Annotated in this window: 93 protein-coding genes (2 of these 93 cut by a window edge); 43 read left to right on the top strand and 50 right to left on the bottom strand. The window is 53.2% G+C overall.

Annotated features, from left to right (window positions below; translation table 11 throughout):
* Positions 1 to 1,179, bottom strand: the 5' portion of a protein-coding gene (locus K1718_RS17235; RefSeq protein ID WP_265681423.1) for a sensor histidine kinase. Its footprint begins 363 nt before the window's first position; 1,179 of the gene's 1,542 nt are visible here — the first part of the coding sequence; it begins with the start codon at positions 1,177 to 1,179; its stop codon lies off the left edge, out of view.
* A gap of 132 nt (positions 1,180 to 1,311) precedes the next feature.
* Here K1718_RS17235 and K1718_RS17230 point away from each other — a divergent pair, with 132 nt between their 5' ends.
* Both K1718_RS17230 and K1718_RS17225 read left to right on the top strand, forming a co-directional pair.
* Positions 1,312 to 1,956, top strand: coding sequence for a uracil-DNA glycosylase family protein (locus K1718_RS17230; RefSeq protein ID WP_265681424.1), 645 nt, complete (start codon positions 1,312 to 1,314; stop codon positions 1,954 to 1,956).
* 148 nt (positions 1,957 to 2,104) lie between these two features.
* Complete coding sequence (locus tag K1718_RS17225; protein WP_173006250.1) at positions 2,105 to 2,590, top strand: Lrp/AsnC family transcriptional regulator; 486 nt, start codon at positions 2,105 to 2,107, stop codon at positions 2,588 to 2,590.
* Here K1718_RS17225 and K1718_RS17220 read toward each other — a convergent pair.
* The gene (locus K1718_RS17220) at positions 2,587 to 3,249 is read right to left on the bottom strand and encodes a TetR/AcrR family transcriptional regulator (RefSeq protein ID WP_152502128.1); all 663 of its coding nucleotides are present in this window, start codon (positions 3,247 to 3,249) and stop codon (positions 2,587 to 2,589) included. The two genes, K1718_RS17225 and K1718_RS17220, sit on opposite strands and share 4 nt — an antisense overlap.
* A 162-nt stretch (positions 3,250 to 3,411) precedes the next feature.
* Between K1718_RS17220 and K1718_RS17215 the strand changes: the two genes are divergently transcribed.
* From K1718_RS17215 to K1718_RS17205, 3 genes are all read left to right on the top strand, one after another.
* Positions 3,412 to 5,448, top strand: a complete 2,037-nt coding sequence (locus K1718_RS17215; RefSeq protein ID WP_265681425.1) for an NADH:flavin oxidoreductase — start codon at positions 3,412 to 3,414, stop codon at positions 5,446 to 5,448.
* Positions 5,449 to 5,590: 142 nt separating this feature from the next.
* Entirely contained in the window at positions 5,591 to 6,826 is a 1,236-nt protein-coding gene (locus tag K1718_RS17210) for an aromatic ring-hydroxylating oxygenase subunit alpha (protein ID WP_265681426.1), read from the top strand.
* 4 nt (positions 6,827 to 6,830) lie between these two features.
* Entirely contained in the window at positions 6,831 to 7,904 is a 1,074-nt protein-coding gene (locus K1718_RS17205; protein ID WP_274706377.1) for an FAD-binding oxidoreductase, read from the top strand.
* Between the two features lie 61 nt (positions 7,905 to 7,965).
* Here the strand turns inward: K1718_RS17205 and K1718_RS17200 are convergent, their stop codons facing one another.
* Both K1718_RS17200 and K1718_RS17195 read right to left on the bottom strand, forming a co-directional pair.
* The gene (locus K1718_RS17200) at positions 7,966 to 8,673 is read right to left on the bottom strand and encodes a DNA alkylation repair protein (protein WP_265681427.1); all 708 of its coding nucleotides are present in this window, start codon (positions 8,671 to 8,673) and stop codon (positions 7,966 to 7,968) included.
* A gap of 11 nt (positions 8,674 to 8,684) precedes the next feature.
* Positions 8,685 to 9,566 (bottom strand): NAD(P)-dependent oxidoreductase, encoded by an 882-nt coding sequence (locus K1718_RS17195; protein ID WP_152502123.1) that lies wholly within the window; start codon positions 9,564 to 9,566, stop codon positions 8,685 to 8,687.
* A 364-nt stretch (positions 9,567 to 9,930) separates the two neighbouring features.
* On the opposite strand from K1718_RS17195, the gene K1718_RS17190 reads away from it, so the two are divergent.
* Entirely contained in the window at positions 9,931 to 10,836 is a 906-nt protein-coding gene (locus K1718_RS17190) for a LysR family transcriptional regulator (RefSeq protein ID WP_152502122.1), read from the top strand.
* A 9-nt stretch (positions 10,837 to 10,845) separates the two neighbouring features.
* Here K1718_RS17190 and K1718_RS17185 read toward each other — a convergent pair whose 3' ends face one another.
* From K1718_RS17185 to K1718_RS17170, 4 genes are all read right to left on the bottom strand, one after another.
* Positions 10,846 to 12,012: a trans-sulfuration enzyme family protein gene (locus tag K1718_RS17185; protein ID WP_265681428.1), complete on the bottom strand. Its 1,167-nt coding sequence runs from the start codon at positions 12,010 to 12,012 to the stop codon at positions 10,846 to 10,848.
* A gap of 53 nt (positions 12,013 to 12,065) precedes the next feature.
* On the bottom strand, positions 12,066 to 12,893 hold the full coding sequence (locus K1718_RS17180) for an ABC transporter permease (protein ID WP_265681429.1): 828 nt from the start codon (positions 12,891 to 12,893) through the stop codon (positions 12,066 to 12,068).
* Positions 12,890 to 13,603: an ABC transporter permease gene (locus tag K1718_RS17175; protein WP_152502119.1), complete on the bottom strand. Its 714-nt coding sequence runs from the start codon at positions 13,601 to 13,603 to the stop codon at positions 12,890 to 12,892. Before K1718_RS17175 ends, K1718_RS17180 begins: the two co-directional genes overlap by 4 nt.
* A 129-nt stretch (positions 13,604 to 13,732) precedes the next feature.
* Positions 13,733 to 14,509 carry an ABC transporter substrate-binding protein gene (locus tag K1718_RS17170; RefSeq protein WP_152502118.1) on the bottom strand — a complete coding sequence of 259 codons (777 nt, stop codon included), beginning with the start codon at positions 14,507 to 14,509 and terminating at the stop codon, positions 13,733 to 13,735.
* Between the two features lie 545 nt (positions 14,510 to 15,054).
* Between K1718_RS17170 and K1718_RS17165 the strand changes: the two genes are divergently transcribed.
* Positions 15,055 to 15,702, top strand: a complete 648-nt coding sequence (locus K1718_RS17165) for a glutathione S-transferase family protein (RefSeq protein WP_265681430.1) — start codon at positions 15,055 to 15,057, stop codon at positions 15,700 to 15,702.
* 18 nt (positions 15,703 to 15,720) lie between these two features.
* Here K1718_RS17165 and K1718_RS17160 read toward each other — a convergent pair whose 3' ends face one another.
* The gene (locus K1718_RS17160; RefSeq protein ID WP_265681431.1) at positions 15,721 to 16,647 is read right to left on the bottom strand and encodes a LysR family transcriptional regulator; all 927 of its coding nucleotides are present in this window, start codon (positions 16,645 to 16,647) and stop codon (positions 15,721 to 15,723) included.
* A 187-nt stretch (positions 16,648 to 16,834) separates the two neighbouring features.
* Here K1718_RS17160 and K1718_RS17155 point away from each other — a divergent pair, with 187 nt between their 5' ends.
* Positions 16,835 to 17,830, top strand: a complete 996-nt coding sequence (locus tag K1718_RS17155) for an MBL fold metallo-hydrolase (RefSeq protein ID WP_265681432.1) — start codon at positions 16,835 to 16,837, stop codon at positions 17,828 to 17,830.
* A gap of 50 nt (positions 17,831 to 17,880) precedes the next feature.
* Here the strand turns inward: K1718_RS17155 and K1718_RS17150 are convergent, their stop codons facing one another.
* The 7 genes from K1718_RS17150 to K1718_RS17120 all read right to left on the bottom strand — a co-directional run bounded on the left by K1718_RS17150 (position 17,881) and on the right by K1718_RS17120 (position 23,393).
* Positions 17,881 to 19,158: a molybdopterin molybdotransferase MoeA gene (locus K1718_RS17150; protein WP_265681433.1), complete on the bottom strand. Its 1,278-nt coding sequence runs from the start codon at positions 19,156 to 19,158 to the stop codon at positions 17,881 to 17,883.
* A complete protein-coding gene (mobB, locus tag K1718_RS17145; RefSeq protein ID WP_152502113.1) occupies positions 19,155 to 19,676 on the bottom strand; it encodes a molybdopterin-guanine dinucleotide biosynthesis protein B in 522 nt (173 codons plus the stop codon). The genes K1718_RS17150 and mobB overlap by 4 nt, the downstream gene beginning before the upstream one ends.
* Positions 19,673 to 20,314 (bottom strand): molybdenum cofactor guanylyltransferase MobA, encoded by a 642-nt coding sequence (gene mobA, locus K1718_RS17140; protein WP_265681434.1) that lies wholly within the window; start codon positions 20,312 to 20,314, stop codon positions 19,673 to 19,675. The genes mobB and mobA overlap by 4 nt, the downstream gene beginning before the upstream one ends.
* A complete protein-coding gene (fdhD, locus tag K1718_RS17135; RefSeq protein WP_152502111.1) occupies positions 20,311 to 21,207 on the bottom strand; it encodes a formate dehydrogenase accessory sulfurtransferase FdhD in 897 nt (298 codons plus the stop codon). The genes mobA and fdhD overlap by 4 nt, the downstream gene beginning before the upstream one ends.
* 220 nt (positions 21,208 to 21,427) lie before the next feature.
* Complete coding sequence (locus K1718_RS17130) at positions 21,428 to 21,886, bottom strand: BLUF domain-containing protein (RefSeq protein WP_152502110.1); 459 nt, start codon at positions 21,884 to 21,886, stop codon at positions 21,428 to 21,430.
* A gap of 206 nt (positions 21,887 to 22,092) precedes the next feature.
* Entirely contained in the window at positions 22,093 to 22,683 is a 591-nt protein-coding gene (locus K1718_RS17125; RefSeq protein ID WP_152502109.1) for a GNAT family N-acetyltransferase, read from the bottom strand.
* Between the two features lie 29 nt (positions 22,684 to 22,712).
* Positions 22,713 to 23,393, bottom strand: coding sequence for an SDR family NAD(P)-dependent oxidoreductase (locus K1718_RS17120; RefSeq protein ID WP_152502108.1), 681 nt, complete (start codon positions 23,391 to 23,393; stop codon positions 22,713 to 22,715).
* Positions 23,394 to 23,776: 383 nt separating this feature from the next.
* Between K1718_RS17120 and apbC the strand changes: the two genes are divergently transcribed.
* Positions 23,777 to 24,922 (top strand): iron-sulfur cluster carrier protein ApbC, encoded by a 1,146-nt coding sequence (gene apbC / locus K1718_RS17115; protein WP_265681436.1) that lies wholly within the window; start codon positions 23,777 to 23,779, stop codon positions 24,920 to 24,922.
* 319 nt (positions 24,923 to 25,241) lie between these two features.
* Positions 25,242 to 26,480, top strand: a complete 1,239-nt coding sequence (locus K1718_RS17110) for a multidrug effflux MFS transporter (protein WP_152502106.1) — start codon at positions 25,242 to 25,244, stop codon at positions 26,478 to 26,480.
* A gap of 36 nt (positions 26,481 to 26,516) precedes the next feature.
* On the opposite strand, the gene moaA is transcribed toward K1718_RS17110, so the two are convergent.
* From moaA to K1718_RS17095, 3 genes are all read right to left on the bottom strand, one after another.
* On the bottom strand, positions 26,517 to 27,506 hold the full coding sequence (gene moaA, locus K1718_RS17105; protein WP_209007047.1) for a GTP 3',8-cyclase MoaA: 990 nt from the start codon (positions 27,504 to 27,506) through the stop codon (positions 26,517 to 26,519).
* Between the two features lie 223 nt (positions 27,507 to 27,729).
* The gene (locus tag K1718_RS17100) at positions 27,730 to 28,179 is read right to left on the bottom strand and encodes a MarR family winged helix-turn-helix transcriptional regulator (RefSeq protein ID WP_152502104.1); all 450 of its coding nucleotides are present in this window, start codon (positions 28,177 to 28,179) and stop codon (positions 27,730 to 27,732) included.
* A complete protein-coding gene (locus K1718_RS17095) occupies positions 28,172 to 29,278 on the bottom strand; it encodes an Acg family FMN-binding oxidoreductase (RefSeq protein ID WP_265681438.1) in 1,107 nt (368 codons plus the stop codon). Before K1718_RS17095 ends, K1718_RS17100 begins: the two co-directional genes overlap by 8 nt.
* A gap of 159 nt (positions 29,279 to 29,437) precedes the next feature.
* Between K1718_RS17095 and K1718_RS17090 the strand changes: the two genes are divergently transcribed.
* From K1718_RS17090 to K1718_RS17065, 6 genes are all read left to right on the top strand, one after another.
* Entirely contained in the window at positions 29,438 to 29,884 is a 447-nt protein-coding gene (locus tag K1718_RS17090) for a cupin domain-containing protein (RefSeq protein WP_152502103.1), read from the top strand.
* Complete coding sequence (locus K1718_RS17085; protein ID WP_152502102.1) at positions 29,881 to 30,222, top strand: ArsR/SmtB family transcription factor; 342 nt, start codon at positions 29,881 to 29,883, stop codon at positions 30,220 to 30,222. The genes K1718_RS17090 and K1718_RS17085 overlap by 4 nt, the downstream gene beginning before the upstream one ends.
* On the top strand, positions 30,219 to 30,653 hold the full coding sequence (locus K1718_RS17080) for an SRPBCC family protein (protein WP_152502101.1): 435 nt from the start codon (positions 30,219 to 30,221) through the stop codon (positions 30,651 to 30,653). Before K1718_RS17085 ends, K1718_RS17080 begins: the two co-directional genes overlap by 4 nt.
* Before the next feature lie 102 nt (positions 30,654 to 30,755).
* Positions 30,756 to 32,192, top strand: a complete 1,437-nt coding sequence (locus tag K1718_RS17075; protein WP_152502100.1) for a cryptochrome/photolyase family protein — start codon at positions 30,756 to 30,758, stop codon at positions 32,190 to 32,192.
* 67 nt (positions 32,193 to 32,259) lie between these two features.
* Positions 32,260 to 32,628, top strand: coding sequence for a gamma-butyrobetaine hydroxylase family protein (locus K1718_RS17070; RefSeq protein WP_265681439.1), 369 nt, complete (start codon positions 32,260 to 32,262; stop codon positions 32,626 to 32,628).
* Positions 32,629 to 32,817: 189 nt separating this feature from the next.
* Positions 32,818 to 33,549, top strand: coding sequence for a DNA helicase (locus K1718_RS17065; RefSeq protein WP_265681440.1), 732 nt, complete (start codon positions 32,818 to 32,820; stop codon positions 33,547 to 33,549).
* 96 nt (positions 33,550 to 33,645) lie between these two features.
* Here K1718_RS17065 and K1718_RS17060 read toward each other — a convergent pair whose 3' ends face one another.
* From K1718_RS17060 to K1718_RS17040, 5 genes are all read right to left on the bottom strand, one after another.
* A complete protein-coding gene (locus K1718_RS17060; RefSeq protein WP_152502097.1) occupies positions 33,646 to 34,239 on the bottom strand; it encodes a L,D-transpeptidase in 594 nt (197 codons plus the stop codon).
* A 456-nt stretch (positions 34,240 to 34,695) separates the two neighbouring features.
* Positions 34,696 to 36,333 carry a fumarate hydratase gene (locus tag K1718_RS17055; protein ID WP_265681441.1) on the bottom strand — a complete coding sequence of 546 codons (1,638 nt, stop codon included), beginning with the start codon at positions 36,331 to 36,333 and terminating at the stop codon, positions 34,696 to 34,698.
* Between the two features lie 142 nt (positions 36,334 to 36,475).
* Positions 36,476 to 37,033, bottom strand: coding sequence for a YceI family protein (locus K1718_RS17050; RefSeq protein WP_265681442.1), 558 nt, complete (start codon positions 37,031 to 37,033; stop codon positions 36,476 to 36,478).
* Positions 37,030 to 37,635, bottom strand: a complete 606-nt coding sequence (locus tag K1718_RS17045) for a cytochrome b (RefSeq protein WP_265681443.1) — start codon at positions 37,633 to 37,635, stop codon at positions 37,030 to 37,032. The genes K1718_RS17050 and K1718_RS17045 overlap by 4 nt, the downstream gene beginning before the upstream one ends.
* A 54-nt stretch (positions 37,636 to 37,689) precedes the next feature.
* Positions 37,690 to 38,274 carry a YceI family protein gene (locus K1718_RS17040; protein WP_152502093.1) on the bottom strand — a complete coding sequence of 195 codons (585 nt, stop codon included), beginning with the start codon at positions 38,272 to 38,274 and terminating at the stop codon, positions 37,690 to 37,692.
* Between the two features lie 420 nt (positions 38,275 to 38,694).
* Here K1718_RS17040 and K1718_RS17035 point away from each other — a divergent pair, with 420 nt between their 5' ends.
* The 3 genes from K1718_RS17035 (at position 38,695) to K1718_RS17025 (ending at position 43,691) form a co-directional block, all read left to right on the top strand.
* Positions 38,695 to 39,414: a glycerophosphodiester phosphodiesterase gene (locus K1718_RS17035; protein ID WP_265681444.1), complete on the top strand. Its 720-nt coding sequence runs from the start codon at positions 38,695 to 38,697 to the stop codon at positions 39,412 to 39,414.
* Positions 39,415 to 39,709: 295 nt separating this feature from the next.
* Positions 39,710 to 40,852 carry a FecR family protein gene (locus K1718_RS17030; RefSeq protein ID WP_285806019.1) on the top strand — a complete coding sequence of 381 codons (1,143 nt, stop codon included), beginning with the start codon at positions 39,710 to 39,712 and terminating at the stop codon, positions 40,850 to 40,852.
* 13 nt (positions 40,853 to 40,865) lie between these two features.
* Positions 40,866 to 43,691: an EAL domain-containing protein gene (locus tag K1718_RS17025; RefSeq protein WP_265681446.1), complete on the top strand. Its 2,826-nt coding sequence runs from the start codon at positions 40,866 to 40,868 to the stop codon at positions 43,689 to 43,691.
* 2 nt (positions 43,692 to 43,693) lie between these two features.
* Here K1718_RS17025 and K1718_RS17020 read toward each other — a convergent pair whose 3' ends face one another.
* The 6 genes from K1718_RS17020 to K1718_RS16995 all read right to left on the bottom strand — a co-directional run bounded on the left by K1718_RS17020 (position 43,694) and on the right by K1718_RS16995 (position 54,743).
* Positions 43,694 to 45,145, bottom strand: coding sequence for an NAD-dependent succinate-semialdehyde dehydrogenase (locus K1718_RS17020; RefSeq protein WP_265681447.1), 1,452 nt, complete (start codon positions 45,143 to 45,145; stop codon positions 43,694 to 43,696).
* Between the two features lie 246 nt (positions 45,146 to 45,391).
* Positions 45,392 to 45,742: a helix-turn-helix domain-containing protein gene (locus tag K1718_RS17015; protein WP_209006604.1), complete on the bottom strand. Its 351-nt coding sequence runs from the start codon at positions 45,740 to 45,742 to the stop codon at positions 45,392 to 45,394.
* Between the two features lie 219 nt (positions 45,743 to 45,961).
* The gene (locus tag K1718_RS17010; RefSeq protein WP_265681448.1) at positions 45,962 to 50,308 is read right to left on the bottom strand and encodes a translocation/assembly module TamB domain-containing protein; all 4,347 of its coding nucleotides are present in this window, start codon (positions 50,306 to 50,308) and stop codon (positions 45,962 to 45,964) included.
* A 5-nt stretch (positions 50,309 to 50,313) separates the two neighbouring features.
* Entirely contained in the window at positions 50,314 to 52,296 is a 1,983-nt protein-coding gene (locus tag K1718_RS17005) for an autotransporter assembly complex protein TamA (RefSeq protein ID WP_265681449.1), read from the bottom strand.
* Positions 52,297 to 52,510: 214 nt separating this feature from the next.
* Positions 52,511 to 53,422, bottom strand: a complete 912-nt coding sequence (gene folD, locus K1718_RS17000; RefSeq protein WP_265681450.1) for a bifunctional methylenetetrahydrofolate dehydrogenase/methenyltetrahydrofolate cyclohydrolase FolD — start codon at positions 53,420 to 53,422, stop codon at positions 52,511 to 52,513.
* A gap of 136 nt (positions 53,423 to 53,558) precedes the next feature.
* Complete coding sequence (locus K1718_RS16995; RefSeq protein ID WP_265681451.1) at positions 53,559 to 54,743, bottom strand: AGE family epimerase/isomerase; 1,185 nt, start codon at positions 54,741 to 54,743, stop codon at positions 53,559 to 53,561.
* Between the two features lie 234 nt (positions 54,744 to 54,977).
* On the opposite strand from K1718_RS16995, the gene K1718_RS16990 reads away from it, so the two are divergent.
* From K1718_RS16990 to K1718_RS16970, 5 genes are all read left to right on the top strand, one after another.
* Positions 54,978 to 56,108, top strand: a complete 1,131-nt coding sequence (locus K1718_RS16990) for a polysaccharide biosynthesis/export family protein (protein ID WP_265681452.1) — start codon at positions 54,978 to 54,980, stop codon at positions 56,106 to 56,108.
* A gap of 74 nt (positions 56,109 to 56,182) precedes the next feature.
* Positions 56,183 to 57,532, top strand: a complete 1,350-nt coding sequence (locus K1718_RS16985) for a capsule biosynthesis protein (RefSeq protein WP_265681453.1) — start codon at positions 56,183 to 56,185, stop codon at positions 57,530 to 57,532.
* Positions 57,516 to 58,838, top strand: coding sequence for a capsule biosynthesis protein (locus K1718_RS16980; RefSeq protein WP_265681454.1), 1,323 nt, complete (start codon positions 57,516 to 57,518; stop codon positions 58,836 to 58,838). Before K1718_RS16985 ends, K1718_RS16980 begins: the two co-directional genes overlap by 17 nt.
* 50 nt (positions 58,839 to 58,888) lie before the next feature.
* The gene (locus K1718_RS16975; RefSeq protein ID WP_265681455.1) at positions 58,889 to 60,580 is read left to right on the top strand and encodes a capsular polysaccharide export protein, LipB/KpsS family; all 1,692 of its coding nucleotides are present in this window, start codon (positions 58,889 to 58,891) and stop codon (positions 60,578 to 60,580) included.
* Positions 60,581 to 60,609: 29 nt separating this feature from the next.
* Entirely contained in the window at positions 60,610 to 61,419 is an 810-nt protein-coding gene (locus K1718_RS16970) for an SDR family NAD(P)-dependent oxidoreductase (protein ID WP_265681456.1), read from the top strand.
* 53 nt (positions 61,420 to 61,472) lie between these two features.
* On the opposite strand, the gene K1718_RS16965 is transcribed toward K1718_RS16970, so the two are convergent.
* From K1718_RS16965 to K1718_RS16955, 3 genes are all read right to left on the bottom strand, one after another.
* Positions 61,473 to 62,831: an aminotransferase class I/II-fold pyridoxal phosphate-dependent enzyme gene (locus tag K1718_RS16965; protein ID WP_265681457.1), complete on the bottom strand. Its 1,359-nt coding sequence runs from the start codon at positions 62,829 to 62,831 to the stop codon at positions 61,473 to 61,475.
* Positions 62,832 to 62,855: 24 nt separating this feature from the next.
* Positions 62,856 to 70,481 (bottom strand): type I polyketide synthase, encoded by a 7,626-nt coding sequence (locus K1718_RS16960; RefSeq protein ID WP_265681458.1) that lies wholly within the window; start codon positions 70,479 to 70,481, stop codon positions 62,856 to 62,858.
* A 367-nt stretch (positions 70,482 to 70,848) separates the two neighbouring features.
* A complete protein-coding gene (locus K1718_RS16955) occupies positions 70,849 to 72,387 on the bottom strand; it encodes a trimethylamine methyltransferase family protein (RefSeq protein WP_265681459.1) in 1,539 nt (512 codons plus the stop codon).
* 243 nt (positions 72,388 to 72,630) lie between these two features.
* Between K1718_RS16955 and bmt the strand changes: the two genes are divergently transcribed.
* From bmt to K1718_RS16940, 3 genes are all read left to right on the top strand, one after another.
* Positions 72,631 to 73,659 (top strand): betaine--homocysteine S-methyltransferase, encoded by a 1,029-nt coding sequence (bmt, locus tag K1718_RS16950; protein WP_152502077.1) that lies wholly within the window; start codon positions 72,631 to 72,633, stop codon positions 73,657 to 73,659.
* Between the two features lie 230 nt (positions 73,660 to 73,889).
* Complete coding sequence (locus K1718_RS16945; RefSeq protein WP_265681460.1) at positions 73,890 to 75,164, top strand: ferredoxin reductase family protein; 1,275 nt, start codon at positions 73,890 to 73,892, stop codon at positions 75,162 to 75,164.
* Positions 75,165 to 75,338: 174 nt separating this feature from the next.
* Positions 75,339 to 75,770: a PaaI family thioesterase gene (locus K1718_RS16940; protein WP_152502075.1), complete on the top strand. Its 432-nt coding sequence runs from the start codon at positions 75,339 to 75,341 to the stop codon at positions 75,768 to 75,770.
* Positions 75,771 to 75,786: 16 nt separating this feature from the next.
* On the opposite strand, the gene K1718_RS16935 is transcribed toward K1718_RS16940, so the two are convergent.
* Positions 75,787 to 76,998: a sensor domain-containing diguanylate cyclase gene (locus tag K1718_RS16935; protein WP_265681461.1), complete on the bottom strand. Its 1,212-nt coding sequence runs from the start codon at positions 76,996 to 76,998 to the stop codon at positions 75,787 to 75,789.
* A 315-nt stretch (positions 76,999 to 77,313) separates the two neighbouring features.
* On the opposite strand from K1718_RS16935, the gene rplM reads away from it, so the two are divergent.
* The 3 genes from rplM to K1718_RS16920 all read left to right on the top strand — a co-directional run bounded on the left by rplM (position 77,314) and on the right by K1718_RS16920 (position 79,851).
* Positions 77,314 to 77,781, top strand: coding sequence for a 50S ribosomal protein L13 (rplM, locus tag K1718_RS16930; protein ID WP_152502073.1), 468 nt, complete (start codon positions 77,314 to 77,316; stop codon positions 77,779 to 77,781).
* 2 nt (positions 77,782 to 77,783) lie between these two features.
* The gene (gene rpsI / locus K1718_RS16925; protein ID WP_152502072.1) at positions 77,784 to 78,260 is read left to right on the top strand and encodes a 30S ribosomal protein S9; all 477 of its coding nucleotides are present in this window, start codon (positions 77,784 to 77,786) and stop codon (positions 78,258 to 78,260) included.
* 136 nt (positions 78,261 to 78,396) lie between these two features.
* Positions 78,397 to 79,851, top strand: coding sequence for an MATE family efflux transporter (locus K1718_RS16920; RefSeq protein WP_285806018.1), 1,455 nt, complete (start codon positions 78,397 to 78,399; stop codon positions 79,849 to 79,851).
* Between the two features lie 3 nt (positions 79,852 to 79,854).
* Here K1718_RS16920 and K1718_RS16915 read toward each other — a convergent pair whose 3' ends face one another.
* A complete protein-coding gene (locus tag K1718_RS16915) occupies positions 79,855 to 80,292 on the bottom strand; it encodes a helix-turn-helix domain-containing protein (RefSeq protein WP_265681464.1) in 438 nt (145 codons plus the stop codon).
* A gap of 69 nt (positions 80,293 to 80,361) precedes the next feature.
* Between K1718_RS16915 and K1718_RS16910 the strand changes: the two genes are divergently transcribed.
* Positions 80,362 to 81,603: an MFS transporter gene (locus K1718_RS16910; protein ID WP_265681465.1), complete on the top strand. Its 1,242-nt coding sequence runs from the start codon at positions 80,362 to 80,364 to the stop codon at positions 81,601 to 81,603.
* A gap of 23 nt (positions 81,604 to 81,626) precedes the next feature.
* Here K1718_RS16910 and guaD read toward each other — a convergent pair whose 3' ends face one another.
* A complete protein-coding gene (gene guaD / locus K1718_RS16905) occupies positions 81,627 to 82,931 on the bottom strand; it encodes a guanine deaminase (RefSeq protein WP_265681466.1) in 1,305 nt (434 codons plus the stop codon).
* 152 nt (positions 82,932 to 83,083) lie between these two features.
* On the bottom strand, positions 83,084 to 84,019 hold the full coding sequence (locus K1718_RS16900) for a hypothetical protein (protein WP_265681467.1): 936 nt from the start codon (positions 84,017 to 84,019) through the stop codon (positions 83,084 to 83,086).
* Between the two features lie 390 nt (positions 84,020 to 84,409).
* Between K1718_RS16900 and speB the strand changes: the two genes are divergently transcribed.
* Entirely contained in the window at positions 84,410 to 85,372 is a 963-nt protein-coding gene (speB, locus tag K1718_RS16895; protein ID WP_265681468.1) for an agmatinase, read from the top strand.
* Between the two features lie 38 nt (positions 85,373 to 85,410).
* Here the strand turns inward: speB and K1718_RS16890 are convergent, their stop codons facing one another.
* The gene (locus K1718_RS16890; RefSeq protein ID WP_265681469.1) at positions 85,411 to 86,007 is read right to left on the bottom strand and encodes a DUF6653 family protein; all 597 of its coding nucleotides are present in this window, start codon (positions 86,005 to 86,007) and stop codon (positions 85,411 to 85,413) included.
* A 314-nt stretch (positions 86,008 to 86,321) separates the two neighbouring features.
* Here K1718_RS16890 and K1718_RS16885 point away from each other — a divergent pair, with 314 nt between their 5' ends.
* A complete protein-coding gene (locus tag K1718_RS16885; protein ID WP_265681470.1) occupies positions 86,322 to 88,643 on the top strand; it encodes a sensor domain-containing protein in 2,322 nt (773 codons plus the stop codon).
* Between the two features lie 31 nt (positions 88,644 to 88,674).
* On the opposite strand, the gene K1718_RS16880 is transcribed toward K1718_RS16885, so the two are convergent.
* Positions 88,675 to 90,480: a PHA/PHB synthase family protein gene (locus K1718_RS16880; RefSeq protein WP_265681471.1), complete on the bottom strand. Its 1,806-nt coding sequence runs from the start codon at positions 90,478 to 90,480 to the stop codon at positions 88,675 to 88,677.
* Positions 90,481 to 90,819: 339 nt separating this feature from the next.
* Between K1718_RS16880 and K1718_RS16875 the strand changes: the two genes are divergently transcribed.
* The 5 genes from K1718_RS16875 to recJ all read left to right on the top strand — a co-directional run bounded on the left by K1718_RS16875 (position 90,820) and on the right by recJ (position 96,897).
* Positions 90,820 to 91,062: a hypothetical protein gene (locus tag K1718_RS16875; RefSeq protein WP_265681472.1), complete on the top strand. Its 243-nt coding sequence runs from the start codon at positions 90,820 to 90,822 to the stop codon at positions 91,060 to 91,062.
* Positions 91,063 to 91,457: 395 nt separating this feature from the next.
* A complete protein-coding gene (locus K1718_RS16870) occupies positions 91,458 to 92,675 on the top strand; it encodes an LL-diaminopimelate aminotransferase (RefSeq protein WP_152502062.1) in 1,218 nt (405 codons plus the stop codon).
* A gap of 23 nt (positions 92,676 to 92,698) precedes the next feature.
* The gene (locus K1718_RS16865) at positions 92,699 to 94,021 is read left to right on the top strand and encodes a homoserine dehydrogenase (protein WP_265681473.1); all 1,323 of its coding nucleotides are present in this window, start codon (positions 92,699 to 92,701) and stop codon (positions 94,019 to 94,021) included.
* A 51-nt stretch (positions 94,022 to 94,072) separates the two neighbouring features.
* A complete protein-coding gene (gene glpX / locus K1718_RS16860) occupies positions 94,073 to 95,068 on the top strand; it encodes a class II fructose-bisphosphatase (RefSeq protein ID WP_265681474.1) in 996 nt (331 codons plus the stop codon).
* An 11-nt stretch (positions 95,069 to 95,079) separates the two neighbouring features.
* A complete protein-coding gene (recJ, locus tag K1718_RS16855; RefSeq protein WP_265681475.1) occupies positions 95,080 to 96,897 on the top strand; it encodes a single-stranded-DNA-specific exonuclease RecJ in 1,818 nt (605 codons plus the stop codon).
* 1 nt (position 96,898) lies between these two features.
* On the opposite strand, the gene K1718_RS16850 is transcribed toward recJ, so the two are convergent.
* Positions 96,899 to 97,525, bottom strand: a complete 627-nt coding sequence (locus K1718_RS16850; protein WP_265681476.1) for a LysE family translocator — start codon at positions 97,523 to 97,525, stop codon at positions 96,899 to 96,901.
* A gap of 415 nt (positions 97,526 to 97,940) precedes the next feature.
* Here K1718_RS16850 and K1718_RS16845 point away from each other — a divergent pair, with 415 nt between their 5' ends.
* From K1718_RS16845 to K1718_RS16835, 3 genes are all read left to right on the top strand, one after another.
* The gene (locus K1718_RS16845; RefSeq protein ID WP_265681477.1) at positions 97,941 to 98,828 is read left to right on the top strand and encodes a nitrilase-related carbon-nitrogen hydrolase; all 888 of its coding nucleotides are present in this window, start codon (positions 97,941 to 97,943) and stop codon (positions 98,826 to 98,828) included.
* 115 nt (positions 98,829 to 98,943) lie between these two features.
* Positions 98,944 to 99,429, top strand: coding sequence for an NUDIX hydrolase (locus K1718_RS16840; protein ID WP_152502055.1), 486 nt, complete (start codon positions 98,944 to 98,946; stop codon positions 99,427 to 99,429).
* Between the two features lie 148 nt (positions 99,430 to 99,577).
* The gene (locus K1718_RS16835) at positions 99,578 to 101,098 is read left to right on the top strand and encodes an inorganic phosphate transporter (RefSeq protein ID WP_335343004.1); all 1,521 of its coding nucleotides are present in this window, start codon (positions 99,578 to 99,580) and stop codon (positions 101,096 to 101,098) included.
* 16 nt (positions 101,099 to 101,114) lie between these two features.
* On the opposite strand, the gene K1718_RS16830 is transcribed toward K1718_RS16835, so the two are convergent.
* From K1718_RS16830 to K1718_RS16810, 5 genes are all read right to left on the bottom strand, one after another.
* Complete coding sequence (locus K1718_RS16830; RefSeq protein ID WP_152502054.1) at positions 101,115 to 101,852, bottom strand: endonuclease/exonuclease/phosphatase family protein; 738 nt, start codon at positions 101,850 to 101,852, stop codon at positions 101,115 to 101,117.
* 119 nt (positions 101,853 to 101,971) lie between these two features.
* Complete coding sequence (locus tag K1718_RS16825) at positions 101,972 to 102,547, bottom strand: sarcosine oxidase subunit gamma (protein ID WP_152502053.1); 576 nt, start codon at positions 102,545 to 102,547, stop codon at positions 101,972 to 101,974.
* Positions 102,540 to 105,542, bottom strand: coding sequence for a sarcosine oxidase subunit alpha family protein (locus K1718_RS16820; protein ID WP_265681478.1), 3,003 nt, complete (start codon positions 105,540 to 105,542; stop codon positions 102,540 to 102,542). The genes K1718_RS16825 and K1718_RS16820 overlap by 8 nt, the downstream gene beginning before the upstream one ends.
* Entirely contained in the window at positions 105,539 to 105,844 is a 306-nt protein-coding gene (locus tag K1718_RS16815; RefSeq protein WP_265681479.1) for a sarcosine oxidase subunit delta, read from the bottom strand. Before K1718_RS16815 ends, K1718_RS16820 begins: the two co-directional genes overlap by 4 nt.
* Before the next feature lie 13 nt (positions 105,845 to 105,857).
* Complete coding sequence (locus K1718_RS16810) at positions 105,858 to 107,111, bottom strand: sarcosine oxidase subunit beta family protein (RefSeq protein WP_152502050.1); 1,254 nt, start codon at positions 107,109 to 107,111, stop codon at positions 105,858 to 105,860.
* Between the two features lie 390 nt (positions 107,112 to 107,501).
* Here K1718_RS16810 and K1718_RS16805 point away from each other — a divergent pair, with 390 nt between their 5' ends.
* Complete coding sequence (locus K1718_RS16805; RefSeq protein ID WP_152502049.1) at positions 107,502 to 108,614, top strand: S-(hydroxymethyl)glutathione dehydrogenase/class III alcohol dehydrogenase; 1,113 nt, start codon at positions 107,502 to 107,504, stop codon at positions 108,612 to 108,614.
* A 170-nt stretch (positions 108,615 to 108,784) separates the two neighbouring features.
* Entirely contained in the window at positions 108,785 to 109,612 is an 828-nt protein-coding gene (gene fghA / locus K1718_RS16800) for an S-formylglutathione hydrolase (protein ID WP_152502048.1), read from the top strand.
* Here fghA and K1718_RS16795 read toward each other — a convergent pair.
* From K1718_RS16795 to K1718_RS16775, 5 genes are all read right to left on the bottom strand, one after another.
* On the bottom strand, positions 109,609 to 110,697 hold the full coding sequence (locus tag K1718_RS16795) for a lysophospholipid acyltransferase family protein (protein WP_152502047.1): 1,089 nt from the start codon (positions 110,695 to 110,697) through the stop codon (positions 109,609 to 109,611). The genes fghA and K1718_RS16795 overlap by 4 nt on opposite strands.
* Positions 110,694 to 112,127, bottom strand: coding sequence for a cytochrome P450 (locus K1718_RS16790; RefSeq protein WP_265681480.1), 1,434 nt, complete (start codon positions 112,125 to 112,127; stop codon positions 110,694 to 110,696). Before K1718_RS16790 ends, K1718_RS16795 begins: the two co-directional genes overlap by 4 nt.
* Before the next feature lie 56 nt (positions 112,128 to 112,183).
* The gene (locus tag K1718_RS16785) at positions 112,184 to 112,558 is read right to left on the bottom strand and encodes a DUF423 domain-containing protein (RefSeq protein WP_209006599.1); all 375 of its coding nucleotides are present in this window, start codon (positions 112,556 to 112,558) and stop codon (positions 112,184 to 112,186) included.
* A gap of 94 nt (positions 112,559 to 112,652) precedes the next feature.
* The gene (locus K1718_RS16780; RefSeq protein ID WP_265681482.1) at positions 112,653 to 114,695 is read right to left on the bottom strand and encodes a M3 family metallopeptidase; all 2,043 of its coding nucleotides are present in this window, start codon (positions 114,693 to 114,695) and stop codon (positions 112,653 to 112,655) included.
* Positions 114,696 to 115,166: 471 nt separating this feature from the next.
* On the bottom strand, positions 115,167 to 115,343 hold the 3' portion of the coding sequence (locus K1718_RS16775) for a pyridoxamine 5'-phosphate oxidase family protein (RefSeq protein WP_265681483.1). 432 nt of this gene lie beyond the right edge of the window; only the last 177 of its 609 coding nucleotides appear in the window; its start codon lies beyond the right edge, outside the window; its stop codon occupies positions 115,167 to 115,169.

Below are 115,343 nucleotides of genomic sequence, written 5' to 3'. Positions count from 1 at the left end.
GGCATTGGAGAGTAGGTTGAGTACCACCTGGCGCAGCGCACGTTCGTCTGCCCATACGGTTGGCAGGTTTGGTTCGTGCGTATGATAAATCGAGATCGATTTCGCCTTGGCGCGCACTTTCATCATTGTGCCGCACTCTTCAACGACGTCGTCGAGCAACAAAGGTGCCTCGTGCAATTCATGCCGTCCGGCTTCGATGCGTGACAGATCCAGAATTTCATTGATCAGGTTGAGCAGGTGCTGACCGGACCCGTGAATATCCTCTGAATAGGACCGATAGGTCTTGTTGTGCATCTCGCCCAGAACTTCATCCTTCATGATTTCCGAAAATCCTAGGATCGCATTGAGCGGTGTGCGCAGCTCATGGCTCATCGTTGCCAGGAAGCGTGACTTGGCCATGTTGGCTGCCTCTGCGCGGCGCCGCGCTTCGTCTGACATCGCATTGGCTGTTTCAAGTTCCGCAATCAGGTGATCCTTGTCGGCGCGATACTCCAGCATCGTATTGGCGTTTTTCAAGAGCTGGTTGCCAAGGATGAGAAAGAACCCCTGAGCTCCGATGGCCATTGCAGCCAGTGTATAGTGGATTGGATCGACTTTTTGCAGAAAGCTGATCGTGACCACCAGCGTGATCGGCATGGTGCTCACCAAAAGACATTTCGGCAGCGTTGCGGCCTGCATGGTGTTCATGGCCACGACGATCAAGAGAGCTGCGAACTGAAAGATGACGAAGCCTTCGCCGGCATCGTTCTTGAGCGGAAGAATAAAGAAAAGAGCCCAGCTACAGCCATAAATGAGTTCGCCGATAGTGAAACGGCGACGCCAGATAGAGCGCACCTTCTGGTCCGACGGCGCTCTTTCGTAGGAATGGCTGGTAACGACCATCAAAAGATGGGTGCAAAGGACAACGGCAAACCATGCGCCAATCGAGACCGGTTCAACCCATAGAACCGAGATCGCGGCAACGATGAGCGCCAGTAGCGGAACCGCATAGGCGGCATTGATGCGCGTATCGGCAAAGAGATGCTGCCGTTCAAGGTCGAAAGTTGTGTGCAGACCGGTTGGGGTGCCCAGTTTGCTGCGGACATTGTTCATTGTGCGCGCCAGCTCGCGGCGACGTTTCGCTCGCTGCTGGTTGATGGCGACTTTTTCGTCGCCGGTTTCTGGCGCAAGGATGCCCATTTGCCGCCCGCACGGTTTTGATTTGGTTATTTGGATACTGCGTGTTTATTGAAGGTGACTCACCATTCCTTAAGATCGTCCTCAGGAGCGTGGTAAGAGAAGTGTTAACCGGCTGTGCCAAGGTGCAACTCATTGTCTGAAAAGAAGATTTCCGAAAGCCTGAAGTCCATTGCGGCCGACATTCGTGCATGCCGTATATGCATTGAAAATCCAGAGAAATCTGCGCTGCCACACGCGCCGCGACCGGTCCTTCAAGTGTCTTCTTCTGCAAGGCTTTGTATTTGCGGTCAGGCTCCTGGAACCAGAGTTCACAAAAGCGGCAGACCTTTCACGGATCCATCGGGAGATCGTCTCAGAAACTGGATGGGGATCGGGGAGGATGTGTTTTATAATGCAGACCGGCTTGCCATCATACCAATGGGATTTTGTTTTCCCGGTCTTGATGCAAAAGGAGGCGACTTACCGCCGCGCAACGAATGCCGGAAAACCTGGCATGATCAGTTGTTTGCAGCGATGCCTCAGCTGGAGCTTGTTCTGGTAATTGGACAATATGCGCAGGCTTACCATCTGGGTGCCCGCCGCGGAAAAACGCTTACTGATACCGTATCCAGATGGCAGTTCTATTTTGAGGAACCACCGGAGCAGGACCAGCCAAAAGTGTTGCCCTTGCCACATCCGTCCTGGCGCAACAACGCGTGGCTCAAGAAAAATCCCTGGTTCGATAAGGATCTGGTGCCAGTTCTGCAAAGCGAAGTCGCACGCCTCACATCCCATTAAAGGGATTGGTCGCAATTTCGAATTTTTTTCTCAATAAGAGCGGATTTGACATTCATGTTGAAATTCCGTTACGAGGATTGGCTTGGAATTGAAATCATTTCCCAAGATCTGAGCAACGCGCCGCAGCTAGACGAAACGAAAAACAATGATTGACCGCATTGACCGCCGTATTCTTTCAATCCTGCAGGAAGATTGCACCGTGCCGGTTGCCGAAATCGGCCGCCGTGTCGGCTTGTCGACCACACCTTGCTGGCGGCGCATCCAGAAGATGGAAGAAGATGGTGTCATCACTGGCCGTGTCGCCTTGCTTGATCCGACGAAAGTCAACGCAAAGGTAACCGCGTTTGTCGCCATAACGACGAGCCAGCATTCTGAGGACTGGCTGAAGAAGTTTGCCGATGTGATCCAGGAGTTTCCGGAAGTCGTGGAATTTTACCGTATGGCCGGGCAGGTGGACTACCTCCTGCGGGTGGCCGTTCCGGACATTGAAGCCTATGACGCTTTTTACAAGAAACTGATTGCCAAGATCGAGATATCGGACGTTTCGACAACGTTCGCGATGGAGCAGATCAAGAATACGACGGCATTGCCTTTGGCCTATGTTGCGGCTGAAAAGCCGCGCGCGGACAATTAGGCTGGTATTGCACCAGTCGCATGGTGCCCGGACGAGTGCCTTGCGAAAAAACGAGAACACTCTGCTTCGGTTACGTGCTGTCCGCTGAAAATCTCGGCATAATAAGGCATGCGTTCGAGACGCGGTAGAAACGGCTCGGACGGTCTGTCTTTCATCATCGAGATGTAGCCGATCTGGGTCTGATAAACGGTATTGGCCCGAATGTTCGCATAAAGAGTGTCAAAGCCGTACCGCTCAAACATGGCTTGAAGTGCTTCCACCCGGATCTGGTCAGCTTCCTCAAGTTGCCTGGCCAGGACGGCGTCAACGTGAGCCCAGTTCCGAACCGCAAACTCAAGTCTTGAATCGAAAAGATCCGGTATCAGCCAAAGATCGAAGACATTGAAGACGGCTTCATTGATTGTTTCTGCATAGGCTTCTGTTCGCTCGATCAGGTTGCCGGTGTTCTTTGATTGCCAAAGCGTGATCAATGCGCCCAGCAACTCATTTCGGTCCGAGAAGTGACCGTAAAAACTGGTGCGAGACAACTTCAGGCGGTCAGCAAGAGGCATGACCTTTACGCCATCGATCCCCTGTTCAAGCAACGCATGATAAGCAGCATCGATCCAGATCGCCCTGCTGCCGCGCCAGCCGGATGTTTTTTCAATCAAGTGTTCCATTGTTCTTTCTCGATAGCAGTGACAGATCGTCCTGCCAAATAAAATTGACACCTATGTTTTCAAAAACGACATAGATGTCGTTTTTACGTCTTTTCACATGCGGTCACCCGCAATTAGTCTCGCTTTTGCAAACGCTGATTGATGCGCTTGAGAGGAAGGCTGATGTCCAAAGATCCGCTGTTACAGCCTTATCGGCTCAAAAACCTGACGCTGAAAAATCGGATCATGATCACATCGCACGAGCCGGCGTATCCTGAAGACGGAATGCCAAAGGACCGGTATCGCGCTTACCACGAACTGCGTGCGAAAGCCGGTGTCGCGATGACCATGACAGCTGGCTCGGCGGCGGTCTCACGCAATTCGCCCCCGGTGTTCAACAATATCCTTGCCTACAAGGACGAAGTCGTTCCCTGGGTAAAGCGGCTGACCGACGCATGTCATGATCATGGCTGTGCGGTGATGATCCAGCTGACCCATCTTGGTCGGCGCACCCACTGGAACAAGGGCGACTGGTTGCCTGCGGTCTCCGCCGGTCATGAAAGGGAAGCAGCGCACCGGGCGTTCCCGAAACAGGTCGAGGATTGGGACATTCAAAGGATCATCCAGGACTATGCCGATGCTGCCGAGCGCATGCGGGCCGGTGGGATGGACGGGATTGAATTGCAGGCTTATGGCCATCTTATGGACCAGTTCTGGTCTCCTGCAACCAATACGCTCGACGGTCCATACGGTGGTTCTCTGGACAACAGGATGCGTTTCTCGCTGGAAGTGATAAACGCTGTCCGCGAACGCGTTGGAACAGACTTCATCGTCGGGATGCGATTTACGGCGGACGAAGATCTGGAAGGAGGCTTGTCTGCTGAAGAAGGCCTGCAAATAGCCAGGCGCTTGAAAGAGACAGGTCAGATCGATTTTCTCAATGTCATCCGCGGGCATATTGATACCGATCCAGGTCTGACGGATGTCATTCCAGTTCAGGGCATGCCGAATGCACCGCACCTCGACTTTGCTGGAATGATCCGCAAGGAGGTTGGTCTGCCGACATTCCATGCTGCCAAGATCCCGGACGTCGCCACCGCCCGCCATGCCATTTCGGAAGGTTTGCTGGACATGGTCGGGATGACCCGCGCGCATATGGCAGATCCGCTGCTAGTAAAGAAAATTGCCGAAAAGCGGGAAGAAGACATTCGTCCGTGTGTCGGAGCAACCTATTGTCTCGATCGGATCTACCAGGCAGGCGACGCCCTTTGCATTCACAATGCGGCGACAGGTCGAGAACTGACCATGCCGCACGAAATTGATGCTGCAACAGACAAAAAGAAAGTCGTCGTCGTTGGGGCAGGGCCTGCGGGAATGGAAGCAGCCAGGGTGGCTGCTGAACGCGGGCACGACGTGATTGTGTTCGAAGCAGCTCCGGATGCTGGCGGTCAGGTTCGTTTGACCGCGCAATCAGAGCGGCGCCGGGAGATGATGTCGATCATCGACTGGCGCATGGAGCAATGCCTGAAGAGGAATGTCGTCTTCCGTTTCAATTCTTTTGCGGAAGCAGACGATATCCGAGCTGAAAAACCGGACGTCGTTGTTGTTGCAACAGGCGGGCTGCCACACACGGACGTTTTGCACGAAGGCAACGACCTTGTCGTTTCTTCCTGGGACATCATCGCTGGTGACGTGAAGCCGGGGCGGCGCGTTCTTGTCTTTGATGACGCGGGTGATCACGCCGCGCTGCAGGCTGCCGAAATCGTAGCAAAGACCGGCGCTCATGTGGAAATCATGACCCCGGACCGGTCATTTGCGCCGGATGTCATGGCGATGAACCTTGTGCCCTATTTGAGAGCGCTGCAGGACAGGGATGTTCGTTTCACCGTGACATACCGTCTGAAGGCCGCGAAGAGGTCTGGCAATATGATAACCGCCGTGATCGGCACTGATTATTCAAAGCACGCGGAATCGCGGGAATTTGATCAGATTGTCGTCAACCATGGAACGATGCCCATGGATGAGCTCTATTTTGAGCTCAAGCCCAAATCAAAGAACCTTGGCGCCATCAATCAGGAAGCCTTGATCTTTGGTCGCCCGCAGCCGCTTGAAGCCAATCCCGAGGGGGCCTTTGCGCTTTTCAGGATCGGCGACGCCGTCTCGGCACGAAACACCCATGCAGCAATCTATGACGCGCTGCGACTGCTGAAAGACATATGACAGTCACGCATGCTGCGATGTTTTCAACGTGTCTCAACTGAATAAGCGTGTGCCGATTTTACGCTACGGGAAAAGCAAAAATAGCTTCTAATTTTCATCAGGAAAACGGATCGATGATGCCGATTGGAAAGGACCAATCACTATGTACAGCGATGCGGACATACTGTCTTTATTGATGAGCCGCAGGCAGGGGTATTCCCTGCCGCAGGCGTTCTATACGGACGAAGATGTCTTTCAGGCGGATATGAAGAACATCTGGCACAAGGAATGGGTATTTGCCGTACCAAGCGCGGAACTGCCCAAATCCGGAAACTATGTCACGCTGCAGATAGGGGACTACTCCGTTGTTGTCGTACGCGGTTCGGACGGCGCGATCAGAGCCTTTCACAACTCCTGCCGGCACCGGGGCAGCCGCATTTGTTCAGCCGCAAGGGGATCGGCTCCCAAGCTTGTTTGCCCGTATCATCAATGGACTTATGAACTCGACGGCAGTTTGCTCTGGGCGCGCGATATGGGCCCGGAGTTCAACCCAAAACACCATGGCCTCAAGACGGTCCATTGCATCGATGTCTCCGGCATGATTTTCATCTGCCTTGCCGATACAGCACCTGACACGGCCGACCTGGAGAAGCAGGCTTCGAGGTATCTCGGACCACATGATCTGACAAACCTGAAAGTTGCCCATCAGTCCTCCATCATTGAGAAGGGTAACTGGAAACTGGTGCTTGAGAACAATCGTGAATGCTATCACTGTTCGGGATCTCATCCGTCTCTTTGCCGGACATTTCCGGATGATCCAAACCTGTTTGGCGGCGATGATTCCAATACAACAAATGAAGCCAGGCAACATATTTCACGGTGCGAGAACGCCGGTTTGCCGTCCAGGTATGTCATCTCGGAAAATGAGCAGTGGCGTTTTGTTCGCATCCCGATCCTCGGAGACGCAGTCAGCTATACGATGGATGGAAAACCTGCAGTTTCCAGGCGGACCGGAACAATACCGTTCGATCATGCAGGTTCATGCCTCTTCTTTCACTACCCGAACACCTGGAACCATTTTCTGTCAGATCATGTCCTGATGTTCCGTGTCCTGCCGATTGGGCCAATGGAAGCGGAAGTCACAACATTCTGGCTGGTTCACAAGGATGCAAATGAGGGCGTCGACTACGATCTCAATCGCCTCACCGAAGTGTGGATCAACACAAACAACGAAGACCGTCAGATCATCGAAGAAAACCAGCGAGGCATCAGGTCGCCCGCTTATGAGCCTGGACCTTATTCGCCGGTTCAGGAAAGCGGCGTGATACAATTCGTTGAATGGTACGCCAGGGCGCTGGAAACCGGACTGCTTGGCCGTTTCCGGGTGGCGGCGGAGTGATGCCATGATCCCGATGCCTGCGCGCGACACGCCAGTCTGGACTGACGAAGAACTGCTTGAATGTGTAATGGTGGTGCCCGAAGCACCCGATGTGAAGACCTTCTCGTTTCGCCCTCCGTCAGGTGCTGGCTTCGTTTATCGGGCGGGTCAGTTCATCACGTTGGATCTACCTGTCCCGGGGGGACATCTTCAAAGAACCTATACACTGTCTTCATCGCCGGTATCGAATGCTTACATCACCGTGACCGTGAAGGCGCAGGAGGGGAGTGTCGGCACGCGGTGGATGCTTGATCACCTCAGGCCAGGTATGCGGCTGAAAGCGTTTGGTCCGGCGGGGCTGTTTCATCTGCCAGCAGTCCCGGACGGCAAATATCTCTTCATTTCAGCCGGTTCCGGTGTGACGCCTGTGATGTCCATGGCGCAGACGCTTTTTGAACGGGGTGAAGACCCTGACATTTGTTTTATCCAGTGCGCGCACCGACCGGTGGAACTGATCTTTCGGCAAAAACTGGAATATATGGCAAGCCGGGTCACGGGGTTGCAGCTGCATTTTGTCGTCAATCAAAGCGATCCATACGAGGTTTGGACCGGCTATCGTGGCCGGTTCAATCAATTGATGCTCGGGCTCATGTGCAGCGACTATCTGGACCGTGATGTCTTTTGCTGTGGCCCGGATGGCTTCATGGAGAGCGTCCGTGAAATCCTGAATGCGCTTGGATATGACATGGAGCGGTATCATCAGGAGAGCTTTCAGGCCCCCGCCGAGACAAGAGATGAGCTCACCGAATTCGATGATTTGGTGCCACAGGAGGATCTGCAGGCTCAAGTCGTCTTCGCCAACTCCAAGGTTTCAGCGTGGTGCTCACAGACAGACACAGTCCTTGCTGTTGCCAAAGAAGCCGGTCTCAACATTCCTTCCGGCTGCACTTTTGGTGTTTGCGGAACATGTAAAGTCAGGAAGGTTACCGGCGAAGTTCATATGGTTCATTCCGGCGGTATCAGCGATGAGGACATTGAGGCAGGGTTTATTCTGGCCTGTTGCTCCAACCCGATCGGCACCGTGGAAGTGGAAGTCTGATAAGCCGAATTGAGAAGCACGGAAATCAAAGTTTGCGGCCGCTCCATTTGGAAGTGTTGGGCTAACGTGAAAGTAAGCCCAGGCGGCGGCGCACTTTCTCTGAATCCAACTCTTTGACAGCTTCCTTGCCGACCCGGCGCGTAGTCTTGTCGTCCGAGGCCTGGAGTTCAAGGGCAAGAGCCAGGGCAGGGCCGTGCAGTTGAGCGGAGCGTTTGCCGATCTGACGCAAGGCCCAGTGAACGGCCTTCCAGACAAAATTTCGTCCGTCGCTCGAAGCCTTCCGGATCAGCTCCAGGTCCTCAAGGAACTCCGCATCAGGTGCTTTCTTGGCATGAACCGCACGCCAGGCAATCAGGGCAAAGGCAGCCCTTTTGACGAACTCTCTCTCATCTAGTGCCAATTTCGGAACCAAGGCGTTCGAATCTGCGCGCCGCGCCAGGATGTTAGTCAGTTGATCGCACAAATCCCAAGAGCCGATGTCTTCCAACCAGGTCAGAGCCTGCTCGGACGTCATGGCCTTCGCTGGCGTCAACAGGATCGCAAGAAGTCGTGCTTCATGAAAACCCGTTGCCCAAAGCTCTCGTGCAAGCTCGGGCGATCTGCCGATTTCTTTTGCGAGGGGACGCAACACGGACATCGGCACACCGAATGCCTGGTCGATCTCTATACCAAACCGCGCCATTCCAGCGCGGTTTGTGTCCGAACCGGAAGATCTGAGTTCTGCCAGGACATCGTCAACGGTCCAGTGTTCGCCCTCTCGCCCCTTCATGTCAGCCGACGTTACTTCTTGTCTGCATTTTCAAGTCGCGCAATTAGGCTGGACGTGTCCCAACGATTGCCACCCATGGCCTGTATTTCGGCATAGAACTGGTCGACAAGGGCGGTAACCGGCAGACGTGCACCTGTTTCATTTGCGGTGCTCAGGCAGATGCCAAGGTCTTTGCGCATCCAGTCAACTGCGAATCCAAACTCGAATTCGCTAGCATTCATGGTTTGCCAGCGATTTTCCATTTGCCATGATTGTGCTGCGCCACCCCGGATCGCGGAGATGACCTTTTCGACGTCGAGATCGGCCTTTTTGGCGAAATGGATAGCTTCAGAGAGCCCCTGAACAAGACCCGCGATGCAGATCTGGTTGACCATCTTGGTCAATTGTCCTGCTCCGCTGTCGCCCATGAGACCAACGGACTTTGCAAAACAATCAATGACCGGCTTGGCTTTGTCGAACACGTCCTGATCACCGCCGCACATCACTGTCAGGACGCCATTTTCCGCGCCTGCCTGGCCGCCGGAAACCGGTGCATCGATAAAACCGCATCCTTTTTCGTTCGCGGCAGCATAGAGTTCGCGGGCAACATCGGCCGAGGCGGTGGTGTTGTCGACAAAAACGGCTCCGGATTTAAGGCTGTGAAAAGCACCATCCGGTCCGGTTGTTACTGACCTGAGATCATCATCATTACCAACGCAGGCGAAAATGAAATCGCATCCCTCGGCGGCTTCCTTGGGAGTGTGGGCAACGTGTCCGCCAAATTCCGCCGCCCATTTTTCGGCCTTTGCAGTTGTGCGGTTGTAGACCGTAACGTCATGGCCTCCCTTGGTTTTCAGGAAACCGGCCATCGGATAGCCCATGACACCGAGACCAATGAATGCAACCTTTGCCACGAAGACGCTCCTTCTGCATGAGAAGGCCCGACAAATCTGCCGGGCCTTGCTAAAATTCAAGTCGTCATGGTTTTAGGCCATTTGCGTCCTGCTGTCAGCTAACAGGATGCATCAGAGCCAATAGGGCCTGCGCTGCCAAAACTTTGCAGGCATCCCATGCCTTGCTGCCGAAAGGTCAAGGTGTTGCTGTGTTCTCGGATCGGGTCGTGTGTAGGATGTGAAGCGACTGGCATCGAGAAACTTCTGTACTTGAAGACTTAACATCTGCTTACAACTCCTCATCGTTGTGACTGGTTGAAAAGTGATGTCTTTTGGCACAAATTACCAATCAGGAAGATTTTTAATATGTAAGGAAAAATTACATATGGACTGGCGCTCGCTTCCACCCCTCAATGCGTTGAAAGCCTTCACTGCGGTCGCGGAACGAAAAAGTCTCTCAGCTGCGGGTCGTGATCTGAATGTCACGCATGCGGCGATCAGTCAGCAAGTTCGCAGTCTTGAAACCTTCATGGGTCAGCAATTGGTTGTCCGGGAGGGCCGGGGCATTGCTTTGACACCAGAAGGAGAATTGCTTTTCAACGGTCTCAAACGCGGGTTTGAGGCAATTCAGGAAACGGTGGATGAGCTCCTTGAAGACGATGCCGCAAGGCCGCTGCACATAACGACAACACCTTCCTTTGCAGTCAGCTGGCTAATGCCGAGGATCAATGATTTTCGGTTGAAGCATCCTGAAATTGAATTGATGCTCAATCCAACGCCGGAAGTCGTCGAACTGACACCAGGCGGTGCAGATCTGGCGATACGGTATGGCGATGGAGACTGGCCGGGGATTGAAGCTGAGCTCTTTATGGAAACGCATTTCGCGGTCGTCGGAGCAAGTTGTCTGGTGAAGGATCGGAAGATCGAAAAACCCGAAGACATTTTGGATTTTCCCTGGCTTCAGGAATACGGCAGCAACGAACTGAAACTGTGGTTGGAAAAACAGGGCAAGGTGCCTTGTGGCAGGCTGAATGTCACCCACATGCCCGGCTATATGGTCCTGGAAGGTCTGCGGAGGGGAGACGGTATTTCCGCTGTTGCGACCGCATTTGTAGAGCCCGACCTTGAGACTGGAAATCTGGTCATATTGATTGAGGGCAGCATCTATGAGGGGACAGGATACTACATGGCAACGAGGCCAGGCGTAAAACGCCCCCCCTTGAAGGCGTTCATGAGTTGGCTCAGAACCATGCGGGCCGAGCAGGAACACCAGTCCAAAAGCATTTGCTAGAACATCGGCCTAGAGTGCTGCCAGAGCCTGATCGAGGTCGGAAATCAGATCATTTGCGTGTTCAATTCCAACGGACAGCCGCAGCAGGTTTTCCGGAATGCCGGAACCTTGGCCCTCAATCGTAAATCGATGTTCAACGAGGCTTTCCGTACCACCAAGCGAAGTTGCACGCTGGAAGAGGTCGAGTGCTCCTGCAACACTCAGAGCAGCTTCCCTGCCACCCTTGACCTGCAAGGATAAAAGCGACCCAAAACCCGATTGCATTTGCGATTTCGCGAGATCGTGCTGAGGATGGCTCTTGAGGCCGGGATAGAGGACCGCTTCGATCCGTGGATGGGTTGCCAGAAAGTCTGCAACTGCCATGGCGTTCTTGTTCATGCGCTCTACCCGCAGGGACAGCGTCCTGAGACCGCGCAGAAGCAGCCATGTCTCGAAAGAACCGAGAACAGCACCGGCAAGCTTTCGTTCTTCGCTGATCAGTGTCCAGCTTTCTGAGGCAGCATCCTTTGTGGTCACGACACCGCCCAGCAGGTCAGAATGGCCATTCAGTGCCTTCGTCGCTGAATGCATCACAAGGTCTGCACCCAGGTCCAGTGGTTTCAGGATCAAGGGAGTAGCAGCGGTCGCATCAACCGCCAGAACGGCACCCGCCTGACTACACTGTTGCGCTATGCTTTTGATGTCCGCGACCTTCAAAAACGGATTGCTCGGAACCTCAAGCCAGACAAGGTCCGGTTTGGTAATGGAGAGTTCCTCGGTGAAAGCCTGCAGGTCCGCAGCGTCCGCTTCAATCAATGCCACCTTATTGCGGGCGCATAGTTTGCGCAGGAACAGTGTGGTTCCCCAGTAAATGTTGGATTGTACAAGCAGCGTGCCGCCCGGTTTGACGATACGTGCCACCGCAGCCACTGCCGCCATGCCTGAAGCGAACAAACGGCTTTCGGAACCTCCTTCCAGCGCCGCGATCAAACCTTCTGTTTTCTGATAGAGCAAATTGTCGTCGCGGCTGTAGACGTGACCGGGGCTGACAGGTTCATAGTCTTCGTCCCTGACAAATGTGGTTGCCATCTGGATCGGCGGGACAACGGCACCGGTCGCTTGATCGAAGCCACCCCCGGCATGAGCCAACAGGCTATCAGGGTGCAGGCCTTCAGCTTTGGGCAAGGTCGCGGACATAACGAGGTATCCTCATGGAAAAGGTGCGTTAGAACCGGTCGAAACGCCGGCAATCAGCGTTTCAGGTGGCGTGTGAGGCGGGCTTCGATCTTGTCCCAGATTCGCCGCAAGGTCTCGACGATCATCAGATAGATCACTGCGGCCCAAATGTAGGCCTGGAAGTCGTAGGAGCGGGAATAGGCGCGCCGGGTTTCGCCCATGATGTCATAAATCGTCACGATGGACGCAATAGCCGACCCCTTGATCATCAAAATGATTTCGTTGCCGTAAGGGCGCAAGGCGACCATCAAGGCCTGGGGCAGGATGATCTTGAAAAAGGTCACGGGTTTGGAAAGGCCAAGCGCAGCGGCACCCTCCCATTGACCTTTGGCCACGTTTTGGATCGAACCCCGCAGAATTTCGGCCTGATAGGCAGATGTGTTCAAAGAGAAAGCAAAGATTACGCAGTTGAACGCGTCTCGGAAAAATCCCCAAAGTCCGATGGATTCCAACTCAGGCCTGAAAGAACCAGCGCCATAGTAGATCAGGAAAGTTTGAGCCAGAAGCGGTGTGCCGCGGAAGAAATAGACGAATGCATAGGCGGGTGCGGAAAATATCTTCCAACTGGAAGAACGCGCAAAGGCGACCGGCACACTCAGCAGCATTCCAAGGAGAAGCGACAAACTGACGATTTGTAGGGTTACAAGAAACCCATCAATGTATTTCTGCCAGTATTTCTGGAAAAAGGGGCTCGCCACACTGGTTCCCAGATACCAGACCAGCGACACGCCTGCGACGATCCAGAGGGCCATCAGCGCGTTGCCAAAAATGCGCGTATTTGTCCAGGGGCGAGGCGGGGCTGGAGGGCGTTTAGCGCCGGATTCGGGACTGGCTGCAATCATCTTGAAGCCTCTCCCCGTTTGGACCAGCGTTCGACACGGCTCAATCCTGCAGACGAGATCATCGCCAAAACGAGGTAAATCAGACAGGCGAGCCCGAAGAACAGGAATGGTTCTTTTGTGACCCTTGCCGCAATGCCGGATTCACGTATCAGGTCGGCAAGACCGATGACCGATACCAGTGATGTTTCTTTCAAAAGAATGAGCCACAGATTGCTGAGCGCGGGAAGAGCAAGGCGGATAAGCTGAGGCAAAATGATAAGCGTCATCGTGCGATATCGGGACAGGCCTAGAGCATAGCCACCTTCATACTGGCCTTGCGGTATGCCTCGAAATGCGGAGAGAAATGCCTCAGAAGCGTAGGAGGAAAAAACCAGCGCAAGAGCGACCATGCCGGCGACGAAAGAATTCACTTCGAAATAGACATCGAAGCCGAGCAGTTTAAGTCCTTGCTGAATACCAATCTGCACACCGAAATATACAAGAAACAGAGTCAGGAGTTCAGGCAGGCCGCGAAAAATTGTCGTGTAGATATTGGCTGCGAGCTTCAGACTGGGTTCTGAAGAGTTTTTTGCTAGAGCAATCAGAAACCCGAGAATGAGGCCAAAGGGCAGGGTACAGATTGCCAATGCGACCGTTATCATGACGCCGAGCGCGATAGTGTCGCCCCAGCCTTGTTCCCCAAACGATAGCAGCGTCAAAGCTTCATTCATGAGCCGGCGCTTCTTTCTGTCTTGTTGTTGTTGTTGGCCGCCCCTCCGGCCGTCTGTGGGCTATTACCCTACAGCAAAGCGCGGCACGCAAGCGCGCCGCGCTTATTTAGCGATCAATCCAGAATAAAATCAGCCGCCATACACGTCGAACGTGAAGTACTTGTCGTTGATTTCCTGGTACTTGCCGTTCGCAATAATGGCTTCGATGGCCTGGTTGAACATTTCCTTCAACTCGCCGTCATCCTTGCGGATCGCGATACCAGCGCCTTCGCCGTTGATCACAGGATCCGGCGTCAGTGTGCCGAGGATCTTGCAGCAGGCACCGTCGTCGGTCGCAAGCCAGTCTGAGAGCACGACAACATCGTCAATCACTGCGTCAATACGACCGCTGGCTACATCGAGCTTGTACTCGTCCGGCGTCGGGTAGAGCTTCAGATCTGCAGAACCGAGCTTTTCTTCAGCATAGTTGGAGTGCGTCGTGGAAGACTGAGCACCAAGTGCTACGCCTTTAAGGTCAGCATCACTCGTACCAGCGATTGCAGAATCTTTGGGTACCGCAATTGCCGGCGGAGTGTTGTAATACTTGTTGGTGAAGTCGACCTTCTGTTTGCGCTCTTCCGTGATCGACATGGACGCAATGACGGCATCGAATTTACCAGCCTGTAGAGCAGGGATCATTCCGTCCCAGTCCTGGGTGACGAATTCGCATTCGACTTTCATTTCCTCGCAAAGCGCCTTTGCAATATCGACATCGAAACCGACAAGTTGTCCGTCAGCGGTCAGCGAGTTGAACGGAGGGTAAGCACCTTCTGTGCCGATGCGCACCTTGGACCAGTCTTTCGCCTCAGCGCCACCGACAACAGCCAGAACTGCAACGGCGGCCGCAGCCATACGCAATACACGCATATTTAGTTCCCCTAATCATTTTTCGCGGCGCAGACAGGTTCTTCCTGCCTTTTTGCCCGATGGCCCTATTCCATACACTTCAGACTGAATTTCAAGCATGTGTGTGAAAAAAACACAGTGTTAGCATGCCTTTTTCGCGCTTGCTGCGTGTATTCCGATAGGGAAAGCAGCGCCAAGCTGTGGAAAATTGTTGCTCAATAGCCGGCGTGGTGAGTGAAAGTTCACATCATTTTAAAGTCCGTGGAACGGTTGTTGCGGTAACCCGCCAATCTCAGAATACTTTTTGTTGAAAACGAAAAGGCATAGTTCTTAAGTATAAAACCAAAATCGGCAAATGAAATTTCCAAAACAAGAACTATTTCGGCGTTTTATCTGAATTTCATTAGAATTTTTGATGTTATCGTCAATAGATCAAGAAATTTCATCGAATTCATGAACTTCTTGAATTTGTATATCCTGTCTCAGCATCGTACGAACTTCATCCGGTCAGGTAACTATGACTTGCCGATCGGCTGGATGATCGACGAACTTGAAAGGAAATCCAAATGGCAGAGATTGAATTGTTCATTGGAAACAAGAACTATTCCTCCTGGTCTTTCAGGCCCTGGATTGCCCTGAAGCAGAAAGATATTCCCTTTCGCGAAATCCTGGTTCCGTTTGATTTTGACAACGGCAATCCTGAATTTGCTGCTTTTTCGCCGAGCATGAAAGTTCCGGTGCTGAAGGACGGTGATCTGACCGTCTGGGACAGCCTTGCCATCATGGAATACGCGGCCGAACTTTATCCAGAGAAGGAATTGTGGCCTGCCGATCAGGCTGAGCGCGCCATGGCGCGAGCAATTTGTTCGGAAATGCATTCAGGGTTTTCCGCACTGCGCGGAGCTTGCCCGATGAATATGCGCCGACCGGTTGAAGAGTTGAATGTCGACGACGCCGTTAAGGCGGATGTTGCGCGCATCGTCGATATCTGGGGCGAATGTCTCAACGCATCCAATGGGCCGTTTTTGTTCGGGGCGTTCTCGATAGCAGACGCCATGTATGCGCCAGTGGTCAGCCGATTTGCAACATATGGACTGTCTGAAGACCCAGTCGTTGGACGCTATACGGAAGCAATGACACAGACGAAGGCCTGGAAGGAATGGGAAGCCGAAGCGCTGAAAGAGACCTGGTATGTCGCTGTCGACGAAATCTGAACAGGAATAATGTCGGCACTATCCATGAGCAATTGGCAAACCACTGGAGAACGCGCCGTGATGATCAAAGAAGGTCTGCAGACTGTCGACGAACCGGCGAACCTTCAAGGGGATGAACCGGTTCGACGGATAAACGGCATGAATGGGGTGCGGCGGATACTGCCAATCCGGCAAAACCAGTTCGAGTTCGCCTGAACGCAGAAGCGGGTCGATAAGCCATCGGTTCGCAAGGGTTATTCCAAGACCGGCGAGGGCGGCTTGTCGCAATGTGCCAGTATTGTTGACAATCATCGATGGAACAATGCGTACGGAAAGTCGCTCGCCGATCGTACTGATGAACGGGACACGGTCGCCGGTCGAGATGTTGCGATAAAGCAGATAATCATGTTCCGGCAGATCGGCGGGGTGTTGGGGGCGTCCGTGCCGGTCAAGGTAGTCCGGTGAAGCAACCAGACATCTTTGTGCTGTTCCCAGCTTTCGGACAATCAATCTATCGTCGCTTATTTCTCCCATGCGAATGGCCAGATCCAAACGTTCCTGAATAACATCGACAAAGATGTCGGACAGCGACACGTCGAGTAGAATTGACGGGTGGTTCTGCTTGAACCTGATCAGAAAGTCCGACAGCACACTTTCAGAAAATCCCAATGGCAGGCCGATCGATAGCGGGCCTGACATCTGTGCCTCCTCGCTTTGAACCGACCGGTCGGCTTCGGCAATGCGGTCGAGAATATCGCGGGCATAGGCATAGTAGCGTTCTCCCGCCTCCGTCAGTCTCAATTGCCGCGTAGTCCGGTTCAGCAATCTTGTGCCAAGATGATCTTCCAGCCCACGGATCTGTTGGCTTACAGCCGGCTGTGAAATGCCAAGGTGTTTCGCAGCGGCTGAAAAACTCCCCAGCTTGACGGAATGGACGAACCCGGTCAGCGCGCTTATTTTTTCCATCGATCAGTGTTTCCAATAATTCGAGGCAGGCAAGGTCTCTAATATAATTCCTGCTTATGAGTTTTATAAGATTTCAGGGGCTTCAAAAACCATGCGAATGAAACACTTATGGAACAGCCCGGTTGGTTCCTATCATGCCGGGTGTCCATCCTATTCCAATCACTTAAGGTCGAGCCTGGAGGCGTTCATGCCAAATTCTCGTTTTTCTCTCTCCAGACGTTCACTTCTTGGGGCCACAGCCGGGGCCGGGGCTCTCGCGGCAGCCGGGGGAATGTCAGTTTTGTCTGCACCGGCCAGTGCAGCGGCTCCGAAGGCCGGAGCGCCGATGGCAGGTGCACTTCGATACAAGGTCGGAGATTTCGAAATCACTGCACTGCTTGACGGTTATCTCGATGTGACCCCGGACTTGGTTGTTGGCTACGATGCCAGCGAAGGCGAGAGACTCCGCGGCGACGCAATGATTGAGGGAGAAGCGTTGCGCATTCCCGTAAACGCGTTTCTGGTCAACACCGGTGAGCGGCTGGTTCTTGTTGATGCCGGAACGTCAGATGCGCTCGGTCCAACCATGGGGCGCTTGCCCACCGCACTCGAGGCGGCTGGTGTCACACCTGATCAGATCGATGCGCTGCTTATCACTCACATGCATCCGGATCACTTGTTCGGAGCGATTGATGGAGACGGCAAACCCGTCTTTTCCAATGCCGAGCTGATCTTGCCTGAGGTCGACAATGCCTTCTGGTTTGACGATGCAGCCATGAATGGCGCACCTGAACAGTTCAAACCGTTTTTCTTGGGCGCTCGGCGTGCTGCAGAGGCCTACAAGGACAAGCAAACGCTTGTTTCGGGTGACAAGGAAATTCTTCCGGGCGTTCAATCAATGGCCTTGCCAGGCCACACACCCGGTCACTCAGGGTACCTCTTCGACAGCAATGGTGAAACACTGGTGATTGCCGGCGACATCATTCACATGACTGTCTATCAGTTCGCAAAGCCGGATTGGGGCATCGGATTTGATATCGATTCAGGTCAAGCCGCGGAAACCCGTAAAAAATTCTTTGATCAGGCCGCGAGCGAAAAGCTCTTCTTCGCTGGTGCTCATATCCCGTTCCCGGGGATGGGGCGCGTCGCACGCGATGGCGATGGCTACCGGTTCGTCGCCGCAAACTGGCCCTACGCCTACTAAACTTTGACTTCTGGACCCGGCGCAAGGCGTCGGGTTCAACACGTTCTGTACTAGCGAATGCCAAATCCCGAAAAGGGTAGAAACCGCACAAGGTCACCCTTGCGAATTTCTGTGGTTTCTTCCGGTATTTCAATCAATCCGTCAGCTTCTCTCAAGCCGGAAATCAACCCGGAACCATCGCGCTGAAATTTTTGCGCGAGAGTATTGCCGTCAGAACCTTCTTCAAGCCAACCGCGATAGAATTCGCGTCTGTCCGGTTTCTTTCGCGGAACCTCGAAGGCAGCCGGTATTTGAAACCCTTGTGGCTCCAGGAACCTGCCACCAGCCAGCACATTGATGACGGGACGTGCATAAAGCAGAAAGCAGACCATGGCGGCCACCGGGTTTCCTGGCAGACCGAGAAACGCGCAAGACTCGATGTTTCCGAACATCATTGGACGGCCCGGTTTGATTGCCAGTTGCCACATGTGCCGCTGACCCAGTTTGTCGAGCAAACGCAGTATGTGGTCTTCTTCGCCAAGGCTCGCGCCGCCGGTTGTGAGCACAAGGTCGAATTGCTCCGCGGTTTCCTTTAGTCTGGTCTCGATCAGCGAGGCATCGTCTTTGAGAATTCCGAGGTCTGCAATTTCAACCGGAAGCCCGGCACACAGCCCACGCAACAGGAAATGGTTGGCGTCATAGACATCGCCAACGGAAATGAGATCGCCAGGCCGGCGAAGCTCGTCGCCCGTTGAAACAAGTGCAACCTTGAGATTGCGAAAAGCCTTGATCGCCGCCTGACCTGTGGAGGCGATAGCTGCCAGATCCTGTGGTCTTAGCCGGTGCCCTGCAGCCAGGAGAGCGGTTCCCTCCTTGACGTCCTCACCAGCTTTCCGGCAATTGGCGCCTTTCTTGAGGCCCTGGGGAACGATGACAAAGTCTTTGCCATCCTGCTGGTGTGTCTCGCAGTCCTCTTGCATGGCGACGGTGTCTGCGCCAGGGGGCATGACGGCGCCAGTGAAAATACGGCCAGCTGCCCACGGACCCAGTGTGGCATTGCTTGCATGACCGGCAGCAATACGTTGCTGTATCTGAAAAAATCCACCAGCTTCGTCGAAGTCTGAATGACGGAAAGCGTATCCATCGACTGCTGAATTGTCGGCGAGCGGAATGTTTCGAGGTGCTGTGATGTCTTCTGCGAGAATGCGTTCAAGTGCGTTTTCGAGGCGAACCGTTTCGACGTCTGCAATCGTCGACACCTGGTCCTTCAGGATCTGCAGGGCTTCGTGGTGACGCAGCCGCTGCTTGTCGTGCAAAAAACAGTCGTTAAGGACGGATTTGTCGCTCATGTAGCGGGCCTTTTCAAACCTGCATGGGCTTCAATGAAATCTGCCATAGCGCCAACATCGTTGAGATCGAATACAGGCAGTGTTTCGTCTGGTTGGGCGTGATCCGCAGCAACAGCCATGATGTTCGGATCTTCAGGCGCGAGGCGGCCACGATCACGGGTCTCGGTTCGTCTTGCTTCTATTTTGGCGTGATTTTCTCGTTTGTATCCCTCGATCAGAATGAGGTCACAAGGAGCAAGCCTGGAAAGAATGGCATCAAGTGGTGGCTCTTCTTCGTCGCGAAGCTCGTGCATCAGTGCCCATCGGCGCCCGGACACAAGAGCGACTTCGCTCGCGCCGGCCTCCCGGTGCCGGTAGCTGTCTGCCCCGGGTCGATCGATGTCGAAATTGTGGTGTGCATGCTTGACAGTGGACACTTTGAAACCGCGCGCGGTGAATTCGCCAACAAGGCTGGTAACAAGTTGTGTCTTGCCGGAGTTTTTCCAGCCCGTGATGCCGAAAACAGGGGTCTTTGTCATGTGAGCGCTTTGCGGACGGTGTTCAGGTCTTCAGGCCGATTGGCGTTGAAAAACGGATCCAGGCCAGTCGACGCATCGGTGTTGAAAGAAACCTCGACACTGTCGTGCCTGTCGACAAACGCGAGCACCTTGCCGCTTTGTCCGGTACTCAGCCAGGTATGCAGGTCCGAACAAAGACTGACCGGCCAGAGGCCAAAAACGGGATGCAGCTTGTCTGAAGAAGTGGCGAGCGCAATCACGGGTTTTTCTGACGGAACCGAAGAGCAGAGATCTTTGACGAGATTCGCCGGAAAAAACGGTGTGTCGCCGGCAACCGAAACAACGTGGCTGACGTCAGGTCTGTTTTCTTTGACATAAGTTAACCCGGCGAGAATGCCCGCTAAAGGTCCGGCGAAATCACCAACGGGGTCCGGTACGACGCTCAGTCCAAAGTGACCGAAACGGTTCGGATCTCCATTGGCATTCAACACGATGCTTTCCACCTGCGGTGACAGGCGGGCGAGGATCATCTCGAGCATCGTCTTGCCACCAACATCGAGAAGGCTTTTGTCACCACCTCCCATGCGGCGGGACTGCCCTCCGGCCAGAACGCAGCCGAGAACATTTTCAATCGGCACACTCTTGCTCACACCGTTCATTCCGCTGGAACACTCCCTTTTCGCTTTATCTTGTCCGGCTCATCGCTTGCCTGCGACGGATCCATGTCAAATTCAATTCTTTCGGCCCCCGCAAGGGCGACAAAGCGTTTCCCCTTCGCACGGCCAATCAGTGTCAGACCGGCCTGACGTGCAAGTTCAACACCCCATGCGGTAAACCCGGACCGCGATACAAGTATCGGAATGCCCATCATGACGGTCTTGATGACCATTTCGGATGTCAGCCGGCCGGTGGTGTAAAAAATCTTGTCATGGGCAGGCACGTCGTTCAGAACCATCCAGCCTGCTATTTTGTCGACTGCGTTGTGACGCCCGACGTCTTCCATATAGACCAGGGCGTTGTCTTGCTTGCACAAGACGCATCCATGGATTGCGCCAGCCTCAAGATAGAGGGACGGGGTCGTATTGATGGTCTTGGACAACGCATAGAGCCAGGATGTTTTTAACCGGGCCTCTTTAGGCAGTGAAACGGTTTCAAAACCTTCCATGACATCGCCAAATACGGTGCCTTGAGCACAGCCCGACGTTCGCACTTTTTTCTTCAGCTTTTCCTCAAAATCAGTCTCACGCTGGGTGCGCACGATAACAACCTCAAGATCGTCATCGTGTTCGATCTCGGTGATGACATCATCGTCGGCGAGCATATTCTGGTTTTTGAGATAACCCACGGCAAGAAGATCTGGATGATCGCCGATCGTCATCATCGTGACCACTTCCTGCCTGTTTAGGAAAAGCGTCAGTGGTTTTTCCGTGACGACCCGTGTCTCGACTGTTTCACCGTTTTGGTCAATACCTTGAACGGATGTGGAGAGATCTGGATCAAGAGGGTCTGGTTTGAGAACATATTGGCCTGTCACAGCCTGGCGACTCCGCATGTGTTTGTTTCGCAAACACTATGGGAGCATGACGACAAAGGGCAAGGCGTCAGGTGGACCAACCCGATAGATTTTTTGAGAAGACTTGATTGCCGGCAGACGAAAATTTTTTGAGACACCCGGCTCTGAAGGCTGCCGAACGGTTTGGGACACAAGGCGGCAAGCCCAGAGCAGGGGTGTCAATTGCTTGAGAAGTGGAACGTTTTCAGATCCGTTCCACTCAGATCATAAGCATGTCGTTGGTCAGGCGGCCTTCTTGCAGCTCTTTGGCAAAGTGTCCGAAAGCGGCATAGGCTTCTTCGCGTGTCACATCACCTGGATGATCCAGCAATGGCCGCAACACGTCATGTTGTGATGCTGCAACGCCATCGCTCAAGTCACGGAAGAACATTAGCGAATTCGGGAACATGCGGAAGTCCACCGGCTCATGAATGATGCCTTCAATGGATTCCAGCCGCGGATCGTTCATGACACAATAAACGGTGTCGAGCACCTGGCCGGTTTGTCCTTCCAGAATTTGAACGATGTGCTGATCGACGAGGAGAAGAGCACCGGTCACGCCGGCTTTTCGATTGATGCGCCGTATGCGCAGAAGAGTTTTGTCAATTTCGTCGGGCAGCGGCAGATGCATTTTGTTCCATCTGATCTGGCTGCGGTAACAAGCGCGATAGAGTTCCATGGCGTGTCCCATCTTTTTTGCCGATGAGATCAGCGTGCGCCTCAATTCCTCACATTTGCTTAAAATTTGGAACAAATCCGAAGAAGAGCTGAAAATCACGTGGATGTGTTGGCTAGTGTTCCCAGGCCTTGTGCTTCAAGGGTCTGTGCGCAGTCTTAGAAGTCTGCGCAAAACAACGCAGCTTCATCTTTGTGTGGAAAAGTGCACTAGCGTTCTTCTGCTAGCTTGAAATCCAGACCGGCCCTGACGGTTGGCCATTCGTGCGGAAGAATCGAATAAACGGCAGTATCTCTTAATGAGCCATCGGTGGTCCTCATATGGGACCGCAGGACGCCATCGAGTTTGGCGCCAAGGCGTTCGATGGCCGCGCGACTTTGCCTGTTCATGAAATGAGTCCTGAACTCAACGGCAATGCATTGCAGGTCCTCAAACGCATGTGTGAGCAACATTCGCTTACATTCTGTATTCACTCGCGTGCGTTGCACGGCTTTGCGGTACCATGTCGAGCCGATTTCAACCCGCTTGTATGTCGCGTCGATGTTCATATAGGTGGTCATGCCGACCGCCTTGCCATCGGGCGTCAGAACGGCAAAGGGAAGCATAGAGCCACTTGCTTGCAAATCGAGCCGACGGTCGATTTCAGCCGGAATATCACTTGGTTTCGGCACCGTCGTGTACCAGACTTTCCACAAATCGCCTTCACTGGACGCCTCAGCGAGGTCCGCTGCATGCTCTTGTGACAAGGGCACTAGCGTTGCGTATTGGCCGGACAGCGTGACGGGAAGGGGCCATGTCATTGGGCGACTCCTGAGTAACCTGGGAGAGACTAAAAGGGGCGTTCTTCCCCTGTCCATTTGAAGAATTTGCCTGTCTCTGCAATGGACAGACTGTCAGCGATCTTGAAGACACCGTCCGCGACGTCCTTCGGGCAATTGTCGGCAGAGGCACCGCCCATATCCGTGCGAACCCAGCCGGGGTCGATCAGGGCAACCGGGATGCCTTCCGCTTCGAGCTCGGTTGCAAGGCCTTGCATGACCTTGTTTACGGCGGCTTTGGAAGCGCGATAGGCAAGCCTGTCCGACTTGCGATATCCCATCCAGGACATTTGGCTTGAGATTGTCAGTATCCTGCCGGCACCGGACTGTCTCAAATGCGGAAGAAAGGCATGCGAGACCGCAAGCGGGGCAATAGTGTTGACTGCAATCGTTTCAGAAAATCCAATCATGTCCATATCCAGCGGAGACTGTCGCTGCGGACCTATGACGCCGGCATTGTTTATCAGCAAATCGATCTTGTCGGAAAGCATGTCCGCCGACTTTTGAACGCTGTCATGGTCTGTCACGTCGAAAACCAAAGGAACGAATCCTTCGCCAAGAGATTTGGCCGTTTCGTCTGCAGCGGCAGGCGCGCGCGCAGATCCGAAGACGGTCCAGCCTTTGGCAAGTGCAGTGCGCGCCAATTCGTATCCGATCCCACGGTTGGTCGCGGTGATAAGGCAAGCCGGCATGGCAAAGTCCTGTGGTCTGATTGTACCTAGGGAATCCGGAAGGGATCTCCGCGCGAAGACTAACTTCGAGCCCGCGCACCGCAAGACAAATATTGTCCTCATGGTTTCGTCGGGACAATCAGTCGATCGTGCGGTATTTGAACCGAAAACGAGAGTGGTCGCTGCTTCAGTCGCGTTTTCACGTTTCAAAAAACTCGGTGGTTTCAAGATAGAAGGTTTGAAATTGCGGCGATGGGCAATACCTAGTGTTTGGACAGTTTTGGGGCGCGGAACACATATGTGCAGCATTTTGGCAGATTGCTTTTGATGCCAGGCAAATTAGGGTTCCCTTGGTTTTCGCCCCAAAGGGCAGAAGAAGTCGGATCAGTCGACAGGACAAGTGAATGAACGAGAGCATTAAATCAGCGGTCATGGAACGCCTCAGGCAGATAAAAGGGCCGGATCTTGAAGGGGATATCGTCTCTCTGGGACTTGTGTCGGATGTGTTTGTATCAGATGGCCGTGTGGCCTTTTCCATAACAGTTCCAGCAGAGCGTGCGCAGGAACTGGAACCCCTTCGCCAAGCAGCTGAAAAGGTCGTCAAGGAAGTTGACGGTGTCCAAAATGCAATGGTCGCACTGACGGCAGAACGCGCGCCTGGTGCTGCCAGAAACGCGCCGCAGCCCGCCGCGCCGGCGCCCCGGGCGCAACCGGCTCGTGAGGAGCAGGCGCCCGCTAAGCCAGGCGTCCCCGGCATTCGGCACATTGTTGCGGTTGCTTCCGGCAAGGGCGGCGTCGGCAAATCGACAACAACTGCCAATCTTGCGCTTGCAATGGCTGCAAACGGCCTGAGAGTAGGGGTTCTTGATGCCGACATCTACGGACCATCCGTCCCCAGGCTTTTCAATGTTTCAGGGCGACCGGAAGCTGATTCCGGACGCGTCTTGAAGCCGTTGGTCGGATACGGCATCAAGGTCATGTCCATGGGCTTCATGGTCGAAGAGGAAACGCCAATGATCTGGCGTGGACCCATGGTGATTTCCGCGCTGACCCAAATGCTTCGGGAAGTCGCCTGGGGAGATCTTGACGTCTTGGTTGTCGACATGCCCCCTGGCACGGGCGATGCGCAGCTGACAATGGCCCAACAAGTCCCGCTTGCCGGTGCGGTGATCGTGTCGACACCTCAGGATTTGGCGCTGATCGATGCGCGTAAGGGCCTGAACATGTTCAAGCGCGTCGATGTTCCGGTGCTGGGCATCGTGGAAAACATGAGTTACTTCCTTTGTCCCGATTGTGGCGGACGACATGACATCTTTGGTCACGGTGGTGCGAGGGCAGAAGCTGAACGCTTGTCTGTGCCGTTCCTCGGTGAGATCCCGCTCACAATGAAGATCCGAGAAACGTCGGACGCCGGAACACCGATCGTGGTCTCCGATCCGGAAGGCGCTATGGCCGAAATCTACAAGGACATCGCAACCAAGGTTGTGGCCGGTATTCAAAGATCTGAAAATTCCCCGGAACGGGGAGCACCGAAGATCGTCTTCGACTGAGGGATGTCAGTCTTGAACCTTCAGTAAAGCCGGTGGCCCGCTGAGCGCCGCCGGTTTTTTTTGTCATGGATTAAAGGCAGTGTTTGGTCTGGCGTTTGGCCGACGCGGTATACGATCGTGAAACAGCCATTCAGGTTGTGTTTCAGGCGACTCAAAATTCTGAAGCAATCTTTCAAAAAGACAAGAAAAGCCAATCGCTTGAGGTCTTTCTGGTTGTATCAATATCGCTTTTCACAACCGGATCACGCCAGTCACCTATGGTAACCCCATCCTAAGCTGTTTTCGGCAAGGGAAAAATAACAAGGGTTCCTTCCTGGGTATGAAATCCGGCCAAAGACGCGCGACAGAAAGGGCTGCACGGCCTTCTTTAGCGGTGCTGATTGCGGTCTCGACCGTCAATCCGCTCGCAATGCAGATTTATCTGCCTTCTCTCGCAGGCATGATGATTGTTTTTTCCGCGACCGCTGGTGAAATCCAGCTGTCCATGTCTGCATTCTTTGTTGCCGTCGCCGTTTCGCAACTGATCTGGGGACCGCTGTCTGATCAATATGGCCGTCGTCCTGTGATCATTGTCGGCATGACACTGTTCGTCATCGGCAGCATCCTGTGCCTCTTTGCACCCACGATCGAAGCCCTGGTTTTCGCTCGCATTTTGCAAGCCGCAGGCGGTTGCACCGGAATGGTTCTCGGCAGAGCCATCGTGAGGGATCTCTACGGTCCAAATCAAGCTGCAAGCATGATTGGATTTGTCACGATGGGTATGGCGGTCATGCCGACGATCGGTCCGGCCATTGGCGGACTGCTCGATGAGTTTTTCGGCTGGCAGGGTGGTTTTGTTCTTATGCTTATCCTCGGCATAGGGGCTTTGTGGGCAAGCATCTACAAGTTGCCCGAAACGCATACAGAAAGAACGAAAGTTGGACCTCGGCAGGTTGTGAAGTCCTATACGGACCTGTGCAGGGAGCCGTTGTTTTGGAGTTATGCGCTGACGGCAGCGTTTTCCGCGCTGACCTATTTCGCCTATCTCGGGGGAGCGCCCTATATCGCCGCCGGAATGCTTTCACTCAGTGCAGCCGAAATGGGCTTCTACTTCATGTTTGTAGCGCTTGGTTACATTGCCGGGAATTTCATTTCGGGGAAATTTGCTGAACGGGTCGGTCTGATGCCAATGATCATGGCGGGCACTTTGATCGGAATTCTTTCAGTTTCGATTATTGCGACCTTCACCTATTTCAATGGTCTGTCGGCGCAGATCCTGTTTTTGCCAATGTTCTTGCTAGGACTGGGCAACGGCGTTTGCCTGCCAAGTGCGCTATCAGGTGCTGTCAGTGTCCGACCGGAACTTGCCGGTTCGGCTTCCGGACTGACTGCATCGCTGCAAGTCGGTGCCGGTGCGATCACCGGTTCGTTTGTCACGTGGCTTTATACAGGCAGCGCCATCGCGGGATCGCCGTGGGGAATGATCATAGTTATGGCTATTGGCATGCTGCTTAGTCTTGGCGCAGCACTATCGGTGCGCCATCTTTCGGCGCGACACTCTTTCGTGCCCGCCGAATAGCGCGATTGTTTCACTAGAAAATTCTATGCCAGAAGTTCAGCCGCCGGTGACGCTCATATGCCGCGACACAGCCGGCTGATTGCGATCACGGTCAATGACAAAGTCATGCCCCTTCGGTTTTCTGCCGATCGCTTCGTCGATGGCATCGTTCAGAACTTCATTGCCTTCCGAGGCACGCAATGGCGCGCGCAAGTCAGCCATGTCATCCTGACCAAGGCACATATAAAGTTGCCCGGTGCAGGTAACCCTTACCCGGTTGCAGCTTTCACAGAAATTGTGGGTCAATGGCGTAATGAAGCCCAGTTTGCCGCCTGTTTCCTCAATGGTCACATACCGTGCAGGACCGCCGGTCTTGTAAGGAATGTCGGTAAGTGTGAAACGCTCGGCAAGACGGGACCTGACAGTCGACAGCGGGAGATATTGGTCAGTGCGGTCGCCGTCAATTTCCCCAAGCGGCATGGTCTCAATGAGCGTCAGATCATGACCTTCGCCATGACACCATTCCAGCATAGGCTGAATTTCGTGCTCGTTGACATCCTTGAGCGCAACCATGTTGATTTTTGTTTTCAATCCGGCCGCAGTGGCAGCCCGGACCCCGTCCAGCACCTTGGCGAGGTCGCCCCATCTGGTCACGGTCTTGAACTTCTGAGGGTCGAGCGTATCGATTGAGACATTGATCCGCCGGACGCCACAGTCATAGAGTTCGTTTGCGAAGCGCGACAGCTGTGAACCGTTTGTCGTGATCGTCAGCTCTTCCAAGGCCCCGCTATCAAGATGACGGCCGAGGTTTCTGATCAGGCTCATGATGTTTTTTCGCACCAGCGGTTCACCGCCGGTCAAACGCAGCTTTCGCACACCCTTTTCGATAAAGGCCGTGCACAGACGGTCCAGTTCTTCAAGGCTGAGAACTTCTCGCTTCGGCAGGAATGTCATGTCCTCGGCCATGCAATAGACACAGCGGAAATCACACCGATCGGTCACTGAGACACGCAGATAGGTAACGGCCCGGCCAAAAGGGTCGATCATGGGACTGGATATCGGCGCTGCACCGGTATCCGGCTGTGCCGGAACCACAATCTTACCATCTGTCACGGACGCTCTCCCTTGTGTTTTGTTCCCGATCATATGGCGCGGAAGCGGGTAAGATCAATTCAAACCCGATTTTTCGCTTCAGGTTATTCTTCGCAGGTAAACTTTTCAGTGTATTTTTGTCAATTGGACCCTTTGCCGATCCCAAGCACCGACGATCTCACTCATCCCGATAGGCGTCCATGAACGATCTTATGTCAGCCAGAAGCGGAAGCAGTTGTTCAACCTTCTGCTTTGGGAAAGCTGCCTTTAGCGCTTCAATATCCGGATCGCTCGCCTTGATCGCTGCCTCGCGAAATGTTCGCCCAGCATCGGTCAACCAAACAGTTTTGCTGCGTCCGTCTTTTGGGTTGGGCCGCATTTCGACAAACCCGTGCTCAAGCAAGCCGGACAAGGTGTGCGTCATGGTCGTTTTGGGAACTTGAAAGGCCCTTGCCAGGGTCAGCGGCGTTTGCCCGTCGCGTACCCTGATCAAATGATTGATTACGCTGAAATGGGGCAGGGTGAGCCCCTTTGGTAACCGGGCTTCCATGGCAGCCCGGCTGAGCTGGGCAATGATGCCAATCTCATTGAAAAATGTGAAATAGACGTGCCGGGTGTCGTTATCCATTCAATATCCGTGTTTCGAGCGGCCAGCGCGGCGTTCGTGGAATTGTCGGGCCATAGCCCAATCGTCCTAGCATCTGAACGGTTTCTCCCGGATTGGCAAGTATGCGATGGGCGTCGGCATAGTGCGTCTTCATTTCCTCATATTCCTGAAGAGCTTGACTGACAGGATGAAGAGCCAGCCCCAGGGCGGTTGTTTCAAGGTTCAGCCTCAGCCATCGACGACCCGCCGCGATTTGGTCGGAACGCGCATTTCCCTCAGTGGTCATGGAGATATAAGCCGGCGTAGCTGCAAGCATCTCCCGATAGATTTTCACACCTTCCTGAAATCCGCTTGATGCTGGATCAAGCTGACCTTCACGGGTCAAAATGCCGGCAAGCATGAGACTTTCGAGAAACGGTCCGCCAAGATCAATGCCATCTGGGTTCGCGTTGATTTCGGATTTGCCGAAGCGCATGAGATCAACGCTTTCCTTGAGCGCGCGATGTGTATTCATTTCGGTCAACCAGGCGTCCCAGGTGAGCTCCTTCAAAACTGCAACAGTCTCACTATCCAAAATCACCTGACCATAAGGGACGAGTTTTTGTGCTAGATTTTTCGGAACCGGAGTTGTTTCAAACGGTTCCTTGCAGGAGCGTCGGTTCATTATGTGTTCTGAAAGCGGGTCGGTGGCGCCTCCATCCTGCAATTGAACAAAAGCTATCGGTCCGTCCGGTCCTTCGGGGAAAAGTTTGATTTCTGCACTTTTCTTTTGAAGCGAGGCTGCAACAGCCATCAGCTCTATGAAGCAGCCAAGGCCGACGAATATCTGTCTTTGATAGGGATCCGTATGCGGCAAACTGCGGGTCTTGTCTCTATGCAGAAGAAAGCTTGTTCCTTCCGTGAGTTCGACCAGCCAGGGTTGTCTGTTGTGTGGATTTGGAGCCAGCAGCGCATAGGAGAGAGCAAACAGCCGCGGGTCTTCATAGTCGCCGGCATCCTCCCAAGGAGACAGAGCCCTCTCAGGGGTGCGTGTGGCAAGAAACGTTCCTGCAGACGCGGAAGCAGCAACAACGATGCCTCCACCGATGAGGGCTAGGGTTTTTCGGCGGGACAAGGACATGAGAGTTTCTCCTAAAAAGTACGATATCGCACTAAGTAGTACGAAAACGCACTAAAATCAATTCCTGAATGCCCTAGCAAGAAATTTTTCGGCACCGCTTGTAATGACACCAAAAGGTGTCATATAAATAACACCAAATGGTGTTACGAGGAGATTGGTATGAAAATTGGAAAACTTGCTTGTCTAACCGCAGGGTTGATCTCAGTTGCGAGCCTGACCCCTTCAGCTCGAGCCGATGACATCAAACTGGCGGTTCAACCGGAACTCAACTGGGAGACAACACCGGAGGGTGTCGCATTTGCGTCGCTGAAGGGCAATCGTTTTGACGAAAGCTACATGGCGATGGTTCGGCTCCCGGCGGGGCTCATCAGTCCGGTTCACACCAAAAGTGCAGGGATGTACGGCCTGATCGTTTCAGGTGAAATGGTTCATCTGTCTGAAAATGAGATCGGTGGTAGTGAAGTCGTCCTTAAGGCAGGTGACTATTATGAAATTCCAGCTCACCTGCCGCACCTCAGCAAATGCGTCTCTGAAGTGGAATGCGTCACCTTCCTTTATCAGGATGGACCATTCGACTTTGTGCCGGTCGGGGAGGGACGAAAATGAACTCCGGACCCCAAAGCGTTTTCCGGGCTCTGGCTGATCCGACACGGCGCCAAATCCTAATGCATCTGGCGCAAGAGAACCTTGCCATTTCAGACATTGCGGCGCGTTTCGATATCACCCGTACGGCAATCAACAAACACCTGACCATCCTGGAGGAAGGCGGCCTCATACAAACTGAAGTGATCGGACGGGAGAAGCGCAATCGGCTTTCACCCGAGCCCTTGAGCTCGGCGTTCGAATGGCTCGGGTTTTTTGAACAATTCTGGGACAGCAAGCTTGCAGATTTGCAGCGTGAGGTCGCCAGGGACATGCAAAAAAGAAGGGAAACGGAAAAATGAATTCGACAACCATCACAAAAACAATCTTTCTGGATGCGCCACGCGAGATCGTCTGGTCATTTTTGACCGAAAAAGACAAGCTGGCCCGCTGGTTTCACCCGGCTGAGGAAGACTTGAAGGAAGGCGCGGCCTACACCTTGCTCGACCAGCACGGCGACATGTCACGCATTTGTTGGGGGAAGGTACTGGAAATGCGCCCGCATGACAGTCTGGTCTACACATTCACCGTCAAACCTCTCAACGGTGCCATGACAACTGTGCGCTGGACCCTTGAAGACGCAGCAGGTGGCACACGTTTGACGCTTGCGCATGAAGGGATTGAACAGGCCGCAGGAGAGGCAGCCTTCATGATGTTAAGTGCATTGGATGCTGGTTGGGACAAGCACTTTGAGCGCTTGCGCCAGGAGGCCAAAGCTCCCGTCCCGGCGTGACCTGACCGTTTTTACCTCCAGCCGGTCCAGTTGAGCCGGCTGCTGCGTTGATCTGTTCAAAGCCTCTGGCGTATGACTCAGCAAGAACACGTCAGAGGCAACATGACAACACTCGTTTGGTTCCGCCAAGATCTGCGAACAGAAGACAATCCCGCACTCTTTGAAGCAGCGCAGAAGGGGTCGGTGCTTCCGGTTTTCATTCTGGAAACGCCGGAACAATCCGGTGAAACGCATCCTATGGGAGGTGCCAGTCGGTGGTGGCTGTATCACAGTCTTGCAAGTTTGAAGGCTTCATTGTCGGGACTTGTACTGATGCGTGGAGATGCACGGCATCTCATTCCGCATCTGGTGCGCGAACATCAGCTAAAAGCTGTCTATTGGAATCGCTGTTACGAGCCACATGCCATTGAGAGAGACACAGATATAAAGGCCAGCCTGAAGGATGCAGGCATTGAGACCAGGAGTTTCAAGGCATCCTTGTTGTTCGAGCCATGGGAACTCGAAACCAAATCAGGCGGTCCTTTCAAGGTGTACTCGCCTTTCTGGAAAGCGGCCCAACAAAAACAGATTGCATCGCCCCTGACTGCACCAGAAAACATTCAATTCGTGAATACCGATGCAGGCGAGGACCTGGAGAGTTTTGGATTGTTGCCGAACAAACCCGACTGGGCGGCTGGGTGGGAAAACATCTGGCAACCAGGTGAAGAGGGCGCAAGGAAGCGGTTCAGGGCGTTTCTAGATGAAGGCCTTCAAGGTTATGGCAGTTTGCGGAACCGACCCGATCTGCCCAACGTTTCCCGCTTGTCGCCGGCATTGCATTTCGGGGAGATCTCTCCTCGAATGATCTGGCATGAAACGCAAAAACATATGACAGCGGAAATTTCCGCTGCGCCGGACGGTGTGAAATTTCTGTCCGAGATTGCCTGGCGAGAGTTTGCATATCATTTGCTTTATCATTTCCCGCATTTGCCGTCGGAAAACTGGAAACCGGCATTCGATGCCTATCCCTGGCGCGAAGCTCCGGACGATCTGGCGAAATGGCAGAAGGGCCAAACAGGTTATCCGATTGTCGATGCAGGCATGCGTGAACTTTGGCAAACCGGTTACATGCACAATCGCGTGCGGATGATTGTCGCAAGTTTTCTGATAAAGCATCTGCGAATTCATTGGAAACACGGTGAAGCCTGGTTCCGCGATACGCTGTTGGATGCGGATCTGGCGAACAATTCAGCCAGCTGGCAATGGGTTGCCGGCTCTGGCGCGGATGCCGCGCCATACTTTCGAATATTCAATCCGATCACCCAGGGAGAAAAGTTCGATCCGGAAGGAATTTACACCAGGCAATGGGTTCCGGAACTTGAAAACCTGGCTACACAACACCTGTTCGCGCCTTTTGCAGCGCCGCCGGAAGCTCTGCAGCAAGCGGGCATTGAATTGGGCCAGACCTACCCGAAACCGATTGTCGATCATGGTAAGGCAAGGCAAGCCGCGCTTGAGGGTTACATTGCCGTCAAAGAGGCGGGACAAAACGCGGCTTGACGATGGTCGCGCGGGCGCTATCGTCCGCCTCAACCTGCTGAATTGATTTCCGATCAAGGAACCGACCATGACTGATGATACTGCTCCCTGGCCGACGGAACTGCGCGTTTCCAAGGACAGAAAGGTGCTGACAGTTGCTTTCAACACCGGCGACCGACACGAATTGTCGGCCGAGTATCTTCGGGTTTGTTCACCATCGGCTGAGGTGAAAGGCCACAGCCCTTCGCAAAAACACACGGTTCCGGGCAAACGCAACGTTGAAATCATCAAAATCGAACCGGTTGGAAACTATGCGGTCCGCATTCATTTCGACGACATGCACAGTTCTGGCATCTACACCTGGACATATTTCATGGACCTTGGAACACGCCGCGAAGTTCATTGGGTCGGTTATCTGAAAGAGCTGGAGGACAAGGGGCTGGGCCGAGATCGATAAGCCGTAGCAAACACTTCGACCTCTGGGCAGCGATGATACGAATCTGATATTCAGATCTTGGTGCTGCCCGCGCCATCCCCCTCCAAACGGAGCAGCAGCTGATCTGCAGGGCTGAATGATCTTGCACCACTTGTCATGTGCGCGCACAAGGAGGGACTGCGGCTTTTGCACATTGCCGAGAGGTCGCAAATGAGACTGAAAGCACCCGTCTATCGACTGAAGCGACAAGCAAGATTGCTGTCACGCAAGTCAGGAATACCGCTTCATAAAGCCCTTGATGAAATCGCTGCCACAATGGGTTACCGATCTTGGAGCCAGCTTGCCAACTCTGAGCGCTCAAATGAACGTCCGGCCGCACGAATACTCGCCAGTTTGAAGCCAGGTACCCTTGTAACCCTGGCGGCTCGACCGGGGCACGGGAAAACAATGCTCGGTCTGGAGATATTGGTAGAGGCGGCAATGAGGGGGCGATCTGCAGGTTTCGTTTCTTCTGAGTTTTCGCTTTTTGAAATCCGAAAAAAGATGTCGAGCCTTGGGGGGGAAACGTCAGAGTCGGAAGATCGCCTGAGATTGTGTCTGTCGGACCGGATTGCCGCAGATTATGTCGTCGAACAATTTTCGAACGCCATTTCCGGGACCGTGGTTGTCATCGACTTTTTGCAAGTCATGGATCAACATCGGAGCGATCCGCCGCTAGGGGATCAAATTCGGCAATTGAAGCTGTTTGCGTCAAGCAAGCAATTGAGCATTGTCTTTCTTTCGCAAATTCATCGCTCGTTTAACTCTCAAGAGCGATCTGTGCCTGATTTTCGAGACATGCGAAAGACCAATCCTCTCGACCTGCGCCTGTTCGATGTGGGGTATTTCCTGCACGATGGCGTGTTGCAGGCACGGACTTTCAGTGAAAGACCGGTTCTGTAGCTTCCATCCGAACAAGCGCCAAACAACCTGAACTGACGATGAAATTAAAAAAGCCGGGCACTGTGGCCCGGCTTTTGAAACTCTTGGTCTGACTGATCAGCGCTTGACGATAATCTTGGCGCCAACCTGTACGTTTTTGTAGAGGTGAATGACGTCTTCATTGGCAAGCCGAATGCAGCCGGAAGATACTGCTGATCCGATCGTCCACGGCTCGGTCGTACCGTGGATACGGTAAAGCGTTGAGCCAATGTAAAGTGCACGGGCACCCATCGGATTGTTCGGGCCCCCTGGCATGTAAGTCGGCAGGATGCGGCCCTTGCGGCGCTCACGTGCACGCATCTGCGCCGGCGGTGTCCAGCTCGGCCACTCCGCCTTGCGGGTAACACGGTGTGTACCTGCCCACTGGAAACCGTCTTTGCCGACGCCAACGCCGTATTTCATCGCCTTGCCATTTGGCAGGACATGATAGAGACGACGCTCGGACGTATCGATGACAATTGTGCCGGGTGAATAAGGCCCGTCGTATTTAACGCGCTTGCGTTTTACGGGGGATTTGCCACCGGGATGATATTTCGGTGTCACCCAGGTATTGGTGCTGTGATCGAAGTATCCAAAACGCGGTGCGGCCTGTGCGGTAAGTGCAAAGACCCCCGCAAGAAGCGCTACCACTACAAAGTAAAATCTGTTCATTCTAATTCCCCCATCAGCGCTCGCTCCACCTCAGGAGCGCTTCATGTCGAAGGTTACGTTAGGAAAAGGTCCTTGCCGCACTATTAACAATCATGACCTAAAAAGGGCGAAAATGGAATCTCACGTTGATGTGAGGTGCCCTTGCCTCGATCAATTGTGCTGAAATTGCAACTCGTTTTCCGGTTTTGGCGGTGTGTCACGGTTCAAAAATCGCGTCAAGGTTGTTTATTGTGTCTTTTCAAGAACAAGACGCTGATGATTTTTGATGTAGTCGATCTATTGAGCACGAGTCACTCGCTCGTTTCGCTGTTCAGAATTTTCAGGTCGATTCGATCCTGATCCTCTATTCAGCGACCTTGTTCGAAGTGGGATGCAGCACTCCAGTGGACATTGCTCTCATGATGCCTTGATCAGAAATTGACTGCAGGGCAGCGATTGCTGCCCCGGTGCCAATTGTTAACTCAGGTTGAGTTCCTTGAAGAAGTCGTTGCCCTTGTCATCGACCACGATAAAGGCCGGGAAGTCTTCAACCTCGATCTTCCAGACGGCTTCCATTCCAAGCTCTTCGAATTCGACCACCTCGACTTTCTTGATGCAGTCCTGAGCCAATCGAGCGGCCGGTCCACCAATTGAACCGAGATAGAACCCTCCATGGGCCTGGCAGGCCCGGCGAACCTGTGCCGATCGATTGCCTTTTGCCAGCATGACCATGGACCCGCCAGCGGCCTGGAATTGATCAACATAGGCATCCATCCGTCCCGCTGTTGTCGGGCCGAAGGAGCCCGACGGCATGCCTTCCGGCGTCTTGGCAGGGCCTGCATAATATATCGGATGGTTCTTGAAGTAGTCCGGCAACGGTTCGCCGCTTTCAAGGCGGTCGCGCAGTTTGGAATGTGCCAGGTCACGCGCGACGATGAGCGGTCCGGAAAGGGACAGCCGGGTTTTGATCGGATGTTTGGAGAGTTCACCCAGAATTTCAGACATAGGCCGTGTCAGGTCGATCTTGACCACGTGATCCGACAGGTTGTCGTCGGTGACTTCAGGCAGGTATTTTTCAGGATGCATCTCAAGCTGCTCCAGAAAGATACCATCCTTGGTGATCTTTCCGACCGCTTGCCGGTCTGCTGAACAGGAAACGGCGAGGCCGATGGGCAAAGACGCACCGTGCCGGGGCAGCCGGACAACACGAACATCATGACAGAAGTACTTGCCGCCAAACTGAGCGCCAACACCGGTGGCCTGGGTCAGTTTGTGGATTTCTTCTTCCATTTCGAGGTCACGGAACGCGTGGCCCAGATCGGAGCCCTTGGTCGGCAGACCGTCCAGATACCGTGCGGAAGCATATTTGGCTGTCTTCAGGTTCATCTCCGCTGACGTGCCACCAATAACAATTGCCAGGTGGTATGGCGGACAGGCCGCAGTGCCGAGTGTCAGGATCTTTTCCTTAAGGAATTCGATCATGCGGTCGTGGGTCAAAAGTGACGGCGTGCCTTGAAATAGGAACGTTTTGTTGGCTGAACCGCCCCCCTTGGCCATGAACAGGAATTTGTAGGCATCTTCGCCGTCGGCATAGAGTTCAATCTGCGCAGGCATGTTGTTCTTGGTGTTCTTTTCCTCGAACATGGAGATCGGCGCCAGCTGCGAGTAGCGCAGGTTTTTCTTGTAATATGCGTCTCGGGCGCCTTCACCGAGTGCGGATTCGTCGGATCCGTTCGTCCAAACGCGTCTGCCCTTCTTTCCCATCACGATGGCAGTGCCCGTGTCCTGGCACATTGGCAGGACACCATGAGAGGCAATGTTGGCATTCTTCAAAAGGTCGAACGCAACGAACTTGTCATTCTCTGTCGCTTCCGGGTCATCCAATATTCGGCGCAATTGTTCCAGGTGACCTGGGCGCAGATAGTGATTGATATCCTTGAAGGCCTCTTCAGCCAGCAGCCTCATTCCTTCTGGCTCGACGACCAGAACCTCTTCTCCATTGAACTCCGCTGTCTTGACATGGTCCGAGGTGAGCTTGCGATAGGGGGTCTTGTCTTCTCCCTGAGGGAAAAGTGCGCTGTGCTGATAGTCGGGAGGGGTGACGGGAGCGTTCATCGGACGGTTTCCTGATCTGGCTGCCACTGCGGTCTGTCTCAACCGGAAGCGCTGGAACTAAAGTCGCCCTGTCTTACGGCAAAAAGGCCGCGCACGCCAAGTGCTGCGGCCTTCCCAATTCGTCTGAAGTTTTCGTGAGGAACTATCGTGTTGCCGTCAAGTCCAGTGTAACTGAGACAATGTCACCAACAGTGTCGGTTCCAACACCGGCACCAAGCCCATGGGACAGGCGATTGACCGTCGCGGTGCCTGTCGCCTTGGCGGTGTCTCCAGTGATTTCAAGCGTGAAGTCGAGTTCAACAGGCTGTTCCATGCCTTTGATCGTCAAAGTCCCGTCGGCCCGGTAGCTGTTACCCTCGACGAGGGTTACGGTATTTGACTGGAATGTAGCTGCCGGAAAGGCGCTAACGTCAAACCAATCCTGGTTGGGCAGGGTGCCGTCGAACTGGGCATTGCCGGTTTTTGCTGTGGCCGGATTGATCTCTGCCGAAATCTTCGCAGCTTCCGGCTCTGCGGGATCAAAATCGATACTCGCTTTCCAGCTGCCGAAGAGCCCGGTCAATCTGCTGCTGCCCTGTTGGACTTCAAATCCAAGTTGGCTGTTTTCCTGATCGACTGTCCAAGTGTCTGCAAGACCGGGTGAAACAAGACCAAGTGAAACAGCAATACCGAGTGATAAGAATATGTTTTTCAGTATCATGAAGATGTTTCCTGAAGTTGTTTCTCTGAATGCGCCGGGGCGGTTGAAACCATCCTCTTCAAAGTGTCGTCCCGGGCAATGAAATGGTGTTTCAAAGCTGCCGCGACATGCACGACAATCAATGCGATCAACAGGAACGCTCCGTACTCATGCAGTACCTTGAAGAAGGATTCAGCGTCCTCTTGACTGCCAAGTGCAGCAGGAACGGGCAGGTGCGGAATTGGCAGGACGTTGAAGGCGATTGTCGGAATGTTCCAAGGCGATGCCGACACCATGAACCAGCCTGTGATTGGCATCGCGAAAATGAGTACATAAAGCCCGATATGCCCAAGGTGCGCTGCAGTTTTTTCGAGCGGATGCATTCCGTCCGGCAGTCTCGGGGCGGGATTGAACAGCCGCCACACCAGCCGCAGGGCAGCGAGAGCCAGAACAACGAATCCTATGGATTTGTGCAGCTGGTAAAGCTGAAAGGTCGACTGCTCGGTTTGCGGCAATCCATCCAGATAAAGACCGAATGCAAGCATGCCGAGGATCAGGATCGCCATTGTCCAGTGAAAGAAGATGGCAATCAGACCATACCCGGTGGAGGAATTGCGCAGCATGGGTGGCTCCTGTGAAGCTGAGACCGGTCATTACCGGTCTCAGCCGAGGGATCATTAATTCGTAGCTTCAGCTTTGAGCGTTTCAGCGTGGAACGTCACCGTGATGTCATCACCCACATAAGGCACGAACTTGTCCATGCCAAAATCGGAGCGTTTGACAACGGTTGAGACGGCAAAACCAGCAGCTGCTTTTTTTGCCATCGGATGTTCGCCAATGGAAGTCACGTCAACAGTCAGCGTGACGGGCTTCGTGATGCCCTTGATAGTCAAGTCGCCTGTGACCGCCAGTTGCTTTTCGCCTGTTTGCTCAACACTGGTGCTTTTGAAAGTAGCTTCCGGAAACTTCTCTGCGTCGAAGAAGTCGGCGCTCTTAAGGTGCGTGTCCCTGTCCGCCCAGAACGTGTCCATGCTATCTACATCAATAGTGAATTCGACTGACGAATTTGCAGGAGTGTCCTTGTCGATCATCAAAACACCATTCCAGGATCCAAATCGGCCTTCGGTCGTGGAATACCCTAGGTGGTTGTAGGAGAAGGAGAGGTTTGCGTGGGATTTGTCAAAGTCATAGGCGACGGGCTCGGCGACGGCGGTGCCGGCCAGTAGTGACAATGCAATTGCAGATGCTGCGAAACGGATCATGATCAAACCTCTTGAATGGTGTTTCCTTGAGCGTTCGGCCATGAACGCCTGAGGGTTGAGATAGTCATTACTAAGCCTCATGCAATTTGACTGACCGTTCGAGATCAATGAACAATTCGTTATATGTAGAATTTCAGAAGCAATCCGCGCCCGCGGAAGCGGTTTTGCTGTTTCCTTTTGCTGGCGAAGGATTGACAATTGTGCTCGTCGAATCGCGTGATTGGCTTGGTTTGATTGTGGTTGTGAATTGGTGCAATTAAAAATTGATTTTAGTGATAAGCAACTGAAAGAAAAAGAAGACTTGAACTGTCATCAATTCATCAAGAAACTCGGGCACCTCTTTGTCGATCGTCGCAAACGGACGGTCGCAAACACCGACAAGTTCCGGACATATTGTCCGAGAGCGCAGGAGAATTAGACATGAAACGAGCAGTCATTGTGTCCCACAGAGGCGCTTGTTTGGTGGCGCCGGAGAACACTTTCGCATCCCTGGAAAAAGCGATCGAGCTTGGTGCGGACGTTGTCGAATTCGATGTGCGCCCCTCTGATGATGGTGTTTTTTATGTGATGCACGATGCGACCGTTGACCGGACGACAAACGGTAGTGGCCGCTTTTCTGAGATGACCTCTGCCGAGATTGAACAACTTGATGCAGGCAGCTGGTTCGGTTCTGAATTCGCTGGAGAACGGGTCCCGCGATTGGATGCCTTTCTCGATGCATGCAAGGGGCGCATCGGAACCTACGTCGAAATCAAGGAAGGGGACCCGGCAGAAGTGCGAGACATGCTGGCAGCGCGCGGCATGCTCGAACGCGCATGGACCTTTTCCTTCGATCAGTCGATCCTGGCCGAGGCTCGTGCAAAGGTGCCGGATATAAGACGGATGGTTCTGTTCGGTCACGTCGGATCCGTCGAGCGCGCTGTTGCCCAGGGTGCTTCCATTCTTGAGTTTCATGAAGACTGCCTGGTCGCTGACTCAATCAAGGAAGCGCAGGAAGCAGGTCTTACGACTCAGATGTTCTATGCAGGCCAGGATCGATCCGTATTCGAAAAGGCCGTTCGCTTCGGTATTGAACAGATGAATATCGACCACATCGATATTTTCAGGGATGTGGAAAGAGAAGTCTTGGAGTCTGTCTAGCTCGAAATAACGATTACCGAATCGTTAAGTAAAGCTAACTTCAAATTGAGAAGATATTTTTTATTTCATTCTGAGTTGTAGTTCTATTTGTCTGCATCAATCGCCAAAGCATAAAATATCAATAAACTCGGGCAGGTTTCACCTTAGATTAAGTGAGTTGTTGTTACCTTCTGGCCAACGCCAATTGATCAAGTGGCCAAAAATGACTGACAATGCACACGCTAAAGACCGAAGCGCAAAGACGATATCTCTGGGTTCTACTTTTGATGCCGTATTCAGGGAACTGTCTTTTATCTTGGCTGCAGCAACTTTTGTCGTCAGCGTATTTGTGGCCTCCGAGGCAAATGCGCAGGACTGGGTGATAAAGCGTGTTTCCGGAGTAGCCTATTTTGTTGCTCCAGGCGTACAGGCATTCCGTGTCAAACGCGGAATGGTGTTCAAAAAAGGCTACACGATTGGCACGCGACCGGGTGCACGAGCCCTTATCGCCCGCGGTAGCGAGACTATTTCTGTCGGTCCGAACACAACATTCGCAATCTCCAAGCACCGTAGCCGCGGAACCAAAACAACTCTTCTGCAACGCAAGGGGAATATTGAAGTCGACGTAAAAACGCGTCAGCGCAATCACTTTACGGTGGAAACTCCGTTTCTGGCGGCCGTTGTGAAGGGCACAAAATTCGGCGTTTCGGTAGATGCCAGGCGCGCAAGGGTTTCCGTTCAGCGTGGGCTGGTCGGCGTTGAGGATTTTGCTTCCGGAGACCGTGCAAACGTTGGTGCAGGACAGTCTGCCTCCAGTGCACCCGCCGCCAAAGTGGGGCTTCAGGTTGGGGGTAAAACAAAACCTGTTGTGCGACCAGGGAGCAAACGGGCACCGTCGTTCCAGACCCCACAAACCAAGAACGTCCCTTCTGCTGATGTTTCGCCGAATGCTGGGGGAGGGTTCTTCAGTAACTTCTTCAGCGGCAACGGCAATTCCGGTAACAGCGGCAACGGGAATGGCAACAGCAACGGCAATTCCGGTAACAGCGGCAACGGGAACGGCAACAGCAACGGCAATTCTGGCAACAGTGGCAACGGGAACGGCAACAGCAACGGCAATTCCGGTAACAGCGGCAACGGGAACGGCAATAGCAACGGCAATTCCGGTAACAGCGGCAACGGGAATGGCAACAGCAACGGCAATTCTGGCAACAGTGGCAACGGAAACGGCAATAGCAACGGCAATTCCGGTAACAGCGGCAACGGGAACGGCAATAGCAACGGCAATTCCGGTAACAGCGGCAACGGGAACGGCAACAGCAACGGCAATTCCGGTAACAGCGGCAATGGAAACGGCAACAGCAACGGCAATTCCGGTAATAGCGGCAACGGGAATGGCAACAGCAACGGCAATTCCGGAAACGGAAACGGCAACAGCAACGGCAACGGTAAAAAATAGAAAAAGAAACTGATTGGGCAGGGGCGCGATTGCCCTTCGCCTTGAAATGTCGTTGCGAATAGTGGGTGGTGACAACGGAAAGATGTGGTCAGACAGGACAAAGCGTTTCGGGAACGCCTGTGTCATCGCGATCCTTGTGGTCGCGGCGACCGCATTTGTGCGTTATGCAGGATTTTCCGGCTCGATCGATCGTTTCCTTTGGGAAGCTAAGTTTAGCCATGACAAACGTCCGGTGACCGGGCAGATCGTTCTCATCGATATTGATGCCAAGAGTTTGAATGAACTGGGCGTCTGGCCACTGCCGCGCCGCCTATATGCAGAACTAACGGACTTTGTCGCCGGATCTGGTGCTTCAGATATCCTATTTGATATCGATTTCAGCGCAGTTTCGAGTGCCGAAGATGACCGTCTCTTCGCAAATTCGATTGAAAGTGCTGGCAATGTCAGTCTCGCTATGTTTCGTCAGGCTGCTTCGGCTGGCACGAACCAAAGTGAAGTGATCAACAAGCCTATCGATAAGTTTCTTGAAGCAGCGTGGCCAGTTGTTGTCATGGTGCCCGTTGAAAACGACAGCCGTATATGGAGAAACATTTACGGCTACGACATTTCCGGTACTTCCGAATTGTCAGCGTCAGCATTCCTCGGCGAATACTCAGGGGAAGCGCTTGGCGCCTTTGGATTGGATTTCGGTATTTCTATCGATGAGTTGCCGACAGTCTCACTGGTAGATGTGCTCGACCGGTCAGTCGATCCAGAGTTTTTTCTAGGCAAGAAAGTTGTCGTTGGCGCAAGTGCGCAAGAATTGAGAGATCTCTTTCCTGTCCCGGTCTATGGCATTCTGCCTGGAAGCGTGATTCAGGCACTCGGCGCTGAGAGTTTACTCCAAAACCGCGCGATGCGTATTGAAGGGGAGTTGGCAGCCCTCGCATTTGCCGTCGTTGTTTTCCTCCTGCTTTTGATGACCAAAATCGAGGGCTGGGCGGTCAAAGCCCTGATACTTGCACTCGCCGCTGGGGCGATCGAGCTGGCGGCATTTCTTTTGCAAAAGCACATGCCGCTTCTTGTCCCTACTGCAAGTGCGCAATTCCTTTTGCTATTTGCAGCAACGGGCATAGTTCTGAGGGAACTTGGCTTTCACAGGTTGATCTCGCACGTGGCGACGATCGGAAAGCACAACAGTGAACGGATGCTCGGTCTCGTTTTTGAAGACAGTTTCGATGCCATCGTCGTCATACAGAAAGACGGTTGCGTTTCCGCAGCCAGCCGTTCGGCTAGATTGCTCTTTCATCGCAAGAAACTGATTGGCAGCAAGGCACATGAAGTCCTGCCGAGTGAACTTGTTGAAGAGGCTCAAGAAGTTCTGCTGAGTACCGTCGATCAGATGCCAATCTCCAAAACACTGGCGATGCCGTTTGACAACGGTGATCTGCGTTACATCGAATATGTTGTCACTCGCTCCGAAAGGACGCTCGCGGGCAACAGCGGCGACGACACATCAGAGGCTGTCGCTTGTCTGACCTGTCGCGATGTCACGGAGGAACGTGAGTCTGCGCTTCGTCTTGAATACCTCGCCAAATACGACCCGATAACAGGGCTGCTCAATCGGAACGGGTTTGAAGAAGAATTGACTATGCAGGCTTTGTTGGTGGAAAGCCGGGGAGAGAACCTCGGCCTCCTTCAGTTTGCTGTCGTCAACCTGGATCAGATTGTTGCATCCCTCGGTTTTTCCTTTGGCGACAGCGTCCGCAAAACGATAGCGACCCGATTGAAAACTCATTTGTCGGATGGGGTCACGTGGTCCGCGCTGTCAAGCGACACATTTGCCGCTGCTTTTGCGAACAATCCCAGAGGAGACGATGAAACACGTCTGATTGAACGAATCCGGGACCTCATAGGTGAAGACTATTCCATCGACGGAGCAAGAATCTCCGTCCAGCTCAAATTCGGTTATGCAGTGTGCGACGCAGCTGAACCCCCAGAAACTCAACTGAAGCGGTCTGGAAATGCGCTCGCCAGGGTGCGGCGTGACATTCAGCAGGAGGTTCTGGCCTTCGATCCTGGCATGGACGCCGCACTGATGCGCCGACGTGAGCTTGAGACGGAGCTGTTCAAGGCGATTGTACGCGACGAACTGCAAATGGCCTATCAGCCACTCGTCACACTGGATGACGGATTGATGTATGGGGTGGAAGCGCTACTGCGCTGGGAGCACCGAGAGCTTGGACCAATTTCGCCTGCCGAGTTTGTTCCGATAGCTGAAGAAAATGGGTATATCGTCGAACTTGGTGCTTGGGCGTTGAACCGGGCCATGAAGGAATGTTTGTCATGGCCGTTGCCTGTTCGATTGTCGATAAATTTGTCCGCAATCCAGTTCAGCCGTGGCAATTTGGTAGCAACAGTCCAGGAAGCTCTCCAGCGCACGGGTTTTCCTGCCGAGCGCCTCGATCTTGAAATAACGGAGTCGCTGTTTATCGAAGAAGGGCTTGATCTCAGGTTCCTGATGGAGGAGATCAGGTCGTTCGGATGCAGTTTCTCGCTCGACGATTTCGGAACAGGCTACTCGTCCTTGAGTTACTTACCCAACTATCCTTTCTCGAAAATCAAGCTCGATAGGGCTTTCATTCGGGAAACCTTGAGCGACAAGAAGGACGTGTCTCTAATCGAAGCGGTGCTCCATCTCGTGAAAGGCCACGACATGGAGCTTATCGTTGAGGGTATCGAAACACCCGAACAGGCAGCCAAATTGAAGCAACTCGGCTGCCAATTGGGTCAGGGATACTTGTTCGGCAAACCCATGAACGCAATTGAACTGGCAAGCATGCTCTCGAAAGCTGCTTAGGCTCACAAGCCCCCGATGCAGCTGTATTTGACGTTCAGATAGTCATCCAAACCGTATTTTGAGCCTTCGTTGCCCATGCCGCTGTCTTTGAAGCCACCGAAGGGTGCCACTTCGGTGGTGATTACGCCCTCATTGACGCCGACAAGTCCGTATTCAAGTTGTTCCATAACCCGGAACGTTCGGCCGAGGTCTTTGGTGTAAAAATAGCAGGCAAGTCCATATTCGGTATCGTTTGCCAGATCTATCACCTCATCCTCGGTGTCAAAGCTGAAGAGCGCGGCCAGCGGACCAAATGTCTCCTCGTTCGCCACCTGCATGTTTTGTGTTGCGCCTGTAATCAGGGTCGGCTCGAAGAAAATTCCAGGGCCATTGCTGCGCTTTCCTCCCGACAACAGCGTACCGCCCTTGGACAAAGCATCCTGAACATGCGTTGCAACCTTCTCAAGCGCTGCTTCGCTGATCAGCGGACCTTGAGTTGTTCCATCTTCAAGACCGTCGCCGACTTTCAGTTGATCAGACATTGCTGCTTTGAGTTTTTCAGCAAATGTGTCGTAGACGCCTGCTTGCACATAGATCCGGTTGGCGCAGACACAGGTCTGTCCGGAGTTGCGAAACTTGCTGGCGATCGCGCCTTCAACAGCGCGGTCGAGATCGGCATCGTCGAAAACAATGAAGGGCGCGTTTCCGCCAAGTTCCATTGAAATCTTCTTCATGTGCTTGCCGGCATTGGATGCCAGTAGTTTTCCGACCCGGGTCGAGCCTGTGAAGGTCAGTTTGCGGAGACCCGGATTTTCACACATCTCGGCTCCGATGGCCGGTGCGTCGCCTGTGAGGATGTTGATCACGCCGGACGGCAGTCCGGCTTTTTCTGCCATAATGCCGTAGATGAGTGCGGAATAGGGCGTCAGCTCCGCAGGCTTCAGCACCATGGTGCATCCGGCTGCAAGCGCTGCGCCCAGTTTGCGAGCGATCATGGAGTTCGGAAAATTCCAGGGTGTGATCGAACCGACTACACCGACAGGTTCCTTCGTCACAAGAATGCGCCGGTCCGCCCAGGGAGAAGGGACCGTGTCGCCATATATGCGCTTCCCTTCTTCAGCGAAGAAACGGATGTATTTCACTCCAAGCGCGATTTCGCCCTTGGCTTCGGCAAGCGGTTTGCCCATTTCGGTTGTCAGCAAGACCGCGAGATCCTCGTGATGCTCCATGATGGCATCGCAAAGAGTGTGCATCAGCGCAGCGCGCGCATCGGCCGTTAGCGCTTTCCATGCAGGCAGCGCCGCGTTGGCGGCCTCGATTGCTCGTGCAGTTTCAGCGCGTCCGCAAACAGGTACGCTGCCGAGCGTTTCACCTGTTGCCGGATTGACCACATCCAGCGTTTCACCGCTGTCAGCGTCAGACCACGCACCAGCAATAAAGACCTGTTGTTTTAAAAGCGCGGCATTTACCGACATGAAAGCCTCCCTGAAAATAGTGCCTGCGTGCTTGAAGCAGCTGACTATGCTTTTCACAGTCATAGGGGGGTAATCGCGTGTCTGGCAAGCGCGATTTGATTGGAGCCTTTAGAGCGTCTGTGACGAAGAATTGCTGTTCGATGCTGAACATTCACTCGCCATTTGCAAAAAGAAAAACGCGCCCCAAGTGGAGCGCGCTTATGACATTGCATTAGAACGTCAGCGAAGGGAATTTGTCGGCAGATATCAGCCGTTCAAGCGTTCCTGCAGAACTGCTATCTCATCTGCAAGCGCTTGAGCCTGCCGCTGAACGCGATCAAGTGCGACCCGCATGCTGTCGAGGTCAGCAGCAGCAGGTTCTTCGGAAAAGGGTGGAGTGCCTCGACCGACAAGAAGCCACGTCGGGCTTACATTCAAAACACCGGCGAGCAGCACCAGCTTGTTGGACCGCGGTTCGGAACGGTCGCTTTCCCAGCTTTGAAGCGTTGCAGTTTTAATTCCGAGACGTCGTGCGAGCTGCGCAGTCGACAGGCCAGCCGCATCACGCGCCTTGCATACGCGTTCACCAAGTGTGTAGTCGCTGTTGTTGGTGGACATGAGTGCGCTCCCGTCATTTTCAGCCGAATCCGCCGCCAGATAGACGGTTGTCTCCGCTTGGGAGGGGAAATTTCTATCGTATACTTGGGTCATGGGCGGCACACTTGCACGAGAGGTATGTGCACTGCAACAGCAAGCGGTCGATTTGTCGCATACTGGGTGAGTAAGGGCGGGATCAGGCCGAAAGCCTGTCAAAAATGACGGGACTACAGATCTACATCAGTACTCCCGTTCAAAAAATATCCCTGCCTTGGAAGACCCGTCAGCACCGACTTCACCGCGCACCTTCAGCCCACGGTCGAGATCGATATCAACCTTGACGCGGCTGGATCCGGAGCCGGTTCCTTGCTCAACGCCGACATAAATATTGTCGTTGATATACTTGCCGACAGCAACGGACGGTCCATCGTCTCCATCCGTGTTGATATCGATGGCGTCCAGGCCCAAAGACTTGCGTATCGTGGCGAGGGGTCCGGTGTCGCTTCCACCGGTCAGGGTCGCTATGGCCGCAGCAAGACGCGCTACTTGCGTCGCCGAAAGGTTGCCGACGCTCTTTCCGAACAAAAGCAAGGCCAATACTTCGTCCTGAGGCAGTTCGGGAGAGGAACTGAACTCGATGACAGGGTCGTCCGCGTCACCACTTACCGAAACTGTAATGGACGTATCGTTGACGGTCGTCGTGGCAGCAAAATCGATAACGGGTGTGAGCGACCCTTCAAAGGTTGCTGTTCCGCGCGAGAAAACGAGCCGTCTGGTAAGGATGTCCAATTGACCGCGCTTCAACGAAAAAGCGCCAATCGCCTGCGGATTTGCGGTTGTCCCGACGACCTTGAGATTTCCCTGAAGCTCAGCATCCAAGCCGCGCCCTCGGATAAAGATGCGCCCCGGCGCGGAAACAAGTATGTCCAACCGAGGTGGAATTGACTTTTGTTGCGTCTGGTTTTGTTTCGGTCCGCCGCCTATTTGGGCAACTTGTTCCATGATCGCTTTTGACGCATGAATATGTTGCACGTCGACGGGCGGGATTGCGCCAGGCAGGTACTCGGGAATGGAGATATCGGCCTTATTGATCGTGACGCTTCCACCGAAAAGAGCGGACGAAGCGGAAGAGGCAAGGGGCCCCGTGATCTTGAGATCAGCGTCCACCTCGGCTGTTACCAGACCAGGGTCTACATAGCGGCCGTTGTCGAGATTTATAGAAAGATCTGCCGGAAACCCGTCATTCATGCCGACGGTCCCGGACGCTGAGAGCGATCCGCCCGTTACAATCTCTCCAGTTACACCATTGATCGAAGCCTGGTTCTGATTGACCGACGCATTGCCGCTGATGTTTCGCACGGTAAGGCCGGTGGAAAGGCTCGTCACCTTCAGGTCAGCGGGGGTCGCGGTGATCTGATACGTGGGTGAACTGGCAGAACCGCCCACGTTTCCGTCCACTGCAATCGCGCCTTCGCTTCTGATACCTGCTTCCAGCAATGGTCTTTTGAGCGCCAATGTCGGGATTGTGCCATTGAGCTTTATGGAAAGTGGATTGGGTTGTGCCAGCCCAATCGTCCCTGACGAGGCAAAATTGAGTCCACTTGCATTATTGAGCTTCGTTGATTGATTGATCTGGTTGTTCTTGAGCGTGCCCGTGGTGGTCATGTTGAAGTCTGACAGACCGTTTTTCCGCAGCTCGGTTGCCGTTAGACCGCTGCCTGTGATCGACCATTTGGCTTCAGGCTCGGCTGTGCTTCCGTTCGCTGTTGCATTCCCGGAGAGAGTGCCGCCGAGACCGAGCGAAGGGACGAACGCATTTGCAAGGTTCAAAGGTATGGATTTCAGTTCAGCGCTCATATCGAGCGATTGACCGGCCTTTCCCGCCAGTGAAAGTGAACCGCTGCCAAGCGAGAGTTCCAATGGCGTAATCGTTACATCGCCATTTTGGTAGGTGATCCGGGACGGTTGGTTTAACTGGCTTTTCAGCCCTTGATAGCGAAGCCCCAGTTCAGAAAGGGCAACCAGATAAGCACCAGTCTCAGGTTCGCTGATATGCGCTGCCAATGTGAGGCCGTCTTTTTGCCCCTTATCCATGTCCGCTTCGGCAGTAATTGCTGTGCCTCCATCCTGGGGCTTTGCAAGAACTTTCACCCGGTGCATAGGTGTTGCGTCCGTTATCAGTTCCGTAATCTCTATGTCTGCGGAGACTGTTTCAGGCGCATACGGAGCAGCAAGGTTGGCTTTCAGTTTCAGCGAACCGATGCTGACAGTGGGCACGTCAATGTCACTCCCAGTGACGTTCAGGACGAGAATTTTGTTGTCCGGATCAGCTGATACGGTCCCTTCGATACGCCCGCCGATCTCAGTGAGAAGGAGCGGTGAAAGCGATGCCAGATCAGGTGCATCAATCTTCAGCTCCCCGGCTAGTGTTTCCAAAGGTTCGGTCAGATCACCAACCGAGAGATTTCCGTTGATCGAATTCCCTGCAAGCTTCATCGACAGAGGATCAATGTCTGCTCCGCCATCCCGGCTTGACAACTCCACGTCAACGGAGATCGGTTGATCATTGAGCTTTGCAGAGCTTTTGATAGTGGCTTTGGGAGCTGCAGGGTCCGCGACAGCCTCTGTTTCGAACCTCAAATCATCCAAAGGCGTGCCGGCAAGAAGAATTTGATCGGAACTGGCCGAAGCCTCAACATTTAGCGCGTCCACCGGGCCGGACGTTTTTGCGCTGAATTCCAGGCTGCCAGAGAGTTGAGCGTCAACCTTCGACAGATCGGCGAGTTTCGCGGTAAGCTCTGAGATCAAGGAGTCGTTTTCGTATTGTGCGTTGCCATTTGCCGACAGTGCGCTGTTTTTCAACGACAGGCTTTTCAGCGTTATGTTGTCTTGGCCCTCCAGATCTAGTGTCAGATCAACCTGAGTGTCGTCTGTCAGAAGCGCATCGGCTTGTGCGACACCAGTTTGCAGATCTTTTGTAATCAATGACAGGGCGACCGATCCTGAAAGCGCACTTGGGTTCAGATTGGTGGAAAAAGAACTGGTGAGGCCTCCGCCGAGCGTTCGGCCCGCCACCTCTGAAAAGATTTCCAGATTTCCAAGGGACATGCGCCCCTGTGCCTTGATTTCATCTTGCGATAGCAAGCTGTCGTTTAACGCGAGACTGGCAGCAGGCGAAGTCAGGTCCAGAGATTGGAAAAACAGACTTTGCGATTGGGCATCCACCGATCCTGTGGCATTCAACTCAAGCCGTCCTGAGACTGGCTTGGTTTCAGGTGACAAACCCACCAATTGTTTGACGTTGAGTTTCAGGTCAAATGGTGTTTTCAGTGCGTCGGGGGTCAGGTCGGCACCTGATCCTGAGGCGCTGAGCGTCAAAGCGCCCGTGCGAGCTTCAGTGGTTTGCAAAGAGGCGAGACCGGCGCTAAGCGACCACACTGCTGCGGTCTGATCTCCAGTCACGGAAAAATCGACGTTCGTTGGCCCAAACGCAATACGCCGATTCCCGAGATCAAGTGCAATCAGCGCATTGTCACCTGCACTGACAACCAGTTTGCCAGATGCATTTAAACTCTCGGAACCAAGTTCAGCATTTGCACTCAAGGCAACGGTTTGTGTCCTGAGTGAAAGGTTCCCGGAGCGCGGCGAGAACTCGGGAGAAAACTGAGCACTCCCCTTGATGTCTGTCGTTCCAAGAAGAAACGCCTGGGCAGCTGGCGGAGCAAGTGGCTCAAGGTCGCCGTCCAGATCGAATTCCAGGTTTCGTCCCTCAGCGGTTTGCGAAATCTGTGCCGAACCGGTGACGGTTTTGCGACCATCTAGAGCAACTTCGAGATTGGCCGCCCAGTCGGTGAGTGGCCCGTCGCCTTTCAGAGAAAGAAGCAGCGCGGGAAGGTCCGGGACTTCAAGCAATCGCGCAGCAAGACCGCCCCGTGGCTCTGATACAGAAATGTCGAATGCAAGCGTTTCAGCAGATGGTTCAAACTGAGCTTGGGCCGTTAGCGAGGCATCGATCCCATCAATCCTGTGCACATCGAGATCAGCGGTTATGAGTGCAGGATCAAGAGCGAATGAACCGGACCCGGAGGCTGCCAGGGAAACTGGAGCGCCCAAGAGAGGTTCTCCAAGATTGAGTTCTGCAATCGAAAGTGCTTTCAAGGAAATGTCGAAGGGAAGTGCGATCCCACCAGACCCTGAAGTCTGCGCGCTGGAGGAGGAGGGGTCCTCTTCAGCACCAATCGGCACTCTGTTGACATCGATCAGCGACGCGGAAATCTGACCAATATTCAAGTCACCGGTAATTAGTCCCAGTGGTCGCCAGTCGAAGTTTAGGCCTTCGGCTTCAAGCCAGGTTCCTTGAGTGTCGGCCAGTTTCAGTCGATCCAACGTAATGTTGAGCCCGAAGCTTATGTAAAGCTCTTCAAGCGTGACCGTTTGATTTTCATTGGATGCAAGGGAGCTGGCGACATTTGAAAGGAATGCCCGACCTGCCGGCAGCTGTAATGCTCCGATGGCGAGCACCGGCAGCGCGACCGCAAGCGCGATCAGGAATCCGAAGATTCGCAGGGACAATCTTAAAAAACGCATATGCGCTAAAACGCCTGGCTCAAACCGACATAAAGAGCGAAGTCCGGGTCACCCGGACCAGGATCGAGCGGTACCGCCGCATCGATTCGAAGTGGCCCTATAGGAGTAAAGTAGCGCAAACCGGCACCAACGCCCACCTTTAGGCTCTCTGAAAAATCCGGAATGCTGTCTTCATAAGCGTTGCCCGCATCGACAAATCCGACAACGCCGATAGTGTCGGTGATTTTCACCCTGACTTCACCAGACAATTCAAGCAACGAACGCCCACCGGTTACCTCGTCATTTATGCGGGGGCCGACATTTCGATAGGCGTAGCCGCGGATAGATCCACCACCACCTGCGATAAAGCGCCGGCTTGCGGGAACGGCTTCAACCGAGGGCGCAACAATTGACCCGGCCGATACACGTCCGGCCAGAATAAAGCGCTTCGCTTCATCAAGTGCGTAGTAGCTGGACACAGTGCCTTTCACAAAACCCATCGCATTGGAATTCAATGTGTCGTAGGCAGGTTCTGCAAAGACTGCGGCAAAGACGCCTTTCGACGGGTTGAGTTTGTCGTCTCTGTTGTCGAACGTCAGGTCGGCGGGAAGGCCGAACAACAGATAATCGTCATCGCCAAATGCGTCTTCTTCATTTGCATAAAAGATTTCCGCACCCGCACGGCCTTTAAGCGTGTCGGAAAATTCTCTGTTCAGATAAGCGTCAAATGTGATGGTGCGGCTCTTATAAGCATCTGGATTTTCCTGGCGCGCCTCGAGACTGGTTGAAAAACTTGTCAAAGGTCCGAAGACGCCGGGCTTTTCGAATGCGATCCTTGCCGAATATTCCTGATCTTCGATGCTTTCCGTACCAATGCGGCCAATAGAGCCCTCAACCGAAAGCAACTCGCCACGTCCGAACAGATTGCGCCGTCGCCAGTAGCTCTCAACCCCGAAACCTTCAGTACTCGACCAGGAAGCGCCGGCTCCAATGACGTGCCGCTTTCGTTCGCTGACTTCAATTGTTATCGGCAGATTTCCGTCCGGGCCTTCAATATGGCCCTCAACCAGTCTTATGGATGAGAAGATACCAAGTTCATTCAAGCGCTTGCGTGCGCGAGCCAAATCTTCTGGCGAATAGATCTTGCCCTCAGGCAGCATGGCCTGCTGAACGACAAAGTCAGGATCTGTCACTTCAGTGCCGCTAACGGAGACTTTGCCAAAGCGCGCCTGTTCACCAGCGTCGGCAACGAGGGTCACATCCAAAGTGTCTGTGCTGTGGTCGGCAGTTATGCGCCGCTCCGCAATGGAGGCCTTTGGAAAACCGCGCCCGCGAAGGTCAGCCACCATACGTTTTTCAGCCGTGAGGATTTTCCCCGAGGCAGCGACATCACCCGCTTTGAGCCCCCAATAGCCTGGGTCTGAAGTCAAATCGCCGCCGCGTGAGACAACAACCACTTTGCCGAACGTGAATACTGGACCCGGGTTCGCGACGATGGAGACATTGACCGGCCGCGCATCTGGAAGGTCGCTTTGTTCCAGGGCTGTTTCCAGTGGTATTCCAGACAAAGTGATGTCGACGGTACCGCCATAACGCCCGTCTGCGTAAAGTTTTGCAATCAGTCTTTCCCGGTCGGAAAGTGCCCTGGCGATCAGTCCGGCTTCACCAGAAGGGGGCTTGTCCTGTTGTTGAACAAGCAGCGATGCGCCTTCGAGTTCATCTTTCAGGTGATCGCCACCACTCGATATGCTCAAGTCGGCTTTGTAAGGCAAGGGGTCTGGAACGGCGGCAGCTTCATCCTCAGCCGACTCGAAAAATTTCCAGCCGAACACTTCAAAGGAGTGAGCCGGCACCGGCACCGCAAGCAATGCTCCAACGAGGATGATCCTGATCAAACCGTGTTTTTCAACGCAGCACGCACCGGCAACTTGTAGTGCTGCCAGTGCAGTATGAACGTTGAGACGCGTGTCCGCTCGAGAGCCGGACATGCAGGACGGAAGACCCTTCACTTACTGCCGCCTGTCGGATTGGCATGGCTTCTTGCAAAGAAACACTCTTGTGCAATTCAACCAGCTGCTGATGCAGCCCCTACGTCACCCACGTTAAGGAGCCATGGTTAAAGTAATACAAACACGATAGACCATGGCGCAGGTATCAACGCAAGAGTGAAGGGTCCTCAAGAGCTTGATCACCTGAATTGGGTGTCAAATACTCCAATGGTTGTCAGAACAGTGCTTGATCTTCTGGCAAATTCATCAAACGTCGAGCAGCGGTCAAAGTATTGGCCATGAGCATGGCAATTGTCATGGGACCAACGCCACCTGGCACAGGTGTGATTGCGCCGACATGATCGACAGCCTGATCGAAGGCGACATCCCCAACAAGTCGTGTCTTTCCCTCGCCCTTTTCGGGGGCCGGAATACGATTTATGCCAACATCGATGACGGTAGCGCCAGGCTTGATCCAGTCACCTTTGACCATTTCAGGTCTCCCGACTGCCGCAACAACAATGTCAGCCGCCTTAACAATCGCTGGGAGATCCTTGGTTCGGCTGTGAGCGATGGTGACCGTGCAACTTTCTTGGAGCAGCAGGCTGGCCATTGGTTTGCCGACAATATTGGAACGACCGACGACGACCGCGTTCAGTCCAGACAAAGTGTCGCCCAATGTCCGTTTCAGAAGCACGAGACTGCCTGCCGGTGTGCAGGGGACAAGCGCGCTGGCACGTTCTCCGGCCGTCAAAAGGCCGACATTTACCGGATGAAAACCGTCGACATCCTTTTCAGGGCGAATCAGGCGAAGGACCTTGCTTTCGTCAATGTGACCGGGCAGCGGCAATTGTACCAGAATGCCGTGAATCTCCTCGTCTTCATTTAACTGCGACACCAGAGCGAGCACGTCCGCTTCGCTCGTGTCCGCCGCGAGTGTGTGTTTCACGGAATGAAAGCCGCAAGCTTCTGCCGCTCGATCTTTGTTTCGGACGTAGACTTGGCTTGCCGGGTCTTCACCAACAAGAACAACCGCCAGTCCCGGCCGTTTTCCAGTCGCTTCCAACAACTGCGCTGCGCGATGAGTGATATCATCGCGTACTGAATTTGCGATTTCCTTGCCGTCAATTATCTGCGCCTGGGGCATTCAGCCTCCTCATACATCTGCAATTGCAACATCCGATTTCAGAGGAACCTATAGAACCGCAATCAAGTTTCCAAAAGACGGTTTGCGTCTTTTCCTTTGCTGGTTGCGCCACGAAATGCACGCTTGTTGATAAGCACTATTTACCAGCTGCAAACCTGTTCAGTTCGGAAATGGCGCAGACAATGTGGTATAAGGAGCTGGCCGGTGCCGGCTCGTCTTCAAACTCTCCGTCTGGACTCATCTTGTCCCGCCAAAGGCCTTCAGGCGCCGATTCGAAGAACTTTCGCATCGCGTTTGCAGCATCCGGTATGTCTGACAGATAGGCGTCGCGCTCCGGTCCGTTGGAAATTTCCGCAAGAGCAATAGCAGCCTTTAACCATTCGGTCTGACCCCACAGTCGCGCGATCGGGTTGCGAACACTGAAATCGTCATTCATTGCCATGAACGTGACACCACGTGACTCGTCGATTCCATACGTCCAGGCAATATCATAAAGGCGCCTTGCGGCTATCAATGCACCAGCGTCGCTGCGAGATTGGCCCCATCGTGTCAAAAGCCAGGCCCATTCAAACTGGTGTCCCGGTTCCATAACGCGGCCCAAATCTTCGCTGAATGGAGACCAATCCATCTCAAAAAACTCTCGCAATCCTCCGGTGACGGGATCGATAAAGCGGTTCAGTGCCAGTTCGGCGATTTCGTCAGAAAGTTCCCGCCATGCAGGATCAGCGGAAATGGTTTCCCAGGCCAGGCATGCTTCAAACATGTGCATGTGCGGGTTTGAGCGAAGAGGCAGTTTGTCGGGATTGGCTTCTCGAAACCCGCCATGTGGATTGCGATAGTTTTCAGTCAGATAGTTCAATAAATCGGATGCATGCTCTTCGGCGTCTGACTGCAAGTCAGAGATATTGCCTGCGATTTGCGCGAATGCAAACAGGGCAAAGGCCTGATTATAGAGATCGAACGTTTGATCCGTTACCCGGTTTTCGACATCAACCGACGAGATGAAGTAGCCCTCGTTCGAATGATATGCGTCAAGGAACCATTTATATAGACCCTTGGTGAGGGCTTCGGCTGGGCCGGACCAACCAAGCTTCGCCCCTTCCAGGAAAGAGTAGATCTGTCTTGGAACAACTCTGGCCCGCCTGGCTGCAAACAGGGGTTTCTGTGTTGCCAGATCGATCGACTCGTAACACTCGCCTTTGTCAATATCGGCACCGAGAGCTGTCCACATCGGCAGTGCACGATTATTCAGCCAGGCTGTCAATTCTGCGGATTGGTGCTGTACCGATCTTCCGACTTGAGTTTTGTCAATTGTTGTCATCGAAGACTCCGATACGAGCATAATTCTGCCGGACTCAACCAGGACACTAATGGCCTTGGCGCTAAGAACTGAAGACGATAAATCAGAAATTAATCAATTCACTAGGAAAAACGGTCTACTGTTACAGCAAAGTCACAGATGGGATGTTTCTCCGGGGGAAAGGGCCGTTGTGTCTTGGACAACCCCGACAGGGAATGCTACCAGACTGACAACCAATGGGTGGATCGGGTTCTAATGCGTTTTATTTCTGTTTTGGTAGCTGCGGCGGCTTTGTTCGGGTGTTCCGCACTGCCCGGCGATGGGCCGGCTGCCATTAACATTACTTCCCAGGATGTTGAATCGAGCGCCGAAGCCGGTGATTTCACCGTCGTTGTGATCGATCCGGTCAACATTGAGGCGATCCGGGCGTATCGCCCTCTGGCTTTTGCCAACCAATTCCGTGGTGTTGGACGCGGCGGGTCACCAACTCTCTTGGGTGTTGGCGATACGCTTGTTGTGACAATATGGGAAGCGTCACCGGATGGTCTGTTTTCCAGCGGCGATAGCGGCTCCAGCCAAATTCCATCGGTCGTCGATGAGAACGGCTTTATCTTCGTGCCTTACGCCGGGAGGGTGCGTGCGGCCGGACTGAGTATCGAAGGTCTTCGCCAATCGGTTCAGAAGAAACTTGTCGGCAAGGCTGTGGAGCCGCAGGTTCTGATTTCTCTGAAAGACAAGCTTAGTTCTACGGCCGTTGTTGTTGGTGATGTCATGAAACCGGGTGTCTACCCGCTTCCATTGCGCAATACGCGGTTGCTTGATCTCGTTGCGCAGGCTGGTGGTGCTCGCGAGGCGACATATGAAACCGTTGTTACGCTAAAGCGAGGCAATAGGGCTGGGACAACGCGCTTGGAAGACTTAATCGAATACCCAGAGAACAATGTATATATTTCTCCGAGTGACAACATATTGTTATCGCATCGACCGAGGACCTTTTCCGCATTTGGTGCTGTAAAAAGCAATGAGTTAGTCCCTTTCCGCACAAAGAGCGTGTCAATGGCCGAAGCCTTGGCGACCGTTGGTGGCCTGAGTGATTCGCGAGCCGACGCTAATGGTGTGTTCTTGTTCAGGTACGAAGACGCTGCTTTGGTTCGTCAGCTTAGGCCGGAGCTCGCTGACAAACTGGCCGGTAAAAAGACGGCTCCGCTGGTGTACAAAGTGGGCTTGCGCGATCCAAAAGGGTTCTTCATGACTCAGCACTTTGAAATGCGAGATAAAGATATTCTTTATATCGCGAACCATCCAACGGCAGAACTTGGCAAATTCCTGCAAATTATTGCGCCCTTGCTAAGTAACTACACGGTGGTTCAGGGTATCACCGATTAACAGTCGTGGGCTATAATATGATGACCGTTCAGAAAGTTGGCTGAACCGTCATTGCCAGCAGGTTGGCACAACATATGAGTTCAGTCAGCTGCAAGGTCGTTCTCTTTTTGCAGGGACCTCCAGGAGTGTTTGCCCGCACAATTGCGGACAGCCTGGAGAAACGCGACGTGAAAACGCTTCGCGTGAACTTATCTGCAGGCGATTGGCTTGGTTGGCACGATCGAAGATGTACCTCCTACCGTGGAAGCCTGGAGAATTGGCCCGACTGGCTCAGAGCCTTTTGTCTGGAGAACCAGGTCACTCACATCGTCTACTATGCCGACAGGGTTCCTTATCACGTCGCTGCAGCCGAGATTGGCGATGAACTTGGTATATGCTGTATGACATTTGAAAACGGCTATCTGCGGCCAGACTGGATTACGCTTGAACATGTCGGCATGTCGGCGCATTCCCGTTTCCCGGAAGATGCTGGTCACATCAAAGAAGCAGCTGAAACGCTACCTGATGTCGATCGCGAGGCGCGATACAAATACCCGTTTATCAATGAAGCCGTGAACGAAGTGACGTACAACATGGCCAATGTGATATTTGCTTTGGCTTATCCAGGATATGTACGCGATAAACTGTATCATCCCTTGCTTGACTACCTGAGCAATATTCCTCGCTTTACCTTTGCCAAAAGTCGAAACCGACGTGCCTTGCACGTCATCGACGACATCATTGCAACCGGGCTGCCTTACTACGTATTTCCTTTACAGCTTCAAAGCGATTACCAGCTTCGATTCAATTCACAGTATGATCACATTGCTGAGGCAGCGGAAGAAGTCATTCATTCATTTTCTCAACATGCGCCGTCTGCTGCACGTCTTGTTTTCAAAGTACATCCACTCGACAACGGAATTGAGCCCTGGTCTCGCATTTTGAAGTCCATTTCGAAAGAGTATGGAGTAAAGAAGAGAGTTCTGTTGGTCGATGGTGGTAATCTTGACCAACTGCTCAAACACGCAAGTGGCGCACTGACCATCAACAGTACAACAGGGCTGCATTCGCTTCGTGTAGGCTGCCCAACAAAAGTTCTCGGCATTGCGCTTTACGATATCGACGGATTGACCTGTCAGAAATCACTGGATGAATTCTGGCGTGAAGGAAGTGAACCAGACGTTGAGCTCAGAGATGCGCTGGAGCGCTTGCTGGCGGCAAGCATTCAGGTCAAGGGGTGTTTTTACACTAAGGAAGGTCGAGAAGCCGCAGCAGAACTGATGGCGCAGCGGATGATTGCTGGTACTGTCAATTTGCCGGATGCTCTTTGTCAAATCCCGCCACGCCTAAAAAAAGCTCGAGCGCGGGGAATTGCGACGACATTTGCCGAGCAATTGAAAACGCGCGGCCGCACGGAACGCTGGTCTCATGTCTGGCGAGGCTAACGACCCTCACTGCGACACGCCTCTTTTGGTGTCCGAAAGAGCTATCCTTTTTCTACAAGGACCTTTGTCGCCATTCTACCGACAGGCAGGCGACATCTTAAGGCAAAAGGGGTACCGGGTTCATAGACTGAACTTTTGTGCGGGTGATTGGCTTCACTGGCACGGTGAGGGATGCACAAGCTATAAGAGCGACGAACGACATTGGCCGGAGTTCATCGCCGAGTTCTTAAGCAAAAACCAGATAACTGATCTTGTACTTCACGGTGATCAGCGCCTCTATCATCGACTTGCGATCGAAGCAGCATTGAAAACCGAAGTCTTCGTTGCCGTAACTGAGCTGGGAGCGCTACGCCCTGGTTGGATGACACTGGAACGGAACGGTCTTTCGACCTTAAGCCACTTTCCAGTAAACGCTGACGAGATTCGTGAAATTGCGAAGAGGGCAGGCGATGTGGATTTGAGCCCTCTTTATCCAAGTTCATTCTGGCTGCAGACTGCACCTGATGTGACTTACAACTTGATCAATGTCTTCCTGAAGGTTCTCTACCCGAACTACCAACGGCATACGATCTATCCGCCTGTATCAGAGTATTTGAGAGGTGCATTGCGCCTGATTTCACAAGGCAAACGTGACAGGGTTGTACAGCGTGATGTTGGCACCCTTAAAAAGTCGGGAAAACCATTTTTCTTGCTGCCCTTGCAGTTGGAAGGGGACTTTCAGCTTCGAAGGCACTCACCTTACGATAGCTTTGCTGAAGTTATTGATGTTGTTTTCAGGTCGTTTGCAAAGAATGGCCCTCAAGATGACTGTCTCGTTTTGAAAACCCACCCGCTCGATGTCGGATTTGAAAACTGGCGAGAAGCGAGTTTGTCGCTTGCTCATCAACATGGCCTGTCAAAAAGGCTATTATTCCTCGATGGCGGGCGTTTGTCCGATCTTTTCGACGCGGCGAGAGGCGTCGTGACATTAAATTCGACTGCCGGTGTGGAAGCTTTACAGGCAGGTCTACCGGTTAAAACGCTGGTGCCGGCACATTATGATATTGAGGGATTGACGCATCAGGGAGACCTAGAAAGTTTCTGGCAATCACCGCAGAAACCTGATCTGGAACTTTTGGGCTGTTACATCCGGGCACTCGCCGCAACAACACAAATTCGCGGATCGATACACAATCGCAAAGGAACGCGAATTGCAGCAGAAAATCTTGCCAATCATATCGCAGATAGAACAATAAATCCGCTAGGCGCATTTGTTGATCCTCCGCCGAGACTCACAAGAGCACGAGAGCTCGGAGTACCCTTGTGATGAATTGGCTTCCATCGAGAAAACGAAAGAGGCTGGTGGTGGCACCAGACTTGCTGGACATCAAACCCAAGCTATTAACGGCCATGGGTGCTGGTTTTTTGCAGGGGGCGGACCTGAACAATCCAGTCTGTGCGATGTCGACGAAGTCTCTGATGAAAAATAGTTTTAAAGAGCAATATGCAAGTGCGTCTCACGCCCTTGTCTTGGCAGGTCCTGCGCCACTAAACGCAAAGAGAGTGCCTGGCAGTTTAATTGTCTTGCCAATCGAGAGCTCCTGGCTTCTGGAAGATGATGTTTTTTCCAAGATTGCTCTCGGCCTCGTAAAAATGTGTTCCGCCGGGCTCCGGGAAAATGAAACATCATTTGAGTTCGTTGGGAGTTGGCGCACGAGTGGCTTGGCCTGCGAACTGGCCGGTGAAACCGCTGTAGCCGAAAGCGAATGCGTTGATTGTGAAAATATTCTCTCAGATCGCTCAGATTCGGTTGACCGAAATGGCTTTTGGAATGCTCTAAAAAGCGCTTGTCTGACAGAGGCGACGCAGTTGGACAAAGTCCTGAACTGGATCCTTCTCCGCCACACGGCCTGGTACTCGCCTTATTCTGGGGCACTCCTATCGTCTCGTGAAGCTTTCGAGATTTTTGCCTTGGTCCAAGCTAACTGGCAAAAAAACGAGAAACCGGTTCATGCCTTTGGTGCGCAATATTGGAACCATCCCTCAATTGCCGCTACTTTTTCCGGTAAAGGCGGCCCGGTAGAGTTCCACGAAACCAAAGAAGAGGCGATTTCCGCAGCTGAGGCTAATGGGGGAGAAATCGTGTCTTGGGCGGGCAGAACTGACAAAGGGTTTGAGGTCGATTGCGAGAAAAAAAACATCCCACTTTCGAGGATTGAGGATGGTTTTCTGAGGTCTGTAGGCCTAGGGGCGGGACTTGCCCGAGGTGCTATGTTGGCAGTTGATGACCTTGGGATCTACTATGATCCGTCACGACCAAGCCGTCTTGAGGCTCTACTGAGAAACGAAGATCTAACCGCAACCGAAGTGGCACGCGGCCGTGATCTGGTTTCTTTGATCAAGACTGCCCGTGTGTCGAAATATAACTTCGGAAAGTCCAAACAATTCAAGTTTCCAGAGGATCGGAAGACAATTCTGGTCCCTGGTCAGGTCGCTGATGATGCCGCAATCCGTAAATCCTTGTCCGCAACGATCGATTGTGCCACAACGCCAAATGTCAATCTGGATTTGCTAAAACTCACGCGAGAACGCAATCCTGACGCCTTTCTCGTCTTCAAGCCACATCCGGATGTGGAAACAGGACTTCGAAAAGGGCGTGTTCCAAGGAACGTTGCACTTCAATATGCCGACGTAATTGCTGAAGATGCCAACATTGTTGATCTCATAGAAGCAGTCGAGGCCTTGGAAACGTTCTCCTCCCTTTCTGGTTTCGAAGCGTTGTTACGAGACAAGGAAGTGACCGTACACGGGGCACCTTTTTATGCAGGATGGGGCCTTACCAAAGATCTGACGAAAATTGAGGGACGTGGTCGGGGCCGCTCCATGCCCGAATTGGTTTATTTGGCGATCGTGCGTTACTCGCGAACAATCGACCCAGTGTCGCTACTGCCCTGTACGCCAGAATATCTGATATCAAGGCTCTCCGAACAACGGCAAGATCGTCGCCATCTTATTGTAACGGCAGTTAAACGGCATTCATCCTGGCTAGGGCGCAAGCTTGGTATCTAGGCGTCGCAATCCCGAGAGGACTTTGAAGCATGACAATAAGGGATACCAGGGTCATCGTTTTGACGGGTGCAAGTGGCGGTATAGGGCAAGCGCTTGCACGTGAATTCGCGAAGGAAAACGTCTATTTCGCTCTAATCGCAAGGGATGAAGCGCGCTTGCATCCCTTATTGCAAGAGATACGCGCACTCGGCTCGGATGGTGAAATTGCAGCGATCGATATTCGCGATCGTCAAGAAATACATGAATTTTTGCATGACCTTGATGGGCGTCATCCAATCGATCTCGTCATCGCAAACGCAGGCGTGACTGCAGGCCTTGGTCCCAACAGAACGAGAGAAAGTGACCAGGATAGCGATCGGCAAATCGACGTGAACTACAAGGGAGTTGTAAACACTGTAACTGGGGCAGTTGGCGCGCTGCAGAAGCGTGGAAAAGGCCAGATTGTGCTGATGTCATCGCTGGCAGGTATGCGCGCACTGCCGGACATGCCTTCCTATAGCGCAACCAAGGCGGCGGTCATTGCATACGGCCATGCGCTGCGCGGTTGGTTGAAGCCATTTGGTGTTGCTGTGACGATTATCTGTCCAGGATTTGTGACTTCACCGATGTCTGAGCGTCACAAAGGGGCGAAGCCATTTGAAATATCAGCCGAAAAGGCGGCTCGACATATGCGGCGTGCCATAAATCGACAACAAGCATTTTACGCTTTTCCCTTCATTCTGGCGATGGCAATCCGCTTGCAGAACCTGTTGCCGGCAAAGATCGGTGACTTATTCCTCGGCGGTTTTGAGGCTGATATTGAACAGGACCCAAGATATCTCAATAAAAAGGGCTCTTAGTAAGCGAGCCCTAAGTTTATTGAGTGCTGCGCAGTTTTAGATGGCTCTATCTTTTATCTGGCAGCCTTGATGAGTCTGTCGACAGCGGTGCCATCTGAACGCATGGCGTCAAGTTCTTCGACAGTTGCTTGAACTGCCCGCTCGATTTGTTCTGGAGTGTGTTCACTAGTAATGAAAAAGCGAATGCGCGCTGACTTCTCTGGAACTGCTGGGAAGATGATCGGTAGTGCGTTTATTCCCCTTGCTAGCAATCTGTTTGACAGTGTTGCTGCGCTCGCAGAATCGCCGACAATGACAGGCACCACAGCATAGCCGGCACTGGGTCCTGTGTTGAGGTTCGCTTCTTTTGCTAGCTTTAAGAACAGTGCCCCGTTTTTTTGAAGTTTTGTTACGCGCTCCGGCTCCTGAAGCATCAGTTCAGCTGACGCAATGGCCGCTCCAGCCAATGCCGCGGACATTCCGACTGAAAAAACAAATCCGGGTGCTGAGACTTTCAAGTAGTCGCAAAGGACTTTCGAGCCAGCAATGTAGCCTCCGCATGACGAAAATGTCTTGCTAAGCGTTCCCATCCATATTTCAACTTCATTCGGGTCGATGTCGAAATGTTCAGAAATGCCTCTGCCAGTTTTTCCCAACACACCGATAGAATGGGCTTCGTCAACCATTAGCCAGGCATCGTAAGCCTGTTTGAGCGCAATCACGCGCTTGAGATCCGGAAAGTCTCCATCCATTGAATAAAGGCCTTCGACGATCACCAGCACTTTGTCGAATTTGTGCCTGTGGTCAGCTAAGAGCTTTTCCAATGCATCGAGGTTGTCATGCGGGAAATTCATGCGTGTGGCGCCGGAGAGCCTGGCGCCTTCGGCAATCGAGTTGTGCACGAAGGAATCTGTCAAAATCAGATCTCCTTTGTGCATCAGGTGACCGATCGTAGTTACATTTGTTGCATGGCCCGACACCATGACCACCGAAGACTCAACACCGTGAATGCGTGCAAGAATGGCTTCGAGTTCCGCATGGAATGGTCGCTCGCCAGCAACAATCCGGCTGGCCGAAACACTTGTTCCAAAGTGTTCGACTGCAGCTGTGGCGGCCGCATTCACTTTTGGATGACCGTTCAAGCCAATGTAATTGTAGGATGCAAAATTATCATAGTTGCTGCCTTCAATTACGCTCGTGCCAGATGCCAATCCGTCGTGGGGCCTGAAAAACGGGTTTTCAATACCCATCATGTCAGCAGCGGCCTTGTGCATCTGCAGCTGCTTGATTTGCGGAAGTTCCTTAAAGTCGTAAACCTTGCGCTTCGGCGCCGCCGGTTTTTTGCGGGCAGGGGCATCTGAGGCGCGCCCCCTTGTGGAGCGTCGGTTTGCTTTCAAGCTGTCCATCAGCTTGGCGCGATCGTCTGCGCCCATTCCGGTATTCCTTTATGTTGCCGGTTACAGGAAAGAACCAAGTTCCCGGCTTTTGTTTTCAACTTCTGCTGCAACGTCTGAAAGATCTTCTGTTTCCGGCCGTTCGTCGTCCATATGCAAGCTTGCAAGTTGTTGTGTCTCGTCGGAGATGCCTGTTGCATTTTCTTCGCCGAGCACACGGTTGGCGACCCGACCAGAAAGATCGATGAGTGTAGCTCCGTTCGCAAGAGACATAAGCGGTATATCGATACCCAACTGCCGTTCGGCGCTCATGCGCAGCTCCAGAGCCATCAAGGAATCCATGCCAATATCAGACAAAGGCTTGTGCGGATCAATTTCCTCAGGTGCAATCCTCAAGATCTTACCGATTTCGGCAGCTAGCAACTTGGCGACAGTTTGTGCGGCTGTAACTTGATCCATGCCTTCAAGCATTGCTGCCAGATCAACCATCCCATCTGCGCCGGCGTCGTCTTCGTCGCCAAGTCCCAACAGGCTGACCAGTGGTGTTCCAACCAGCGTTAGGTCTTTGCGGGCAGCTTGCCAGTCGATCCGCGCAAAACCGACGGAAGCCTGTGAGACGTCATGGGTTGCGGACTGCGCAAGTAGCGACATAAGACCGTCAAGCGCCTCCTTGGCAGTCAATGCATGACGACCCAGCTTGCGAGACAGCATCTCGTTGACGTCTTCATTTCGAGCCAAATACCCAGCGTCGGAGATTGCACCCCAGGCAACCGCCAGCCCAGGCTTGCCCTCTGCACGCCTCCGGCGTGCCAAGCCTTCCAGATACCCGTTCGCAGCAACGTAATTTGCCTGTCCTGGATTTCCGACAAGCGTAGTAGCAGACGAATACAGCACGAAATGGTCAAGTGGATCGTCTTCAGTAAATCGGTCCAGAAGCTCTGCGCCGCGAATCTTGGGTGCAAGAACGCTTGTCAGACCGTCATGATCCATGTTAGCGAGCAAGACGTCGTTGAGTACCATCGCAGTGTGGAAGACGCCTTTGATCTGTTTTCCACGAGCCCGGATTTCTCTGAGAGCAGTTCTTACAGCGTCTTCATCGGTGATGTCGCATGAGATGCCGTCAATGGAAACCTTGCGTTCCTCAAGTTCACGAATGACGGCCTTAGCTTCGTCACTGGTCGCGCCACGTCGGCTTAGGACAGCGAGATTTCTGGCACCATGATCGGCAAGCCGATGCAAGAGAGCTGCACCAAAGCCACCGAAGCCCCCGGCAATGACGTAAACAGCGTCGCCATCGAACTCGACGACAGATTGGGTGGCGACTGCCTCTGGAACCTGCGGCGGACGGATCACAATTTTTCCGATATGCCCGGCCTGTTGCATAAGACGAAATGCGTCGACTGCGTCTGATGCTTCGAATACGCGGTGAGGGAGCGGTTTTAGAACGCCATCTTCAAACAATTCAACCAACTTGACAAAAAGGTCGACTGCCAATTGAGGCTGACGCGTCAGAAGCTGGTCGGCGTCTATGCCGAAATAGGTCAGATTCTGCCTGAATGGCCGGAGACCGATACGCGTGTTACTGTAATAGTCTCGTTTTCCAAGCTCCAGGAAACGTCCAAACGGCTTCAGCACTTCTATACTGCGTTCCATCGCTTCGCCGAAGAGAGAATTCAGAACAACGTCGACGCCTTCGCCTCGTGTTTCCTCCATCACAGCATCGACAAAAGCCAGGCTGCGCGAGTCGAGGACGACGTCTGCGCCAAGTAATGTCAGAGTGTTGCGCTTGTCTTCAGATCCCGCGGTTGCGATAATTTTGGCACCGCGCCACTTTGCGATCTGCAGTGCAGCCAGACCAACACCACCAGCGCCACCATGTATCAGGACAGTGTCGTCCTTTGACAATTCAGCAAGATGCACCAGTGCATAATATGCAGTCAGGAAGGTCACTGGAATTGTTGCTGCCTCTTCGGGCGAAACCGTACGAGGCATGGGGGCGCATCCGGCTTCTGCGACTGTGACATGTGTTGCAAAACAAGCAGGTGCAAAGGTAATAACTTTGTCGCCGGGCTGGAAGCGTGTCACGTCTGGTCCGCAACCGACAACGTGTCCGCAGCATTCCATTCCGAGTGTAGGCCCCGCAAAGCCATCTTCGAGCGCTTCTTCCGGCAACAATCCAAGAGCCCACATCACGTCACGGAAATTCAATCCGCTGGCGTCGACCGCAATCTCAACGTCGCTTCCTTGCAAGGGCTTGCGTTCAACGGCTTGCCATTTCAGCTGATCCAGCGACCCTTGCCTCTGGATATCAAGCATCATTGCCGGTCGAGCACCTTCCGGAAGAGTTGCTTCCGGCAGAACACCACCTCTGAGGAGCCGAATACCTGATCGAGTTTCGCTGTTTAGGACGATTTCTCTCTCGCAGTTCTCGATCAGTATTTCGTCGGCAACGCGTGCCGCCGCTATACCCGGTTCCAGGTCTGGAGAGACATCGATCAGTTTCAAGTTGGCATCAGGGTACTCGTTCATAACTACCCGGCCAAATGCCCAGATCCCTGCCTGACTGGGCACTGCAGACTTGCCACCTGCAATGTCCTGAGCACCGGCCGGAGAAACAAGTGTAAATTCGCCAGTATTCGGCCCAAGTGCCTTGAGTAAAGCCATGAGGCTGTAGGCTCTTGTGTCAACAGATTTCAGTGCATCTGTGTCGTCGGCGTATGAGCCCAATAAATGAACGACCCGTCCTTGATGATCGGCCAACAGCTTGTTCAAGGCGACATCGGGGGATGTGCTCAGCTTGTCTGCGTCGAGTGCCGCACTCCATATGTCCTCACCAAGTTCTTCTGTAACTTCGCCAGGAACCAACAGGGTTGCCGTGTGACCATTGCGTTCAAGGCAAGACTTCAGCCCCTCGGCAAGCCGATGTGAAGTACCATCTGCATCGGTCAGTAGCAGGTAAGATTTTTGTAATTCTTGAGCGTTTGAAGCAGCTGAGTCGGCGTTCGTGGTCTCATCAGAAACACTCTCAGGCGCACGAGCGGCAATCAAGTCGGCTTCGATTTGTGCACTCTTTAGCGGTACACTTTCAACCAATCGGAAACCTGCGGCTTCCAGTGGTTTGGTCCAGTCGCTTTGTTGCTTGGTTACCGGGAATTCCGCCGTTGCCGTATCGTCCCACCAGGAACTTCCAACACCCATGATCATATCGATCAATGGGTGTGGCAAAGCCTCAGCCGCAAGGATCAGGCCATTGGTCAATGCTGAACTCGCAAACCGTTTAAGCGTTTCAGCTTCGATGTCTGCAAGAGACGTATCGAAAAGTATGATGTCGAAATAATTGTCAAACTTGAAGTCGGCTTCTGTTGGCTCGACAAATTCAGTTGCAGACGAACCTTGCCAAAGACGTTCACCGCGCCCGACTTGCGCTGAAGTCGCATCGGTCACAGTCAGGGCCATATGTGTCGGATCTAGGACTGTGTCGAGATTTGCGGCAAGCGCGCTTGTTGCACCAACAAGCAAAATCCGAAGCACTTGGTCTTTCGGCCAAGTCTCTACGGATTTCAGTGCGCATTTCTGGAGCGCGTCGGTCAAAGCGCGTTTCCCAGGCGAAGAAGCCTTGTAGGCCTCAAACAGGCTGGAGGAATAGAGTTTGTTGGCAGTGTCCTCCAAACCATCGGATAGGATAGTTTCAAGTCCTGTCCAAAGACGTGCAAGAAGGGCGGCCTCGGCTATGTGTTCACCACCGCCGTCTGTCAGTGCTTGCAGCAGTTCTGCCGAAGACGGAAATTCTTCAGGGTTCTTGAGGTCGAAGCCGTTTTCACCTTCGTTGCAAAGGCCGCTTTCGCACAGCCATAGGAATAAAGTGGAAGCAAGCGGACCCGAGGTTTCATGCAACTCGCCGGAAGCCATCAAATCCGGAACCCGGACAATTCGAGTGCCGAACTTATTGAAGAGAGTTTGATGGGCAATCGTTCTGCCAAGTGCCTCAATCAGCACTCGGCTGTCATCAAGCTCCTCATTATCAGAACCTGCAAGTCCGAGGTCTGCTGCCAGCGCCTCAATTCCCTTGAACGTTTGTTCTAGCGGAGATGTTCGATCACTCTCCGGAAGAATGGATGCTATCTGCCGGTAAACCAGGTCATCCGGCCTCACATCCTGCCCAAGTGTGACAGCTTTGAATCGAGACTTGTTCAGACGAGCGACAGTCAGACCATCAGCGTCGAGAAACTCGAAACTTGCCTCGATTGATCGAGGTGAGGCTTTGGTGACTTCAATTCGAACGGTGGTCGGTCTGGTGTCCGGCGCCAAAAGCCGAAGCGTACCCAATCTGATTGGCAGGAACGACGTATTTTGCGGGATATCTTCAACACCGTCCAGCAGGGCGAAAAGACCATGGAAACCGGCATCGACAAGAGTTGGACAAAGAGCAAATGATAGCGGCTCAACAGTGCTATCCTGGCCAAGAAGGGAGACAGTCGCAGTTGTATCGCTATGCTTTACGACTTTGTCGGCGCGACGGAATGCAGGCCCGTAATTCAGGCCGAAGGTCTCCGTTATCTTGTAGAGTTCGTCATGGCTCAACTGGGAAACCGACTGCTCGCCAGTCTTGAGCCACGGTGTCCGGGACGAAGTCGATGGCGTGATAAAGGTTCCCCGGGCATTCAAGGACCAGTCATTGTCGGAGAGCCTTGGCCTTGACAGTATTTCAACAACACTGTCGTCGGGAGAAATTCTGACTTGCGTTTCCCAGACTTCGTCGCCTTCAATCACCAGAGGACGAACAATGTCGAAATCTCGCAATTCAATTATTTCGCCCTGCGTCCAGCGCAAAGCCGCGCGAAGGCTCATCTCGATATAACCGGCCGCGGGAAACACAACACTGTCCTCAACCTTGTGATCCTGAAGGAAGGGAAGAGAGCCGCTGTCAATATGGTTGAACCATTCCGCAGTGTCTTTGCGGAGCCTGTGTCCGAGCAAGGGCCAGTTTTGGCCAAACATAAAATCAATGTGCTCAGGACTGTTTTCTGGCCGATATTCCGAATTTTGCCAGGGGTAGGAAGGAAGTGGGCGCAAACGCGCAGGTTTCGGCCCCACATATTTTTCAAGTTCGGTAACGCCACCATTTGCAAGGATCGACGCGGCAATCCGGTCAAGTGGATTGCCTTCACTCGCTTCAGAGCTCTTCGATGGCTCCTTCAGCGTTTCCAGGAATTTGGCCTTCTTGCCTTTCGAACGCAGGACGTCATTCACATATGTGCCCAATACGGCCTTGGGGCCAATTTCAACCAACACTGAGAAATCGTCGGCTGCCATGTTTTCAATTGCAGCTGCAAATTTCACGGGCTGGCGCACATTTTTCCACCAGTACTCGGCCGACACCTTGGCGTCGGGCAACTCTGGCGTCACCGTCGAATAAAAGGGAAGAGCGGCGTGCGAGGGTTTCAGGCCTTTGAGAGCCGCCAATAGTGGTTTTTCAATCGGGTCAACAAGCGCACTGTGGAAGGGATATGCCAGATTGAGCTTCCGCATGGCCCATTTCTTTTTCCGTGCGAATTTGGCAAACGCGTCAAGGCTCTCACTATCGCCCGAAATGGTGACACTGCGAGGACTGTTATCAGCCGCCAGCTCCAAACGGGGTAAGCCGCTCTCCTTGATGGCTTCAACAGCTTTTTCCGCTGGAAGCAGCAATGCTCCCATAGAACCGAGGTCGCGGACAACCTCCTGTTCGCTTGATCGGGCTCTAATGACTTTAACGGCCTGCTCAAGATCAAGCGCGCCGGCACACCAAGCAGCCGCAACCTCACCGACTGAATGACCGGTTGTGCCCGAGGCCTCAATGCCTCTGTCCCGCAAGGCTTCTACAATGGCAACCTGAATTGCAAACAGAAGCGGTTGCGCGACCTCGGACCTTTCCAGATCGCTTTCCAGATCTTCTGCAAAGAGTGTGGTGACAAGGGACCATCCGCTGAGCCCCATGAAAATCTTGTCGACCTTGTCGAAAGAATTCCGGAATGCAATGTCTGCCTGATAGGCCTCTTGGCCCATACCAGCCCATTGTGAACCATTCCCGGAAAAGACAAACCCAACCTTGGCATCAGGCTTGATGATGCTTCCGGCAATCAGATTGTCACTTTCATTTCCGTCTTCAGAAAATGCACGAAGAGCATCCGCTTTTTCCGACTTCGTCTTTCCCAGAACGACAAGCCGTTCTGACAGTAGATCACGGGCGTGAGCGCTCGTCGAAATCAGGTCTGCAACACTTTCATTTGGCTCGTCTGATAGAAAGTCCAGATACCTACCGGCCAGCTCTTGAAGCGCTTCCTTGGAACGAGCGCTGACGACAAGTGGGGCTTCAGCCGTAAGCGATTGCTTTGATTTCTTTTTCCGTAGAACGGGAAGCGGGTCCGGGTCACCAATGATGGCATGAGCGTTGGTACCGCCAAAGCCGAAGGAATTGATCCCCGCCAGTCTGCGTTTCCCATTTCGCTCAAGCGAAACGGCTTGATCGGCGACCTTCAGGTTCAGTTCATCAAAAGGGATATCCGGATTAGGCGTGTTGAAATGCAGGGACTTCGGAAAAGTGTCTTCCCGAAGCGCCATGACGGATTTCAGCAAGCCTATCAGGCCAGACACGGGCTCAAGGTGACCAACATTTGTTTTCACCGAGCCGATCGGAAGAACATCGCTTCGTTTTTGGCCAATGACCTTGCCAAGTGCGTCTGCTTCAGCCGGGTCACCAACTCGCGTTCCAGTCCCGTGCGCTTCGACAAAGGCAAGTTCTGAAGGATCTATTTCCAGACCGTCATAAATCTCCCGAAGCAGATCTGCTTGGGCATAGGGAGAGGGCAGCGACAGACCTACTGTTCTTCCGTCGGCGTTAATCCCGGTTGCCAGCAATTTTCCGTGGCTTTTGGAGCCTTCTGGTATTCCTGCGCGGTCTGCCCGCAAAACCAGTACTGCGCCACCTTCCGAACGCACATATCCATCGCCGTTGGCGTCAAAAGCCTGACAGAGACCGGTCGGCGAGAGCATTGTCGCCCTTGAGAAGCCGACAAAGGCAAATGGACTGAGAAGCAGGCTGACGCCGCAAACAATAGCGGTGTCAATCTGTCCACTTTCGATGGCGGACACGGCTTCATGCAAGGCGACGATGGAGGAGGAACAAGCTGTATCAACGGTGAAGCTTGGGCCCCTAAGATCGTAAATGTAAGAAATACGGTTTGAGACAATGGACAGCGTATTGCCGGTCATGAATTGCATGTCGGCCATTGCAGGATCCACCAAAAAACGATGGTGGTAATCCAATGAGGATGCGCCTACATAAACCCCGGTATTTGAACCAGCCAGATCGCTCGGACGCATATTCGCATGTTCAAGTGCTTCCCAAACCAACTGAAGAAGCAATCTTTGCTGTGGGTCCATTTGGACCGCTTCCCGTGGGGAAATGCCAAAAAATGATGGGTCGAAGCCCCAGACATCATCAAGTTGCCCGGCTGCCCAAGTATACGTTTTTCCGGAAGTGGATTGTGAAGGATGTGAAAAACGTGTCAGCGGCCAGCGTTCCGGCGATACGGAACTCACTGCACATTCGCCATTCTTCAAAAGAGACCAGAATTCACCAGAATCATTGGCACCTGGGAGACGCGTAGAATAACCGAGAATGTTTATGTTTGAGGTAAGAGACGCCACAGAACAACCTGTTTTATTTATCGAGATCGGTCAAGTCATTGAGGTATTTAATAAATTAATGGTCAGCGAATTCGCATCTCAAACAGCTCCCTCAAGCTTTAAACCTGCCTGGCACAACCGATCCCCGAATACATGTGCACAAGCTTATCGCATGCTTCTGAGCGTTTCCAGCATCAGAAACCCGCAATGAATGGGAACCTTTAACTCAAGCTGGAAACTTCTGGAAGACATTATGCAAAAAATCCGCAGGTCTTCCTTCAGTTATTGCTAACGTGCATCAGTTTTTTGCAGCAAGCACTATGAATTTGCACAAAAAAAGACGCCTAGCAGATTGCCGGGCGTCCTTTGTCGATGGTTGAAATACAATTCAAACGTTGCTGTCTGGAAAAGATGCTTTGCGTTTTGCCATAAATTCCAGCAAGGCCTCGTCGATCCCAGGGTCAATGTCCGGTCCTGAATAGCACCTCAACTGTTCCTTCCATCGTGAATTCGCGCGCATTGCAGCATCCAGTTCACCGTCTGCAAGCCACTGCTCATAGGAGTTGTTGTCGGCGATCGTGGAGCGATAAAAGGCACTTTCGAAATTTCGCTGGGTGTGTGAGGCTCCGAGAAAATGTCCTCCCGGTCCAACTTCTTCCAGGGCGTCCATTGCCAGGCTTTCTTCGGAGATATCGATGCCCTTTGCAAGCACGTGCATCATGCCAAGTTGATCTGCATCCATGACAAACTTCTCGTAGGAAGAGCAAAGACCGCCTTCAAGCCAACCTGCGGAATGGAGCGCGAAGTTCACACCTGATTGAACCGTCGCAAGAATCGTTTGGGCAGATTCTTGCGCTGACTGTGCATCAGGGCTTTTTGACGCGGTAAATGATCCGCCGGAACGGAAGGGAAGGTTAAGCCTTCTGGCCAGTTTTGCGGCCCCGTTTAGAAGCAATGATCCCTCCGGGCTTCCGAAAGTGGGTGCTCCGGACTGCATGGATATGGAACTGACAAAGGCTCCGAAGACAACTGGAGCACCAGGCCGCACAAGTTGTGTCAAAGCACAGCCGGCCATCGCTTCGGCCAATACCTGGGAAAGAGTGCCGGCGACAGTAACCGGACTCATGGCACCAGCAAGAATGAACGGTGAGACGATGCATGCCTGATTGTGCCGGGCATAAACCTTTAGGGCCCCAAGCATTGTGGCATCGAAGACCAGCGGGGAGTTGGCATTGATAAGCTGGATCATGACACAATTCTGGTCGACGAAATCTTCGCCGAATGCGATTTGCGCCATTTTTACCGAGTCTACCGCGCGTTCAGGAGCTGTCACAGAGCCCATGAAGGGTTTGTCGGAATACTTGATATGTGAATAGACCATATCGAAGTGGCGTTTGTTGACCGGCAAATCCACAGGCTCGCAGACCGTGCCTCCGGAATGATGCAGCCAGGGTGACATGTAGGCGAGCTTTACGAAATTCCTGAAGTCTTCAATGGTGCCGTAGCGGCGGCCTTGGTCCAGATCTGTTACGAATGGGGGTCCGTAAACCGGCGCGAAAACAAGGTTATTGCCTCCAATTTCGACGTTACGAGCAGGATTACGCGCATGCTGGGTGAACTGCGATGGTGCCGATTTAAGGATTTCTCGGAGCATATCTTTCGGAAAACGAACGCGTTCGCCATCGATCTCAGCACCGGCGGACTTCCAGATTTCGAGAACTTCGGGGTCCTCTCGGAACTCCAGTCCGATCTCGGCAAGAATCCTGTCTGTATTTGCCTCGATCCGAGCGGCCCCTTCATCGGTCAAGACTTCATAGTTGGGAATATTTCGTGAGATAAATGGAACAGCCATTGCGCCGGGGCCGGCTTGGCGCCTTTCTCTACGGGCGTTTCTACCGCGTCGGCCAGATGGGGCGGCGTCAGACATTTCGTGTCTCCCAGGATCAATTTTAGTTGGCGTAGTCTCGATCAGGCACACTTGTTACCGGGCATCAGATGCGTCGCACAATACCGTAAATGCGTCATGTAGCTTTGTTGCTGGGCTTTCACCAGTTTGTCCATTGACATTCTTGGTTCAAAAGGGAAAACAGCGAGCACAACGCAAGGCCTGCCTTTGTTGCCTGAGAGCCTGCGGGCCGTTCCGAAAAAAACTGAAAAGAAAGACAGCTGAATGTCCAAGCTGGAAAGCCTTTTGTCCCGACGCGGTGCCCTTCTTGCGGACGGCGCTTTCGGTACCAATCTGTTTGACATGGGGCTCGTCTCAGGTGATGCGCCAGAACTCTGGAACACGGACGAGCCGGAAAAAATCAAGGCCCTGCACAGGTCCTTCGTTCAAGCTGGCGCTGATATCATTCTGACGAACACATTTGGATGCAACCGCCATCGTCTCAAACTGCATGCGGCTGAGGAGCGGGTGAACGAACTCAATAGCCTTGGTGTGCAGTTGGCACGTGAAGTTTGCGAAGAGACCGATCGCGAAATTCTCATCGCGGGTTCCATTGGTCCCACTGGAGAACTGTTTCAACCGCTCGGCGCTCTGAGCTACCAGGAAGGGGTTGAGGCATTCAGGGAACAGATCGAAGGTCTGAGGGACGGGGGCGCAGATATTCTCTGGGCCGAAACAATGTCAGCCGTCGAGGAGATGAAAGCGGTTGCTGAGGCTGCAAGTGAATTCGATCTGCCGCTTGTGATAACGGCAAGTTTTGACACAGCTGGCAAGACTATGATGGGTCTTGCTCCTGCAAACCTTGGTGAATTGCAAAATCAATTTGCGTGTACACCGGCCGCGATTGGTTCCAACTGTGGTGTCGGAGCGTCGGACCTTTTGGCGGCCATCTTGGAAATTACAGATGCGTATCCTGACGCGATTGTTGTCGCCAAAGCCAATTGCGGTATCCCGCAGATCCAAGGTGACGAAGTCGTCTACACGGGTACACCCGAACTGATGGCGAAATATGCCCATATGGCAATGGATGTCGGAGCGCGAATTATTGGTGGTTGTTGCGGAACGTCTCCAAGTCATCTCGCCGCCATGAGAAGAGCTTTGGACGATCATAAACCCGGGCCACGACCGACGCTTGAAACGATGATTTCCGAGATCGGTCCACTGGTTTCCCCGCCGAACAAGAAAGCAGATGCAGCACGGGCAGAAAGTGAAGCTGCTGGTGTCGGTCGCCGTAGAGGGCGCCGCCGCAGCTGATACGCGACTGACTTCATAAACTTTGGTTCTAAAGGGCGCTCAATGAGCGCCCTTTTTGTCGACTTGTCTTCCTGTCCCATTGCGTTCCTCCGCGGGAAACTCTAACGAAATCAAGCACGGTCGACCGCCTCGTCGCCGCGAACACAAATGGAATTCTTAGTGTGCGCTTGATTGGCTTCATCTTCTTATTTGTCGCATCGACGGTACCACTTCTTTGGTATTGGCCCTTGATGTCATCAAGCGATCCGATCGCGATTTTTAGTCAATACATCGGATCCGTTGCTCTCATTTTGTTTGGAACAAACCAGTTCATTGCCACCCGGTTGCCTGGGCTGGAATTCGTTTTCGGACCGCTTGATAGAATTTATGTGCTGCACAAGTGGTTGGGCATCACAGCGATGGTGTGCCTCGGCCTGCACGATATCATCGACGCAGAAATCAATGGTCTGCGGGGAGGGCCTTTGTCAGGGATTGCCGAAGATATCGGAGAGGTCGGACTCTATGGCTTGCTCATTTTGACGATTGCTTCGGTGATCACCTTCATTCCTTATCATCTTTGGAAATGGAGCCACAGACTGATCGGGATTTTCTTCATTCTCGGGACATTTCATTTTTTCTTTATTGAAAAGCCTTTTTCAAATCTGGAGCCACTTGGTCTCTATGTTTCCAGTTTTTGCTTGCTCGGCATCTTTAGTTACGTCTGGTTGGCGCTTCTCCGCCCTTTGTCACCGCGTGGCCATCTTTATCAAGTCGCATCCATCAAGCACCTCACGGGTTTGACAGAAGTTGTCCTTCACCCACAAGGACAAGGACTGAAGCATGAGTCCGGCCAGTTTGTGTTTCTTTCATTGAACGCAGCCGGTCTTTCCGAAGAGCATCCCTTCACATTGAGTGCCGCTCCGACCCAAGATCGAGCATTGCGGTTTTCAATCAAGGAACTTGGGGGCTACACGCGGCGCCTTCGTGCAGAACTAAAAGTTGGAACGTCTGCCAAGGTTTTGGGTCCTTACGGCCGTTTTACCTTTCCAAAAGGGGCGGACCCCCAAGTTTGGATCGGAGCGGGCATTGGTGTCACACCCTTTCTTGCATTCGCCGAAAGCCTGAAATCACGAGAGAGCGGTCCCGTGAAACTCTACTACTGTGTGCGTGAACGAGGCGAAATTCCCTACGCGCAAGAGTTGGAGCAAATTGCGAAGAAGACTGAAAACTTGGAACTCTCTGTAATCAACTCAAACCAAGGATCTCGCCTGACTGTGGATCGTATTGTTGACGATCTCGGTGGACGGCTTTTGGAAGCGCACGTTTTCTTCTGCGGGCCCGTTGAAATGCGCAAAAGCTTGAAGAAAGAGCTGGTTTTGGAAGGACTGCCTCACGGCAGATTTCACTTCGAAGAATTTCAGATGAGGTCGGGTGTCGGCTTGAACCGATTAGCGCTTTGGCTCTGGAACCGAGGAACTCAAGAGATTGAAAAGCGCAAGGTCATAACGGCAAGCCCGACAGAATAATCAAACCTTTCAATTCGTTTCGCTACCAGCTCGTCTGACCATGTCGCGATTGTTGACAACGAAACACTAGAATATCTGGCAGTACCTATAGCCAAATCGCCACTTGCAATTTGAAGGAATTGACGTTTACGTAATTGGCGATGAATTTTTTACGTTTTTTGAACGCGATATGAGATGCCGATGAAACCAGTCATGACAGCTTTGGACATAATGGCTTTGCTGGACAAGGAGTTTCCTCAAATACATGCAGGTGGCCGGGTGTACTCGATAGACGGCGTTTCATCGGGCACGGCGGTTGTGCGGTTGAGCGCAAATGAAATGCACTTAAGGCCGGGAGGAACTGTATCCGGCCCGGCAATGATGGCACTGGCTGACTTGGCAGCTTATGTAGTCATTCTTGCACATATTGGCCCCGAGGCTCTCGCGGTGACAACAAATCTCAATATCAATTTTCTGCGCAAACCGGACCAGGGAGATCTTTTAGGCACGTGTCGTCTCCTGAAGCTTGGCAAAAGGTTGGCTGTTGTGGAGTGCACAATCGCTGGTGAGGGCGAAGAGGTGCCAGTTGCACATGCAACGGCGACCTACTCTATTCCACCGCGATAATTCGCAGGCGAAAAAATTACGCGGACTGCCTTGAAACTTCCTGGTCAAAAAGACCTTCCAGTGTAGGCGTGTATTCGACCAACTGACTTCTGCCCGAGCGTTTGGCAGCGTAAACAGCGAGGTCGGCCTTGTGCAGAGCCGACTTCTCCGTGTCCCGGGTTTCGGTGAGATATGCTCCGACGCTCAGGCTCGGGATGAAGTTGATGTCCTTGTGTCTGCAGGGCGTTTGCGACGCTTTCATAATGAGCGAACACCTTTCACGGAACATGTCCCTGGAAATTTCTGGCATCAGAATTACAAATTCATCGCCCCCATAGCGCCCTATCAAGTCGGTCTCAGTATTAATGCAGCCCTTTAGAACGGTCGCTATGTGTTGCAGAAGTTTGTCTCCTGCTGCATGTCCATACTGATCGTTTACTTGTTTGAAATGGTCGACGTCGACAAAAAATATTCCGAGATTTCCTCCTGCCTCCGGCGATGCGAAAAACTGCGTCAGATACGTCGACACAGTATCCCTGTTGTAAATGCCCGTTAGCTTGTCGTAACGGGTCAATTCAAGCAGCTGTTTGTCCTTTCGCATGATTTGGCGTGTTGTTCGAACATAGGCAACCGCAGGGAAAAGGCCGATTAGCAGCGTACCCAGAATGAGATATCCGCTGATTTGCTGAAAAACTTCCTCCAGCTCATCTTCGAATCTCGTTACGTCGACATAGACCTCAATCGCGCCTATCGTTTCACCAGAGGGTAGAATTGCGGGCAGGTAAACCTCAACATAGGTTTCAAACTGTGTCGCTTGTGTTTCGTAGTCCTCTTTTTCATGAATGAATACGAGCGGCAGCCCCGTTTCATAAACCCGGAGCGCGGTGGTATTTACACCGCTGGAGGGGTCAAGAACCCCGGTGTCGGACAAAAGCGTTCGCACACCCTCACGGTTGAACATCTCGAAACGGATAACATCAACCAGGGCAAATGAACTTTCCAGCCGATCCAGTTCGGAAGGGGTCGCAATGCCTTTCTCCACCATCCGGCGTGAACTCGGTGTTGTTGCAAAGAAGTTTTCCGACCAGTTAAGTGCACGTACTTCAGCGTTTTTGCGAATGGCAACCTGGACCTGCCAGTCAATAAGTTCGTCAAGCGCTGCAGCAACAAGCACAACGACGGCAATCGTTCCCGCCAATGCGAATAGGATCGGCTTACGGTTTTCATTGATTAGGCTGGCCAAACCCATTCTGTTGCCTCCGGTAATTTGCGGAAACATCCTATCGATCATCGCTTAAGCGCGCGTAAAATCGCTAAGCCTTCACGGAACAACTGCGGTTAGAAGCGCCGAAGGCTCGCACTTCAAAATGTGTGGTATTATAATACCGTTTTTTTAAGTAGTTGAAAAATAACAGAAAAAATAGTCAAAGACGAAATATTTGTAATTGACGTCACTTGTGTGTCGGCGTATAAGCGCACTCGAACGAATTCAAGGTCCGTTCGCAGACTTTATTATGAAGTCGCGCGGGCCTTTTCTTTAACCGACCAATTATGGATCAAACCCATGAAGACCTACTCTGCCAAGCCGGCTGAGGTCGAGAAAAAGTGGATCTTGATTGACGCAGAAGGCATGGTCGTCGGCCGTTTGGCTGCCTACATCGCCAATCACCTGCGCGGCAAGCATCTGCCGACCTATACGCCTCACATTGACACGGGTGACAATGTTATCGTCATCAATGCTGACAAGGTGGTGCTCACCGGCCGTAAGTACGACAACAAGAAGTACTACTGGCACACCGGCCACCCGGGTGGCATCAAGGAACGCACAGCTCGTGCGATCCTGGAAGGCCGTTTTCCTGAGCGTATTCTGGAAAAAGCTGTCCAGCGCATGATGCCAGGCGGTCCTCTGTCCAACAAGCAGCTGAAGAACCTCAAGGTTTATGCTGGTCCGAACCACCCGCACGAAGCTCAGTCGCCGGAACTCGTCGACGTTAAGGGCCTTAATGCAAAGAATGACGGCAAGAGGGCTTAACGATGGCTGAGCTGCAATCCTTGGAAGAATTGGGCGGCGCGGTCGAAACCGCAGCCCCTGAAGCACCGGTCCACGTTCAGAAGTTGGACGCACAAGGTCGCGCATATGCGACTGGCAAACGTAAAGACGCTATTGCGCGCGTATGGATCAAGCCGGGCACTGGCAAGATCGTGATCAACAAGAAGGACTACACTGAGTATTTTGCTCGTCCTGTCCTCCAGATGATCCTGCAACAGCCGATCATGTTGACGGATCGTGCCGGTCAGTATGACGTCATTGCGACTGTCACCGGCGGTGGACTTTCCGGTCAGGCAGGTGCTGTGCGTCACGGTCTCTCCAAGGCCCTGACACACTACGAGCCTGAGCTTCGCGGTATTTTGAAGAAAAACGGCTTCCTCACACGTGACAGCCGCGTTGTTGAACGTAAGAAGTTCGGCAAGCGCAAAGCACGCCGTTCGTTCCAGTTCTCCAAGCGTTAATCGCTCAAAGGACTGTTACGCCAAAGACCTTCAAAGCCTGCCGGCTTGTTCCGGCAGGCTTTTTTGTTTCCAAAAGTTTGGGCTTAGGCCCTCATGTCTTTTCCTGTTTAATGGGCTGTCCGGATCGTTCTTGTGTGTGGCAAATGACATCCGACATCCACTGGGGTTTTCGACCGAACCGTCCCAAGGCGTCATGAACCAGGCAAAATTTCTCACCGGAAACTTGTTCCGTCACATCACAGTGATGTCTTTGACCTCTTCTGTCGGCCTGATGGCGATATTTGCGGTCGATTTCGTCGACATGATCTTCATCTCAATGCTTGGCAAAGCCGAATTGGCGGCAGCTGTCGGGTATGCCGGGGCTATTCTTTTTTTCACCACGTCGTTCAACATCGGCGTTGCCATTGCAGCAGGTGCACTTGTCGCCAGAGCACTGGGCGCCGGAGACAAAGAGTTGGCGCGTCAACAGGCAGCCAACGCTCTGACGGTTGGCGTAATTTTTTGTAGCGTATTTGCTGTCGCCGTCTGGTTTTCGTTGGATGAACTCGTGTCTCTCATGGGCGCTCGAGAACAAACCCACGAGCTTGCCGTTCACTACCTGGCGATCATAGTGCCCACCTTGCCCTTACTCCTTCTTGGCATGGCAGGTGGGGCGATCTTGCGTGCCCATGGCGATGCCAAAAGAGCAATGATGTCGACGATTGCGGGTGGTCTGGTAAATGCGATCCTCGATCCCATCCTGATTTTCGGGCTGGATCTGGAATTGACCGGTGCTGCACTTGCAAGTGCAGCGTCTCGGGTCGCTATCGCCTTCTTCGCACTGGCTCCTCTCATTCGCCACCATGGTGGATTGAGCCTGCCAAGGGCGAAAAAACTGCTGATCGACCTTCCACCCATTTCAGCAATCGCGTTTCCCGCGATCCTCACTCAACTTGCGACACCTGTTGGACAGGCCTGGGTAACCAGATCCATGGCCGAATACGGGGAGGAGGCGGTTGCTGGCATGGCCGTTGTGGCGCGTATGTCACCACTTGCCTTTGCGACAATATTTGCCTTGTCCGGTGCAATCGGACCGATTGTGGGTCAGAACTACGGTGCTGCAAAGTATGACCGGGTTCGTAGCGTTCTTCGTGAATCGCTGTTGTTTACCGCGATCGTTGTCGGGACGGCTGCACTTGCACTCTATTTTCTGCGCGGTCCGATCGTCCATTTGTTCGATGCTAGCGGTTTGGCACTGACATTGATTTACTTGTTTTGTGGTCCGCTCGCGCTTGCATTCTTTTTCAATGGCGCACTCTTTGTGTCCAATGCGTTCTTCAACAACCTGGGCAGACCTTTTTATTCCACCTGGATGAACTGGGGCAGGCACACGCTTGGTACGATCCCATTCGTTTGGATCGGTGGAGCTCTTTTCGGAGCACCTGGCGTGTTAATCGGTCAGGCCGCTGGTGGGGTCGTCTTCGGGATCGCCTCTTTGCTGCTGGTGCGCCATGTGATCCGCAACGTGGAAATTCGACACGAGGAAGCCAGCGGTCCTGGCCTTTTTCAGCGTCAAGCAAGGCAAGTGGTGTTGTTCTTTTCTCGAAGGTGAGCATCACTTTGAGCGCGACCAGGCCGGTGCCTTTGGTGAGTTCCCAAGTGACCTTTTGCTACTGATTTTGATCAGTTTTTGAAACTTTGGACATTCCATATGGCTGGGTGCCGGGCACTCGGCGACGTGACGGATCATATCACGCAATGCGTTCAGCCTCTCGATTTGCCTGTTCAGTTCATCCACACGCGCGTGAAGTTTTTGCCTGGACAGAGCAGGGCGCCCATCCGGGCCAAACATTGTCTTTATCTCGTCGAGCGAAAACCCACCAGCTTTGCCAAGGTTGATGAGTGCAAGTTGATCAATGATATCCGGTGCGAAGAGACGCTTCATACCTCGGCGCCCGATGGAGGTAATCAGGCCTTTCTCCTCATAATGGCGCAGGGCCGAAGCAGCGATGCCGGTTGATTTCGATAATTCTGAAATATCCAATAATTTCATCTCTTGACCTCAAGTCGACTTGAACTTGTAGGGTTGCGCGATTCCGATAGATGTTCAAGGACAACAGCCGTGCCCCGCAATGAGAATTCCTCGCGCCCGCCAATCTGGTTGCAGAAAACAACCATCGCTTTGCTTTTGGTTGCGACACTCAAAATCATGGCAAACGCCACCATCAGTCCAGCTCTGCCAGAACTTGAGAAAGCCTTTTCCGACAACGTACAGGCTGCATATCTCACGCGTTTTCTAGTGGCTGCACCTTCGCTTACAGTGGTTCTTGTGGCACCGATTGCCGGGATGTTCGCAGACCGATTTGGCCGCGCACCCCTTCTGGTTTCAGGCGTCGTACTGTTTGCGTTGAGCGGCAGTGCAGGCGCTTATCTGCCTGACCTGTTCTCCGTTCTGGTTAGCCGCTTAGTTCTTGGTATTGCCGTTGCCTTGACCATGACAGCTCAAGTTGCCTTGGTCGGTGACCTCTTTGAAGGCAATCGCCGCAGTGCTTTCATGGGGTTGCAAACAGCCGCCATTAACTTCAGCGGGTTCTTGTACATTGGCTTCGCTGGTTTCCTTGCGGGGTATTCGCCTCGTTTGCCATTCTTGATCTACGCATTGCCGTTTTTGCTGTTGCCGCTTTTGTTGCCCCTGTTGCGCCGAGAGAGAGAATATGCGGCCAATCGGGAACCAGCGCCCGAAGGTCAGAATGCAGCATCTGATGGAAACTGGTTTTTGCGTGCATCAGCCTTGTCGTTGCTCACAACGGCAACTGTGATGCTCTTCTTCTTGATGCCAAGTCAGCTTCCTTTCTTTTTGTCGGAGAACGGAATGGATGGCGCGTCGGGTACTGCGATTGGATTGGGGGCATTGACGCTCACTGGCGGCTGCATGGCCATGGTGTTCAAGCGCATAAGTGGTTTCCTAGGGTTGCGTGCAACATTTGCCCTGGGGTTTGCGTTGATGGGCACTGGATTTGCGACACTCTCGGTGGATGCAAGTTGGCCAACGGTTCTTGGCGGGGCTGTGCAGATTGGCGCAGGTTACGCTCTGGTCCAACCAGCGCTCTTTCTGGTTGCGTTAAGTGTGGCACCACAGAGCAAGCGTGGCAGGGTTTCGGGAATGGTGACAACTGCAATGTTCATGGGCCAAGTGATATCGCCCCTGTTGCTGACGCCGTTGCTGCAAGCAGTTGGGTTTGGTCCGGTTTTTGGGATGTCGTCGATAGTGCTCAGTGTTTTTGCCTTCACAGCACTTTGCATCCTTGTGTTTCAGGCAATCGCACTTCGCAAAACAGTTCAAGCCCAACCAGACAGGCTTTAGGACAGAAGCCGGACCAGCTGACGTTACATCTTCGAAGGTGAACCGGAGACGTAGGTCTCAACAACGGAGCGGTCATCGCCCAAGGTCTGCAGCACAAAGAGCTCTTCAGAAAGTGTTTCGACAGTTTCCATGCGCAAAGCCATTGGCGGGGTCGCATTGGCATTCAACACCACGACGTCTGCATCAGTTCCCGGTTCCAGTGTTCCGATCCTGTCGGATAGGGAGAGGGCTTCGGCATTTCCTAGTGTCATCCAATAGAAACTGGTAAGCGGATGCATGCGTTGGCGTTGAAGCTGCAAAACCTTGTAGCCTTCATCAAGGGTTCGAAGCATTGAATAATTTGTCCCGCCGCCGACATCGGTTGCGATTGCAGTCCTGATGCCAGCGCTTTCCATCCCTGATTTGTCGAAGAGGCCACTTCCCAGGAAAAGGTTTGAAGTTGGGCAAAAGACCGCAATTGATCTGGTTTCCCTCATCACCTGGAGTTCGTGGCCAGTCATGTGGATGCAGTGACCCAGGAGTGTCTTGGAACCGAGAAGGCCAAAGCTCTCATAGACGCCCAGATAATGAGCAGCATCAGGATAGAGCTCCTGCGTATAGGCAATTTCATTGTGGTTCTCGTTGATATGCGTTTGCAAATGGCATGCAGGGTGTTCTTTCAAAAGTGTTCCTGCAGCTTCCAATTGTTCCGGTGTCGAAGTGATCGCAAATCGAGGCGTGATGACGTAGTGAGACCTGCCGCGTCCATGCCACTTTGAAAGAAGTGCCTTGCTATCGTCGTATGAGCTTTGCGCCGTATCACAAAGTTCGGGTGGCGCATTTCGATCCATCATCGTCTTGCCACCGAGCATGAGCATTCCACGCGCTTCGGCTTCCTCGAAATATGCGTCGACTGAGTTGGGGTGACTGGAACAATAGGCAACGGCCGTCGTGGTACCGTTGGAAAGAAGTGCGTTGTAGAACTCGCTGGCGATCCGCTTGCCATGGGCCTTTTCGGCAAAACGAATTTCTGCGGGAAACGTGTAATCGTTGAGCCAGTCAAGAAGCTGATCTGCCCAGGATGCGATTACTTGTGCCTGAGGGAAGTGTATATGCGTGTCGATAAACCCCGGGACAATCAAGTGTGGTTGGTGATTCACAACCTGTGTACCGTCCGGTGCATTTGTGAGGACATCCGAATACGTGCCGCGTTTGAGGATTTTTCCGTCTGAAATCAGAAGTGCACCGTCCGGTTCATAGGAATAAGCGCTTACATCGTCAGGTCCTTGCGGACATGTTTGGAAGGTGAGCAGCCTGCCTCGCAGGATTTTGATACTTTGGTCAGCCAAAAAATGAGGGCCTTGTCCCGATAAGGATTGGAAATGGATTCGCCAACACACGAGTTTAAGCGCGTGCCCGGACGGGAACAATGAAATCTGAAGCCTATCGCTGAAATCAGCACAGGCACCCCAAAACCTGTTTGGTCAGGCAACGAGCAATTTCACCACTTTTTCGGTGTCAGCAACTTTTGCTGCAGGCTGTTAAAAAAACCTGTCGGTTTGTTATAGATCTGGCGAACTTCGCTGTCACTGGCTGGGCGAGGGGCGCGTGTCGTTGTGGTGGAATATGAATTGAGCGCGTCCTTGTTGATCTGTGATTGCGCAAAAGAGGGGACAGCTTTTGTCAGCAGCAGTGTGTTTGATCGGTAAGGACCACTGCCACTTACACTTACGTAGCTCGATCGCTCGCCACCGACTTGGATGAACAGCTCACCGTTGACTTGACCCTTGGCAGCTTTGGCAGAGAACTCGAATACCGCCGTCTGGCCGGCGGCAATAGCCTGAACCTGTTCATAGGGTCGACGCGCATTCCGATCGAAAAAGGAGACTTTGACTTCAACGGGAATCGCGAGGTCGTTTTTCACGGGAACAATTGCAAGGTCGACAATATCCATTGCAAGCATGAGCCCGCCAATATCGGACGAGGCTAGTTGAATGGTCTTGTTCGTTGGCAGGTTGAGACTGTCCTCCTGACTGCTGTCAGGTGCCGTGGGCAAGCCCGATTTGAGCGGTTGATATGGTGTAACGGTCATGATTGAGGCAATGACGCCAGCTCCAACCGCAAATCCTGCCCGCCGATTGTTTGGCTGGAAGACGAAGCAGAGGAGAACGCCAAGGACGACTACAATCGCAAAAACGTAGAGCGGGGGAACCGCCAGATCGAGATGACGGGCCGAAACTGATGTCATCTTCAGAACTGCAGACGCTTGTTCTTTCTGTACGATATCGGCAATGGCCGTAATGGTTCCGCCAATCGCAGCGCACAGATAGACGGTCATCATTGTGACCGGACTTACCGATCCGGGTCTACTTTCCTGGTTGGACTTCTTCTTTTCCTTGACCGGTGCTTGCGCCGAGGTTTCCTGAGTATCAGACATCCTGCGCCTCCAAAAATACTAAAATAACGTAACGTAAAGTGTCGGTTACTTCAATCAAGAAGGCGTTTTGATGCATTGTGCATCTTTAAGTTGATGATGGGGGTGTGGCGATTTCCAGTCTTGGTCGTGATCGGAGCAAAGAACATTTGAATTGCGTTGCTAGCGACCTCGTCGGGTCTATTTGCGCTTTGGTCAAAGGAAATAGCGGCCCCTTGGAAGCCACCCAAATATGAGAGATGCTTTAAAGGGATTTGACGTAAGGCAATCGCTCTTTGTGATATTTGGACGTCTGAACCGACCGATTTAATCCTATGCGCAATCAGACGGTTATGACAGAAATACGATCTGGTTCACCTCGAAAAGCGCGCTTGACGCCCCAGGGATAACGACATGACATCGGATTTGCCTCGCCCGACCGACAACGCATTCTTGGGAAAGAGCGTCAAAGGAGGTTCGCATGAACCGACCTATGCCGGAGCATTGTCTTTCATGCGGCGTCGCTACAGTCGAGATTTATCGAATGTCGACTTGGCCATCTGGGGAATACCTTTTGATGCCTCGGTGTCAAACAGACCTGGAGCACGTTTCGGCCCGCAGGGCGTACGCAGGGCCTCAGCCATTTTTGATGGGGACCCTCAATACCCCTTTCAAATGGACCCCTTCGAAAACCTTGCCTGCGTAGACTATGGCGATTGCGTTTTCGACTATGGAAAGAATGCAGATATTCCGGGGCATATCCAGGCACAGGCATCCACGATCCTTTCAAGCGATACGCATCTGTTTTCTATTGGGGGCGATCACTTCGTCACCTATCCGCTTCTAAAGGCACATGTGGCAAAGCACGGACCGCTCGCGCTTGTTCAATTCGATGCGCATCAGGACACCTGGTCAGATGAGGGCGACCGAATAGATCATGGTACCTTTACAGGTCGTGCCGTCCGCGAAGGCCTGATTGACGCGGACCGCTCCATTCAAATTGGCATACGCACGCATGCCCCCGAAACCTGCGGTCTGGAGATTATCTACGGTCACGAGATGGATGATTTGGGTATCAGGGGTGTCGTTGAACGGATCAAGAACCGGGTTGGGGAAGGGGCAGCCTATATGACGTTCGATATCGACTGCCTGGACCCGGCATTTGCTCCTGGCACAGGAACACCGGTATCTGGAGGGCTTTCGTCACGAGAGGCTTTGTCCATCTTACGTGAACTCGGAACACTGAATTTTGTCGGGGGCGATGTGGTGGAGGTTGCACCGGCGTATGACCACGCGGATATCACATCAATTGCAGGTGCGAGTGTTGCGCTGACATATATCGGGCTTTTGGCCGAGCGGAAGTCCAAAGCAACCTGACGATCCATCATGACTGGATAAAGGATCCCGAAGCCGGTTCAGGCGCTTTGCCGTCCAGCTTTGGAGTTGTCGTTGACCGCTTCAATGGACCAGAAACGGTAAAGGGCAGCTTTGTCCTGCATGATGCTGTGAAGATGGATCAATTTGCGGAAACAGACAAATTGTGTGGCATAGGCGACCGTAAGGCCCGAAAGCGCGAGTAGCAGCGACGCGGTAAAGCCGCCTGTTATTGCGACAAGGGTGCCTGTCCAAAATACAAGGTAAAGGGTGGTAATTCTGAAGTTGAGGTTTTGCGGGATAGGCACCACCATCCGGTTGAGCCAAATTCTTTCACCAAATGCAACCCGGCGCGCCCATCCACTGTGCTTGCCGACTGCAAAGAACAAACGTGAAAGGACCAAAAAAGCCCCCATCACCGCAACCGCCATCATAATGGACCCAAATGAGCCGAGCCAAACATGCGTCCACAATGCTGCAGTGAGCGCACTTGGCGCAATAATCTTAATATAGGTGACGATTGCGGATGCCGGTTTTGCCATAGCGCCATGAGCACGCAGTTGCAGCGTTGGCTGCGCAGGCGCGCGCGTCATGTGCTCAGTGGCAATTGAAAGGCTTGGACGTTGTGTGGTCTGCATCTCAGGTACTTGCTGGTCCCGCTGAGCTGATCATAACCGGGATACGACGCGATAGGCAAATAACATCCGCTTCAAATTTAGCCAGGAAGAGCCCTGCATTTGTTGAGTGATCAAAAGATATCTATTGTAAAAAATACGGGTAATTTTAGTTCTTCGCTCTTTGAAACTGAGAGGGTCTAGGTCAGGCCTAGTTTCAGCAAGACAATTTCAAGTTTAACGGGGGTAAATCTGTGTCTTGCATCGTATTCATTGTTTTTTAGTTCCAGTTCAGCGAATATCGCTTTCAGTTCAGGTGCAACCGGCTGGGTGGATGAATGGACTTGCCCGAGAGCAAGCATGTCGAGAATGTCGCGAATGCAGATGACCTCGTCTCATTGGCGACCGAGCTTGCCCGTCTCAACAAGATCAGCCATCTGAGCAAAAGTGATGAACTCCGACCAAACGGCGCCTGGTTGACCACACTCGTGAACCAGGTGGCCGACTATATTTTTGTCAAGGATCGCCACAGCCGTTTTGTCATGGCTAATCGTCAGATCGCCCTCGACATCGGTTGCGAGGCCAGCTCGGATCTGATTGGCAAAACGGATCTGGATCTTCATTCTCAACCCATAGGCAGTGCCTTCCTTTCTGCCGAAGACGAAATCATGTCGTCACAAGAGGCGAAATACGATTTCGAAGAGCTGCTGATCCTCCCGAATGGCAAGCGAAAGTGGTTTTCGTCTTCCAAATTTCCTGTGATCGATAGGGAAGGAGTGTCTGTCGGTATCGTGGGTATTTGTCGAGACATTACTGCACGCAAGAATGCAGAACTTTTGCAGCAAGGACAGAACCAGGTCCTACAGAAAATCGCGACGGGAGCACCTATAAGCGATGTTCTGGATACACTCGTCCTGGCGATCGAAAGCCAGATGGAAGGCGTCATGGGGTCAGTGATGCTGCTTGACGAGAGCGGTGAACACTTACTCAGCAGTTCGGGACCTTCTTTACCAAAGGCTTATCTTGAAGCTGCTAATGGTGTTCCTATCGGACCAAAAGCCGGTTCATGCGGAACAGCTGCCTTTCGACAAGAGTGCGTCATTGTTGAAGACATATTGAACGATCCGCTATGGGAAGACTTCATCGACGTCGTGTCTCAGTTTGATATGCGCTCCTGCTGGTCCATGCCATTTTTCGGGCAGGACACGAAGCTGCTCGGGACATTTGGCCTCTATTCAAACGAGGTAAGAGCGCCCAGCGACAACGAACAGAACTTGGCCCGGGAAGCTGCACGCCTGGCTTCCATCGCCGTTGAAAAGGACAGGGCGGAAAGTCGTATCCGATATCTTGCAAATCATGATGTTCTGACTGGCCTGCCCAACAGACATGAGTTCAAGGCCAAGCTTGAACAGAAAATCACTGCCAGCCATGACACAGGTGGTCCCGTTGCAGTCGTCTTCGTCGATCTGGATAATTTCAAGATCGTGAACGATAGCTTCGGGCACGCGATCGGCGATCAGGTGTTGATGATTGTCGCAGAGCGTATCATGTCCTTGCATGGTCACGCCCATGAAGCCATCCGCTTTGGCGGCGACGAGTTTGTTCTGATTTTGGATGGTGAGGCTGCGCAAAAACGAGAACTGGCTAGCTTCATGGGCCGTTTGCGTGACGAGATTATCAAAACAATTCGTATTGGTGACCTTTCCTTTCACATCACCTGCAGCATCGGAGCTGCTTGCTATCCAGAAGACGCCGCCGATGCCGCCGAGTTGTTGCGGAATGCAGACAAGGCAATGTTTGAAGCCAAGTCGTCCGGGCGGGATGGTTTCAAGGTATTTGAGCAGACACGCCCGGAAAAATCGCTGAACCGGTTGACCCTGCTTGAAGAAATGCGCACCGGCATTGAAAGCGGTGAATTTTTCCTCGAGTATCAGCCGCAATACAACCTGGAAAGCGGACGTATAGTTGGAGCGGAAGCCCTCGTTCGTTGGCAGCACAGCGCGCTGGGCCGCTTGATGCCGGCAGAGTTCATCGCTCTTGCAGAGGACAGTGGTCTGATTGTTCCGCTTGGACGGTGGGTAATGCATGAAGCTTGCCGTCAGAACAAGAAATGGCAGGACAAGGGATTCGCGCCCATTTCAGTTGGCGTCAACGTATCCGCCAGGCAGTTCCGGGACACAGGCCTTATTGCAGATGTCTCGGCAGCTCTTGCCGACGCTGGCCTGCCGGCACAGTTTCTGGAACTCGAATTGACCGAAAGCCTCTTGATCCAGAATGCCGAACAGGCTGTGAAATTGATGGAAGGCTTCCGGCACATTGGGGTGAACCTGGCCATTGATGATTTTGGTACGGGTTATTCCAGCCTGGCGTCATTGAAAAGTTTCCCGCTAACGAGGCTCAAAATCGATCGGAGTTTCATCCGGGATCTCGACTTTGACGAAAGCGACCGCAGCATTGCGCGCGCCATTATTTCACTCGGGCGGGAATTGGGGCTTTGCGTGGTTGCTGAAGGCGTGGAAACGGCAAAGCAGCAGGCCTTTCTTGCAAGCTGCCAGTGTGAAATCGTTCAAGGTTTCCACTTTGGTCGTCCGATGAGTGCAGACAAGCTTGGCAAACTGCTGGCGATGACCTCAATGCCCCTCGGTGCGCGCTCAGGGTGATCGCCAACAATTATGTGCGTTTGACCAGGCTCTAAACCTTAGTCATCACGTAGGAGCCAGGCGCATCTTCCAGGATCTTGGTACGATTGGCACCCGGTTTTCGCGCCTTCGCTAAGGTGTCATCGTTTGAGCGGATCCATTGATCCCAGTAGGGCCACCAGGAACCGGGATGTTCCTTGGCCTTCTTCAGCCAATTCTCAAGCGTGCCTTTGGGTTCTCTTCCGGTCCAATACTGGTATTTGTTTTTGGCAGGCGGATTGACGACGCCGGCAATGTGGCCTGACCCGGCAAGGACATATTCAACAGGTCCGCCAAAACATCCTGAGCCTACAAACACGGATTTAGGTGGGGCGATATGATCTTCCCGCGTTGCCAGATTGAAAATCGGGATTTTGACATCCTGCAAATCAAGCGTCTCTCCGGCGATTTCCATTTCACCCTTGGAAAGTTTGTTGTCGAGATAACAATTGCGCAGATAGAAGGAGTGATTGGCGGCCGGCATGCGGGTGGAATCTGAATTCCAGTAGAGCAGGTCAAACGGGAACGGCTCTTTTCCCTTCAGATAGTTGTTGACCACATAGGACCAGATTAGGTCGTTGGACCGTAGCATGTTGAAGGCCGAGGACATTTTGGAACCATCCAGATAACCCTGTTCCTCCATGCGTTTTTCCAAAATGGAGATCTGTTCCTCATCGACAAATACCTTCAGATCACCGGCAAAGGTGAAGTCGACCTGGGTCGTGAAAAAGGTAGAGGTTTTGATACGGTCGTCGCCAGTTCGAGCCATATAGGCAAGTGTGACGGCCAGCAGCGTTCCGCCGACACAATATCCGATGGAATTCACTTCCGATTGGCGTGTGGTTTTCTTGATGACGTCGAGCGTGTTGAGAATGCCTTCTTTCATATAGTGCTCAAAGCTTTTTTGAGCCTGCCGTTCGTCAGGGTTCACCCAGGAGATCACGAATACCGTGTGCCCTTGGTCAACAGCCCATTTGATGAAGGATTTTTCGGGATTGAGATCGAGGATATAGAACTTGTTGATCCATGGTGGTACGACCAGGAGAGGGCGCTTGAGGACATCTGTCGTGGTCGGCGTATACTGAACAACCTGGCAGACGTCATTCTGGGAAATCACTTTGCCGGGCGTATTTCCGAGATTGTCGCCTAGTTTGAATTTCGAAGGGTCCGTTTGCCTGATCTTGAGTTCGCCTTCACCGGTCTTCAGGTCTTCAACCAGGTGCTGCATGCCCTTTACCAGGTTTTCGCCGTTGCTCTCCATTGTCAGGCGCAGCAATTCGGGATTGGTCAAGACGAAGTTTGACGGCGAAACGGCATTTGCGATCTGGGTGACGTAGAATTCCGCCTTGTGGCGCGTGTGTTCATCAAGTCCATGGGCGTCATGGACCATGTCCTCAGCCCACTTACTGGTGATCAGATAGAGCTGCTTGATGAAATCGAAAAACTGATTGTTTTCCCAATCAGGATCGGCAAAGCGCTTGTCTCGGGGGGGTGTTTCAACTGCCGGTTCCGAGGTTTCCCCCATCATTCTTTTCAGCGATGAGTTCCAGAGGTCAATGTAGCCGCTCCAAAGGCGTGACTGCGCTTCGATTGCGCGCTGCGGATCGGAAGTCCAGTATTCACCCACCTGGGCCAATGTTTTGACAACGCCGGTCAACTCATCGGTCGACTCATGCTTGATCTTGCCCTGTTCCCGAGGCTCGATATAGGCGGCGAGAGCCTTGCCGGCCTGTTCCAGTGTTTTTGCCAGGTTTTGGGCAAAAGCTTCAGGATTGTTGATTATGTATTGCAACATCGGGTGCTGGCGATCGTCAGCCATTGGCAGAGGTTCCCTCCGGTTTTCGCGCTTCATACGGTCTCCAATCCTGGCTCTCGAGACCGTGTGCGTTCAAATGCGTTATCTTGTTATAATTTCGCTGGTATTTTGAACTATCAGATATCTATGACACAAGGGTCTGTTTCCGTCGATTGGTTAAAAGTGGACACCAAAATGGCTGGTTTTGTCAGGCTCATTCGCTTGCGTGAGAAATTCAAATCATGATTCAGGCCGAAAAAGGTTGTCGCCTCTTGTGGAATCGCCAGAAAGCAGGATCAAGTAATCGGATATTGTGACAGCCGCATGGTCGGCTGGGGCACACCCGGAAAGGGCTAATTGAAAATGCGAAACAGATGCGCACGCGTACTGGCATCGACGTTGTTGCTCGCACTTGCCTCATGCGCAGTGGGGCCCGGTACGCCTCTGGTTGATGCGCTCAAGACTGATCCTGGGCCCCGGAATACCAATGTGCCGGCGCCGAAAGGCTATGGCCCAATAGTCAATACAGGTGAGCCAAGAGGATTGATCAATCCCGAAGATCGAAAGCAGACGGAAGCTTATCTGGAATCGCTCGCCGGCGAATGAGGCAGGACATCTGCGGTGAGGTCAATTCTTCAATCAAGGCAGCGTTTGATCTGAAAGGGAATTTTTCATCCGACCTTGCGTTTCAGGGTCTTTCGTATTTGGCGAAGTGCTGAATTTTCTCCGCGCGAAACAACCGACAATCTGAAAGACGGCATCGCAGCTTTTACCGCCGCAAAGGTACAATGCTTGGCCATATCCTTGGCATACATTTGAATTAAATCGGTTCAGTTTTTTAAGATGCGTTCTGCGGCTAAATTCCGTGCAAAAATTAGATGATTTGCGATGCAAAGACGGGTGCGTAATCTGATCCGGCCTGCTAAAAGACCCCCGCCGCGTCCGCGCCACGCCTCCCGCATTGGCGTCGACAGTCATGAAATCTCGCAAGGAACCGCGCCATGGAGGAATTCCACAAGATCAAACGGCTGCCGCCGTATGTGTTCGAACAAGTCAACCGTCTGAAAGCGAAGGCGCGTGGGGCAGGGGCGGACATCATTGATCTTGGCATGGGCAACCCGGATCTGGCGACACCGCAACACATCGTCGACAAGCTGACGGAAGTTGTACAAGACCCCCGGACGCATCGATATTCAGCCTCAAAGGGCATTAATGGGCTGCGGAAGGCGCAGGCTGCCTATTATGAACGCCGTTTTGGCGTGAAGCTCGATCCCGATACACAGGTAATCGCGACACTTGGATCCAAGGAAGGCTTTGCCAATATGGCCCAAGCCATTTCTGCTCCTGGCGATGTGATTCTAAGCCCCAATCCGAGCTACCCGATCCACACGTTCGGATTTCTGATGGCGGGCGCTTCGATCCGCAACATTCCAGCCGAACCGGGCCCTTCATTCTTTGAAGCACTTGAGAGAGCGGTCATTCACTCGGTTCCGAAGCCAATTGCGATCATCCTTTGCTATCCAGCCAATCCGACGGCATTTTGCGCCGATCTGGACTTCTACCGGGACGTGGTCGCATTCGCACGCAAGCACAACATCTTCATTCTTTCAGATCTGGCCTATTCGGAAATCTATTTTGGCGATACGCCGCCACCCTCGGTACTTCAGGTGCCCGGGGCAATGGATATCACTGTGGAATTCACCTCGCTGTCCAAGACATTTTCAATGCCCGGTTGGCGCATGGGGTTTGCAGTCGGCAATGAAAGGCTTGTCGGCGCGCTGGCGAGGGTAAAGTCCTACCTGGATTATGGTGCCTTCACTCCAATTCAGGTCGCCGCCGCTGCTGCCCTTAACGGTCCCGAAGACTGCATAAAGGAAACGCGCGAAACCTATAAGCGTCGGCGCGACGTGGTCGTGGAAAGCTTTGGCAGAGCTGGTTGGGATATTCCGGCTCCGGAAGCCAGCATGTTTTGCTGGGCACCGATTCCGGAAAGTTTCCGCTCGCTAGGGAGTCTGGAGTTCTCAAAGCTTTTGTTGGAGCGAGCAGAAGTCGCGGTTGCACCGGGAATCGGGTTTGGAGAACACGGCGATGACTATGTGCGCATCGGTCTGGTGGAAAACGAGCAGAGACTTCGCCAAGCCGCGAGAAATGTCCGCCGCTTCCTTGAAACCGCGGAGCAAAAGCTGCACAACGTCATCCCGCTCGATACCTCTGGTTAAACGGAACTGGATCCATTTCTCATATGGCTGAAACATTGAAAGTCGGCGTCGCTGGTCTGGGCACTGTGGGTGCATCCGTCTTGCGCCTCCTGGCAAAACACGGCGACCAGATTGCCCGTAGCACGGGGCGCTCGGTTTCCGTGACCGCTGTTAGCGCCCGCGATCGCAACAAGGATCGTGGTTTTGATGTTTCCGGATTCGAGTGGTTTACCGACCCCGTCGAAATGGCGGAAAAAGGCGATATCGATGTCTTTGTCGAACTGATTGGCGGAGACAGCGGGCCTGCAGAAGACAGCGTCAGAGCTGCGCTTGCACGTGGCATTCATGTTGTCACGGCCAACAAGGCCTTGCTGGCCCGGCACGGCGTTGCTCTTGCAGAGATCGCTGAAGCCAACGGTGCGTGCCTCAACTATGAAGCGGCCGTTGCCGGTGGAATTCCGATTGTAAAGACGTTGCGGGAATCGATGTCAGGCAATGGCATTAGCCGCGTTTATGGGATTTTGAACGGCACGTGCAATTATATCCTGACGCGGATGGAAGCAGAGGGCATCAGCTTTGAGGACTGCCTGTCTGATGCTCAGCGGCTGGGATACGCCGAAGCCGACCCGACTTTCGACATTGAAGGCAATGACACAGCGCATAAGCTCGTCATTCTGACCAGTCTTGCATTCGGTACCAGGATTGCCAGCGATGACATCTATCTGGAAGGCATCACGTCCATTACAACGGCAGATATTCAGGCCGCGGATGAATTGGGGTACCGCATCAAACTGCTTGGTGTGGCCCAGCAGACCGAGACCGGCATAGAGCAACGCGTGCACCCGACCATGGTTCCTAAAAACTCGGCCATTGCACAGGTCGATGGTGTTTTGAACGCCGTGGCGGTTGATGGCGATTTTGTCGGTGAAATCGTATTGGCAGGCCCGGGGGCAGGCGGCGATGCGACAGCGTCGGCCGTTGTCGCCGATGTTGCGGATGTGGCCCGGGGTGACCGGACGCCGGTGCTTGGCATGCTGGCTGTGGACCTCAAAGACTATCAGCGGGCGCGAATGCGTTTGCATGAAGGTGGGTACTACATTCGGCTCTCGGTCTATGATCGACCCGGAGCCTTCGCAGAAATCGCTCATTGCATGGGCAATGCCGGTATTTCTCTTGAATCGATCGTTCAGAAACGGCATGCCGGCAGCGAAGCGCCTGGAAAATACGATGAGGACGCGCCTCAACCTGTCATACTGATCACTTATGAAACCACAGAAGTTGCCATTAAGGAGGCTCTGGAGGTGATCATGTCGAAAGGGGTTGTTGCCGAGAAACCGCAAATGATCCGGATCGAAAACCTGAACTGATGTGTGTGTGCCCGCCCAGGTGTCTTGCGGGAAAAGAGACTGGAGATGTTGATGTCCGAATCTGAAAATCAGCCGGCAAGTGGACTTGACCGAATTCTGACGTTGGAACTGGCGCGTGTCAGTGAAAGAGCGGCCGTGTCGGCTGCACGTCTGCGTGGTCATGGCGATGAGATGGCGGCTGACCAGGCAGCGGTGGACGCAATGCGCCGGGAACTCAACAGGCTCCCGATCGATGGCACGGTAGTGATTGGCGAGGGCGAACGCGACGAAGCCCCGATGCTCTATATCGGTGAGAATGTCGGAACCAAACAGGGGCCAAAAGTTGATATCGCCCTGGATCCACTGGAAGGCACGACCATTTGCGCCAAAAACCTGCCGAATTCACTGGCCGTCATTGCCTTGGCGCCTGAAAATGATCTCCTTAATGCACCTGACAGCTATATGGACAAGATCGCCATCGGTCCCGGATATCCGAAGGGGCTGATCGATCTTGATGCGCCGATAGCAGAGAACTTGGCGGCAGTTGCGAAAGAAAAGGGCGTCAAGATAGAAGAGATCACGGCCTGTGTTCTAGACCGTCCGCGTCACGCCAGATTGATCGAGGAAATACGGGCCACTGGTGCTGCGATACGTCTTATTGGTGACGGCGATGTTGCTGGCGTCATTCATACAACGGATTCTGATGAAACCGGCATCGACATCTATACCGGGATCGGAGGAGCACCAGAAGGCGTTCTGGCAGCTGCTGCGCTTCGCTGTATTGGCGGTCAGATGCAGTCGCGGCTCGTCATCACGCGCGATGAACAGGTTGAGCGCGCGCACCGTATGGGTATTGAAGACATCAAGAAGAAATACACGCTGGAGGAAATGGCAGGGCCCGACGTCTTGTTTGCGGCGACCGGCGTTACTGACGGAAATTTCCTTCAAGGTGTACGCTTCGGTCGGAACCATATCACCACCCATACCGTGGTTATGCGCTCGTCCACAGGTACCGTTCGCTACATTAAGGCCCAGCACACGGATCTTGAAAAATTCCATTTGGATTAAGCCGGGACTGAATGATCGGGTTGACCGGAGATGAGGAACGGCGGCTTGTACTTGGGGTCGCCAAATCCGCAAATGACAATGCCTGGCGGGAACGGCTAAGTGCAGCCCAGGCACGGTCAGCTATGGCCATATCCCAGCTGCATGGATTGCCCGACGTTCTGGCAAGAGTGATGGCGGCGAGGGACGTGGTGCCGGCAGATGCGAACCAGTTTCTTGAGCCGTCGCTCAAATCGCTGATGCCTGACCCCTCGAAGCTGGTCGACCTGGACGCAGCCGTTGAAAGAGTTGCCGATGCGGTGACTTCTGGCAAAAAGATCGCGATTTTTGGCGACTATGATGTTGACGGCGCGACCTCGTCAGCCGTGTTTGCAAAATATCTGCAATGGCTCGGCCTCGAACCTGTCATCCATATTCCGGACCGGATTATCGAAGGCTATGGACCGAACGGGCCGGCCATTGAGGCATTGCACGCAGATGGGGCCGAACTGCTGGTCACGCTCGACTGTGGCAGCACATCGTTCGAAGCTTTTGAAACGGCAGAAAGTCTCGACCTCGATGTCGTTGTGATCGATCATCACCAAGTTGGTGAAACGTTGCCGACCGTATCAGCGCTGGTCAATCCCAATCGACAGGACGATCTTTCCAATCAGGGGCACCTTGCAGCTGTTGGCGTAACGTTTCTGTTTCTGGTCGGCCTGAATAGGGAATTGAGACAGCGCGGTGTCTTTCAGGGACGCAAAGAACCAGACCTCATGGCGCTGCTGGACCTTGTAGCGCTCGGCACCGTGTGTGACGTGGTGCCGCTCGTCGGCTTGAACCGTGCCTATGTCACACGTGGACTGGCTGTGATGCATCAAAGGCGCAACTACGGCCTGACCGCGCTGTCAGACACCGCACGTGTCAGCGGAAAACCTGCGCCATACCACTTGGGATTTTTGATCGGTCCACGCATTAATGCTGGTGGGCGCATTGGCGATGCCGCGCTTGGGGCGAGGTTGTTGACAACTGAAGATCCCATGGAAGCGCGTGCCATTGCCGAACGACTTGATCAGCTCAACACCGAACGCCAGGCTATGGAAGCGGCAATGTTGGAACAGGCCGGAGCTGAAGCTGTGCTGGCGTTAGAGGAACGCGACCCGGCGGTTCTTCTGACAGGTTCCGAAGACTGGCATCCTGGCATCGTTGGTCTGATTGCCTCTCGCCTGAAAGAAAGCCACCGCCGCCCGGCCTTCGCTGTTGCCTATGATGAGACAGGAAAAGGGACAGGCTCTGGCCGCTCGATACCCGGAGTTGATCTAGGCAAGACCGTCCGTAAGGCCGTAGAAGACGGGTTGCTTGAAAAGGGAGGCGGACACGCCATGGCCGCCGGATTGACGGTGCGCCGCGAGAAGGCGGCGGAGTTGGAGGCATTCTTCAATACTGAGTTGAAATCGGATGTCGAAGCGGCAACAGCCCATCGCAGTTTAAAGGTCGACGCAGCTTTGACGGCGACCGGCGCGACGCTCGATCTGCTAGAACTTCTCGAGCGGGCTGGGCCCTACGGCGCAGGACATTCAGAGCCCGTATTTGTGTTCCCGGCTCACAGGATTTCTTTCGCCGATGTTGTTGGCAATGGTCACGTGCGCGCTACGCTGGCTTCCGGTGACGGAACAGCTCTGAAAGCCATTTGTTTCAAGGCAGATGACAAGCCCCACGGTCGCATGTTGCTTGAAAATCGTGGCCGCAACCTGCATGTCGCCGGGTCACTCTCGATCGACACGTGGCAGGGTACTCCCAAGGTTCAACTTCGTATTCTGGACGTGGCGGACCCGCAGAGAACCCGCGTTTGATTTATTTTTCCTGAAGCGCCAGGCGAACTCCCAACGAGACGAATATCAATCCGACGACCTTGTTCTGCCATTTCACAACTGCTGGATTCTTTCTCAGGTAGTCTCCAAGTGCACCTGCGCTAACAGCAAAAACGACTGTGCTGATCAGGCCAAGTGCAACGAAGATCAAACCGAGAATGATCAGTTGGAGAAAGACCATTCCGTTTTCGGGTTGCACGAACTGAGGCAGAAACGAGAGGAAAAACAATGCTGTTTTCGGATTGAGCAGCTCAGCGTAGACAGCTTGTTTGAATGCAGTGCCAGGCGTAACGGGAGGAATTTTGATGCCAGCTAGGTTGCTGGACTGCGCCAGGAGCGCTTTAACGCCCAAATAGATCAAGTAGGCGGCACCAAGATATTTGATCACGTTGAATAGAACCGCAGATGTCGCAATGATCGCCGAAAGGCCAAGAACCGCCAAAAGTGTATGAATCACATCTCCGACGGCTATTCCGGCACCGGTCGCAATTCCGGCCTTTGCACCTGAACTTGTTGCGCGCGTAACCGTAAGCAGTGTTGCAGGTCCCGGTATGAAAACAAATCCCAGAACGATGATCACATACGTTAGCAATACAGTTGGTTCAATCATGCGTGTTTGTCCCTGCGAGTGATGTTTGGATCCTATCAGGTCTTATTGTATTCACCACCTCCCGCGGAAAGGTCGTATTAACCAAGCTCTAACGCCGCTGCTTTATGTTGGATCACACGAAGGAATCGTGAGGATCAGGCATGCGCGCTCAGAATGAGCTTTCGCCGTATTTTGCGGAAATTGACCAGCGAACGACACGCGCCCTGAAAGGGATCCGCGAAGTGCGAAAATCAGCCAAACTCACAGAGCTGCCGGGGGAGCCCAAAGGGGCCATGATAGGGACTGGCTTCCTTGTTTTTCTCGCAGCTTTCGTTGGATTGTTTATAGACTGAAACCAACACCTCATTTTTCTGTCTTGATACAATAGCGCCTGGATTACTAAGTAAGGTTTTCGGTAGTCATCTTTCAGGGTGCCATGACACATCTTTCTATCGCGCTGTGGTCTTTCAATCTGAGTCGGGCACCAAGGTCTGTTGAAGAATTCGCTTCAATGATCGAAGAAGGCGTGGCGCGCGCAGCGAATGCCGGCGCTGGTATTCTGATGATGCCTGAATATGTCATTGAATGCTGTCTTGCCTTCAAACCTGACGGGCTGGAGCCTAGAGGGGAATTGGCATTTCTTGCGTCGGTTGGAAGGGAGTTGCTGCCTTACTTGTCGGCACTTGCCAAGAAACATAACCTTTCGCTTCTTGCCGGAACCATGCCAGTCGCGACACCATCCGGGCTGACAAACACTGCATTCCTGCTATCGCCCGATGGAAAGGTGCAACATCAGGACAAATTGAGCCTGACGCCTTTTGAGCAAAGCCCGGACACCTGGCAATTGGTTCCAGGCAGCGAACTCAAGATTTTTGAGCTTAGTGGCATAAAGATTGCGGTCCTGATCTGTTTGGACATTGAAATGCCGGCACTGAGCTGCCTGCTTGCAAAGCACAATCCAGATCTGGTCCTGGTTCCTTCCATGACTGAAAAGCTGTCCGGCTATCACCGTGTCTTTGGGTGCGCCAGGGCGAGAGCGGTGGAACTTATGTGCGCGATCGCGGTGTGCGGTACTGTTGGTCGTTCAGATGGGACCACGCAAAACGAAACCAATGTCTCCGGCGCTGCTCTCTACTTGCCGTGTGAAGAAGAATTTGGATTTACGGGCATAGGTGCCGAAACACCGGCCACCGACGGCATGGATAAAAGCGAGCCGTTCCTGATCGTAGATGCACCGTTAGAGCAGCTGCGCAACCTGAGGTCCGGACAGGCTGAAGTGTGGCCAGGAAATTGGACTGCAGATCATGTAAAAACAACAACCTGACAAAGAAGTGCAGGCAAATCTTATCCCCCGGAACACGCGCACCAAGTGCACTTTTGTCTGGACGGACGCAGCGGAAATCTCTATATAGCGCGCAATCAAGAGATTAGGTGTGGAGATGGCGGACGCCAAAGCAATTTCGACTCAGGATTCGTCCTGGTTGCAGGGTCTGGCAGGTTTGTTTTTCAAACCAGCCCGTCTGCAGATTGCTGCGCTGTGCGTCCGACCGGGAGAAAGTGAACCTGAAATCCTGTTGGTGTCCACAAGAGATACTGGGCGCATGATCTTGCCCAAGGGTTGGCCGGAAACCGACAAATCCGCCAGTGAAACCGCGAGCATTGAAGCTTATGAAGAAGCGGGTGTCATGGGTTCGGCTGAAACAAGACCGCTGGGAAGTTTTCGCTCGTTCAAAGGCTTGGCGAGCGGTTTGAAAATCCGCACCAAAGTGTTGGTTTTCAAAGTGCGATTCGAAAAACAGCTTCAGGATTTTCCTGAAATCGGACAAAGAAAATGTGTCTGGTCCCCGGTTTCCGAAGCCATGAAACTCGCCGATGAAGCCTCACTGCGGCGTTTTCTGCGTCGTCACAGGTCCGAAATTACCTGAACCTAACATTAGACAAACTGTTTCAGGTTTAGCTCCAGTTTGGTCTGAAAATGCGGGTCATTGATAATACGGCAGAAGACCCGCCAATCAAAAATCGTCGCCGTTGCTCGCGCTATTTGCGCACATCGGCGCATCAGGATTACGCTAGTTGCTGACACGCAAGGATGCCAGACAGAAAGCACTCGACAAGGATCTCGACAGATTGGGATTCGTCGGAGATGCGGCTGAAGCCATGGGGCGCCGGCTAAGTGGTCCAGGGCTGGCAATTGTCTTCGTGGCTCTCTGCGCTGCCGTAGCCGGTACACAAGTCATTTCCGCAACATATTCCGATGTCTTCATTCTTGTCGCCGCCAGCGCAATTGGCGGCTACATGGCCTTGAACATCGGTGCGAATGACGTTGCTAACAATGTCGGTCCAGCCGTCGGTGCGCGTGTCGTCAGCTTGACGGGCGCACTGATCATTGCTGCGATTTGTGAAAGTGCAGGGGCCTTGCTTGCGGGCAACGAAGTCATGTCGACGGTTTCAAGCGAGATACTCAGTCCGAACGATGTCGCGGACAACCTCGATTTTATGAAGGCAATGTTGACTGCGATGGCCGCCGCTGCGTTGTGGATCAATTTTGCGACGTTAATCGGAGCGCCGGTTTCAACGACGCATTCGATTATCGGAGGCATTGTTGGCGCAGGTATTGCGGCAAGTGGATTTTCGGCGATCAACTGGACCACGGTTTCGACGATTGCGGTTACCTGGATATTCTCACCGGTGCTTGGGGGACTGATTGGCGCCGGACTGATGGCATTCATCAACGCACGAGTGGTTTATTCCAAGGATCGTATAGAAGCGGCCAGGTTTTGGTTGCCGATGCTGTTGGGAGCTATGGGAGCGACCTTTTGCGCCTATCTGGTGCTGAAAGTGTCTGGCCGCTTGTTTGATTTGCCTGTGTGGCTCACGATCATTCTACCAATTTCCACCGGCTTGCTTGTCTGGCGCATCTACAAGGCCGTTGTCTTTTCTCAAACGGCGAGCAAGGAGGCATACGCCCACAGCGGGGCAAGCGCTCTCAAAGGGCTTTTTGCGATTCCACTGATGGTAACCGCTGCACTCTTGTCCTTTGCTCATGGCGCCAATGATGTTGCAAATGCAATCGGTCCGCTTGCGGCGATCGTTCTTAGCCAATCAAATGAGTTTACCGATTTAAGCTTCTGGTTCATGGGAACATTGAACCCCGTGATCCCGATATGGGTGAGTGCAGTCGGTGCGTTCGGTATCTCGGCGGGACTGCTTCTTTTTGGGCGAAGGCTAGTTACTGTCGTCGGCAAAAAGATCACAAAACTCAGCCCGATCAGGGCCTTTTGCGTAACCTTGGCAACCGCAGCAACTGTGTTGGCGGCGTCCGCATTCGGCCTGCCGGTGTCTTCCACTCATATTGCCGTTGGTGCTGTGTTCGGCGTCGGGTTTTACCGAGAATGGTACCGAAACCGCTATGTTGCCGATGACGGCATCATGAAACCGCGAAATCAGCTTCAGAATAGGGAAGAGCGTCAGCGACGCCTTCTGGTTCGTCGGGCGAATCTGATGACGATTGTTGCGGCCTGGACCGTGACGGTACCGGCGGCCGCAATGTTGGCAGCAGCTCTTTTTGGATTTCTGAAACTGATCATATCTTGATGATCTGGCTGGGCTGTCATTCCGAAGGGGTCTCAAGACCTTTTGACAGGTGAGCTGCGGGCTCCAGCGTGAGATTGGCCCAAACGGGCAAGTGGTCGGATGCGACACGGGCTGTCTTGGATTTGTGAACACCTGCTTGCGTAACGGTGAATTCCGGGCTCGTGATAATCCGATCCAGGCTACCGACGGGCATTGGGCTAGGAAAGCTTCTTCCAGGTGTTGTCACTTCGTAGTGTTTCTCGAACAACTTGATACTTCCGGCGGTGTCACGCCATTCGTTCAGGTCACCGATCAGCACCGTGGGCAAGTAGTCCAAGTGCTCGTGCAGTTGATGCATGAGCGAGGTAATCTGTTTCTTTCGGAAATGCCCGACAAGACTGAGATGCATTGCTGCGATCCGAATCTTTTTGTCAGCCACCATCAGGTCGGCAGTGACAGCACCTCGAGGTTCAAGTTTCGGCAGGTCGATCCTTTGATAGCTTAAGACACTTATATCCTTGCGAACGAGGATCGCGTTTCCATGCCAGCCGAGGCTCTTCTCGCTGGTCCCAAATGGAACAGGGCGATAGTCGGTTTCCGCTACTATGCTGTTCCTGTCCAGGGTGCTCTCTCTTGGTCCGAAACGTTTGTCGGCTTCCTGAAGCGCTAGAATATCGCAGTCCAGTTCTCGGATAACTTTGAGTGTCCGGTCCGGTCTTCGCCGCGCATCCACGCCAATTGCTTTTTGAATGTTGTAGGAACCGATTTTCAACATCTCAGCAATTGGCTGGGTTTTGTTCTCTTTTGCAAGTGCTTAGGCAGGGAAATCAGTAAAATAGGCTTGTTCTCGCGAGCGGACCCGCGATTACAGAGAGCTCATAGCAAGAAACGTATTCAGGCTGCACTCAACTCGGAAGCCGATTGCACTAGCAGTCCGGACACATAGTCCATGAATGATACCCAGGCCTCGACGACAAACGCTTCTTCACCAGTGCGCCATACCATCACCGGAGACTTGTGAAAAATCGTCCTGGACACCGTTCCGACAGGAAATTCTTCGATCGAAAAATCAATGAAGATCCCCGTGTTCAACAACCATGCAGCCTTTTGTCCGCTCACGATTATTGCCTCGGAGCGTTCAGAAACATCGACGAGCGAGTGTGGTTGAGCTCCGAGTTGTTCGTCGAAGTCGGAGAAGACGGACTGAGAAGTACTTTCCGGTGCAAGTAGTGTCCATTCATCCGGGCCCATCCAAAGGGCGGCGCGTTTGTGAGCGGTCGCGGAACTCAATGGCTCGACCGGAAGGTCAACGCCAAAGGCGGATCCGGCGGCCTTTTGCGACGCTTCGCGCAAACGCAGCGACAATCGGGTAAGCGGAACCACCTTAAGAATTGAAACCTCATTTGTGCTCAGCAGGGGAGCTTCTCCGGCGTCCGGCGTGATGAGGTCGCTTGCCATGAGGTCAGACATTGAGCCGTGCTCCTTCCTTGTCATAGAACACCGGTCCGGTGACTTCTACCGGTATGCTGCCATCTGGCATGGGCACATAGAGGGTTTTGCCTTCGAGCGAATGGCCATTTTTTACGATCGCAAGTGCAATGCTTCTGTCGAGCGCAGGACTGAAATAGGAGGAGGTTACGTGGCCCTCGGCTGGTGTCCCGATTGCCGGGTTCTCGGCCGTCGTAATTTGAGCCCCTTCTTCCAACTGGACTTTGGGGTCCTTGGTCAACAGGCCGACAAACTGCTTGCGGTTGTCTGCAACAAGGTCTGGTCTATCCAGTCCGCGCTTGCCGACGAAGTCTGCTTTCTTCTTGCCTATTGCCCAGCTCATTCCGGCATCTTGTGGTGTCACGGTACCGTCTGTGTCCTGGCCGACGATGATGTACCCCTTTTCTGCACGAAGAACGTGCATGCTTTCGGTTCCGTATGCCGTGCCGCCAAACTTCTCGATTTCCTTGGCCAGCGTTTCCCACATCATTTTGCCATGGCGTCGAGAGACGTTGATTTCAAAGCCGAGTTCTCCGGTGAACGAGATGCGGAACAAACGACAAGGAACACCGCAGAATGTCGCCTCTTTAACGCTCATATGAGGCAGGGCGTCTGCAGAAAGGTCCACACCTTCAACAAAAGGCGCCAGGACGTCGCGCGCCTTTGGTCCCTGAACTGCTGCAACAGCGTATTGCTCAGTGGTGGAGGTGATCCAAACATCCAGTTCCGGCCACTCGGTCTGCAGATAATCCTCCATTGTGGCAAACACGCTTGGCGCGCCGCCTGTCGTGGTGGTGACGTGAAAACGATCTTCCGCCAGGCGACCGATGACACCGTCATCTGTTATGAAACCGGCATCATTCAACAACAGACCATAGCGACAACGCCCCGGCGCTAGTTTTTTCCAAGGGTTGGTGTACATCCGCTCTAGGAACTCGGCGGCATCCGGGCCGACCACTTCAATTTTGCCGAGCGTTGAGGCATCAAAGAGGCCAACGCTTTCGCGAACCGTTTTGCATTCACGCGCGACGGCTGCGTGCATGTCTTCTCCGTTCTTTGGGAAGTACCAGGTGCGTTTCCACTGGCCGACATCTTCAAAAACGCCGCCATTCTCAACAACCCAATCGTGTGAGGGGGTCTTGCGCACCGGATCGAAAAAGTCACCGCGGGCAACGCCCGCAAAAAGGCCGAACGTCGTCGGTGTGTACGGAAGGCGGAATGTTGTCAAACCAACATCCGTCACTGGCCTGTCCAGCGAATCTGATGCAATTTGCAACGCATTCATGTTGGACAACCGACCTTGGTCGGTCGCCATACCGGTTGTCGTGTAGCGTTTGATGTGTTCGATGGACTGCATGCCTTCGCGCACGGCCAGCTTGACGTCCTTTGCCGTGACGTCGTTCTGATAGTCGACAAACGCTTTGACACGAGAAGCATTTCGATCGTGTGGCAGTGCTCCGAGTGTTCCGCCGGATCCGGCTTCCCCACCGGTAGCTGCCGCATGAGCGACCTTCTTGGATTTCCCGATGGCAGCCTTGGCAGCGTCTTCTCCGGCTGCATATCCGTCTTCAAGCGCCGCCTGCAGACCATAAAGTCCCTTGCTCGCTCCTGCCGAGCGCTCTCGTTGAACTGAAGCCCCGGGAACGTAAGCTCCCTTGTCTGCGTCCCAGACCACCTTGCCGCGAGATTGGGAGTAGAGACTGACGGTTGGTGTCCAGCCGCCGGACATCAGCAATGCGTCACAGGAAATCTGTCCGCCGGAGGCGACATTTCCAGACGTCATCATGCGTCCGAGCAATGCAGCCTTGATGCGCTTACGGCCAAGCGTGCCGGTTACCATGCATCCTGCCTCGACACGAATTCCGCGCGCTTTGGCAATCGCCATTAGGTTTTCTGGCGGAGTTTCCCGCAAGTCCACGATCCCGGCAACTTCAACGCCATGGTCGGCGAGATCAAACGCTGCTTGCCAGGCGGTATCGCAAGCCGCAGCGACCAGAACCTTGTGTCCGACCTTAACACCATATCGGTTCAGGTAGGTCCGCCCGGCTTCCGCGAGCATGATGCCTGGTCGATCATTTTCGGGAAAGATCATCGGACGTTCGATAGCGCCTGAGGCAATCACCACTTCCTTGGCACGTACCTGCCAGAGGCGCTCGCGTGGCAACTTGGGATCGGGATCGGGCAGGTGCTCCGTCACGCGTTCTGCGAGGGCGATATAGTTATGGGCGAAGTAGCCGAAAGCCGTCGTGCGCGGAAGCAGAGTGACATTGTCCATCTGTCCAAGCTTGGCAATTGTTTCTGCAATCCATTCCGACGGGTCTTTCCCGTCGATGCTAGCACTGACTTCGCTGAGCAACGAGCCGCCAAATTCAGATTGTTCGTCGCAGAGGATGACCTTTGCGCCAGTCTCTGAAGCTGCAAGAGCTGCGGCAAGACCGGCAGGACCAGATCCAGCAATCAAGACATCGCAATGGGCGTAAATATTGCCATAGGTGTCCTGGTCGGGTGTCTTGGGTGGCTTTCCAAGACCGGCGGCAGCGCGGATGACCGGCTCATAGACGCGATCCCAGAAGGCTTTCGGCCACATGAAAGTCTTGTAGTAGAAACCCGCCGGGAAAAGTGGCGATAGCAGGTCGTTTACAGCTCCGACGTCAAAGCCGAGTGAAGGAAACCGGTTCTGAGAGATGGCCTCCAGACCCTGATAGAGTTCTACCTGTGTTGCTCGCAGGTTCGGCGTCTGATCACCGTGCCGATAAATGCCGACCAATGCATTCGGTTCTTCTGATCCAGACGTCACGATGCCGCGCGGTCGATGGTACTTGAAGGAGCGGCCAACCAGATGCACGCCGTTGGCAAGAAGGGCCGAAGCCAGGGTGTCGCCCTGGTGCCCCTGCATTTCCTCACCGTCAAAGGTGAAGGTCAATTGTTCGGTCCGGTTGATCCGGCCGCCTTTTTCCGTACGGAAGGGCTGGCTCATTTGCCGGCCTCCTTGGCAAGAGCCTCAAGGTCCGGCATTGGTTCGCCTGCCTTGTAGAACGTCAGAAAATTGTCGCTGACCGTATCTCGCACGGCGTTGAAAAAGCGACCGCACCCGTGAATGTGCCGCCAACGTTCGGCATAGATGCCTTTGGTATTGGAGCGCATGTATAGGTAGTTGACCAAGTCCTCGTCACTGGTTTGCGAAGGGTCGGACGGACGGGCAATATGGGCCTCTCCGCGACAGGAAAACTCTGTCTCCGGGCGTTCCACTTTGCAATAGGGGCAATAAACCAGCAGCATTTCGAAAAATTCCTTAGTGCGCCACGGCGGCTGCTGCCGCCTCGTCAATCAGGCGACCGGTACGGAAACGGTCGATCGTGAAAGCCGCGTTGATCTTGTGCGGCTCATCTTTGGCGATGGTGTGCGCAAACACGTGTCCAGAGCCAGGCGTCGCCTTGAAGCCACCTGTACCCCAACCGCAGTTCACATAAAGCCCGGGGACGGGTGTTTTGGACAAAATGGGAGACCGGTCTGGTGTGACATCGACAATACCGCCCCAGTTCCGCAGCATGCGCATACGTCTGAAATGCGGGAAAAGTTCGCAGATCGCGTCAATCGTATGATTGCTGATGTGGATACCACCCGTTTGCGAATAGGAAATGAACTGATCGGTTCCGGCGCCGATCACAAGCTCACCCTTGTCCGATTGCGATATATAGGCATGGATGGTGTTGGACATGACAACACAGGGGAAGGCCGGCTTTACCGGTTCGGAGACCAGGGCCTGAAGCGGATAGGATTCCAACGGAAGTCGAACGCCAGCCATTTCCATGACAACCGAAGTGTGACCTGCCGCGACAACACCAACTTTCCTGGCCTTGATGAAGCCTTTTGCTGTTTCCACGCCCTCAATCGCGCCGCTCTGGTCACGTCGAATGCCGGTTACTGCACAGTTCTGAATGATGTCGACACCAAGTGCGTCCGCACCGCGTGCATAACCCCAGGCAACGGCATCGTGACGCGCGGTGCCGCCGACGCGCTGAAGCGCAGCGCCCATTACCGGATAACGGATGTTTTTTGAAATATTGAGCGGTGGGCAGTATTCCTTGGCTTCTTCAGGTGACAGCCATTCATTTTGCACTCCGGCCAACCGGTTTGCATGAATGTGTCTTTGAGAGACCTGCACATCGTGAACCGTGTGTGCCAGCATCATGACGCCGCGCGCTGAATACATCACATTGTAGTTCAACTCCTGCGACAAGCCCTGCCAAAGGTCGATTGCGTGGTTATAGAGACCAGCGCTTTCTTCCCACAAATAGTTGGAACGCACGATCGTGGTGTTGCGACCGGTGTTTCCGCCACCCAGCCATCCTTTCTCGACAACAGCGATGTTGCGGACACCGTGCTCCTTGGCCAGGTAGTAGGCGGTCGCCAGGCCATGTCCACCAGCCCCGACGATGACGACGTCATATTCGGCTTTGGGTTCCGGACTGCGCCACTGTCGGCCCCAGTTCTGATGCGCGGAAAAGGCGTTTTTTGCCAGTTCCAGGAAGGAATAACGCTTCATCAATCAGCGGCTCCGCACGTTGCGGCCGACACGCCTATTCAGGCAGATACCAGCCCATTGTTTCAAACGCTTAAGGGTCGCACAGCCTAAATTGGCTCGACCCACCCCTTGACGGGCATATTCGCGATTGCGTTCCAACTTGCGTATAAGGTTTCGGTCGCACGCTTGTCAGAAAGCGACATAGGTGTCGCATGCCTTGAGAGCAATTGCGAGCGGCGAGCAAAAACCAACAAAATTCTTGTCTCAAAGGCCACTTGTGCGTCCCCCGCGCAAATCGAAATTAAAACGGTTGATGCGCAATCGAAACATCCGGTGCCGCATCGGTCCTTGCAATTGGGGCCTTGGAAGGTAACTCTCGCTTCAAAGAATTGCAGTAAGGGAGTGCCATTCATGGAAGTTCGCGCAGCAGTCGCCGTTGGGGCCGGTAAACCACTTGAAGTCACAACCGTGAATCTGGAGGGGCCGCGCGCCTTTGAGGTGTTGGTCGAAGTCAAGGCCACCGGTATTTGCCACACGGATGAATTCACGTTGTCAGGCGCGGACCCGGAAGGCTTGTTTCCCGCCATTTTGGGCCATGAAGGGGCAGGTGTCGTTGTCGAGGTCGGACCTGGCGTGACCACTTTGAAACCGGGTGACCATGTGATCCCGCTTTATACGCCTGAATGCCGGACGTGCGAATACTGCCTCAATCCGAAAACCAACCTTTGTCAGGCCATTCGATCCACGCAGGGGCAAGGCCTGATGCCCGATGGTTCCTCTCGTTTCAAGACGCTCGATGGCGACCCCATCCTTCACTACATGGGCACGTCAACGTTCGCCAATTACACGGTTGTTCCTGAGATCGCGCTGGCGAAAATCCGGCCTGACGCACCGTTCGACAAGGTTTGTTACATCGGCTGCGGTGTTACGACCGGTATCGGCGCGGTCATCAACACGGCAAAGGTGGAAATCGGGTCACGAGCAATTGTGTTCGGCCTGGGCGGTATCGGTCTCAATGTTATTCAGGGCCTTCGTCTTGCCGGCGCCGACCAGATTGTCGGTGTTGATCTGAACCCTGAGAAGAAGGAAATGGCGGAACGATTCGGAATGACCGATTTTGTCAATCCGAGCGAGGTTGAGGAAGATCTTGTTCCATATCTCGTCAACCTCACTAAGGGAGGTGCCGACTACACATTTGATGCGACTGGAAACGTTCAAGTCATGAGAACGGCACTGGAAGCAGCCCACAAGGGCTGGGGAGAGAGCATCATCATCGGAGTGGCTCCTGCGGGAGCCGAGATAGCAACCCGTCCGTTCCAACTGGTCACGGGCCGGGTTTGGAAGGGGACCGCGTTCGGTGGTGCTCGTGGGCGCACCGATGTTCCCAAAATCGTTGATTGGTACATGGACGGAAAAATCGAAATCGATCCAATGATTACGCACACGATGCCGCTTGACGATATCAACAAAGGCTTTGACCTGATGCATGCAGGCGAATCCATTCGGTCAGTCGTAGTTTACTAATCAAAGAGAGATCGGAAGCAGGTGCCGATGAAAGGTGTCGCCTGAGATAAAGAGCATCCAAAAGATGCAAAACTTGTCTCTTAAATAAGCGGAACTGCTTCCGCCTCGAAAATGGTGTGACCGTTCCCTTCGATCTGGCGGAGGGAACAAGTGTGGATTTGAGTGTTTTGATGAAAACCATCTCTGAAAACAAATCATATGGCGGTGTGCAGGGCGTTTACAGCCACACGTCCCAAGCGTGTTCTTGCGACATGACATTTGCTGTCTACATGCCACCCCAAGCCGAAAAAGGACCTGTTCCTTGTCTTTGGTATCTCTCTGGCCTTACCTGTACGCATGAAAATGCAATGACCAAGGCTGGTCTGCAGGCGCACGCCGCTGAGTTTGGACTGGCAATCGTATTTCCTGACACCAGCCCCCGTGGTGACGATGTTGCAAACGACGATGCTTACGATTTGGGGCAAGGCGCAGGCTTTTATGTAAACGCCGGCGAAACTCCCTGGAGCCCGCATTTTCAGATGGAAAAATATGTGGCCAGTGAGCTACGGGATCTGGTTACCGAGCAATTCGGGATTTCTGTACACCATGGAATTACCGGGCATTCCATGGGCGGGCACGGGGCTCTCACTTTGGCAATGAAATACCCAGGCCACTTCCAGTCTCTTTCAGCGTTCGCACCGATTGCAAATCCGACCCGATCTGACTGGGGTCGTAAGCAACTTAGCGCCTATCTTGGTTCCGATGAGAGCCTCTGGGCTGCGCATGACGCAACCTTGCTGCTCAAAGACAGGGGTTGGAACGGGGATGTTCTGATCGATCAAGGTGGGGAAGATCAGTTCTTCGATCTTTTGAAACCGGATGCGTTGGTGAATGCGTTGGTCGAAACCAAAACGGCACACCAGTACCGCCTTCAGGCCGGATACGATCACTCCTATTATTTTGTGTCCACATTCGCGCGGGATCATGTGGCTTGGCATGCCGAGAGACTGACGAGTTAGGTCAAGTTGCTGTTTTTGTGTCTTTCTGCATTCCCTTTTGAAAGCTTTTGCGCAAATGGTGCTTGTTCAAAGGACTTCGGCAGCCTGAGTTCTCCCAGCATGTACCATTCTTCGATGTTTTCCAGCACAATGGGTTCGAAAATGTCGTTGAGAGCATTGACTGTGCCCCGAATGTCGTAGGCTTTTTCAGTTCCGGTCCGTTCGATGGCTGGCAATATGACCAATTTGAAGCGGGCTGGGCCTAGCCTTTTCAGGTAGGTTGGCACAATTGTTCCACCGCAGGAGTTGGCGATTTTTATCGCAACAACCGCATTGCCCTTTTCGGGCGGCTTGCGACCAAAAAGGGGCAGGTGAACCTGCTTCTCGCGCACCTCGTCGATGAAGATAGTCATGGAGAAAAGCCCGCTTCCCATCAGTCGGTGCAGGCGGTATGCGCTTCGTTGACCTGGCGGAAACAGGTATTGATTGCGCTCCTTGCGGATTGCGTGAACAATTCTGTTTTTGAAGCGGTTGGGTTCGGGTTGAAATGGTCCGATGCTTGGCCCGGACAGACCTTCATGGATTGCAACAAAAAGGGCCTCCCAGGTCGAAAGATGCACCGATGTGAAGATCAATGGCCCACCAAGAGCACGGGCGTCTTCAAGGTTTTCAGAGCCTTCAACTCGAATGCGAGAATGTTTCCATAACTTATTGACAATACTGAATTCAGAGATCGTTCGACCGATATTGATCCACCAGCGTTCCAGCCCAAGCTGTCGTTGTCTTTCATTGGACCATCGGCCTTTGGTCAGGGCCGTGAAATTCTGTGAAATACGTTTAGGGAATACTTTGTTTCGGTAGGCCCATCGAGACAATGGAACGAGCGACTGCCCAAAGCGAGAAACAAATCCCGGCGGACAATTCTTGAGACATGCGTGAAAAGCACTGTTGAGACATCCATCAAAAGTATGGCGGAACCAGTAGAGCCTTGCGCTGGCCCGCAAATCCTCTCTGTCGGACGCGACGTCACCAAATCGTGGTGCTTCCGGTTCCTCGCCAAGCGTTTCCGAAAATGGAATGTCTTCGAGCCGCGCGGGCTTCTTCATGATGATCGCGGATGCAGTGTCATGGGCAAATTTTCACCCGGGCGAAGCGTCAATCGTGCAACGGGTTGAACGTCGATCCCATCTTTAAGGCTCAAAGAAAAGTTTTGAGCCAAAATCGCGAGGCTCAAGATTGCTTCAGTCATCCCGAACTGAAGGCCCGCGCAGATCCTTGGTCCAATGCTGAAGGGTACATAGCCGTATTTGTTCGGCTTCTTGGCCTTTGGATCAATGAACCGGTCTGGATCAAATACATCCGGTTTTGACCAGAGCACTGGGCTCCGATGCATAAGCCAGGGAACCACCATGACCAGGGAGCCCTTGGGAATAGGCTTGCTGCCAATGGTCGTGTCGGCCATCGCTTCCCGAGCAAGAATTGGAACTGGCGGATAAAGGCGCAGCGTCTCTTCAATCACAGCCTTGGTATAAGGAAGGCTTGAGACATCCTGAAATGTCGGAGTGCGGCCTGCAAGAACGGTATCGAGTTCCTTGTGCAGCTTGTCTTGCACGGAATGGCATTGGGACAACAGATACCATGCCCAAGCCAACGTGTTCGCCGTTGTCTCGTGTCCTGCCATGAAAATCACAGCAGCTTCACTTCGGATGGCATCCCGACTAAGCGGTTTTCCATCGTCATCGCGCGCTTCCAATAGACCGCCGATGACGGAAGCTTCTCCCTTTTCCTTCAAAGCCTCGTAGCTATCAATGATTTCGTCCAACACGGACATGATGCGCGCAATCGGTTTCTTAATCGCCCGTCCGCGCCTCCGCGGAAGCCATTCGGGTAGACCGAACAAAGAGAAGAGGTCAATTTGATCGATGTGTCGCTGATAGTCTGAAAATCCCTGAACAACTTCAGCGGCATAGCTCTTGCCAAGTTGCCGTCCGAAAATTGTTCTGCAAATGATTTCAGCGGTGAGATGCGCCATGTCGGCGAGAGCATCGACTTGTGCTCCTGCGCCAGCTTTTTTCCATTCGTCGGATTTTTCCGTGATTGTGTCGATCATGATCGGAGCGAAACCTTTGACACGGGATCCGTGAATGATCGGTGCCACGATTTTCCGACGCTTCTTCCAGGTCTCGGTGTCACTGATAAAGAGACCATCACCGAGAAGGGGTTCCAAAGCATGCCGCATTTGAGGGCTCTTGCGCTGCAACACTTCGTGATTGCTCTGGAAAGCCTCCCTGACGACATCGGGCCTGTTGCAAATGACCAGCTCTTTTGTGAATACCCTTTTGCTGCGTAGCCTGCTTTGAAAGTCTTCAACACCCCAGATCGAGAGGAAATTCCGCTTGGCCATGCCAATAAGCTTCCAGACCGGCGGCATTTTTTCGTAGCGAAACGGATAAGGCGGAACAAAGTCTTCGGCCTGCGTTGCCTTTTTGGAAGGCTCGGCCTTGTGTTGAGCAGTCAATTGAGCAGTAGCGGTCACAAAACAGTCCCGGTTTCAGTCATCTAATGTGCAATAACTTAACTTGAGGCTTTTAATCAGTTGGGCTGAACACGTAAAGCGCTGAGCGCCAGCACAAGCCAGCCTAAGATAACCGACATGCCGCCGATTGGCGCTGCCATGTGAAACAGTCGTTCTTCCACGAAAACGCGCAAAACAAGGTCTCCGCAGAACAACGAAAGACCGATTGCCATGAGCACCACTGCGACGGGCACCAGAGGAGCCCGCCTGATCTGCGTCAATATGCCGGCACCTAGAATGACGGGAGCGTGCGCAAGAAGCATCTGGGCAGCTGTCTGCAGAAGGCTGGACTTTGCCGGCATGGAAACGGCGTCGGCGTGTGCGGCCAAGGCCAGACACGCCACGCCCAGGCTGCCAGCCAGACCACTGAAAATCAGACATAGACGCAACATAAACTTGGTTGGGACCCCATCCCGGAAAAGTGACCGCTCCCTCATGGCGTCAGATGCCGAATTGAATTCAGTGAAAGCATGTCAGTGGCGTAGATCAAGCTGCGAACCCACGTTTTTCTAAAAGGGCGTCAATTTTGGGTGTCCGGCCTCTGAATGCAACATAGGCATCGGCGGGATCCTGTTTGCCGCCTGAAGAATAGATGAATGACAGAAGCTTCTGCGCAACTTCTGCATCAAAAATATCTCCGGCCTCCTTAAATGCGTCGAATGCATCCGCGTCCATGACTTCCGACCACATGTAGCTGTAGTAGCCTGCCGAATATCCGTCTCCTGAAAAGACGTGTTGGAAATGCGGAATGCGGTGACGCATCGTTATGGCCTTTGGCATGCCGATTTTTGCAAGCTCGTCCGTTTCGAAGGATGAGGTGTCGATTTCTTTTGGATCGTCAATCAGATGGAGTTCAAGGTCCATCAGCGCAGATGCCGTGTATTCAACTGTCGCAAAGCCTTGATTGAAATTTGCGGCTGCCAGCAGTTTGTCGAGAAGGTCCTTCGGCATTGCTTCGCCGGTTTTGTAGTGGACGGCATATTTTGACAAGATTTCGGGCTCGGACAGCCAGTGCTCGTAGAGTTGCGAGGGCAGTTCAACAAAATCCCGGGCGACGCTGGTGCCCGAAATCATAGGGTAGGTGACATCGGACAACAGGCCGTGAAGAGCATGGCCGAACTCGTGGAAAAGTGTCCTGGCATCGTCAAAGGTGAGCAGCGACGCCTCATCTTCTGCACCTTTCGAAAAATTCATGACATTGACAATGATGGGTGTGATGTCGCCGCCGAGCTTTTGTTGCTTGCGAAACGCGCTCATCCAGGCTCCGGATCGTTTCGAGGGTCGCGCAAAATAGTCGCCAAGAAACAGTCCGACGTGCTTGCCGTTGCGATCAAGCACTTCAAATACTCTGACATCAGGATGATAGACCGGTAGTTCCGAAAGCTCCTTGAAAGAAAGCCCGAACAATCGTCCCGCGGTATCGAAGGCTGCCTGGATCATGTTTTCCAGTTGCAGGTAAGGTTTTAGAATGGTTTCGTCGAGATCGTGCTCGGCTTTGCGTACCTTTTCTGTATAAAAACGCCAGTCCCATGCTTCTATTTCATGGTTGTTTCCCGTGCTGCGCGCCATTTCGGCCAGCTTTGCTTCTTCTTCACGCGCTTGCGAAACAGCTGGTTCCCAGACCTTCGTCAGCAATTCTCGGACATTGTCCGGTGTCTTTGCCATCGTGTCATCCAGCTTGAACGCAGCGAAGCTGTCGTAGCCCAGCATCCGCGCCTTTTCAGCCCTCAAGGAGAGAGTTTCCTTGATGATGTCCCGATTGTCGGTCTGACCACCGTTTTCTCCGCGCGACGTCCAACCTTTGAAAGCTTCTTCACGAAGGCGTCTGTTGGTAGAAAACTGCAAAAACGGCTCGATCGAAGAGCGGGAAAGCGTGATAACGTGTTTGCCGGCGAGGCCTCTTTCCTTTGCGGCCTCCGCGGCGGCGTCAAGCAGGAAGTCAGGTAAGCCTGCTCTGTCTTCCTCGCTCTCCAGAACGAGCTGAAAGTCAGATTCGTCCTTAAGAACATTTTGAGAAAATCCGGTTCCCAGCGTCGCCAATCTTTGTGAGATGTCAGCCATGCGCTCTTTACCAGGCTCATTCAGTCCAGCACCGGCCCGTTGGAACATCGTTCGATAGCGTTCCAGAACTCTTGCGTCTTCAGAACTGAGATCAAGTGTTGTCCTCTGATCCCAAAGCGAAGCAATCCGATTGTAAAGCTGAGCATTCAACAGGGTTTCTGAGCTGTGTTTCGCCAGCTTTGGAGCAACGTCTCGCTCGATCGCCTGAATGTCTTTGTTTGTGTGCGCGCCTGTAAGGTTGAAAAAGGTCATTGCGACCCTTGTGAGGTCTTTGCCAGCCTGTTCCAAAGCAACGATTGTATTGTCGAAGGTCGGAGCAGCTTCCTGATCGGCAATTGCTTTGATTTCGATTGTCGCTTGCCCCATTGCGTGATCGAAAGCGTCTTTGAAATGCTCGGGTTTGATGTCACCGAAAGGCGGTAGTTCGAAGGGAGTGTTCCAATCGGCAATCAGCGGGTTCTCGGTCATTGATTTCCTCAAAGGGGCATTGGGTATGGCTTGGTCGAGATATGGCGCAGAATACGCCACCTTCCAAGTTTTAATCAGTGCAATTAGACATCAAGTTTAGTCGCTTCGGTAAAATGGCAATGATGCCAATGAGCACAAATGCGCTCTTATAAGAGATCATCATGGTCTTCCTGAGTCGGGCAACGTACTTGCGCCAATCCTTTGTGTCGTCACAGCACTGTCCAACCAACGCTAAAACAGACAGAAAATGGAAAGGACTGAAAGGTACCGAACAACGTATGTCATTGGAAAAGCGAGATAGTGCTGTTCAGAGCAAGAGAATGAATCAGACATATCCGAGTTGAATTGGAGGCAGAGTGCCTTAAGAACGCAGGGCTGGAATCATGGCAGTAGCGCATTCGCTTTGAATGCATGATTTCAAATGAGTCAGCATGATTCAAGAACACGAGCGATGTGCAATGCAGACAGGCGCTACCACATGCTCCGGGACGCACGCTCAGGCCATTCTGCATCATATTTCGTGCCATCGAACGAGTGCTTGATCTCCTGCATGATCTGGCCCGGAGTAGGCAGCTTTTCTTTGGGAATGCGAATATCAGGGTTCCAAAGGTCCGCACGCATAATTGCCCGTGCACATTGAAAATAGAC

This window comes from Roseibium porphyridii (assembly GCF_026191725.2).
In the GTDB taxonomy this organism is placed as follows: Bacteria; Pseudomonadota; Alphaproteobacteria; order Rhizobiales; family Stappiaceae; genus Roseibium; species Roseibium porphyridii.
The sequence above is the reverse complement of the archived record's forward strand: the minus strand, read 5'-3'. Positions and strand labels throughout refer to the sequence as shown.

Coding starts and splice junctions, on each gene's coding strand:
- folD (WP_265681450.1), bottom strand. CDS start 53,422: ATGCCCCAGGCGCAGATAATTGACGGCAAGGAAATCGCAAATTCAGTA.
- K1718_RS16945 (WP_265681460.1), top strand. CDS start 73,890: ATGTCATCAAGCGATCCGATCGCGATTTTTAGTCAATACATCGGATCC.
- K1718_RS17040 (WP_152502093.1), bottom strand. CDS start 38,274: ATGATCCGTTTCGCAGCATCTGCAATTGCATTGTCACTACTGGCCGGC.
- K1718_RS17200 (WP_265681427.1), bottom strand. CDS start 8,673: ATGAAGGGGCGAGAGGGCGAACACTGGACCGTTGACGATGTCCTGGCA.
- mobA (WP_265681434.1), bottom strand. CDS start 20,314: ATGAACGGTGTGAGCAAGAGTGTGCCGATTGAAAATGTTCTCGGCTGC.
- K1718_RS16890 (WP_265681469.1), bottom strand. CDS start 86,007: ATGCAGACCACACAACGTCCAAGCCTTTCAATTGCCACTGAGCACATG.
- mobB (WP_152502113.1), bottom strand. CDS start 19,676: ATGACAAAGACCCCTGTTTTCGGCATCACGGGCTGGAAAAACTCCGGC.
- K1718_RS17210 (WP_265681426.1), top strand. CDS start 5,591: ATGTACAGCGATGCGGACATACTGTCTTTATTGATGAGCCGCAGGCAG.
- K1718_RS16820 (WP_265681478.1), bottom strand. CDS start 105,542: ATGAGCCAGCCCTTCCGTACGGAAAAAGGCGGCCGGATCAACCGGACC.
- K1718_RS16885 (WP_265681470.1), top strand. CDS start 86,322: ATGGACTTGCCCGAGAGCAAGCATGTCGAGAATGTCGCGAATGCAGAT.
- K1718_RS16825 (WP_152502053.1), bottom strand. CDS start 102,547: ATGTCTGACCTCATGGCAAGCGACCTCATCACGCCGGACGCCGGAGAA.
- K1718_RS16865 (WP_265681473.1), top strand. CDS start 92,699: ATGGCTGAAACATTGAAAGTCGGCGTCGCTGGTCTGGGCACTGTGGGT.
- K1718_RS17080 (WP_152502101.1), top strand. CDS start 30,219: ATGAATTCGACAACCATCACAAAAACAATCTTTCTGGATGCGCCACGC.
- K1718_RS16830 (WP_152502054.1), bottom strand. CDS start 101,852: ATGTTGAAAATCGGTTCCTACAACATTCAAAAAGCAATTGGCGTGGAT.
- glpX (WP_265681474.1), top strand. CDS start 94,073: ATGTCCGAATCTGAAAATCAGCCGGCAAGTGGACTTGACCGAATTCTG.
- K1718_RS16850 (WP_265681476.1), bottom strand. CDS start 97,525: ATGATTGAACCAACTGTATTGCTAACGTATGTGATCATCGTTCTGGGA.
- K1718_RS17125 (WP_152502109.1), bottom strand. CDS start 22,683: ATGACATGGCCCCTTCCCGTCACGCTGTCCGGCCAATACGCAACGCTA.
- K1718_RS16840 (WP_152502055.1), top strand. CDS start 98,944: ATGGCGGACGCCAAAGCAATTTCGACTCAGGATTCGTCCTGGTTGCAG.
- K1718_RS17050 (WP_265681442.1), bottom strand. CDS start 37,033: ATGATACTGAAAAACATATTCTTATCACTCGGTATTGCTGTTTCACTT.
- K1718_RS16985 (WP_265681453.1), top strand. CDS start 56,183: ATGAGTTCAGTCAGCTGCAAGGTCGTTCTCTTTTTGCAGGGACCTCCA.
- K1718_RS16875 (WP_265681472.1), top strand. CDS start 90,820: ATGCGAAACAGATGCGCACGCGTACTGGCATCGACGTTGTTGCTCGCA.
- K1718_RS17090 (WP_152502103.1), top strand. CDS start 29,438: ATGAAAATTGGAAAACTTGCTTGTCTAACCGCAGGGTTGATCTCAGTT.
- K1718_RS17075 (WP_152502100.1), top strand. CDS start 30,756: ATGACAACACTCGTTTGGTTCCGCCAAGATCTGCGAACAGAAGACAAT.
- K1718_RS17185 (WP_265681428.1), bottom strand. CDS start 12,012: ATGTCCGCGACCTTGCCCAAAGCTGAAGGCCTGCACCCTGATAGCCTG.
- apbC (WP_265681436.1), top strand. CDS start 23,777: ATGAACGAGAGCATTAAATCAGCGGTCATGGAACGCCTCAGGCAGATA.
- K1718_RS16810 (WP_152502050.1), bottom strand. CDS start 107,111: ATGAAGCGTTATTCCTTCCTGGAACTGGCAAAAAACGCCTTTTCCGCG.
- K1718_RS16795 (WP_152502047.1), bottom strand. CDS start 110,697: ATGAAGAAGCCCGCGCGGCTCGAAGACATTCCATTTTCGGAAACGCTT.
- K1718_RS16880 (WP_265681471.1), bottom strand. CDS start 90,480: ATGGCTGACGATCGCCAGCACCCGATGTTGCAATACATAATCAACAAT.
- K1718_RS17045 (WP_265681443.1), bottom strand. CDS start 37,635: ATGCTGCGCAATTCCTCCACCGGGTATGGTCTGATTGCCATCTTCTTT.
- K1718_RS16990 (WP_265681452.1), top strand. CDS start 54,978: ATGCGTTTTATTTCTGTTTTGGTAGCTGCGGCGGCTTTGTTCGGGTGT.
- K1718_RS17055 (WP_265681441.1), bottom strand. CDS start 36,333: ATGAACGCTCCCGTCACCCCTCCCGACTATCAGCACAGCGCACTTTTC.
- K1718_RS16900 (WP_265681467.1), bottom strand. CDS start 84,019: ATGTCTGATACTCAGGAAACCTCGGCGCAAGCACCGGTCAAGGAAAAG.
- K1718_RS16845 (WP_265681477.1), top strand. CDS start 97,941: ATGACACATCTTTCTATCGCGCTGTGGTCTTTCAATCTGAGTCGGGCA.
- K1718_RS17010 (WP_265681448.1), bottom strand. CDS start 50,308: ATGCGTTTTTTAAGATTGTCCCTGCGAATCTTCGGATTCCTGATCGCG.
- K1718_RS17170 (WP_152502118.1), bottom strand. CDS start 14,509: ATGCGTGTATTGCGTATGGCTGCGGCCGCCGTTGCAGTTCTGGCTGTT.
- K1718_RS16970 (WP_265681456.1), top strand. CDS start 60,610: ATGACAATAAGGGATACCAGGGTCATCGTTTTGACGGGTGCAAGTGGC.
- rpsI (WP_152502072.1), top strand. CDS start 77,784: ATGGCTGAGCTGCAATCCTTGGAAGAATTGGGCGGCGCGGTCGAAACC.
- K1718_RS16785 (WP_209006599.1), bottom strand. CDS start 112,558: ATGTTGCGTCTATGTCTGATTTTCAGTGGTCTGGCTGGCAGCCTGGGC.
- recJ (WP_265681475.1), top strand. CDS start 95,080: ATGATCGGGTTGACCGGAGATGAGGAACGGCGGCTTGTACTTGGGGTC.
- fghA (WP_152502048.1), top strand. CDS start 108,785: ATGAAAACCATCTCTGAAAACAAATCATATGGCGGTGTGCAGGGCGTT.
- K1718_RS17130 (WP_152502110.1), bottom strand. CDS start 21,886: ATGGAACTCTATCGCGCTTGTTACCGCAGCCAGATCAGATGGAACAAA.
- K1718_RS16805 (WP_152502049.1), top strand. CDS start 107,502: ATGGAAGTTCGCGCAGCAGTCGCCGTTGGGGCCGGTAAACCACTTGAA.
- K1718_RS17180 (WP_265681429.1), bottom strand. CDS start 12,893: ATGATTGCAGCCAGTCCCGAATCCGGCGCTAAACGCCCTCCAGCCCCG.
- K1718_RS16995 (WP_265681451.1), bottom strand. CDS start 54,743: ATGACAACAATTGACAAAACTCAAGTCGGAAGATCGGTACAGCACCAA.
- K1718_RS17190 (WP_152502122.1), top strand. CDS start 9,931: ATGGACTGGCGCTCGCTTCCACCCCTCAATGCGTTGAAAGCCTTCACT.
- K1718_RS16935 (WP_265681461.1), bottom strand. CDS start 76,998: ATGGGTTTGGCCAGCCTAATCAATGAAAACCGTAAGCCGATCCTATTC.
- K1718_RS17060 (WP_152502097.1), bottom strand. CDS start 34,239: ATGAACAGATTTTACTTTGTAGTGGTAGCGCTTCTTGCGGGGGTCTTT.
- K1718_RS17155 (WP_265681432.1), top strand. CDS start 16,835: ATGCCAAATTCTCGTTTTTCTCTCTCCAGACGTTCACTTCTTGGGGCC.
- K1718_RS17065 (WP_265681440.1), top strand. CDS start 32,818: ATGAGACTGAAAGCACCCGTCTATCGACTGAAGCGACAAGCAAGATTG.
- K1718_RS17070 (WP_265681439.1), top strand. CDS start 32,260: ATGACTGATGATACTGCTCCCTGGCCGACGGAACTGCGCGTTTCCAAG.
- K1718_RS16915 (WP_265681464.1), bottom strand. CDS start 80,292: ATGAAATTATTGGATATTTCAGAATTATCGAAATCAACCGGCATCGCT.
- K1718_RS17220 (WP_152502128.1), bottom strand. CDS start 3,249: ATGGAACACTTGATTGAAAAAACATCCGGCTGGCGCGGCAGCAGGGCG.
- K1718_RS17215 (WP_265681425.1), top strand. CDS start 3,412: ATGTCCAAAGATCCGCTGTTACAGCCTTATCGGCTCAAAAACCTGACG.
- K1718_RS17205 (WP_274706377.1), top strand. CDS start 6,831: ATGATCCCGATGCCTGCGCGCGACACGCCAGTCTGGACTGACGAAGAA.
- fdhD (WP_152502111.1), bottom strand. CDS start 21,207: ATGCGGAGTCGCCAGGCTGTGACAGGCCAATATGTTCTCAAACCAGAC.
- K1718_RS16940 (WP_152502075.1), top strand. CDS start 75,339: ATGCCGATGAAACCAGTCATGACAGCTTTGGACATAATGGCTTTGCTG.
- K1718_RS17175 (WP_152502119.1), bottom strand. CDS start 13,603: ATGAATGAAGCTTTGACGCTGCTATCGTTTGGGGAACAAGGCTGGGGC.
- K1718_RS17035 (WP_265681444.1), top strand. CDS start 38,695: ATGAAACGAGCAGTCATTGTGTCCCACAGAGGCGCTTGTTTGGTGGCG.
- K1718_RS17020 (WP_265681447.1), bottom strand. CDS start 45,145: ATGTCGGTAAATGCCGCGCTTTTAAAACAACAGGTCTTTATTGCTGGT.
- bmt (WP_152502077.1), top strand. CDS start 72,631: ATGTCCAAGCTGGAAAGCCTTTTGTCCCGACGCGGTGCCCTTCTTGCG.
- K1718_RS17120 (WP_152502108.1), bottom strand. CDS start 23,393: ATGCCGGCTTGCCTTATCACCGCGACCAACCGTGGGATCGGATACGAA.
- K1718_RS17150 (WP_265681433.1), bottom strand. CDS start 19,158: ATGAGCGACAAATCCGTCCTTAACGACTGTTTTTTGCACGACAAGCAG.
- K1718_RS17165 (WP_265681430.1), top strand. CDS start 15,055: ATGGCAGAGATTGAATTGTTCATTGGAAACAAGAACTATTCCTCCTGG.
- K1718_RS16870 (WP_152502062.1), top strand. CDS start 91,458: ATGGAGGAATTCCACAAGATCAAACGGCTGCCGCCGTATGTGTTCGAA.
- K1718_RS16780 (WP_265681482.1), bottom strand. CDS start 114,695: ATGACCGAGAACCCGCTGATTGCCGATTGGAACACTCCCTTCGAACTA.
- K1718_RS17085 (WP_152502102.1), top strand. CDS start 29,881: ATGAACTCCGGACCCCAAAGCGTTTTCCGGGCTCTGGCTGATCCGACA.
- K1718_RS16980 (WP_265681454.1), top strand. CDS start 57,516: ATGTCTGGCGAGGCTAACGACCCTCACTGCGACACGCCTCTTTTGGTG.
- K1718_RS17095 (WP_265681438.1), bottom strand. CDS start 29,278: ATGTCCTTGTCCCGCCGAAAAACCCTAGCCCTCATCGGTGGAGGCATC.
- rplM (WP_152502073.1), top strand. CDS start 77,314: ATGAAGACCTACTCTGCCAAGCCGGCTGAGGTCGAGAAAAAGTGGATC.
- K1718_RS16965 (WP_265681457.1), bottom strand. CDS start 62,831: ATGGGCGCAGACGATCGCGCCAAGCTGATGGACAGCTTGAAAGCAAAC.
- K1718_RS16955 (WP_265681459.1), bottom strand. CDS start 72,387: ATGTCTGACGCCGCCCCATCTGGCCGACGCGGTAGAAACGCCCGTAGA.
- K1718_RS17110 (WP_152502106.1), top strand. CDS start 25,242: ATGAAATCCGGCCAAAGACGCGCGACAGAAAGGGCTGCACGGCCTTCT.
- K1718_RS17100 (WP_152502104.1), bottom strand. CDS start 28,179: ATGGATAACGACACCCGGCACGTCTATTTCACATTTTTCAATGAGATT.
- K1718_RS17160 (WP_265681431.1), bottom strand. CDS start 16,647: ATGGAAAAAATAAGCGCGCTGACCGGGTTCGTCCATTCCGTCAAGCTG.
- speB (WP_265681468.1), top strand. CDS start 84,410: ATGACATCGGATTTGCCTCGCCCGACCGACAACGCATTCTTGGGAAAG.
- moaA (WP_209007047.1), bottom strand. CDS start 27,506: ATGATCGACCCTTTTGGCCGGGCCGTTACCTATCTGCGTGTCTCAGTG.
- K1718_RS16815 (WP_265681479.1), bottom strand. CDS start 105,844: ATGCTGCTGGTTTATTGCCCCTATTGCAAAGTGGAACGCCCGGAGACA.
- K1718_RS17015 (WP_209006604.1), bottom strand. CDS start 45,742: ATGTCCACCAACAACAGCGACTACACACTTGGTGAACGCGTATGCAAG.